Origin of the sequence: Streptomyces sp. SDr-06 (assembly GCF_003324565.1) — a bacterium.
Classification (GTDB): Bacteria; Actinomycetota; Actinomycetes; order Streptomycetales; family Streptomycetaceae; genus Streptomyces.
Window position 1 is genome coordinate 170,725 of the sequence record NZ_QOLA01000011.1, and the last position, 85,835, is coordinate 256,559.

At 71.9% G+C, this 85,835-nt stretch carries 77 protein-coding genes, 4 tRNA genes and 1 pseudogene (1 of these 82 running past the window's edge); 44 read left to right on the forward strand and 38 right to left on the reverse strand.

The genetic code is table 11. From position 1 onward, the window contains the following. The 4 genes in view from DT019_RS22675 to DT019_RS22690 are tightly spaced (at most 30 nt apart) and all read left to right on the forward strand, a layout consistent with a single transcriptional unit that may run on beyond the window. Window positions 1-827 carry the 3' portion of an ABC transporter ATP-binding protein gene (locus DT019_RS22675; protein WP_114038713.1) on the forward strand. Its footprint begins 193 nt before the window's first position, so 827 of the gene's 1,020 nt are visible here — the last part of the coding sequence; its start codon lies beyond the left edge, outside the window; the stop codon is at window positions 825-827. Continuing rightward, the gene (locus tag DT019_RS22680) at window positions 817-1,704 is read left to right on the forward strand and encodes an ABC transporter permease subunit (RefSeq protein WP_114038714.1); all 888 of its coding nucleotides are present in this window, start codon (window positions 817-819) and stop codon (window positions 1,702-1,704) included. The genes DT019_RS22675 and DT019_RS22680 overlap by 11 nt, the downstream gene beginning before the upstream one ends. Further along, window positions 1,701-2,612 carry an ABC transporter ATP-binding protein gene (locus DT019_RS22685; protein WP_114038715.1) on the forward strand — a complete coding sequence of 304 codons (912 nt, stop codon included), beginning with the start codon at window positions 1,701-1,703 and terminating at the stop codon, window positions 2,610-2,612. The genes DT019_RS22680 and DT019_RS22685 overlap by 4 nt, the downstream gene beginning before the upstream one ends. Before the next feature lie 30 nt (window positions 2,613-2,642). Next, a complete protein-coding gene (locus tag DT019_RS22690) occupies window positions 2,643-3,362 on the forward strand; it encodes an ABC transporter permease (RefSeq protein WP_114038716.1) in 720 nt (239 codons plus the stop codon). A 139-nt stretch (window positions 3,363-3,501) separates the two neighbouring features. Here DT019_RS22690 and DT019_RS22695 read toward each other — a convergent pair whose 3' ends face one another. Together DT019_RS22695 and DT019_RS22700 are read right to left on the reverse strand one after the other, a co-directional pair. Then, window positions 3,502-4,773, reverse strand: coding sequence for a CynX/NimT family MFS transporter (locus DT019_RS22695; protein WP_114038717.1), 1,272 nt, complete (start codon window positions 4,771-4,773; stop codon window positions 3,502-3,504). Between the two features lie 212 nt (window positions 4,774-4,985). Further along, entirely contained in the window at window positions 4,986-5,669 is a 684-nt protein-coding gene (locus DT019_RS22700; RefSeq protein WP_114038718.1) for a FadR/GntR family transcriptional regulator, read from the reverse strand. 90 nt (window positions 5,670-5,759) lie between these two features. Here DT019_RS22700 and DT019_RS22705 point away from each other — a divergent pair, with 90 nt between their 5' ends. Then, window positions 5,760-6,446 carry a rhomboid-like protein gene (locus DT019_RS22705; RefSeq protein WP_114038719.1) on the forward strand — a complete coding sequence of 229 codons (687 nt, stop codon included), beginning with the start codon at window positions 5,760-5,762 and terminating at the stop codon, window positions 6,444-6,446. A gap of 317 nt (window positions 6,447-6,763) precedes the next feature. Here the strand turns inward: DT019_RS22705 and DT019_RS22710 are convergent, their stop codons facing one another. The 9 genes from DT019_RS22710 to DT019_RS22750 all read right to left on the reverse strand — a co-directional run bounded on the left by DT019_RS22710 (window position 6,764) and on the right by DT019_RS22750 (window position 16,623). Continuing rightward, the gene (locus DT019_RS22710) at window positions 6,764-7,588 is read right to left on the reverse strand and encodes an HAD family hydrolase (RefSeq protein ID WP_189389832.1); all 825 of its coding nucleotides are present in this window, start codon (window positions 7,586-7,588) and stop codon (window positions 6,764-6,766) included. Continuing rightward, window positions 7,585-8,874 (reverse strand): serine--tRNA ligase, encoded by a 1,290-nt coding sequence (gene serS / locus DT019_RS22715; RefSeq protein WP_114038720.1) that lies wholly within the window; start codon window positions 8,872-8,874, stop codon window positions 7,585-7,587. The genes DT019_RS22710 and serS overlap by 4 nt, the downstream gene beginning before the upstream one ends. A 628-nt stretch (window positions 8,875-9,502) precedes the next feature. Next, window positions 9,503-10,438 (reverse strand): prephenate dehydratase, encoded by a 936-nt coding sequence (pheA, locus tag DT019_RS22720; RefSeq protein ID WP_114038721.1) that lies wholly within the window; start codon window positions 10,436-10,438, stop codon window positions 9,503-9,505. 96 nt (window positions 10,439-10,534) lie between these two features. Beyond that, on the reverse strand, window positions 10,535-11,815 hold the full coding sequence (gene efeB, locus DT019_RS22725) for an iron uptake transporter deferrochelatase/peroxidase subunit (protein WP_114038722.1): 1,281 nt from the start codon (window positions 11,813-11,815) through the stop codon (window positions 10,535-10,537). 11 nt (window positions 11,816-11,826) lie between these two features. Next, window positions 11,827-13,752, reverse strand: a complete 1,926-nt coding sequence (locus DT019_RS22730) for a copper resistance CopC/CopD family protein (RefSeq protein WP_114038723.1) — start codon at window positions 13,750-13,752, stop codon at window positions 11,827-11,829. 28 nt (window positions 13,753-13,780) lie between these two features. After that, window positions 13,781-14,251 (reverse strand): copper chaperone PCu(A)C, encoded by a 471-nt coding sequence (locus tag DT019_RS22735; RefSeq protein ID WP_114038724.1) that lies wholly within the window; start codon window positions 14,249-14,251, stop codon window positions 13,781-13,783. Further along, window positions 14,248-14,907: an SCO family protein gene (locus tag DT019_RS22740; protein ID WP_114038725.1), complete on the reverse strand. Its 660-nt coding sequence runs from the start codon at window positions 14,905-14,907 to the stop codon at window positions 14,248-14,250. Before DT019_RS22740 ends, DT019_RS22735 begins: the two co-directional genes overlap by 4 nt. Before the next feature lie 47 nt (window positions 14,908-14,954). Beyond that, the gene (locus tag DT019_RS22745; protein ID WP_114038726.1) at window positions 14,955-15,674 is read right to left on the reverse strand and encodes a YcnI family protein; all 720 of its coding nucleotides are present in this window, start codon (window positions 15,672-15,674) and stop codon (window positions 14,955-14,957) included. Between the two features lie 106 nt (window positions 15,675-15,780). Continuing rightward, window positions 15,781-16,623 carry a hypothetical protein gene (locus DT019_RS22750; protein WP_114038727.1) on the reverse strand — a complete coding sequence of 281 codons (843 nt, stop codon included), beginning with the start codon at window positions 16,621-16,623 and terminating at the stop codon, window positions 15,781-15,783. Window positions 16,624-16,883: 260 nt separating this feature from the next. Here DT019_RS22750 and DT019_RS22755 point away from each other — a divergent pair, with 260 nt between their 5' ends. After that, window positions 16,884-17,342: an ATP-binding protein gene (locus DT019_RS22755; RefSeq protein WP_114038728.1), complete on the forward strand. Its 459-nt coding sequence runs from the start codon at window positions 16,884-16,886 to the stop codon at window positions 17,340-17,342. 33 nt (window positions 17,343-17,375) lie between these two features. On the opposite strand, the gene DT019_RS22760 is transcribed toward DT019_RS22755, so the two are convergent. Both DT019_RS22760 and DT019_RS22765 read right to left on the reverse strand, forming a co-directional pair. Then, the gene (locus tag DT019_RS22760) at window positions 17,376-18,842 is read right to left on the reverse strand and encodes an aminopeptidase P family protein (RefSeq protein ID WP_114038729.1); all 1,467 of its coding nucleotides are present in this window, start codon (window positions 18,840-18,842) and stop codon (window positions 17,376-17,378) included. 117 nt (window positions 18,843-18,959) lie between these two features. Continuing rightward, window positions 18,960-20,447: a PP2C family protein-serine/threonine phosphatase gene (locus DT019_RS22765; protein WP_114038730.1), complete on the reverse strand. Its 1,488-nt coding sequence runs from the start codon at window positions 20,445-20,447 to the stop codon at window positions 18,960-18,962. Between the two features lie 441 nt (window positions 20,448-20,888). Here DT019_RS22765 and DT019_RS22770 point away from each other — a divergent pair, with 441 nt between their 5' ends. Next, window positions 20,889-21,554 (forward strand): bifunctional DNA primase/polymerase, encoded by a 666-nt coding sequence (locus tag DT019_RS22770; RefSeq protein WP_114038731.1) that lies wholly within the window; start codon window positions 20,889-20,891, stop codon window positions 21,552-21,554. Between the two features lie 197 nt (window positions 21,555-21,751). After that, the gene (locus tag DT019_RS22775) at window positions 21,752-22,303 is read left to right on the forward strand and encodes a hypothetical protein (protein WP_114038732.1); all 552 of its coding nucleotides are present in this window, start codon (window positions 21,752-21,754) and stop codon (window positions 22,301-22,303) included. A gap of 195 nt (window positions 22,304-22,498) precedes the next feature. On the opposite strand, the gene DT019_RS22780 is transcribed toward DT019_RS22775, so the two are convergent. From DT019_RS22780 to DT019_RS22790, 3 genes are all read right to left on the reverse strand, one after another. Further along, window positions 22,499-23,464 (reverse strand): DUF5926 family protein, encoded by a 966-nt coding sequence (locus DT019_RS22780; protein WP_114038733.1) that lies wholly within the window; start codon window positions 23,462-23,464, stop codon window positions 22,499-22,501. Window positions 23,465-23,702: 238 nt separating this feature from the next. Further along, window positions 23,703-24,314 carry an ATP-binding protein gene (locus tag DT019_RS22785; RefSeq protein ID WP_114038734.1) on the reverse strand — a complete coding sequence of 204 codons (612 nt, stop codon included), beginning with the start codon at window positions 24,312-24,314 and terminating at the stop codon, window positions 23,703-23,705. A gap of 53 nt (window positions 24,315-24,367) precedes the next feature. Next, on the reverse strand, window positions 24,368-25,195 hold the full coding sequence (locus DT019_RS22790; RefSeq protein ID WP_114038793.1) for a glycerophosphodiester phosphodiesterase: 828 nt from the start codon (window positions 25,193-25,195) through the stop codon (window positions 24,368-24,370). A 249-nt stretch (window positions 25,196-25,444) separates the two neighbouring features. Between DT019_RS22790 and DT019_RS22795 the strand changes: the two genes are divergently transcribed. From DT019_RS22795 to DT019_RS22805, 3 genes are all read left to right on the forward strand, one after another. Continuing rightward, window positions 25,445-26,971, forward strand: a complete 1,527-nt coding sequence (locus DT019_RS22795; protein WP_114038735.1) for a S1C family serine protease — start codon at window positions 25,445-25,447, stop codon at window positions 26,969-26,971. A gap of 300 nt (window positions 26,972-27,271) precedes the next feature. Then, a tRNA-Ser gene (locus DT019_RS22800) sits at window positions 27,272-27,358 on the forward strand. 219 nt (window positions 27,359-27,577) lie between these two features. Beyond that, the gene (locus DT019_RS22805; RefSeq protein ID WP_114038736.1) at window positions 27,578-28,438 is read left to right on the forward strand and encodes a helix-turn-helix domain-containing protein; all 861 of its coding nucleotides are present in this window, start codon (window positions 27,578-27,580) and stop codon (window positions 28,436-28,438) included. 355 nt (window positions 28,439-28,793) lie between these two features. Here DT019_RS22805 and DT019_RS22810 read toward each other — a convergent pair whose 3' ends face one another. Then, window positions 28,794-29,660 carry a bifunctional DNA primase/polymerase gene (locus DT019_RS22810; protein ID WP_114038737.1) on the reverse strand — a complete coding sequence of 289 codons (867 nt, stop codon included), beginning with the start codon at window positions 29,658-29,660 and terminating at the stop codon, window positions 28,794-28,796. 490 nt (window positions 29,661-30,150) lie between these two features. Between DT019_RS22810 and DT019_RS22815 the strand changes: the two genes are divergently transcribed. The 9 genes from DT019_RS22815 (at window position 30,151) to DT019_RS22855 (ending at window position 39,380) form a co-directional block, all read left to right on the forward strand. Beyond that, window positions 30,151-30,462, forward strand: coding sequence for a hypothetical protein (locus DT019_RS22815; RefSeq protein WP_114038738.1), 312 nt, complete (start codon window positions 30,151-30,153; stop codon window positions 30,460-30,462). A gap of 229 nt (window positions 30,463-30,691) precedes the next feature. Further along, window positions 30,692-31,855, forward strand: coding sequence for an acyl-CoA dehydrogenase family protein (locus tag DT019_RS22820; RefSeq protein WP_114038739.1), 1,164 nt, complete (start codon window positions 30,692-30,694; stop codon window positions 31,853-31,855). Window positions 31,856-31,860: 5 nt separating this feature from the next. Continuing rightward, window positions 31,861-32,868 carry a bifunctional MaoC family dehydratase N-terminal/OB-fold nucleic acid binding domain-containing protein gene (locus DT019_RS22825; RefSeq protein ID WP_317617793.1) on the forward strand — a complete coding sequence of 336 codons (1,008 nt, stop codon included), beginning with the start codon at window positions 31,861-31,863 and terminating at the stop codon, window positions 32,866-32,868. Further along, window positions 32,868-33,989 (forward strand): acyl-CoA dehydrogenase family protein, encoded by a 1,122-nt coding sequence (locus DT019_RS22830; RefSeq protein WP_114038741.1) that lies wholly within the window; start codon window positions 32,868-32,870, stop codon window positions 33,987-33,989. Before DT019_RS22825 ends, DT019_RS22830 begins: the two co-directional genes overlap by 1 nt. Continuing rightward, on the forward strand, window positions 33,986-34,489 hold the full coding sequence (locus tag DT019_RS22835) for a MaoC family dehydratase (RefSeq protein ID WP_114038742.1): 504 nt from the start codon (window positions 33,986-33,988) through the stop codon (window positions 34,487-34,489). The genes DT019_RS22830 and DT019_RS22835 overlap by 4 nt, the downstream gene beginning before the upstream one ends. Further along, on the forward strand, window positions 34,486-35,652 hold the full coding sequence (locus tag DT019_RS22840) for a lipid-transfer protein (RefSeq protein ID WP_114038743.1): 1,167 nt from the start codon (window positions 34,486-34,488) through the stop codon (window positions 35,650-35,652). The genes DT019_RS22835 and DT019_RS22840 overlap by 4 nt, the downstream gene beginning before the upstream one ends. A gap of 239 nt (window positions 35,653-35,891) precedes the next feature. Continuing rightward, window positions 35,892-36,737: a DUF1906 domain-containing protein gene (locus DT019_RS22845; RefSeq protein ID WP_114038744.1), complete on the forward strand. Its 846-nt coding sequence runs from the start codon at window positions 35,892-35,894 to the stop codon at window positions 36,735-36,737. 242 nt (window positions 36,738-36,979) lie between these two features. Then, window positions 36,980-37,525, forward strand: coding sequence for a SigE family RNA polymerase sigma factor (locus tag DT019_RS22850; RefSeq protein ID WP_114038745.1), 546 nt, complete (start codon window positions 36,980-36,982; stop codon window positions 37,523-37,525). Window positions 37,526-37,724: 199 nt separating this feature from the next. After that, window positions 37,725-39,380, forward strand: coding sequence for a long-chain fatty acid--CoA ligase (locus DT019_RS22855; RefSeq protein WP_114038746.1), 1,656 nt, complete (start codon window positions 37,725-37,727; stop codon window positions 39,378-39,380). A gap of 195 nt (window positions 39,381-39,575) precedes the next feature. Here DT019_RS22855 and DT019_RS22860 read toward each other — a convergent pair whose 3' ends face one another. Then, window positions 39,576-43,793 (reverse strand): PAS domain-containing protein, encoded by a 4,218-nt coding sequence (locus tag DT019_RS22860; RefSeq protein ID WP_114038747.1) that lies wholly within the window; start codon window positions 43,791-43,793, stop codon window positions 39,576-39,578. 151 nt (window positions 43,794-43,944) lie between these two features. Beyond that, on the reverse strand, window positions 43,945-44,382 hold the full coding sequence (locus tag DT019_RS22865) for an SSI family serine proteinase inhibitor (protein WP_114038748.1): 438 nt from the start codon (window positions 44,380-44,382) through the stop codon (window positions 43,945-43,947). 225 nt (window positions 44,383-44,607) lie between these two features. Between DT019_RS22865 and DT019_RS22870 the strand changes: the two genes are divergently transcribed. From DT019_RS22870 to DT019_RS22920, 11 genes are all read left to right on the forward strand, one after another. Continuing rightward, window positions 44,608-44,701, forward strand: a tRNA-Ser gene (locus DT019_RS22870). Window positions 44,702-45,076: 375 nt separating this feature from the next. Then, window positions 45,077-45,149 (forward strand) — tRNA-Arg (locus tag DT019_RS22875). 88 nt (window positions 45,150-45,237) lie between these two features. After that, window positions 45,238-46,113, forward strand: coding sequence for a DUF2797 domain-containing protein (locus DT019_RS22880; protein WP_114038749.1), 876 nt, complete (start codon window positions 45,238-45,240; stop codon window positions 46,111-46,113). Between the two features lie 118 nt (window positions 46,114-46,231). Next, on the forward strand, window positions 46,232-46,582 hold the full coding sequence (locus DT019_RS22885; RefSeq protein WP_114038750.1) for an antibiotic biosynthesis monooxygenase family protein: 351 nt from the start codon (window positions 46,232-46,234) through the stop codon (window positions 46,580-46,582). Between the two features lie 85 nt (window positions 46,583-46,667). Next, window positions 46,668-47,507 (forward strand): amidohydrolase family protein, encoded by an 840-nt coding sequence (locus DT019_RS22890; RefSeq protein WP_223279721.1) that lies wholly within the window; start codon window positions 46,668-46,670, stop codon window positions 47,505-47,507. A 90-nt stretch (window positions 47,508-47,597) separates the two neighbouring features. Then, window positions 47,598-48,338, forward strand: coding sequence for a response regulator transcription factor (locus DT019_RS22895; RefSeq protein WP_114038752.1), 741 nt, complete (start codon window positions 47,598-47,600; stop codon window positions 48,336-48,338). Between the two features lie 7 nt (window positions 48,339-48,345). Continuing rightward, on the forward strand, window positions 48,346-49,914 hold the full coding sequence (locus DT019_RS22900) for a sensor histidine kinase (RefSeq protein ID WP_189389834.1): 1,569 nt from the start codon (window positions 48,346-48,348) through the stop codon (window positions 49,912-49,914). Window positions 49,915-50,005: 91 nt separating this feature from the next. Further along, window positions 50,006-51,352 carry a glycosyltransferase gene (locus DT019_RS22905; RefSeq protein WP_114038795.1) on the forward strand — a complete coding sequence of 449 codons (1,347 nt, stop codon included), beginning with the start codon at window positions 50,006-50,008 and terminating at the stop codon, window positions 51,350-51,352. Continuing rightward, window positions 51,349-53,451, forward strand: coding sequence for an ArnT family glycosyltransferase (locus DT019_RS22910; RefSeq protein WP_114038753.1), 2,103 nt, complete (start codon window positions 51,349-51,351; stop codon window positions 53,449-53,451). Before DT019_RS22905 ends, DT019_RS22910 begins: the two co-directional genes overlap by 4 nt. A 408-nt stretch (window positions 53,452-53,859) precedes the next feature. Further along, entirely contained in the window at window positions 53,860-55,371 is a 1,512-nt protein-coding gene (locus tag DT019_RS22915) for an MFS transporter (protein WP_114038754.1), read from the forward strand. 104 nt (window positions 55,372-55,475) lie between these two features. Further along, window positions 55,476-56,258 (forward strand): TetR/AcrR family transcriptional regulator, encoded by a 783-nt coding sequence (locus tag DT019_RS22920; protein ID WP_114038755.1) that lies wholly within the window; start codon window positions 55,476-55,478, stop codon window positions 56,256-56,258. A 342-nt stretch (window positions 56,259-56,600) separates the two neighbouring features. On the opposite strand, the gene DT019_RS22925 is transcribed toward DT019_RS22920, so the two are convergent. From DT019_RS22925 to DT019_RS22935, 3 genes are all read right to left on the reverse strand, one after another. After that, window positions 56,601-57,419, reverse strand: a complete 819-nt coding sequence (locus DT019_RS22925; protein WP_114038756.1) for a YceI family protein — start codon at window positions 57,417-57,419, stop codon at window positions 56,601-56,603. Between the two features lie 185 nt (window positions 57,420-57,604). Next, on the reverse strand, window positions 57,605-60,061 hold the full coding sequence (locus tag DT019_RS22930) for an MFS transporter (RefSeq protein WP_189389836.1): 2,457 nt from the start codon (window positions 60,059-60,061) through the stop codon (window positions 57,605-57,607). Window positions 60,062-60,109: 48 nt separating this feature from the next. Continuing rightward, a complete protein-coding gene (locus tag DT019_RS22935; RefSeq protein WP_114038758.1) occupies window positions 60,110-60,604 on the reverse strand; it encodes a MarR family winged helix-turn-helix transcriptional regulator in 495 nt (164 codons plus the stop codon). Between the two features lie 235 nt (window positions 60,605-60,839). Between DT019_RS22935 and DT019_RS22940 the strand changes: the two genes are divergently transcribed. Continuing rightward, window positions 60,840-61,058 carry a hypothetical protein gene (locus DT019_RS22940; protein ID WP_114038759.1) on the forward strand — a complete coding sequence of 73 codons (219 nt, stop codon included), beginning with the start codon at window positions 60,840-60,842 and terminating at the stop codon, window positions 61,056-61,058. 51 nt (window positions 61,059-61,109) lie between these two features. Here DT019_RS22940 and DT019_RS22945 read toward each other — a convergent pair whose 3' ends face one another. The 9 genes from DT019_RS22945 to DT019_RS22980 form a co-directional block, all read right to left on the reverse strand. After that, entirely contained in the window at window positions 61,110-61,868 is a 759-nt protein-coding gene (locus DT019_RS22945; RefSeq protein WP_114038760.1) for a hypothetical protein, read from the reverse strand. A gap of 56 nt (window positions 61,869-61,924) precedes the next feature. Further along, window positions 61,925-62,776, reverse strand: a complete 852-nt coding sequence (locus tag DT019_RS22950; RefSeq protein WP_114038761.1) for an RNA polymerase sigma factor SigF — start codon at window positions 62,774-62,776, stop codon at window positions 61,925-61,927. Window positions 62,777-63,032: 256 nt separating this feature from the next. Then, window positions 63,033-63,908 carry an RNA polymerase sigma factor SigF gene (locus DT019_RS22955; RefSeq protein WP_114038796.1) on the reverse strand — a complete coding sequence of 292 codons (876 nt, stop codon included), beginning with the start codon at window positions 63,906-63,908 and terminating at the stop codon, window positions 63,033-63,035. A 239-nt stretch (window positions 63,909-64,147) separates the two neighbouring features. Further along, window positions 64,148-64,441: a Dabb family protein gene (locus DT019_RS22960; protein ID WP_114038762.1), complete on the reverse strand. Its 294-nt coding sequence runs from the start codon at window positions 64,439-64,441 to the stop codon at window positions 64,148-64,150. Window positions 64,442-64,484: 43 nt separating this feature from the next. Next, window positions 64,485-64,646, reverse strand: a complete 162-nt coding sequence (locus DT019_RS39700) for a hypothetical protein (RefSeq protein WP_189389838.1) — start codon at window positions 64,644-64,646, stop codon at window positions 64,485-64,487. A 425-nt stretch (window positions 64,647-65,071) separates the two neighbouring features. Beyond that, a tRNA-Ser gene (locus DT019_RS22965) sits at window positions 65,072-65,156 on the reverse strand. A 58-nt stretch (window positions 65,157-65,214) separates the two neighbouring features. Continuing rightward, window positions 65,215-65,643: a tRNA adenosine(34) deaminase TadA gene (gene tadA, locus DT019_RS22970; RefSeq protein ID WP_114038797.1), complete on the reverse strand. Its 429-nt coding sequence runs from the start codon at window positions 65,641-65,643 to the stop codon at window positions 65,215-65,217. Between the two features lie 44 nt (window positions 65,644-65,687). After that, complete coding sequence (locus DT019_RS22975) at window positions 65,688-66,248, reverse strand: hypothetical protein (RefSeq protein ID WP_114038763.1); 561 nt, start codon at window positions 66,246-66,248, stop codon at window positions 65,688-65,690. Window positions 66,249-66,452: 204 nt separating this feature from the next. Next, window positions 66,453-66,632 (reverse strand): hypothetical protein, encoded by a 180-nt coding sequence (locus DT019_RS22980; protein WP_114038764.1) that lies wholly within the window; start codon window positions 66,630-66,632, stop codon window positions 66,453-66,455. A 123-nt stretch (window positions 66,633-66,755) separates the two neighbouring features. Between DT019_RS22980 and upp the strand changes: the two genes are divergently transcribed. Further along, on the forward strand, window positions 66,756-67,391 hold the full coding sequence (gene upp / locus DT019_RS22985) for a uracil phosphoribosyltransferase (protein ID WP_114038765.1): 636 nt from the start codon (window positions 66,756-66,758) through the stop codon (window positions 67,389-67,391). Window positions 67,392-67,407: 16 nt separating this feature from the next. Here the strand turns inward: upp and DT019_RS22990 are convergent, their stop codons facing one another. Further along, complete coding sequence (locus tag DT019_RS22990) at window positions 67,408-68,034, reverse strand: LytR C-terminal domain-containing protein (protein WP_114038766.1); 627 nt, start codon at window positions 68,032-68,034, stop codon at window positions 67,408-67,410. 113 nt (window positions 68,035-68,147) lie between these two features. After that, window positions 68,148-68,444, reverse strand: coding sequence for a type II toxin-antitoxin system VapB family antitoxin (locus DT019_RS22995; RefSeq protein WP_114038767.1), 297 nt, complete (start codon window positions 68,442-68,444; stop codon window positions 68,148-68,150). A 96-nt stretch (window positions 68,445-68,540) separates the two neighbouring features. Here DT019_RS22995 and DT019_RS23000 point away from each other — a divergent pair, with 96 nt between their 5' ends. Beyond that, window positions 68,541-70,223 carry a helicase HerA-like domain-containing protein gene (locus tag DT019_RS23000; RefSeq protein ID WP_114038768.1) on the forward strand — a complete coding sequence of 561 codons (1,683 nt, stop codon included), beginning with the start codon at window positions 68,541-68,543 and terminating at the stop codon, window positions 70,221-70,223. A gap of 226 nt (window positions 70,224-70,449) precedes the next feature. Here the strand turns inward: DT019_RS23000 and DT019_RS23005 are convergent, their stop codons facing one another. After that, entirely contained in the window at window positions 70,450-71,028 is a 579-nt protein-coding gene (locus DT019_RS23005) for an HhH-GPD-type base excision DNA repair protein (protein WP_114038769.1), read from the reverse strand. Between the two features lie 303 nt (window positions 71,029-71,331). On the opposite strand from DT019_RS23005, the gene DT019_RS23010 reads away from it, so the two are divergent. From DT019_RS23010 to DT019_RS23030, 5 genes are all read left to right on the forward strand, one after another. Beyond that, window positions 71,332-73,731, forward strand: coding sequence for a terpene synthase family protein (locus DT019_RS23010; protein ID WP_223279715.1), 2,400 nt, complete (start codon window positions 71,332-71,334; stop codon window positions 73,729-73,731). A gap of 43 nt (window positions 73,732-73,774) precedes the next feature. After that, a complete protein-coding gene (locus DT019_RS23015) occupies window positions 73,775-74,698 on the forward strand; it encodes a cation diffusion facilitator family transporter (RefSeq protein ID WP_114038770.1) in 924 nt (307 codons plus the stop codon). Between the two features lie 49 nt (window positions 74,699-74,747). Further along, window positions 74,748-75,656 (forward strand): SDR family oxidoreductase, encoded by a 909-nt coding sequence (locus DT019_RS23020; protein WP_223279716.1) that lies wholly within the window; start codon window positions 74,748-74,750, stop codon window positions 75,654-75,656. Between the two features lie 104 nt (window positions 75,657-75,760). Continuing rightward, window positions 75,761-77,290, forward strand: a complete 1,530-nt coding sequence (locus DT019_RS23025) for an alpha/beta hydrolase (protein ID WP_114038771.1) — start codon at window positions 75,761-75,763, stop codon at window positions 77,288-77,290. Window positions 77,291-77,689: 399 nt separating this feature from the next. Further along, window positions 77,690-78,208, forward strand: coding sequence for a GNAT family N-acetyltransferase (locus tag DT019_RS23030; protein ID WP_223279717.1), 519 nt, complete (start codon window positions 77,690-77,692; stop codon window positions 78,206-78,208). An 84-nt stretch (window positions 78,209-78,292) separates the two neighbouring features. Here the strand turns inward: DT019_RS23030 and DT019_RS23035 are convergent, their stop codons facing one another. Then, window positions 78,293-79,456 (reverse strand): hypothetical protein, encoded by a 1,164-nt coding sequence (locus tag DT019_RS23035; RefSeq protein WP_147267343.1) that lies wholly within the window; start codon window positions 79,454-79,456, stop codon window positions 78,293-78,295. A 506-nt stretch (window positions 79,457-79,962) separates the two neighbouring features. On the opposite strand from DT019_RS23035, the gene DT019_RS23040 reads away from it, so the two are divergent. Then, complete coding sequence (locus DT019_RS23040) at window positions 79,963-80,484, forward strand: two-component system response regulator (RefSeq protein WP_114038773.1); 522 nt, start codon at window positions 79,963-79,965, stop codon at window positions 80,482-80,484. A gap of 279 nt (window positions 80,485-80,763) precedes the next feature. On the opposite strand, the gene DT019_RS23045 is transcribed toward DT019_RS23040, so the two are convergent. Then, complete coding sequence (locus tag DT019_RS23045; protein ID WP_114038774.1) at window positions 80,764-81,189, reverse strand: hypothetical protein; 426 nt, start codon at window positions 81,187-81,189, stop codon at window positions 80,764-80,766. After that, entirely contained in the window at window positions 81,186-81,464 is a 279-nt protein-coding gene (locus DT019_RS23050) for a CopG family transcriptional regulator (protein WP_114038775.1), read from the reverse strand. The genes DT019_RS23045 and DT019_RS23050 overlap by 4 nt, the downstream gene beginning before the upstream one ends. Window positions 81,465-81,698: 234 nt before the next feature. Here DT019_RS23050 and DT019_RS40360 point away from each other — a divergent pair, with 234 nt between their 5' ends. From DT019_RS40360 to DT019_RS40365, 4 genes and pseudogenes are all read left to right on the forward strand, one after another. After that, a complete protein-coding gene (locus DT019_RS40360) occupies window positions 81,699-82,418 on the forward strand; it encodes a hypothetical protein (RefSeq protein WP_223279718.1) in 720 nt (239 codons plus the stop codon). A 56-nt stretch (window positions 82,419-82,474) separates the two neighbouring features. After that, entirely contained in the window at window positions 82,475-82,675 is a 201-nt protein-coding gene (locus DT019_RS23060) for a hypothetical protein (protein ID WP_147267344.1), read from the forward strand. A 560-nt stretch (window positions 82,676-83,235) separates the two neighbouring features. Continuing rightward, a complete protein-coding gene (locus DT019_RS23065) occupies window positions 83,236-83,796 on the forward strand; it encodes a hypothetical protein (RefSeq protein WP_114038777.1) in 561 nt (186 codons plus the stop codon). Between the two features lie 70 nt (window positions 83,797-83,866). Further along, window positions 83,867-84,151, forward strand: a pseudogene (locus tag DT019_RS40365) (site-specific integrase); the annotation flags it as partial. A 320-nt stretch (window positions 84,152-84,471) separates the two neighbouring features. On the opposite strand, the gene DT019_RS23075 reads toward DT019_RS40365, so the two are convergent. After that, window positions 84,472-85,401 (reverse strand): hypothetical protein, encoded by a 930-nt coding sequence (locus DT019_RS23075; protein ID WP_114038778.1) that lies wholly within the window; start codon window positions 85,399-85,401, stop codon window positions 84,472-84,474. Window positions 85,402-85,835: the final 434 nt, after the last annotated feature.

Sequence of the window (85,835 nt, forward strand, 5' to 3'; positions counted from 1 at the left end):
CCACCAGTGGCAGCGCCATCCGCGAGCGGGTGGGCTACATGCCGGAGCACGACTGCCTGCCACCCGACGTCTCGGCCACCGAGTTCGTCGTGCACATGGCGCGGATGTCGGGCCTCCCGGCCACCGCGGCCCGTGAGCGGACCGCCGACACGCTGCGCCACGTGGGGCTCTACGAGGAGCGCTACCGGCCCATCGGCGGCTACTCGACCGGTATGAAGCAGCGGGTCAAGCTCGCCCAGGCGCTCGTCCACGACCCGCAGCTGGTCCTCCTCGACGAGCCGACCAACGGCCTCGACCCGGTCGGCCGCGACGAGATGCTCGGCCTGATCCGCCGCATCCACACAGACTTCGGCATCTCGGTCCTGGTCACCTCGCACCTCCTGGGCGAGCTGGAGCGCACCTGCGACCACGTGGTGGTCGTCGACGGCGGCAAGCTGCTGCGCTCCAGCTCCACCAGCGACTTCACCCAGACCACCACCACCCTCGCGGTCGAGGTCACCGACTCCGACACCCACCCCGACGGCACCGAGGCGGTGCGCAAGGCGCTCACCGCTGCCGGGATCACCCTGCAGGCGGGGGTGGAGGACGGGCTGCCGGGCGCCGGTCACATCCTGCTCGTCGAGGCCACCGGCGAGGAGACCTACGACACCGTCCGCGACACCGTCGCAGACCTCGGCCTCGGCCTCGTCCGGATGGAACAGCGCCGTCACCACATCGCCGAGGTGTTCCAGACCCCGGCGCGGGAGCCGGTCTCCGAACGCGCCGCCGCGTGGGCAGCCACCGCGGCCGGCGCCGAGCAGAAGGGAGCCGGTCGCGATGGCAACTGACAGCGTCCAGACCCAGATCCACAACATCGGCTACCGCAACTACGACGGGCCGCGCCTGGGCCGGGCCTACGCCCGCCGCTCGCTCTTCTCGCAGTCCCTGCGCGGCGCGTACGGCCTGGGCCGCAGCGCCAAGTCCAAGGTCCTGCCGATGCTGCTGTTCGCGGTGATGTGCGTGCCCGCGGCCATCATGGTCGCGGTCGCCGTCGCCACCAAGGCCAACGACCTGCCGGTGCAGTACACGCGGTACGCGATCTTCCTTCAGGCCGTCATCGGGCTTTTCATCGCGGCCCAGGCGCCGCAGACCGTCTCGCGCGACCTGCGGTTCAAGACGGTGCCGCTGTACTTCTCGCGGCCGATCGAGCGCCTCGACTACGTCCTGGCCAAGTTCGCCGCCATGGCGTCGGCCCTGTTCATCATCACGGGCGCGCCACTGGTGATCCTGTACGTCGGCGCTCTGCTCGCCAAACTCGACTTCGCGGACCAGACCAAGGGGTTCGCCCAGGGGCTGGTCTCGGTGGCACTGCTCTCGCTCCTCTTCGCGGGCCTCGGCCTGGTCATCGCGGCCCTGACGCCGCGCCGCGGCTTCGGCGTGGCCGCCATCATCGCCGTACTGACCGTCTCCTACGGGGCCGTCTCCGCGGTCCAGGCCATCGCCTTCAACCAGGGCTCCCCCGGAGCGGTCCAGTGGCTCGGCCTCTTCTCGCCCATCACGCTCATCGACGGCGTGCAGACCGCGTTCCTCGGGGCGAACACCAACTTCCCCGGCGGCCACGGCCCGGGATCGGGCACCGGAGCGGTCTACCTGCTCGTCGTCCTCGCGCTGATCTACGGCTCGTACGCCGTGCTGATGCGCCGCTACCGGAAGGTCGGGCTGTGACCACCCTCGACATCGACCACACCTCGCGCTGGTTCGGCAACGTGGTGGCGGTCAACGACGTCACCATGACGATCGGCCCCGGCGTGACCGGGCTGCTCGGCCCCAACGGTGCCGGAAAGTCCACGCTCATCAACATGATGGGCGGTTTCCTCGCCCCGTCCACGGGAACGGTCACGCTCGACGGCGAGCAGATCTGGCGCAACGAGTCCGTCTACCGGAAGATCGGCATCGTCCCCGAGCGGGAGGCCATGTACGACTTCCTGACGGGCCGCGAATTCGTCGTCGCCAACGCCGAGTTGCACGGCCTCGGCGCGAAGGAGGCCCAACAGGCGCTGGCCACCGTCGAGATGGAGTACGCGCAGGACCGCAAGATCCAGACGTACAGCAAGGGCATGCGCCAGCGCGTGAAGATGGCCTCCGCCCTCGTCCACAACCCGTCGGTGCTGCTGCTGGACGAGCCGTTCAACGGCATGGACCCGCGCCAGCGCATGCAACTCATGGAGCTGCTGCGTCGGATGGGGGCCGAGGGGCGCACGGTCCTGTTCTCCTCCCACATCCTCGAAGAGGTCGAGCAGCTCGCCTCGCACATCGAGGTCATCGTCGCGGGACGGCACGCGGCCAGCGGCGACTTCCGCAAGATCCGCCGCCTCATGACGGACCGGCCGCACCGCTATCTGATCCGCTCCAGCGACGACCGCGCACTGGCCGCGGCGCTGATCGCCGACCCGTCGACCGCCGGGATCGAGGTGGACCTCAAGGAGGGCGCGCTGCGCATCCAAGCCGTCGACTTCGGCCGGTTCACCACGCTGCTTCCGCAGGTCGCCAAGGCCCACGGCATCCGGCTGCTCACGGTCTCGCCGTCCGACGAGTCCCTCGAATCCGTCTTCTCCTACCTCGTAGCGGCCTGAGCGCCTCCAGAAAGGAGCGGTGACGTTCCCATGTACAACCCGACCGTCGCCCGGCTCACCTACCGGGCCCTGCTCGGCCGCCGCCGGGCCGCCATCCTCTTCGTCCTGCCCGCCCTGCTGATCGTGATCTCGGCGGCCGTACGGTCCTTCAGCGGCGCCGACGACCAGGTCACCGCCGATCTCCTGGGCAGCTTCGCGCTGGCCACGATGGTGCCGCTGATCGGTGTCATCGCGGGCACCGGAGCGATCGGCCCGGAGATCGACGACGGTTCCATCGTCTATCTGCTGGCCAAGCCGGTGAAGCGCTCCACGATCATCGTCACCAAGCTGATCGTCGCGATCGCCGTCACGATGGCGTTCTCCGCGATCCCGACGCTGATCGCCGGATTCATCCTGAACGGCAACGGCCAGCAGATCGCGATCGCCTACACCGTGGCGGCGCTGGTCGCCTCCATCGCGTACGCCGCGGTGTTCCTGCTGCTCGGCACCGTCACCCGGCACGCCGTGGTCTTCGGCCTGGTGTACGCGCTGGTGTGGGAGTCGCTGTTCGGCAACCTGGTGCCCGGCGCGCGCACCCTGAGCGTGCAGCAGTGGTCGCTCGCCCTCGCCCAGAAGATCGGCGAGAACGGCGTGATCTCCTCCGACGTGGGCCTGCCGCTCGCGGTGACCCTGCTGGTGGGCGTGACCGCCGTGGCCACCTGGTACGCGGGCCAGAAGCTGCGCACCCTGAAGCTGGCCGGGGAGGAGTGACGGGGGTTTCCCGGACAGGGACGGGGCCCGGCGCCACTCCGTGGCCGCCGGGCCCCGCCGCTTTGACCACGGCGTCGAGCCGGCGGCCGTCGCCGCCGAGACGGGGGCGTTGTGTTGCCGGTCCGCTGTGCGGCCCCGGCTAGACCGTCCGGTCCCGGGCCGCGAAGAGGCCCACCGTCAGGGCCGCCGCGCACACACAGAGGACCAGCCCGATCGGCACGGTCCAGCCGCCCGTCGCCTGGTGCACCGCGCCCGCCGTGATGGGGCCGACGGCCGCCAGCAGATAGCCGACCGTCTGGGCCATGCCGGACAGCCGGGCCGCCGTCCGCGCGTCGCCCGAGCGCAGCACGATCAGCGTGAGGGCCAGCCCCACCGCCCCGCCCTGCCCGATGCCCAGGACGCCCGACCACAGCCAGGCGCCGCTCACCGGGGCGACCATCAGGCCCGCGTAGCCGGCCGCGACCAGCGAGGTGACCAGGACGATCAGCGGGCGCTGGCTACGCATGCGGCCGGCCAGGAGCGGGACCCCGAAGGCGCCCGCCACCTGGATCAGGTTGTTGAACGCGAAGATCACGCCCGCCGTGGACCGGCTCATCCCGTGGTCCGTGAAGATCGTCGGCATCCAGGCGATCAGCACGTACGACCAGAGCGACTGCAGTCCCATGAAGAGCGTGACCTGCCAGGCCAGGGCCGAGCGCCACACGCTCCTGCCCGCGCCGGACAAGGCAGGGGCCGCCACCCGGACCTCGTGGCCCGTACGACCGCGCGCGATCAGCACCTGCGGCAGCCAGGCCACCGCCGCGAGGACCGCGAGCAGCGACCACACCGCCAGCGAGGCCTCCCAGCTGCCGCCGAACGCCTTCTCCAGCGGGACCGAGGACGCCGCCACGACCGTCGCGCCCGCGATCATCGCGCCGGTGTAGACCGACGTCATCGACGCCGCCCTGTCCGGGAAGTCACGCTTGATCAGGCCGGGCATCAGCACGTTGAGCAGGGCTATCGCGGTGCCGACGAGTACGCCTCCGCCGTACAGCGCCACCGCGGAGGGGGCCACCCGCACCAGGATGCCGACGGCCAGGAGCAGCAGCGCGAACAGCAGCACCGGCTCGCTCCCGAAGCGGCGGGCCAGCCACGGCGCCACCAGGGCGCCGAGCCCCAGGAACAGCACCGGTACGGAGGTCACCAGGCTGCTCGCCGTCGACGACAGGCCGAACGACTGGCTGATCTCGCTCACCAGCGGCGACACGCTGGCCAGCGCCGCCCGCATGTTCACCGACGCCAGCACGATCCCGACCAGCAGCACCACCGGATGCGCCAGCAGCGCCCGCCGCGCGGCGGCGCCCTGTGGCGAGGGCCGTACATCGGCCTCGGCATCGGGCAACAGCAGGCGATCAGCATCCGGGCGTGACAAGACAAGGCACCTTTCGTGGACGGCCCTTGGGCCTTGGAGCCCTGGCCGGTGACAGCCGGAGGGCAGCGGCCGGGGGGCGGATTGCAGAGGTCGGATCGCTGAGGTCGGATCGCTGAGCTCAGAAGTCGGCGGTCAGTGCTCGGCGTTCAGATTTGGGAGTTCAGCTGTCAGATTTCAGATGGGGGATTGTGTGCGGGGCCCGGGCCTTGGTGTCAGCCGCTCCGGCGGGCCGCCACCGCCCGGACCGCCTCCAGCGGCTTGCGCAGCAGTTCGCGCACGGCGTGCTCCGCGGCCCTGGGGTCGCCGCTCTCGATCGCGTCGACCAGGGCCTCGTGCGTGTCCAGGTCGATCGCGGGCATCTCCTCGTCGCGCAGCGAGGTGATCAGGCTCTCGTGCACCTGGACCGAGAAGAACCGGTAGACCTCGATGAACGCCGGGTTGTGCGTGGCCTGCACGACGCCCAGGTGGAAGGCCATGTCGGCGTCGGCGGCGCGGTCGCCGTGCTCGCGCAGGGTCTGCAGGGCGCCCCGCAGCGCCACCATGTCGGCGGTGTCCCGGCGTTCGGCGGCGAGCCGGGCGGCCTCGGCCTCCAGAGCGACGCGGAGTTCGAGCACGTCGAGGGCGTCGGCGGCGCGAATGCCCTGGAGGACGGCGGAGGGATCGGCGGTGGAGCGTACGAAGGTGCCGTTGCCCTGGCGTGATTCGAGCAGCCCGGCATGGACCAGCACCCGCACGGCCTCGCGGACCGTGTTGCGTCCGACGGCCAGCTGCTCGGCCAGCTCGTGCTCGGTCGGGATGCGGTCGTCGACCGCCCACTCGCCATTGGTCAGCTGGGCTTTCAGCTGATCGACCACGGTGTCCACCAGGGACTGCCGTCCCGCCGTCCGCAGCGCCACGCCGCTCACTCCATTCACCCGGTTGCCCAGTCATCCTACAACTGCCGCGCCTTTGCTTCGCTCCACAGGGTTTCGCGACATCATCTAGGGATGACGACCCTGCTCCCCCGTGGCACCGAGCACGCGCGGCCGGTGCGCTCCTGGGTGCGCTCGGCGCCCGGGACGCACATCTGGCTGTTGACCATCGCCATCACCAGCCTCGTCATCCAGCTCTCCACCCAGGGCCTGGAGCGCTTCCTGCTGCACCGCAACAGCAGCAACATCCACGAGCTGACCAAACACCCCGTGCAGTCCCTCTTCACCAGTGCCTTCTGGATCGAGAACCCGTCCTCGCTCCTGCTGTACCTGGTGCTCTTCGAGGTCGTGCACGCCACGGTGGAGCGCTGGCTCGGCACGCTGCGCTGGCTGTGCACGGTCGTGGTCGGCCATGTCGTGGCGACCCTGATCAGCCAGGAGTACGTCCTGTGGTCGATCCAGAACCAGCACCTGCCCAAGCGTCTCGCGCACGCCATGTCGCACGTCGTGGACATCGGGGTCAGCTATGGGCTGGCCGCGGCGCTGGGCATCCTCGTCTACCGGCTGCCCCACCCCTGGCGCTGGCTGTACCTCGCGGGGGTGGCCGCGTTCTTCGGCATCCCGCTCGCCACCGGTGGCACGTTCACCGACCTCGGCCATGTGACCGCGCTGTGCATCGGCTTCGCCTGCTGGCCGCTGACCCGGGGCGTGCCCACCCGAAAACCAGTGGCGCCCAACGACCGTGCCCGGCACAGTGGTTGACGCAGCCGGACGCGGAACACGCGAGCCCGCCGGACGGGGGAAGAGCACGACGACGACCGCGCGGACGCGTCCGAGAAGGACCGTACGGGCAGGTGCGACGTGCTCCTGGCGGGGCGGCGCGGGGCAGGCATCGGAGTAGCACCGACGACTCCGACGGGCCGCCCGCGGACGGCTGCCCGGGGCGGCCGCTTCGAGCGCGCATCACGCGCGAGGCCGCCCCTGCGACATGGGTGAGGGGCGCCTGCCGGGAGCGGGCGCCCCTTCCGCGCATCCTCCGGTCGGCGTCCGCGGGCCGACCGCGAGGCCGGCTCGGGTGCCTACCGCCCCTGAAGCAGCTCTTCCAGGACCACGGCGATGCCGTCGTCCTCGTTCGACGCCGTGATCTCGTGGGCCACGGCCTTCAGCTCGTCGTGGGCGTTGGCCATCGCCACGCCGTGCTCGGCCCAGCCGAACATCGGGATGTCGTTGGGCATGTCACCGAACGCGATCGTGTCCGCCGCCTTGCAGCCGAGCCGGCGCGCGGCCAGCGAGAGGCCGGTCGCCTTGCTCAGGCCGAGCGGCAGCAGCTCCACGACGCCCGCGCCCGCCATGACCACGTCGACCAGGCTGCCGACCACCTGCCGCGTGATCGCCGCGAGCGCGTCGTCGTCGTACTCGGGATGCTGGAGGTAGACCTTGTTGAGCGGGGCCGACCACAGCTCGGCGGGGTCCTCGAAGAAGCGGACCGGAAGCGGACCCTCCTGCACCTGGTAGCCGGGGCCGACCAGGACCTCGCCGTCGATGCCGTCGCGGCTCGCGGCGAGCGCCAGCGGGCCGATCTCCGCCTCCACCTTGGACAGCGCGAGGCCCGCGAGCTGGCGGTCCAGGGTCACCGACGTCAGCAGCCGGTGCTCGCCGGCGTGGTAGACCTGCGCGCCCTGGCCGCACACCGCGAGCCCCTCATAGCCGAGGTCGTCGAGGATGTGCCGGGTCCAGGGCACCGCGCGGCCGGTCACCACGATGTGCGCGGCGCCCGCCGCGGTGGCGGCCGCCACCGCGTCACGGGTGCGCTGCGAGACCGACTCGTCGGAGCGCAGCAGCGTCCCGTCCAGGTCGGTCGCGATCAGCTTGTACGGGAACGGGCGCTCCACGGCGGTGCTCACTTGGAGATCGGCTCCAGGACCTCGCGGCCGCCCAGGTACGGACGGAGCACGGCGGGGACCCGCACCGAGCCGTCGGCCTGCTGGTGGTTCTCCAGGATCGCCACGATGGTGCGCGGGACCGCGCACAGCGTGCCGTTCAGCGTGGCCAGGGGGGCGACCTTGCTCTTGCCGTCGCTGGTGTCGCGCATGCGGACCGACAGGCGGCGGGCCTGGAAGCCGTCGCAGTTGGAGGCCGAGGTCAGCTCGCGGTACTTGCCCTGGGTGGGGATCCACGCCTCGCAGTCGAACTTGCGCGAGGCCGAGGCGCCGAGGTCGCCGGTGGCGACGTCGATCACCTGGAAGGGCAGCTCAAGCGCGGTCAGCCACTGCTTCTCCCAGTCCAGGAGGCGCTTGTGCTCGTTCTCCGCGTCGTCCGGATGGACGTAGGAGAACATCTCGACCTTGTCGAACTGGTGGACCCGGAAGATCCCACGGGTGTCCTTGCCGTACGTGCCGGCCTCGCGGCGGAAGCACGGCGAGAAGCCGGCGTAGCGCAGCGGCAGCCTGTCCGCGTCGATGATCTCGTCCATGTGGTACGCCGCGAGCGGGACCTCGGAGGTGCCGACCAGGTAGTAGTCGTCCTTCTCCAGGTGGTACACGTTCTCGGCGGCCTGGCCCAGGAAGCCGGTGCCCTCCATGGCGCGCGGGCGGACCAGGGCCGGCGTCAGCATCGGGATGAACCCTGCCTCCGTGGCCTGCGCGATCGCCGCGTTGACCAGGGCCAGCTCCAGGAGCGCGCCGACGCCGGTCAGGTAGTAGAAGCGCGAGCCCGACACCTTGGCGCCGCGCTCGACGTCGATGGCGCCCAGCGCCTCGCCGAGCTCCAGGTGGTCCTTGGGCTCGAAGCCCTCGGCGCCGAAGTCGCGGATGGTGCCGTGCGTCTCCAGGACGACGAAGTCCTCCTCGCCGCCGACCGGCACGTCCGTGTGGACGATGTTGCCGAGCTGGAGGAGCAGCTGCTTGGCCTGCTCGTCGGCGTCGTTCTGCGCGGCCTCGGCGGCCTTGACGTCGGTCTTGAGCTGCTCGGCCTTCTTCAGGAGCTCGGCGCGCTCCTCGGGCGTGGCCTTGGGGATGAGCTTGCCGAGCGCCTTCTGCTCGGAGCGCAGCTCGTCGAAGCGGAGGCCCGAGGACCTGCGCAGCTCGTCGGCGGAGAGCAGGGCGTCGACGAGGGCGACGTCCTCTCCACGGGCGCGCTGGGAGGCGCGAACACGGTCGGGGTCCTCACGGAGCAGGCGAAGGTCAATCACCCCTCCAGGCTACCGGTGCGGACTCCCGGCACCCCACCGGATATCCCCGGCCCTCTCACCCGCGTGTCGCTTTGTCCGAATTGACCGAATTAGGAAATCTGGCCCCGGAATTCCCGGGCGCGGTGTCAATAAAACCGCTGCTATCCCCCGGAAAGAGGCGCTTTCCGGACGGTCGTTGACCGACTCCCTTGCCGCACACAGGACTTGTCCACAGAAGTGCACAGCCCCGGAGACTTATCCACAGGCTGTGCGACTGTCCTGTGGACTTCGGAAGGGATCGTTCCGAAAGCCGCATGAGGGACCGAGGTTTCCCCTCTCAAACCCGTTCCACACACTCATTCGGGTGGGAATTGCTCGCTCTAAAGAGTTGATCAATGGAATTGAGGTGACAGAGGATGCCCTGGCGGCCTGTGGACTGATGTGTCGTCACTAGAGGGATTTGTCGACTGTGTCCAGTTGTGTTGTCGACTTACCCACAGGTCGAGAAGAGAGCCTGTGGATAACTTTGTGGACAACGAAAATCAGCAGGTAGGACCGGCCGCCGCAGCGTGCGCGGAGCTGGGGACAGCCTCGGGGGAAGCGCCCGACCGGCCCCCGGACGGGCGCCGCGCACGGCAGCCGTGTGGCCTTACGCGCGCCCGTCCTGGCAGCGGGCCAGCCAGTCGGCCGCCTCGACGAACTCGGCGTCCGAGGTGCCCGCGCGCAGCGGCCGTACGTCGTCGAGCGTCACCTCGGCCCGCGGATAGGAGCCGAGGAAGCGCACCTCGGGGCAGATCCGCCGCAGCCCCATCAGCGCCTCCCCCACCCGGCGCTCCGAGACATGGCCCTCGGCGTCGATGGCGAAGCAGTAGTTGCCGATGCCCTGGCCCGTGGGCCGGGACTGGAGCAGCATCAGGTTGACCCCGCGCACCGAGAACTCCTGGAGGAGTTCGAGCAGGGCGCCCGGGTGGTCCTCGCGCTGCCACAGGACCACCGAGGTCTTGTCGGCCCCGGTCGGCGCCGCCGGGCGGGCCGGACGGCCGACCAGCACGAAGCGGGTCTGCGCGTTGAACGCGTCGTGGATGTCGGTGATCAGCGGTTCCAGGCCGTACGTCGCCGCCGCGAACTCGCCCGCGAACGCCGCGTCGTAGCGTCCCTCCTGGACGAGGCGGGCGCCGTCCGCGTTGGAGGCCGACGACTCCCACAGGGCCTCGGGCAGGTTCGCCTTCAGCCAGTTGCGGACCTGGGGCTGGGCGGCCGGGTGCGCCGTGACCGTCTTGATGTCCGCCAGCGTCGTCCCCGGCCGCACCAGCAGCGCGAACTTGATGGAGAGCAGCACCTCGCGGTAGATCATCAGCGGCTCGCCCGAGACCAGCTCGTCCAGGGTGGTGGTGATGCCGCCCTCCACCGAGTTCTCGATGGGGACGAGCGCCGCGGCCGCCTCCCCGCAGCGCACCGCGTCCAGGGCGGCCGGCACGGAGACCATCGGGACCAGTTCGCGGGTCGCGGCCTCGGGGAGGGTGCGCAGGGCGGCCTCGGTGAACGTGCCCTCGGGACCCAGATAGGTGTATCGCGTGGCGGACATGCACGTCACACTAATGGCCCGAACTCACCGGCACCCACCGCTCCCGGCGGCCGTCCACCAGGTGTGCCCCGGCCTTGGACCCGGCCGGGCGGCCGGTCAGGCCTCCAGGAGCCGCTGGCCCACGTACTCGCCCGCCCGCGGGCCGCCCGGCACCGCGAAGAGCCCGCTCGCCTCGTGCCGTAGGAACGCCGACAGCGCGTCCCCCCGGTCGAGCTTGCGCTGCACCGGCACGAAGCCCCTGACCGGGTCGGCCTGCCAGCAGACGAAGAGCAGGCCCGCGTCCGGGGTGCCGTCCGCGGCGATGCCGTCGTGGTAGGAGAAGGCACGCCGCAGCATGGCGGCCCCGCCGTTCTGCTCCGGCGCGGCGATGCGCGCGTGGGCGTTCTCCGGGATCACCAGCTTGCCGTCGGGACCGAACTTGTCGAGCTGCATCTTCGACGTCTCCGTACCCCCCGAAAGAGGGGCGCCGTTCGACTTCTTGCGGCCGATCACCTGTTCCTGCTGGGTGAGCGGCAGCTTCTCCCAGGTGTCCAGCAGCATCCGGATCCGGCGGACCACCGCGTACGAGCCGCCCGCCATCCACGCGGGCTGTCCGGTGTCCGGCACGAAGATCCGCTGCTCGAAGTCGGCGTCCGAGGGCTTGGGGTTGCCGGTGCCGTCGATCTGGCCCATGAGGTTGCGGGCGGTCATCGGCTTCCCGGTGGCGCCCGGGGTGCGGTTGAAGCCGTTCATCTGCCAGCGCACCTTCGCCGCCGCACCGGCGTCCTGCTGGATCGCGCGCAGGGCGTGGAAGGCGACCAGTGCGTCGTCGGCGCCGATCTGCACCCACAGGTCGCCGTTGGAGCGCTTCGGGTCGAGCTGGTCGGAGGAGAAGTCGGGCAGCGGGTCCAGCTGGACGGGACGCCGGTCGGTCAGCTGCGTACGGTCGAAGAAGCTGTGGCCGAAGCCGAAGGTGACGGTCAGCGAGGAAGGGCCCGCGTCCAGGGCCACGCCGGTGTCGCCGCTGCCCGCCGGCTCGCCCGCCATCAGGGCCTTGGCCGTCGCCGACCAGCGCCGCATCAGGGCGGCCGCCTCCTTGCGCCCGGCGCCCGGGGCCAGGTCGAAGGCGATCAGATGGCCGGTCGCCTGAACCGGAGTGGAGATCCCCGCTTGATGTTTCCCGTGAAACATCACCTCCGTGGCACCGACCGACGTCAACGGGCTCGCGCTGTCCGGCGATTCGACGGCCGCGTACGCCCCGGCACCGCCCGCGGCGCCCAGCGCCAGGCCGGCCACGCCGACCCCGCCCACGGTGGTGAGCAGCTTGCGCCGGGAGAGGTCGAGAGGGGCCTCGGGGGAGGTGGCCTGAGCCCGATCGGAGTTCTTGGTCTCGCTCATGTCAGTTCTACTCAGCCCATCTTGACGTTCTTGTCCACGGTGGTCTCGTCGATCTCCGAGGTGCGTACGGTCACCGCGATCTGCCAGTCGCCCGCCATCGGGATCTGGACGCCGCTCGCCTTCCACTGTCCGGCGGCGACGCGGTCGGGCACGACGGGCAGCGGCCCCACCGACTTCGCGGCCAGGGTGAAGGCGACCTTCACCTCGGGGGCGTCCTTGGGTTTGCCGTCCGGGTCCTCCAGCGCGACCTGGAGGTCGTTGGAGCCGGTCCGGCCCGGGTCGAGGGTGAGCTTGACCGTGCCCTTGCCGTTCGGGCCGCCGGTGTCGAACGGCAGCCGGATGTCGACGGGCCGGTCCGCGACGGCGACCTGGGTCCCGGCCTTCGCCCGGTCCACCGCCTCCTGGGTGCGGGCGGGCTCGGTCGAGGTCAGCACGGTCGTCACGGCGAGCAGCACCACGGCGACGCCGGCCTCGGCCAGGACCGTGCGGCGCAGCCCGGTCCGCTCGGGGTCGGCGTCGCGGATCCGCTTCTCGCGGGCGGTGCTCATCGCGGCCCGCTGGCGGGCGAGTTGAGCCGACCGCTTGGCGTCCTGGCCGTCGTCGGGGACGGTCACGGGCTCCGGCTCGCTCGCGCGCTGCTCGACGACCAGCGCGGCCTCGGCCTCCGGCGCGGTGTGCTCCGACAGGCGCGCGGTCCAGCGCCGTGAGACCGACGCGGTCGCCACGACCACGGCGACCAGGGCGACCTTCACCAGCAAGAGCTGCCCATAGGCGGTGTCGACCAGCGCCGAGAAGGTGCCGACCTGCCGCCAGGACTGGTAGAGCCCGGTCGCGACGAGAACGATCACGCTCCAGAACGCGATGCGGGAGAAGCGCAGGACGGCGGCGCGCTCGATGCCCGGGGCGCGGTAGAGGGCGACCAGCAGGGTGACGAGTCCGCCGAGCCAGGCCGCCACGGCCAGCAGGTGCACGACGTCGACGGGCATGGCGACGCTGGGCTGGAGACCCGTCGAGGCGTGCTCGGCGAGTGCCCAGGTCGCGGCGAGACCGGCGGCGACGACGGCTCCGCCGATGGCCAGGCCGAAGGTGAGGTCCTTCTTCTCGTCCTTCTCGCTCTCGTCGTCCCGTCTGGCGTACGCGCCGAACAGGACCGACACGAACAGGGCGGCGGCGCCGAGCAGCAGCAGCCGGGAGATGAGGGCCGCGCCCGGCTTGGTCTCCAGGACGGCCCGGAGCCCGTTCAGGTCGAAGGCGTCCGAGAGCTTCCCGGAGCCGGTGTAGGGGGTGCGGAGCAGCAGCATCGCGAGGGTGGCCGCGGTCATCGTGAGCCAGCCGCCGACGACGACGCGCTGCACCGGGCCCACGCCTGCCCCGCGCCGCCAGCAGGCGAGCACGAAGGCGGCGCCGCCGGTGAGCAGCACGAAGCCGCCGTACGCCGCGTACCGCGCGATGCCGTAGAGGACGCCGACCAGGCCGCCGCCCACCTGCCGGGTGGGGACGACCGCGGTGGTCGCGGAGGGGGCGCCGATGGAGAAGGTGAAGGCGCCGGAGACCGGGTGGCTGTCGGCGGAGATGGCCTGCCAGGCCACCGTGTAGGTGCCGTTGGGGATGCCGGTGCGCAGCCGGACGCCGTACTTGACGACGTCCCCGCTGCACAGGTTGACGAGTTCGGCGGTGTCCGACCGCTTGCCCGTCGGGTCCAGGACCCGGATCGAGTTGGCGTCCAGGGCGACGCCCTCGGAGAACGTGAGGGCGACCTGGGCGGGAGCGGTCGCGACCACCGCCCCCTCCTTCGGGTCGCTGCCGGTCAGTGCGGCGTGCGCGGACGCGGGCACGGCGCCCGCGAAGAGCGCGCCGAGCAGCGCCACCGTGACGAGCAGCAGCCGGGTCAGGGGCCGGCTCGCGGTGGTACGAAGGCGTGGGGCGGTGGCCGTCATGTCAGTCCCTCAAGTCCCTCTGGTTACCTCAGTGGTGCTTCGGGTTGTAGGTGGCTTCCTTCACCGGGAGGTCGACCTTGACCGGGTCGGCCTTCTCGAAGTGCAGCTCGACGCTGACCTTCTCGCCCTGCTTCGGCTTTTTCTTGAGACCCATGAACATGATGTGGCTGCCGCCGCGTTCGAGGTTCAGCTCGCCGCCAGCCGGGATGTCGAAGGACTTCACCTCCTGCATCTTCTGGTTCTTCGTCTCGTGGATCGTGACGTTGTCCGACAGGTCGCTGGTGACCTTGGTGAGCTTGTCGGCGGTCTTGCTGTCGTTCTTGACGACGAGGAAGCCGCCGGCCATGTCACTGGTCGGCACCGGCATGAACGCGTCGCTCACCTGGAGCTTCGGCTTGGCGTCGGCGCTGTCGGAGCAGCCCGCGAGGGCGAGGCCCGCGGACAGGGCTATGGCCGCGGCGACGGTGGTGCGGACGGCGTGGGTGGTGCGGCGGTTCACGGGTTCTCCCCCTTGATGATCTTCGGCAGGTCCTTGGTGTAGTCGGCCACGGTCGCGTCCTCGCCGTAGAGGACGTAGCCCTGGTCCGTCTTCGGGGAGAAGGCGATGACCTGGGCGCCGTGCATCGAGACGACCTTGCCGTCCTTGTCCTTGGTGGCCGGGTCGATGCCGATGCCCAGCTGGCGGGCGCCCGCCTGGATGGTGGCGAAGTCGCCGGTCAGGCCGATGAAGGACGGGTCCTGGCCCTTGAGCCACTTGCCGAGCGAGGCGGGGGTGTCGCGCTCGGGGTCGGTGGTCACGAAGACGACCTGGAGCTTGTCCTGGTCGGCCTTGGGCAACGCCTTCTTGGCGACGGCGATGTTGCCCATGGTGAGCGGACAGACGTCCGGGCAGTTGGTGTAGCCGAAGTAGATGAGCGTCGGCCTGCCCTTGGTCTCGGCGCGGAAGTCGAACTTCTTGCCGTTGGTGTCCGTGAGGACGAGGCCGGGCTTGGTGAACGGCCGGTCGAGCAGCGTCGCGGCCTGGGTCTTCGCCGAGGCGGAGACATCGGCGACAGGGCTGTTGGAGCCGCTGTCACCGCTGCTTCCGCACGCGGTCAGGGTGAGCGCCGCTGCCGCCGCGAGGGCGGCGGCAGTCAGCGCGGTCTTGGTGCGCATGGGGTGATTTTCCGGTCTTTTCCGGTCGAATGGGTGCAGGGGAGGGGTTACGCGGAGCGGCGGCGTCCGGCGAACACCCCGAAGGCCACTCCGGCGACGCCGGCCACGATGCCCACGGCGCCCAGGACCCGGGCGGTGGTGTCGGTGTCCGACGAGGAGGCGGCCTCGGGCTTCTTGTCGGCCGCGCCCGCGGCGGCGGGCGCCGCGTCGTCGTCACCGCCGCCCGCCGCGGCGGTCAGCCGCAGGGTGGGCGCCGGGTTCGCGGGCTCGGGCGCGCCCTTCGGCGCCTCCTGGATCCAGCGCACGACCTCGTTGTTGTCGTACGTCTGGAGCGCCTTGAAGACGAGCTGGTCGGTGTCGGTGGGCAGCGAGCCGACGGAGAGCGGGAACTTCTGGAACTGGCCGGGCTCGATCGTCCCGCCGCTCCAGGTCACCTTGGTGACGGCCTCGTTGATCTGCTTGCCGTGCACGGTGAGCGGCTTGTCGAGCTTGGACTTGGTGACCTCGACGTTCCAGCCCGGTACCGGCTGCGGCATGACGGAGGCCAGCGGGTGGTCGGCCGGGAAGTTTACCTCGACCTTCACCGTCTTGGCGTTGTCGCGCTCGTTGGGGACCTTGAAGTCGACGACGGCGTAACCGCCCTTGGCGGCCGCGCCCTCGGGCTGCACGGTGACGTGGGCGAAGGCCGTTCCCGAGAGCAGCAGGACGGACCCCGCGGCCAGCGAGGAGACCACGGCGAGACGGGTGCGCGAACGGGCAGCGTTCATGACAGAGACACTCCAGTGAGCAGGAAGGTGGGGACGTCCACCGCGCCACGGGTGCGCGGAGACCCGCGACACCACCCCTGCCGTACGTGTGGGGAGTGGGCCGCGTTCAGGCTGCGAGGGCGTACGCCGCGGGCGGTCCGCGCCTGATCACCGAGTGCTGAAGTGCCGCCCCCGGCAGGGGGAGCGGGGCGCGCCGGTCCCCGAGGGGGGCGCGCGGGCCGGGTCCGGCCGCCGCCAGGAGCCCGGTGCACAGGGCCGCCGCGAAGGCCAGGGCGCGACGCAGCGCGCGCACGGCCGTGGCCTCGGTGGCCGCGGTGACGGACTCGGCGGCCAGCTCCACCAGCCGGAACAGCGCGATCTCGCCGCGCCGCAGCAGCCAGCCGGTGGCCAGGGCGGCCAGCAGGTGGCAGAGCAGCATGGGCAGCGTCGGCAGCAGGGAGGTGGCGAGCGAGGTGGAGTGCGCCGAGCCCGCGCCGGACATCATGTCGGTCATGCCGGGCATCCCGGGCATGGCCACATGGCCCGAGCCGGTGACCCGGGCCGGGTCGATGCCCGCGTCGGTCACGATGCGTTGGGCGTCCGCCGCGGTGAGCGGGGCCGCGCCGCGGCCGCAGATCAGCGTGGCGGCGAACCGGATCAGCGGGAGGTCCCCGGTGGATCCGCCGCCGGAGGCGGCCGCGGTGTGCTGGCCGATGCCGAAGAGGATGTGGAGGCCGAGCTGTCCGGCCGCCAGCGCGCCCGCGATGGACGCCAGCGTGCGCTCCCGTCCGGCGAGCGGGGCCACGACCGCGAACACCCCGAGGAAACCGGCGAGCAGCGTCCACCAGGGGACGGTCGCGCAGGCCGCCATGACGTGCCCCATCGCGGACAGCACGACGCAGACCGCGGCGAACACCGCGGCCCTGAGCAGCCGGAGACCGGCGCCTGCTGGGGCGTGGGGGGTAGACATGGCGGGGCCATCATCGCACTGCGCTTACCCGCCCCATACGGCAGGTCCGGAAGGTCGCCTTTGGGTACGGGGCGGGGGTTCCGGAGAAGCGGAGGGGAAGGTTCCGAGGTGCGTTACACCGGCGTGAGGGGCGCGTACATCCGCCGAATGGGCGCCATCACGTCAAGAGGGCGCTTACGGACGGGAACTTGCGGCAATACTGCGCCCGTAGGGAGAAGGACTGGGTCGAGCCGCAAACGCCGCAGCCAGGAGGCTGGAGCATGAGCATCTGGTGGTCCCTCCACTTGCGGCGCGAGGCCGCGAGCGTGCCGCTCGCGCGTCGCCTCCTGCTCGGCACCATGGAGACCGCGGGCGTCGACCCGGACATCTCCTACGACCTGTCGGTCGCGCTCAGCGAAGCCTGTGCGAACGCGGTCGAGCACGGCGGCGACGAGGTGGCGGGCAGCGCGTCGGCGGCCTACCGGGTGACCGCCTACCTCGACGGCGAGAAGTGCCGCATCGAGGTCGCCGACTCGGGACCCGGCTTTCCGGCACGCCGCGGCCGGTGCGCCGCGGCGCGGGCCCGGACCGGCGCCCTGCCCGAGCACGGCCGGGGCCTGGGCCTGATCGAACAGCTCGCCGACCACGTGCACTTCAGGAACCGGCCCGGCCGGGGCGCGGTGGTCAGCTTCGACAAGATCCTGAAATGGCGCGAGGACGCGCTGCTCAAGGTGTCCTGAGCGACGCGTCCCCGGACGCTGGGCAGGGCTGGGTCAGGCCTGCTTGACCTGCGCCATCCACGCCTCGACCTCGTCCGCGCGGCGCGGCAGCGCGGCGGACAGGTTCACGTTGCCGTCCTCGGTGACCAGGATGTCGTCCTCGATCCGGACGCCGATGCCGCGGAACTCCTCGGGCACGGTGAGGTCGTCCGCCTGGAAGTACAGACCCGGCTCGACCGTCAGGCACATGCCCGGCTCCAGGACGCCGCCGACGTACGTCTCGGTGCGCGCGGCCGCGCAGTCGTGGACGTCCATGCCCAGCATGTGACCGGTGCCGTGCAGGGTCCAGCGGCGCTGCAGGCCGAGCTCCAGGACCTTGTCCACGCCGAGGTCGCCGAGCAGGCCCCACTCGACGAGCTTCTCGGCGAGCACGCGCTGGGCGGCGTCGTGGAAGTCGCGGTAGGCGGCGCCCGGCTTCACGGCCGCGATGCCGGCCTCCTGGGCCTCGTACACCGCGTCGTAGATCTTGCGCTGGAGCGGCGAGAAGGTGCCGTTGATCGGCAGGGTGCGGGTGATGTCGGCGGTGTAGAGCTCGTTCGTCTCCACGCCGGCGTCCAGGAGCAGCAGGTCGCCGGAGCGGACCTCGCCGTTGTTGCGCACCCAGTGCAGCGTGGTGGCGTGCGGGCCCGCGGCGCAGATCGAGCCGTAGCCGATGTCGTTGCCCTCGACGCGGGCGCGCAGGAAGAACGTGCCCTCGATGTAGCGCTCGCTGGTGGCCTCGGCCCTGTCGAGCACCTTGACGACGTCCTCGAAGCCGCGGGCGGTCGAGTCGCACGCCTTCCGCAGCTCCGCGATCTCGAAGGCGTCCTTCACCAGGCGCGCCTCGGAGAGGTACACGCGCAGCTCTTCGTCGCGCTCGGCGGTGACCTTGTCGCTGAGGGCGGCCTCGATGGAGGCGTCGTGCCCGCGGACGGCGCGGACCGGGCCGGTGGCCTCGGCGAGGGCGGCGGCCAGCTCGCGGACGTCCTTGGCGGGCAGCCCGAGCAGCTGCTCGGCCTCGGCCAGGGAGTGGCGGCGGCCGACCCACAGCTCGCCCGTGCCGGACAGCCAGAACTCACCGTTCTCGCGGTTCGAGCGCGGCAGCAGGTAGATCGTCGCCTCGTGGCCGTCGGCGGTGGGCTCCAGGACGAGCACGCCGTCCTCGGTCTGGTCACCGGTCAGGTACGCGTACTCGGTGGACGCGCGGAAGCTGTACTCGGTGTCGTTCGAGCGGGTCTTCAGGTTGCCCGCGGGGATCACCAGGCGCTCGCCCGGGAAGCGCTTCGAGAGCGCGGCCCGGCGGTCGGCGGTGTGGCCGGCCTGCGCGATCGGCTCCAGGCCGTGCAGCTCGGTGTCGGCCCAGCCGGACTTCATGTTCTCGGCCAGCTCGTCGGACACGCCCGGGTACAGGCCGTTCTTCCGCTGCTGGATCGGCTTCTCGTCCGCTTCTTCCGGGGTCTCCGGAGTGAGCTGGTCCGCCACGGTCTGCCTCCACTAGTACGACGTCGGACTCCCCCATGGCCGGAAAGCCACGGGGGACCCCCACCATCGTACGGGCGTGCGGAAGGGGGTCCAGGGTCGTAGTGCCTCTTACCGCGGCTAGGCGAAGCGGGCCGCGAGCAGCACGACGTCCTCGGCGCCGTCCGCCGCGTCGAGACCGTCGGGCAGCACGGTGCGCAGGACGTGGTCGAGCACGGCGTCCGGGTCGTCGCGCACCGCCTTGGGGACGCTCGCCGCAGCCGCGTGCAGCCGGGCGAAGGCCCGGTCCATGGGGTCGCCGGTGCGGTGCAGCAGCCCGTCCGTGTACAGCAGCACCGTTTCTCCGGGCTCGGGCGAGAGCTCCACGCTCGGCGCCTCCCAGCAGGCCAGCATGCCGAGCGGCGCCGAGAGCGAGGTCTCGACGAACTCGGTGCGCCGGTCCCCGATGATCAAGGGCGGGGTGTGCCCGGCCCCGGCGAGGACGATCTTGCGCCGGGCGGGCTCGCAGTAGGCGAAGAGCGCGGTCGCCGAGCGGGCGGGCTCGGTCAGGCGCAGCAGCAGTTCGAGGTCGGAGAGCACGGCGACGGGATCCTCGCCCTCCATGACGGCGTACGCCCGCAGGCTCGCGCGCAGCCGCCCCATGGCGGCCACCGCGCTCGGCCCGGACCCGGTGACGGAGCCGACCGCGAGGCCGAGCGCCCCCTCGGGCAGCGGAAGCGCGTCGTACCAGTCGCCGCCGCCGCGCGGTCCCGTGCGGTGGCGCGCGGCCAGCTGGACGCGGGCGACCCGGGGCAGCCGGCTGGGCAGCAGTTCCTCGGCGACGGTCGCCACATGGGTGCGGGCCCGGTCCAGTTCGACGAGGCGGCCCAGGTGCTCGGCCGCGTACCGGATGTAGAGCCCGGCCAGGTGCTGCTGGCGCTCGACGGGTTCCGCGCTCTCGTCGTAGAGCCAGACGGCCGCGCCGAGCCGCTGGGCGGCGTCGGTGGTGAGGGGGAGGGCGTAGCTGGCGGCGTAGCCGAGGCGGGCGGCGACCTCGCGGTGGCGGGGGTCGAGGCCGTCCGGGTCGGCCATGAGGTCGGGCCCGCCGGCCGCGTCCGGCAGTCCGTCCAGGATCCGGCCGTACGCGGTGGCGCTGCGCGGCACGGTCTCGATGTGGCCGAGGTCGGCGTGGGCGAGCCCGAGGCCGGTGGTGACGGCCGGGCCCAGGCCGTCGGCGGGTTCCAGGACGACCAGCCCGCGCCGCGCGCCGACCAGCGCGGCACCGGCGCTGAGGAGCTCGTGCAGGGCGTCGTCGAGCATGGTCGTGCGGGCGAGCCGCTCGGTGAGTTCGTGCAGTGTGGTGAGGTCGGAGACCCAGCCGGCGAGCCGGTCCTGGAGCACCGCGCCGGGTGGGGTCGGGGCGGCGGGTGAGGGCAGAGGCGCATGAGTGTGCGCGGGGGGCGGAACGGCTGGATCGATTCCAGCCACTTTCGGCAGGTGAGGGGCGCTCATGGCAGCCGGCTTTCCGACTGGTCGATTCTGCGCAATAGCATCGCAAACCCCCATGTCATTCTGCGCCGCTATCAATGCATCCACATGTACACGCACAAGTGAGGGGATGTCCAGCATTGTCATAGCGGGACTATTGGTGTCCGTGGGGCGTTCAACTTGGCCAAAAAATGACCCTGGTGGCCCAGCCCTGGGGTCGACTGAGGCCGTTCAACTGTGCGTCGTTTCAACCGCGTTGGGTACGTAATCGGTGTGGTCCGGGGCGGTTGAGGATGCCTCGGAACCTTGCGGCCGGCCTGAGCGTCTTAGGTGCCGACCGGCCCCGCCTCATCCCCGAGCGGCGGGGTTTTTGCACTCCGGACGGCAAGCGCCACGTACGCGCCACCCTTCGCCATGCTTTAAATGGTTACGGGCAGTGGCCGTCGCAACCAGTGGTGACCGCCCGAGTTCGGTCCTGGCGGGTTCCCCGTACCGCAGGCTCACAGAGCAAGTACGCGCAGTGAAGAGATGCACACATGGTGCGATGTGGACTCGGCGTTCAACGGAAAGGAACGAGCGCCCATGCGCGAGATCCTCGGAAGGCGACGCAGGTTCCGGTTCCGGCGCAGTGAAAGGGCTGCTCAGCTCGGCGCCGCGCTGACCTGTGCGACCCGGTGGAAATGGCCCGTGCTCCCCGGCGCGGGACTGGCAGCGGGCGGGCGCGGCTGTGCCTGTCCCGACCCTGAATGTGTGGTGCCCGGGGCACACCCCTTCGACCCCGTGCTGCTCGCGGCGACCACCGACGAGCGCATGATCCGCTGGTGGTGGACGAACCGGCCCACCGCGCCGGTCCTGCTCGCCACCGGCGCCGGCGCGCCCTGCGCGATCAGTCTCCCGGCCGTCGCCGGAGCGCGGGCGCTCGCCGTCCTCGACTCCATGGGCGTACGGCTCGGCCCGGTCGTGGCGACCCCCACCCGGTGGTCGCTCCTGGTGGCTCCGTACTCGATGGAGCGCCTGGGCGAGCTGCTCTACTCCAAGGACTGGGTGCCCAGTTCGCTCCGCTTCCACAGCGAGGGCGGATATCTGGTGCTGCCCCCGTCGCAGACCGGCAAGGGCCAGATCCGCTGGGAGCGCCCCCCGCTGGGGACGACCCCCGGGCCCTGGCTGCCGGACGTCGAGGCGGTGGTGGACGCGCTGGTCGAGGCGAGCACCAGCGCTCCGGACGGCGGGAGCCGGCTGGCGTACTGAGCGTGAGGGAGGCTCCCGCGCGGCGCGGGACGCCCCAAGGAGCGAGAAGGCGGTTCGGGTTCCCGAGCCGCCTTCACTCTTTCGAGTGTGAGCGGGCCCTGGTTGTACGGGAATTGGGCGTGCGCGCCACCGGCTGCCCGGTTTCCGTCGATATCTTCGGCCCACCATCAGGAATTCCAGGGCAGGCGGGTCCCTCCATGAATCTCCAGCACCTCCGCATGGCAGGGCTCACCGCCGTCGTGGTGGGCGCCGTGCTGCTGCCGCTGGCGGCCTCGGCGGGCCCCGCGGGAGGGCCGGAGAAACGCGCGGGAAGAGGCCCCGCGGATGACGCAAAAAGCCCCCTCACCCACGCCCTCGCGCGGGCGAACAAGCCACTGCCGGGGGCCGCGCAGGACGCGGCCGCCCACTGCGGACCCGAACTCACCTCTCCCGAAGGGGTCGAGGCGCAGACCTGCGTCCTGGAGCGGGGGCGCGACACCTGGGCCCGTACCTACTACCGCAACGCCACCGGTGAGGAGCTGCGCTCGGCGCTGACCCTGATGGGGCCGGGCGGCCGTACCGTCGAGACGAACTGCCAGGTGGCGGCCGACGACCAGCCGGAATCCTGCGAAACCCCGCACGAGAGCGCTTCGGTGCGGGCCCCGGGAGCGGGGGCGTATTCGGCGGTGTCGGAATTCTCGGGGGCGGGAGAGGACTCACCGCTGCTCCTGCGTTCCGGGAGCAACTCCGCGGACGCCGCGGCTCGTTGAGCGAGCCGGTCACATGGAAGGGCCCGATCGCTGGCGACGGGGGATGCACCAGCGACCGGGCTCTTAGAACGGTAACAAGAGATCGGTCGTTCGCAAATTCGATCTCGGTAATTCGGACACCGATTTACCTGTGGGTACGGGGAGTTGTGACAGGAGTCACCTGTCGGTCGACCGAAACCGTACCCGCGGTCACTCTCAGCTGAGGGTCACCTGGCGGTTGGTGAGTCCGCCGCGGGCCCGGCGCTCGTCCGCGGTGAGCGGCTCCTGGCTCGCGAGCGCCCCGGCGAGCCGCTCGGCGAACTCGGCGGCCGGCTTCTCGCACTCCTCGGCGCCCATGTCCGACGGCAGGTCCCAGACCGGCACGGTCAGGCCGTGCGCCCGGAAGGAGCCGACGAGCCGGGTGCCCTCGCCGAGCGAGGACGTACCGGCCGCGTGCAGCCGGGCCAGCGCCCCGAGGAGCTTCTCCTCGGGGTGCGGCATGACCCACCGCAGGTGGTTCTTCTCGGGCGTCTCGCACCAGTACGAGGAGTCGACCGACTTCAGCCGTACGGTCGGGATCGCGGCGGCGTTGGCCCGCTCCAGGGAGGCGGCCACCTCGCTCGCCGCGCTGTCGGCGTCCGGCACCCAGAACTCGAAGCCGGTGTGCACCTCGGGCTCGAAGGGGGCGGCCGGGTCGAGCAGGTCCTGCAGGCGCACGCCGTCGGACTCGGCGCGCTGGGCGGCGACCGGCGAGCCGGGCTCGGCGACGAGCGCGCGCTGGAGCGTGTCGGCGAGGTCGCGGCTGATGTCGCCGGAGGGGGTGTCGTTCTGCAGGCCGAGCAGCACCGACCCGTCCTCGCGGCGCAGCGCGGGCCACGCCATCGGCAGCACGGTCGCGAGCGTCACGGACGGCACGCCCTCGGGCAGCCCGTCCTTGAGGGTCAGCGGGACGGCCGCGGCCGGGACCAGTTCGCGCAGCGCGACCCAGTCGCACTCGCCGGCCAGCCCCTCGAAGGGGCGCTGGACCAGCTCGGTCACGGCGTGCGACGCGGCCCGCCCGTGACAGGCCTTGTAACGGCGGCCGGAGCCGCAGGGGCAGGGCTCACGGGCCCCGACGACCGGGATCTCCCCGTCGCTGATCTGCGGCTTGACGGCCTTCGCCTGGGGACGCTTCTTGGCCATGGTGTGGCTCTCTCCCGACTGCGGTGGTGCGGTGTCGCTGTGTCGGGCGCGAGCCTAGCCGCACCGGCCACCCGGAGGCGGCCGCACCGGTGGCGCCGGTCCCGGACCGGCGGCCGAGGGCGCGCGTCCGGAGCCGGTCGCGCGCCCGGACCGGACCCCCGGGCCGGGCACCGCGACCTCAGGCGCCCTCGGACACCTTCAGACGCCTTCAGACGCCTGTGGACGCCTTCAGTCAGATTCAGTCCAGGTCGTCGAACGCGTCCGCGTACTCCAGGCCCGCCGCCGCTCCCGGCCCTGCGACGCGCGTAGCGAAATCGTCGAGACGGTGCCCCGCGGTGAGGATCACCCACACGGTGACCTCCCCGGACGCGCTGTCCCGTACGCCCCAGTCCTGGGCGAGGGCGCTGATGATGTTCAGCCCCCGGCCGCCGCGCGCGGTCACCGACGGTGTCGCGGGGACCGGCCGGGTGGGGCCGCCCCCGTCCGTCACCTCGACCGTCAGCCGCCCGGCCTTGTCGATGCGCCAGGCCGCCCGGATGTCTCCGTCGCCTATGTCGGACCGCCCCAGCGGCCTGCCGTGCCGGCAGGCATTGCTGAGCAGTTCGGAAAGGATCAGAACGGCATCGTCCACGACCGGCTCGGACACCCCGCTGCCGAGCAGTTGCTCGCGCATCCGGTGTCTCGCCTTGCCCACGCCCGCAGGGCCATGGGGTACGGCCATGCTCGACGACGTGGGCACCTCCTGTGCCACCACCAACGCCACCCCCGAGACCTCCTTCGCCCCACGCCACGGTGTGGATGCCCCAATGGACTGGACCGGAAACCGGCCAACCGGCGACGTGCGACGCATTCGTCACGGCCGGACACGGAGCGAACGCGCCGGTGCACTCCCTGTCATGGCCGTTACACGCGGCCCAGTTGGGACAGAACCTGTTTCGGGCGGTTGGTGATGATTGCCTCCACGCCGAGGCTTACGCACAGATCCACGTCCTCGGGTTCGTTGACCGTCCAGACGTGCACGCGGTGTCCCGCGCGGTGCAACCGCTCGATGTAGGCGGGGTGGTTGCGCACGATGCGCATGCCCGGGCCCGCGATCCGCGCTCCCGCGGGCAGCCGCCCGTCGCGCAGCCGCGGCGAGAGGAACTGCATGAGGTAGACGGTCGGGATGTCGGGGGCGGCCGCAGCCACCCGGTGCAGGGAGCGCGCGGAGAAGCTCATGATGCGCACCGGGGAGGTCTCGCCGGCCGGCGGCGGCTCGGTGAGGCCGAACCTCTTGAGGAGGTGCAGCAGCCGCTCCTCGACCTGGCCGGCCCAGCGCGTGGGGTGCTTGGTCTCGATGGCGAGCTCCACCCGCCGCCCGGCGTCGGCGACGAGTTCGAGCAGCCGCTCCAGGGTGAGGACGGAGGTGAACTCGCGGTCCTTCCAGTCCGGGCTCTCCTCGCTGTCCTTCCAGGAGCCGAAGTCGAGCGCCGCGAGCTCGGAGAGCTCCAGGGCCGAGACGGCGCCGCGGCCGTTGGAGGTGCGGTTGACGCGCCGGTCGTGGACGCAGACGAGCTGTCCGTCGGCGGTCAGGCGGACATCGCACTCCAGGGCGTCGGCCCCGTCCTCGATCGCCTTCACGTACGCGGCGAGGGTGTGCTCGGGGGCGTCCTCGGAGGCTCCGCGGTGGGCCACCACCTGGACGGGGGCGCGGTCGGGGGTGTGCGGGCTGTGCTGCCGTGCTTGGGTCACCGCGTCATCGTGCCACCGCCGGGTCACAGGTTGGCGCACGAATACACAGCTCCTGCTTACAGTGGCCTGACGTGCGGTGGGAAAAGCTGAGCGGAGTCATCCGCACCGTGCGGGAGCCGATGTCGTACCCCCGGCGCACCATGGATGGCGCCGGGGCTCGCACGTCGGCGCCCCGGCGCCACCCGCACCGGCATCAGATCGCCCGCCGGACCGTCCCCAAGACCGAGTGGAAACCGAGGAGAGCAAGCTGTGAGCACCGAGAACGAGGGCACCGCGGTCCCGGCCGTCCCGCCTGCCCCGTCGTCTGCACCTGCTGCACCTCCCGAGCCCGCCGCGGCCCCCGCCGCCCCCGTTCCGTCGGACGCCGCGCCCGCCGAGGCGGAGAAGACCCAGGTCCACGAGCCCGCGCCGCCCTCGCCGGGAGCCCCGGCGCAGCCCGGCCCGGACCCGGTCACCGAACAGCTGCCCCCGGCGCCGGGGGCTCCGGCGCGGCCGGCGTACGCGGCGCACGAGGCGGCGCCCCCGCAGAGCGGCGGGGCCGGTTGGCCGCCGCCCCCGCCCACGCTCCCCTCCTACGGCGGTGGCCAGGGCGGCGAGCCCTGGGGAGCCCCGCAGCCCCCGGCCCCGCGCAGGCGCGGCGGCGGGCTGATCGCCGCGGTCGTGGCGGCCGCCCTGGTGGCGGGCGGCATCGGCGGAGTCATCGGCTACGTCGCGGCGGACCGGGACGGCAACGGTTCGGGCTCCACCACCGTGGCCTCCTCCGACACGCCCAAGGACTTCAAGCGCGACCCGAACACGGTCGCGGGCGTCGCCGCCAACTCGCTGCCCAGCGTGGTGACGATCAACGCGCAGGGCAACGACGGTGAGGGCGGCACGGGCACCGGCTTCATCTACGACAAGGAAGGTCACATCCTCACGAACAACCACGTGGTGGCCTCCGCGGCGAGCGGCGGCAAGCTGTCCGCGACCTTCTCCAACGGCAAGAAGTACGACGCCGAAGTGGTGGGCCGCGCCCAGGGGTACGACGTGGCCGTCGTCAAGCTGAAGAACGCCCCGGACAACCTGAAGCCGCTCTCGCTCGGCGATTCCGACAAGGTGGCCGTCGGCGACTCGACGATCGCGATCGGCGCCCCGTTCGGCCTCTCCAACACCGTCACCACCGGCATCATCAGCGCCAAGAACCGCCCGGTGGCCTCCAGCGACGGCCAGAACTCCAAGGCCTCGTACATGAGCGCCCTCCAGACCGACGCCTCCATCAACCCGGGCAACTCGGGCGGCCCGCTGATCAATTCGGCCGGTGCGGTCATCGGCATCAACTCGGCGATCCAGTCGGCGGGCACGGGCGGCGGCGGCATGGGCCAGTCGCAGGCGGGCTCGATCGGCCTCGGCTTCGCCATCCCGATCAACCAGGCGAAGAACGTCGCGGAGCAGCTCATCAAGACCGGCCAGCCGGTCTACCCGGTGATCGGCGCCTCGGTGGGCATCCAGCAGGGCAGCGGCCCGGGCGCGGGCAACGCCGACGGGGCGCAGATCTCCCCGCAGGGCACCGCGAGCCAGCAGCCGATCACCCCGGGCGGCCCGGCGGACAAGGCGGGGCTCAAGCCCGGCGACGTCATCACCAAGTTCGGCGACATGCCGATCGACAGCGGCCCGACGCTGATCAGCGAGATCTGGACGCACAAGCCCGGCGACCAGGTCCCGCTCACGTACAAGCGGGACGGCAAGGAGAACACGGTCACGGTCACCCTCGGCGAGCGGAAGGGCGACAGCAACTGACCATCGGCCGGCAGGCCGGAGGAGACGTCCGCCGCCATGTCGCGGAGCTGCTGGCCGAACTCAACGCCCAGAGCCGTTTCCAGGCCGGAAGCTACGCCCGCCGCGCGGGCTGGCTGGACGTCTGACGACCCGTCACGACCCGGGCGCCCTCCGGGGCCCCAGGACCGGACGCGGCACCGTCGCACCCTCCCTTCCCGGTGCCGAATGCGAACCCCATGGCCCGGGCACGGCCCAAGGGCCCATGGAGTGGACCGCGGCCGGTAGGCTGTAGCCGCTTCCGCCGCTGGTCGGCGGGGCATGGGTGGGTTGCCCGAGCGGCCTAAGGGAACGGTCTTGAAAACCGTCGTGGCAGCGATGTCACCGTGGGTTCAAATCCCACACCCACCGCGTGTGACGGCCCCGGGCCGTCGAGGCAGGGGCGCTCCGGAATCCGGGGCGCCCCATTCTCGTACGCATCCCGTATCGCCCCGGCGGAGCCGAAGTCTTCGCAGGTCACAGGCTTGGGATGGTGGTACGTGTCCCTGGGATGCCGGGAGGTCTGGTCCTGGGGCCAAGGGGGATCGACAGTGGATGCGTCCGGGGTGGTCCCGGGGCGAGGAGCTGTGGGTGAGCGGGGGAACGTGCCGGTCCGGCAGGACGGGGAGCGGGGACGAGAGCAGGGTCTACGCGCTGCCGGACGCACGGCTGCGGCCGGGCGTCGGCGCCTACCGGGGGTTCCGGCTGGCCGGTGAGGGGCCGCGCGAACGGCTGGTCGTACCGAGCGGGAAGGTGTCGCTGCTCATCGGGTTCGGGGACGAGATCCGCGTCGGCCAGGCCGGGCGGCGCCCCGGCGGGACCGCCGTGCACACCTCGGTGGTGTGCGGACTGCACGGCCGGGCCAGGGTGCTCGGGCACGCGGGGCGGCTGCACGGCGTGGAGGTCACGCTCGCTCCCTGGGCCGCGCAGCGGATGTTCGGAGCCCCGCTCGGTGAACTCGCGGACACCGTGACCGATCCGGCCGACGTGCTCGGCGGGCGGGTGGCCGACCTCCGCGAGGCGCTCGCGGCCGCGCCGGGATGGCCCGAGCGGTTCGCGCTGCTCGACCGCTCGCTGCTCCAGTGGTCCGCCGACGCGGACGCCTCGCGGGCCCCCGCGACGAGCGCGCGCGGCGCCTGGGACCTTCTCGTCCGCAGCTCCGGGACGCTCCCCATCCGGGAGGTGGCCGCCAGGACGGGCTGGTCGATCCGCCATCTGGAGACGCTGTTCCGGCGGGAGTTCGGGCTCACGCCCAAGCGGGTCGCCAGGATCCTGCGGCTGCGCCGGGCGACCTGGCTGCTGACCACGGGCACCCGGGCCACGGAGGCCGCCCTCGCCTGCGGCTTCTACGACCAGTCGCATCTGAACCGGGAGTTCACCGCCCTGACCGGCGTGACCCCCGGCCGCTTCCTGGCGTCGCGGGCCGACACGAGCGTATGGCTGGCGGGCTGAGCCGGGGATCGCCGGGGCGATGCGGGTTTGGAGTGCGGGCGGCCGCCAAGCGACCGCTTCCCGCCGTCACTCCCGTTCGCAGGACCGCGCTTTTGTCCAAGACTCAATGAGGCGGCATGGGCCAGAGTTCCCGTCACGGGGACGGATTCTTCGTCCGGGTGAGCTGGTGGGGTCGTGCTCCCAGCCGATCGGGACGTGTCCGCACCCGGCGGGCGCGGCGGAGGTTCTTCGGGGGAAGCCTCTGCCGCGCCCGCCGGGGCCCGCACCGCGAGCCCGAGAGCCGCGCAGGGCGACGACCCGGCGCCGGTACGGGCTTACGCGCCGCCCCCCTCCCTCACCCGGCCGCCCCCCTCCCTCACCTGGCCGCGCTCATGCGGGCCGCGGAGGCGATCGTCGCGCGGGCCTCGCGTTCGCTGAGGCCGGTGCGGACCGCCGCCGCGATGAGCGCGCCCGTGAGCTCCTCGCCGATGCCGTTCTCGTACGCGCGGCAGGCCGCCCAGAACAGCCGGGTGTTGCGCTGCCCCTCGTGCGCGGCCAGCACGAACTGGACCAGCCCCCGCCCCTGGTGATCACCCTGTTTGTGGGCGTGGTGGCGGGTGGGCGCGGGCGGGGTGAGCAGGTCGAGCAGGGCGCTGGGGCAGGGCGCGGGGCCGAGGTGGGCGGTGCCGGGCGCCAGGCGGTAGACGCCCCGGCTGCTCAGCGACCCGGGCCCCACCAGGTAGCCGCCGGCGCCCCGGATGTCGATGCCGGGGGCGAGGCGGCTCGCGGAGTTGGGCACAACCGTGCCGGGCGGGCCGGTCAGCCAGATGTGCCGGCCCCCGCTCGGAGTGATCACCACCACGGTCTCCGGGATCGTGAACAGGTGCCGCAGCGCCAGGTGTTGGAGCGCCGCGGTGGCGTCGGCCTCCGGTGGCTTGGTGTCGAGGTCGATCCCTATGAGGTGGTGCGGGGGCCGGCCGCAGGCGATGCCGTAACCCGTGGCCCAGGGCGCGGCCGCGAACAGCGCGCGGACCGCGGCCGGGTCGGTGGTCGCGTCGTGCACGCCGTGGCCCGGGAGCCCGCACTCGCCCCGGCAGAGCACCGGCTGGGCCTCGTCCCGGTGGGGCGAGGGGAGCGCGGGCAGCTTGGTACGGGACAGCGGGATGACGGGCAGGCCGCGCTCGGCGGCGGACAGGGCGTGGGCGAGGGCCAGGGTGGCGGCCTGCCGGTCGATGGTGGCCATGACTCCATGTTCGTACGAATGTTCGAGAAAGGGAATCCCTTTCAGGGGTGACCGGCGGGACTCGGCCGGGGGCCCGGGGCGGCGCTGGAAGCCGCGTGGGGCCCCTTCCCCGGCCTGCCGTCGACCCCATCCCCACCGGGCGACGGCCCGGTGCTCCTGGGGTGGCCATCAGGTGAGCTGCTGGTGACGGAAAAGGTTGGCCGAATCCGAGCCGAAACGGTTCTCCTCTTGGGAGGGCCGGGTTCCGGCGCTGCGATCCGATCCCGGGCGGCGCTTTGACGTGACCTTGAGGGTTTATCGACAAGTCCTCACGCTTGCGGGCGAAAGGTGCCCCATTGACTGGTTCGCCGGGGATTCGGTGGGCAACTCTGATCCAGCGACGTCGTCACAGCGTCCGGGGCGGTCGGCCAACCGCCTTGGACCAGGCCGTACTTACGGTCTGGAACAAGCCGAACTACCCGCAGTACTTCTGGTTCCTGGAGGAATTGACATGGCAAGCATCCGTACCGCCCGCGTCCTCGCCGCCGTTGCCGCGCTGCCTCTCGCCGCCGCCCTCTTCTCGGGTGTCGCCGCCGCCGACAACGGATCCATTGCGGGCCACGGATCGAACGCGGCGGTCGCGACCGTCAGTGGCAGCGGGGTCGGTCACGACAACCGGGGAAATTCGTCCACCACGCAGCAGCAGGCCGTCGGAGCCGGGGCCACCAACCAGAGCAACACCGCCCAGGTGAACGGCTCGGCCTTCACGTCGATCAACCAGGGCAACGGCAACGTCGCCGTGAACTTCTCCCGCCTGTGGTGAGGCGCGGCCCCAGCCGCAGGGTCCGGTCGATGGGGTGATCGGCGGCCCGGGTGACCGTGCTTCGGCACGGACACCCGGGCCGCTGGCGTGCGGGGGTGGTCGCACCGCCTCCCCAACCATTGACAGCGAGGCGGTATCTGACGGACAGTCAGAAACCCTGATCCGGGAGCGCCGCCCGTACGTCCGGGCCGGTCCGCGGATTTGTCCGTCCGCACGGAAGGCCGCCGTCGTGCACCTCGCCCCGACCGAAGCCCAGGAGCGGCTGCGCGCGGAACTCCGCGCCTATTTCGCCCGGTTGATGCCCGACGGCCCGCCGCGCGGAGCCGATGCGGCCGGCCAGCGGGCGCTGCTGCGCCGGATCGGCGCCGACGGGCTGCTCGGACTCGGCTGGCCCGTCGAGTACGGCGGCCGGGGGCGCGGCGCGGACGAGCAGTTCGTCTTCTTCGACGAGGCCTACCGGGCCGGAGCCCCCGTCTCCATGGTCACCCTGAACACGGTCGGCCCGACCCTGATGAAGTACGGGAGCGCGGAGCAGAAGGCGTTCTTCCTGCCCCGGATCCTGAGCGGCGACCTCGTCTTCGCCATCGGCTACAGCGAGCCGGAGGCGGGCACCGACCTCGCCTCGCTCCGGACCAGGGCGGTACGCGACGAGGGGTGCTGGCTGATCGACGGGCAGAAGGTCTTCACCTCCAACGCCCAGAACGCCGACTGGATCTGGCTCGCCTGCCGCACCGATCCCGACGCCCCCAAGCACCGGGGGATCTCGATCATCCTGGTGCCGACCGACGCGCCCGGCTTCTCGTGGACGCCGATCGAGACCGTCGGCGGCCTGACCACCACCGCGACGTACTACGACGGCATCCGGGTGCCGGTGGGGAACCTGGTCGGCGAGGAGAACGCGGGGTGGGGGCTGATCACCAACCAGCTCAACCACGAGCGGGTCGCGCTCGCCGCGATCGGCATGCAGGCGGAGGACTTCTACGAGGCGGCGCTCACCTCCGCGTGTACGCCCGATCCGGTGACTTCCAGGCGCCCGGTTGACCACGAATGGGTGAAGGCGAAGGTGGCCGCCGCGCATGCCCGGCTGGCGGTGAACCGCCTGCTCAGCTGGCGTTTGGTGGGCGATGTGGGGGCGGGTCGGCTCGCGCCGGGAGACGCCAGCGGCGTGAAGTTCACGGGAACGGAGTCCGCGGTCGAAACGTATCGAATGTGTCGGGAAATCGTGGGGGACAGGGGCCTGATCCGGGGCGGTTCGCCCGGCGCCTTCGGGGACGGCGAGCTGGAGCGGATGAACCGGGCGGCGCAGATCAACACGTTCGGCGGCGGGGTGAGCGAGGTGCAGCGGGAGATCGTCGCCACGATGCGGCTCGGGATGACACGGGGGAAGAGGTGAGCGGGGTGAACGAGGAGGAGTTCCTCGGCCGGCTGAAGAAGTTCGAGGGGCGGCCGGCGGCGACGGGCGGGGTCGGCAAGGACCTCGTCAACGCGCCGATGATCAGGCACTGGTGTGAGGTGATGGGCGACGCACATCCCGCCTACACCGGGCCTGACGCCATAGCGCCGCCCACGATGCTCCAGGCCTGGACGATGGGCGGCCTCTCCGGACACGGCGACGGCACGGGCCGCACCTCCGGCCACGACGAGCTGTTCGAGCTGCTCGACGGCGCCGGATACACCTCGGTGGTGGCCACGGACTGCGAGCAGGAGTACGTCCGTGACCTGCGGCCGGGCGACCGTGTCAGCTATGACGCGGTGATCGAGACGGTCTCGGCGCGCAAGACCACCAAGCTGGGCACCGGGCACTTCGTCACCACCAGGATGGACGTCCGCGCGAACGGCGCTCTCGCCGGGACGCACCGCTTCCGCATCCTCAAGTACGCGCCCGCACAACGGCATACGCACCCGCGCGAGGATTCCGGCCGACCCCGGACGGCGGGGTCCACGGCGCCGCCGGAGCGGGCGCGGGAAGCAGCGGAAGCGCGGGAGGGGGCACAAGCGGCTCCCCGACCCCTGCGCCCCCGGCCCGTCGTCAACCGGGACAACGCCGGGTTCTGGGCGGGCGTCGCCGGGCACCGCCTGCTCATCCAGCGCTGCGGGGACTGCGCCGAGCTGCGTTTCCCCTGGCTGCCGGGGTGCAATGCCTGCGGTTCCGCGCGGTGGGACACCGTCGAGGCGAGCGGCGCAGGGACGGTCTTCTCGTACGTCGTGATGCACCACCCGCCCTTCCCGGCCTTCGACCCGCCCTACGCGGTGGGTCTGATCGAGCTCGCCGAGGGGGTGCGGATCGTCAGCAATGTGGTGGGGGTGGCGCCGGACGAGGTGCGGATAGGGATGCCGGTACGGCTCGAATTCCTGCGGGCCGACGCCGAGTTGGAGCTTCCGGTGTTCCGGGCGGAGGTGGCCTGATGGACTTCACGCCCACCGAGGAGCAGTCGGCGGTCCGCGAGCTGGCCGGGCGGATCTTCGCCGACCTGTCGACACCCGAGCGGCTCCTGGCCGCCGGTACGGGGACCGACAGCGAGCTGTGGAAGGCGCTGTGCGGGGCGGGGCTGGTGGCGGCCGTCGAGGAGGTCGGCCTGCTCGGTCTGGTCCTCGCCCTGGAGGAGCAGGGCAGAACCACCGCCCAGGTCCCGTTCGCGGCGAGCTGCGCCTACGGAATCCTGGCCCTCACCGCACACGGCTCGGCCGAGCAGCGCGAGCGGCTGCTGCCCGCCCTGCGCGAGGGCAGCGCGGTGGTGACCGGCGCCTTTCCCGCCTCGGCTGGCCGCGTGCGGGCCACGGCGGAGGGGGAGCTGACCGGGGCCGTGCCGCTCGTGCCGTGGCTGCGGGACGCCACCCATGTGCTGCTGCCCGACGTGGACGGCGCGCTCTGGCTGGTGCCCGCCGCCGAGGCGGAGACCGAACCGGTGGAGACGACCGCACCCTGGTCGGCCGGGCGGCTCACCCTGGATGCCACCCCGGCCGAGCGGGTGGGCGGCGCCGGGGCCTACGAGGACGTGCTGGCCACCGCCCGCACCGCGTTCGCCGGGCTCCAGGCGGGGGTCTGCGCGGGCTCGCTGGCCAGGGCGGTCCGGCACACCACGACGCGCGAGCAGTTCGGACGGCCGCTCTCCACCAACCAGGCCGTCCTGCTGCGGGCCGCCGACGCGTACATGGACACCGAGGCGATACGGGTCACCTCCTACGAGGCGGCCTGGCGGCGGGACGAGGGCCTGCGGTACGGGACGCACGCGCTGACGGCGGCATGGTGGGCAGCGGAGGCGGGCACCCGCGTCGTGCACGCGGGCCAGCACCTGCACGGGGGCCTCGGCGCGGACCTGGAACACCCCGTCCACCGGCACTTCCTGTGGGGCCGACAGCTGGACGCGTATCTGGGGTGTGGCGGTGAACTCCTGTCGGAGCTGGGGGAGTTGATCGTTGCGGAGCGGCTGGCGGAGGGGCCGCCGGGGAGGCCGACAGGGGAGTCGGCGCCCGCGCGGGCGGGTTCAGGGGTGGGGGCGGCGATGGACGAGGGGGTGGGGGCGTGAGGGCAGGAGACGAGCTGGCGCCGCTGGAGATCCCGATCACGCGAACGCTGATCGTGGCCGGTGCGGTGGCCTCCCGCGACTACCAGGACGTGCACCACGACCCGGTGATCGCACGGGAGAAGGGTTCCCCCGACATCTTCATGAACATCCTGACCACGAACGGCCTGGTGGGGCGGTACATCACCGACCACTTCGGCCCCACGGCAAGGCTGAGGTCGGTGAGGATACGGCTGGGAGCGCCCAACTACCCGGGCGACACTATGACGTTGACCGGCGCGGTGAAGGCGGTGGAGGGCGAGGTCGCCGAGGTGCGGGTGACGGGGACCAACGGCCTGGGCCACCACGTGACCGGCACCGTGCGGGTGGCCGTACCGGCGGGCGCCGGACCGACCGAGCCAATCGGGCTCACGCAGGGGCTGCCGGGAGCCACCCGGCCGACCGGGCCCGCAGGTGTCGCGGACTCGGCTGATCCATCCCGGCCCGCCGGGGGCGCGTCATGAGCGTGCGCCAGGGGGACTCGCTCGGGGGGCGGGCGGCCGTGGTCGGGATCGGGGCGACCGAGTTCTCCAAGGACTCGGGGCGCAGCGAGCTGAAGCTGGCGGTCGAGGCGGTGCACGCGGCACTCGACGACGCGGGGCTCTCGCCCGCGGACGTGGACGGCCTGGTCACCTTCACCATGGACACCAGTCCCGAGATCACGGTCGCGCAGGCGTCCGGCATGGGTGAGCTGTCCTTCTTCTCGCGCATCCACTACGGCGGCGGCGCGGCCTGTGCCACCGTGCAGCAGGCCGCCCTCGCGGTCGCCACCGGGGTGGCCGAAGTGGTCGTCTGCTACCGGGCGTTCAACGAGCGCTCGGGCCGCCGCTTCGGTTCCGGGGTGCAGCACCGGGAGCCGTCGGCGGAGGGGGCGGCGCTGGGCTGGTCGCTCCCGTTCGGGCTGCTCACCCCCGCGTCCTGGGTCGCGATGGCCGCTCAGCGCTATCTGCACACCTACCACCTGACCCCCGATGCCTTCGGGCACGTCGCGGTCACCGACCGCCGCCACGCCGCGAACAACCCGGCGGCCTACTTCCACGGCAAGCCGATCACCCTGGCCGACCACGCCGCCTCGCGCTGGATCGTCGAGCCGCTGCGTCTCCTGGACTGCTGCCAGGAGACCGACGGCGGCCAGGCGATCGTCGTCACCACCACGGAGCGGGCCAGGGACCTGCGGCAGCGGCCCGCCGTGATCACCGCCGCCGCACAGGGCGCGGGACGCAGACAGGAGGGGATGACCAGCTTCTATCGGGACGGCCTGACCGGTCTGCCGGAGATGGGGGTGGTGGCGCGACAGCTGTGGCGGACGTCGGGGCTGACCCCGGCCGAGGTCGACGTGGCGATCCTGTACGACCACTTCACGCCATTCGTGCTGATGCAGCTGGAGGAGTTCGGTTTCTGCACACCGGGTGAGGCGGCCGACTTCGTGGCGGCGGACGCGCTTCCGCTCAACACCCACGGCGGTCAGCTGGGAGAGGCGTATCTGCACGGCATGAACGGCATCGCCGAGGCGGTCCGCCAGCTCCGGGGCACCTCGGTGAACCAGATACCCGACGCGGCCCACGTCCTGGTCACGTCCGGTACGGGCGTCCCCACCTCGGGACTCGTCCTGGGGAGGGACGGTTGAGGGGCCCTCAGGGACGCCCCCGCTCGGCGGCCGTGCCGACCTGGTGTCAGAAACCGGGCGGGGCAGGGTGGGTACGGCTGAGCGGGTGTCAGCAGAGCGCAACGTAAAGGCGGGTTGGATCCGTGAAGGGGGCCCTTCTCGGGCTCGGGACTGGGGCGGACGGCTGATCCTGTGCTCGGACGGGCGAGAGGGCGGGCCGAGCGGTGGCCGGTTCGGACGGGCGGCCGTTCACTCGGGCCATGCGCCGTCTCAGACTGACCCTCGCCTGTTCCGTCACTGCCCTGCTCGCCCTCGTCACCCTGCTCGCCCCCTCGGCGGCCGCGTCCCCGCCCTGGGAGGACGAGCAGGACGAGCAGGCGGCTGCGGTGCCCACCGTGCCCTTCAGGGGCGCCGCCTTCGACACCTGCAACACGCCGTCGCTGGCCGCGATGCGGGGCTGGCGGAGTTCGCCGTACCGCGCCGTCGGCATCTACTACGCGGGCCGCGGCCGCCACTGCGCCGTCCAGCGGAACCTGAACCGGAGCTGGGTGACCCAGGTGCACGAGATGGGCTGGCAGGTGCTGCCCGTCTTCGTGGGCTCGCAGGCCCCGTGCGTCTACGCCGAGAACAAGAAGGGGGTGCGGATCGGCAACCAGCCCGCGAAGCAGGGCGCGTCCGAGGGCGGCCAGGCCGTCCAGGCGGCGCGGGCCCTCGGCATCCTGACCGGCAGCGCGCTCTACCTCGACCTGGAGGCGTACAACGTGGGCAACGCGTCGTGCGCCCGGACCACGCTGGAGTTCGTGCGGGCCTGGAACCGGGAGGTGCGCGGGCGCGGCTACCTGCCCGGTTTCTACAGCAGCGCCGGGTCCGGCGTACGGCAGATGGAGCAGGCCCGCCTGGCGGGGGTGCGGGACCTGCCGGCGGCGATCTGGTTCGCCCGCTGGCACACGGGACCCGCGCTGTACCAGGAGGCGGCGCTGCGCAAGGACGGCTGGCAGCACATGCGGATCCACCAGTACGCCGGGGACACCGCCGAGTCGCACGGGGGGTACCGGCTGGTCGTGGACCGCAACCAGGTCGACGCCCCGGTGGCCCGCATCGACTGAACCCGACGGTGTCCGCTCGTCGGCCCGGCCGTCGGCGAGCGGACACCGCGACCCCGTACGCCGCCCGCGATCTCGGAAGCGCCGCGAGGACGGCGCCGGAGCGGCCGGTGAACCCTGAGGGCCGGGGATGCGTCCTCCACCTTCAGGAGGTGTGGCCACCCCCACCCCTACAACCTGAGGCGGACACCGCTTCGGGACCTGGGGCCGATCCCCCGGGGTCTTCGCGCTCATAGCGTGGAGTCATGACAACGCCCGTCTGCACCAGCGCCTCCCGAGCGGCGACGCCGTACCACGCGTACGCGTCGTTCTCGTCGTACGTCCGCGCCAGGGGCCCCGTGCTGCTGCGCACCGCGCGCTCGCTGACCGCGAACCCGAGCGATGCCGAGGACCTGCTGCAGACGGCCCTCACCAAGACGTACGTCGCCTGGGACCGGATCGAGGACCACCGGGCGCTCGACGGGTATGTGCGTCGCGCGCTCCTCAACACCCGCACCTCGCAGTGGCGCAAGCGCAAGGTCGACGAGTTCGCCTGTGACGAGATGCCCGAGCCGGAGGTCGTGCCCGGGCCCGACCCGGCCGATCAGCAGGTGCTGCACGACGCGATGTGGCGCGCGGTCATGAAGCTGCCCGACCGTCAGCGGGCCATGGTCGTCCTGCGGTACTACGAGGATCTGAGCGAGGCGCAGACCGCCGAGGTGCTCGGGGTCTCGGTCGGCACGGTCAAGAGCGCGGTCTCGCGGGCGCTGGGAAAGCTCCGCGAGGACCCGGAGCTCGAACCCATACGGTAGCCGCCCCGACACCGGCCCTGGTCACACGCGGTGACGGCCCGGGCCACGGAAGCCGCGGCGATCCGAGGTTTCTGCAGGTAACTTCGCGGAACCACGGCTGAAACTACTCCCGGGTAGTGACATACCGCGCGGTACGTGAGCAGAATCGGCACACCCCTATCGCCATGGAGCGCGCCGTAGCGCTCACCGGGAGGACGCCGTGCTGAGCACCATGCAGGACGTACCGCTGCTGATCTCGCGGATCCTGACCCACGGGTCGACGATCCACGGCACGTCCCAGGTCACGACCTGGACCGGCGAGGCCGAGCCGCACCGCCGCAGCTTCGCCGAGATCGGTGCCCGGGCCGCTCAGCTGGCGCACGCGCTGCGCGAGCTCGGCGTCGAGGACGGCCAGGCGACCGGCACGCTGATGTGGAACAACGCCGAGCACGTCGAGGCGTACCTGGCGATCCCCTCCATGGGCGCCGTGCTGCACACCCTCAACCTGCGGCTGCCCGCCGAGCAGTTGATCTGGATCGTCAACCACGCGGCCGACCGCGTGGTCATCGTCAACGGTTCGCTGCTGCCCCTGCTCGCCCCGCTGCTCCCGCACCTGCCGACGCTGGAGCACGTCGTCGTGACCGGCCCGGGCGACCGTTCCCTCCTGGAGGACATCGACGGCGCGGGCCCGCAGGTGCACGAGTACGAGGAGCTGCTCGCGGGGCGCCCGACCACGTACGACTGGCCGCAGCTGGACGAGCGCAGCGCCGCCGCCATGTGCTACACCTCCGGCACCACCGGCGACCCCAAGGGCGTCGTCTACTCCCACCGCTCGATCTACCTGCACTCGATGCAGGTCAACATGGCCGAGTCGATGGGGCTCACCGACCGGGACACGACGCTGGTCGTGGTGCCGCAGTTCCATGTGAACGCCTGGGGCCTGCCGCACGCCACCTTCATGGCCGGGGTGAGCATGCTCATGCCCGACCGTTTCCTGCAGCCCGCGCCGCTCGCCGACATGATCGAGCGTGAGAGGCCCACGCACGCGGCCGCCGTCCCCACCATCTGGCAGGGCCTGCTCGCCGAGGTCACCGCCCGCCCCCGCGACCTCACCTCGATGCGGAACGTCACGATCGGCGGCGCGGCCTGTCCGCCCTCGCTGATGGAGGCGTACGACAAGATCGGCGTCCGGCTCTGCCACGCCTGGGGCATGACGGAGACCTCGCCGCTCGGCACCATGTCGAACCCGCCCGCCGGGCTCAGCGCCGAGGAGGAGTGGCCGTACCGCATCACCCAGGGCCGCTTCCCCGCCGGTGTCGAGGCGCGGCTGGCCGGGCCGGACGGCGCGTTCCTGCCCTGGGACGGGGAGTCGGCGGGCGAGCTGGAGGTGCGCGGCCCCTGGATCGCGGGCGCGTACTTCGGCGGTGTGGGCGGCGAGGACTTCCGCCCGGCCGACAAGTTCAGCCCGGACGGCTGGCTGCGCACCGGGGACGTCGGCGTCATCAGCCCGGACGGCTATCTGACCCTGACCGACCGCGCCAAGGACGTCATCAAGTCCGGCGGCGAATGGATCTCCAGCCAGGAGCTGGAGAACGCGCTGATGGCGCACCCCGAGGTCGCCGAGGCGGCGGTGGTCGCCGTCCCGGACGACAAGTGGGGCGAACGCCCGCTCGCCACCGTCGTGCTGAAGCCGGGCGCCACCGCCGACTACGCCGCGCTCAAGGCCTTCCTCGCCGGAAAGATCGCCAAGTGGCAGCTTCCGGAGCGGTGGGCGCTGGTCGAGTCGGTGCCGAAGACGAGCGTCGGCAAGTTCGACAAGAAGGTCATCCGCAGGCAGTACGCGGACGGCGAGCTGGACGTGACGGAGCTGCGCTAGCCGCGCCCTGGGGCGGCACCGTCAGGGGCGCGGGAAGCGAGCACGGTCCGCAGCCGGGGCGTCCGCGTCTCCCCCGGGGCGCGGCGCCCCAGGGGTCGCGGCCGCGAGGGTGCCGCGCCGCCCGCGCCGGCTCACGTACGCGACAGCGCGACCCCGCCCGGGGCCCCGGGGTCTCCAACTCGACCCAGTACCGGGCTAGTTGGTGCCGATCTTGGCCAGCAGATCCACGATGCGGCCCTGTACCTCGCCGCTGGTGGACCGTTCCGCCAGGAACAGGACCGTCTCGCCGGACGAGAGCTTGGGGAGCTCCGCCTGGTTGATGCCGGCCGAGGTGTAGACGACCAGCGGGGTGTGGTTCAACTGCCCGTTGGCGCGCAGCCAGTCGACGATTCCGGCCCGGCGGCGGCGTACCTGCATGAGGTCCATCACCACCAGGTTCGGCCGCATCTGAGCGGCCAGGGTGACCGCCTCGGAGTCGGTGGCGGCCCGCGCGACCTGCATGCCGCGCCGCTCAAGCGTCGCGGTGAGCGCGAGCGCGATCTCCTCGTGCTCCTCGATCAGCAGGACCCGGGGCGGGTGCTGCTCGCTGTCGCGGGGCGCGAGCGCCTTGAGCAGGACGGCCGGATCGGCGCCGTACGCCGCCTCCCGCGTCGCCTGCCCGAGACCGGCCGTGACCAGCACCGGAACCTCGGCCGCGACCGCCGCCTGACGCAGCGACTGGAGCGCGGTACGGGTGATCGGACCGGTCAGCGGGTCGACGAACAGCGCGGCCGGGAACGCCGCGATCTGCGCGTCGACCTCCTCGCGGGAGTGCACGACCACGGGCCGGTAGCCGCGCTCGCTCAGCGCCTGCTGCGTCGAGACGTCGGGCGCGGGCCACACCAGCAGCCGGCGCGGGTTGTCCAGCGGCTCCGGGGGCAGCTCGTCGTCAATGGGCTGCGGCTGCGGCCGGTTGGCCACCTCGACGGCGCCGCCGGGCCCGTCCAGCGGCTCGGGGCCCTCGGCACCCTCGTCGGGCGCCCCGATGGCGTACGCACGGCCCCGGCCCTCCGACGAGGGCGAGGGCAGTACGGGGTGCGGCCGGGCTGCGACCGGTTCGACGGGCCGCTCGACGCCCTCCGGAGGCGTGCCGAGCTTGCGTCGCCGCCCGGAGCCGAGGGAGCCGCCGGAGGTCTGGTTCGGCTGGGCCGGCGTCTGGACGAACGGCGCACCCTGCCCGAGCGCCCGCACGCTGAACGCCCGGCCCTGGGTGTCACCGCCCACCATCGGGATGCCGCCCGGCGGAGTCTCGGCGGGAAGCGGCTGCCGAGCGGGCTGGGCGGGCGCGGGCTGGTTGCCCTGAACCGGGTTCTGGCCCTGCGGCGGTACGGGCCCGGGCGCACCCGGCGCCGAAACCGCCCGCGCGGCCCACTCGGGCTGCTCGGCGGGGTGCGGCTGCGGCGGGGTGTGCTCGGCCACGGGGTCGCCGGGGGCGGCGGTACCGGGCCGGGGAGCCGCGGGGGTGGCCTCGCCGGGGGCGGGGGGTCCCGCGGGCGCGGGGGTCGTCGTGGGGGCGGCGCCTGTGGGGGCGGCGGCCATGGGGCCAGCGCCCGTGGTCCCGACGCCCATGGGGCCAGCGCCTGTGTGTCCGGCGCTCATGGGGTCGGGGCTCATGGGCCGAGCACCTGTGGGTTCAGCGCCCATGGGACCGGCACCCATAGCGCCCGCGCCTGTGTGTCCGGGCCCCATGGGCCGAGCCCCCGTGGACTCAACACCCATGGCACCGGCACCCGTAGACCCAGCACCTACGTGCCCGGCGTCCGCATGCCCAGCGCCCGTGTGCCCGGCACCCACATGCCCAGCACCCACACCGCCAGCACCCACCTGCCCGGGGCCCGCAGAACGGGCGGAGCCATGGCGCCCCGTTCCGGGGGCGGAGACGTCAGCCGCTCCCGGGGTCGGGGCCGGGGTCGTTCCAGGCGCCGGGACCGCGCCCGGGGCCGGAAGCGGACTCGGGGACACGGGAGCGGGATGCGGTGCGCGGTCGGCGTCGGCGGGCGGCAGCGCGAAGGCCGTCCGAACTGCCGCTTCCTGCCCGCTCGCAGAGCCGGTCGCAGGGCCGCTCGCGGAGCCACCTGTCGCTCCGGCCACAGGCCCACCCGCGCCACCAGCAGAACCGTTTGCACCACCAGCACCACCGGCGGCGGCACTGCCTGCCGCGCCACCCGCGACCCGGCCCGCTCCGTTGGGCGCGGCGCCCAGGGCTCGGCGGGCCCGGCGGCCGGTCGGCTCGGCGGGGGTGTCCGTGGGGGCGGCCGGGGCGTCGGGGGCGGGCAGCGCGCGGCGGGCGCGGCGCCCGGTGGCCTCGGTGGGCACGCCCTGCGGCGGCACGGTCTCGCCCAGCGCGGCCCGGCCCATGCCGGACGACTCGCGGGCGCTCTCCGCGCCGGTGACGACGGACCCCTCGGCGGCCTGCGCCGAGACCTGCGCCGAAGCCTGCGGGGTGCCCTGCTGCACGGCCTGGCCGGAAGGCCGGGCCACGGACTGCTCGGCGGGGCTGGGCCGTCCGCGCCGTCGGCCGGACCCGGACGCGGCCCCGCCGCCAAGAGCCCCGGCACTCCCCGCGGGACCGCTGCCCGCGCTTTCGCCGCTCACGGCGTTCTGCTGGGCCGGAATCCGGGCTCGGTCACCGTCCGGGCCGCCGTCGCCGTCCCCGCCGCCGGAGCCCGAACCGGACTCGGACCGCGCCCGGCGCCGGCCCGTCGGGGACGCGTCCTCGGTGACCGGGCTCTCCAGGAACGCGTCCGTGGACGCCCGCCGGGCCCGCCTGCGCCCGCCGCCGTCCTGCTGCGCGGGAAGCAGCGCCTCGTCGGGCTGGGGGGTCACCGGCGCCTCGACCGTTCCGGCGCCCGCGCCGAGCGGCACTTCGAGCACGTACGCCGAACCGCTCATGCCCGGCACGTCCACGGTCTGCAGGACGCCGCCGTGGGCCCGCACGATGCCGCGCACGATGGGTCCGTGGACCGGGTCGCCGCCGGGGTAGGGGCCGCGCACCTCAAGGCGTACGACCTCGCCGCGCACCGCGGCCGCGACGACGACGGTGGAGTCCATGTAGCCGCCGGCGGCGACCGGGGCCTTGCCCGTCGCGTCGACCCCGGCCACGTCCGCGATCAGGTGGGCGAGCGCCGTCGACAGGCGGGGCCCGTCGACCTCGGCCTCGATGGGCGGGGTGTGCACGGCGAACTGCGCCCGCCCCGGCCCGATCAGCTCGACGGCGCCGTCGACGCCCGCGCCGACCACCGAACCGACCAGCACCTTGGTCTTCTTGAGCTCCTCGCTGCCCGCGTCGAGCCGCTGGTAGCCGAGGACGTTGTCGACGAGCGTGGTGATGCGCGAGTACCCGGCGGCGAGGTGGTGCAGCACCTGGTTGGCCTCGGGCCACAGCTGGCCCGCGTCGTCGGCGGCGAGCGCGGCGAGTTCGCCCCGCAGTTCGTCGAGCGGCCCGCGCAGCGAACCGGCCAGCACCGAGAGCAGCTGCTGGTGCCGGGCGGCGAGCGCGTCGTAGCGCTTGGTCTCCCGCTCCAGGACCTCGGCGTGCTTGGCGGCCTGCTCCTCGTACGGGCGCCGGTCGGTGAAGGTCATGACGGCCCCGACGAGCAGGTCGCCGTCGCGCACCGGAGCGGTCGTCAGGTCGACCGGGACCTGGGTGCCGCTCTTCGTCCAGATGACCTGCCCGCGCACCCGGTGCTTGCGCCCGGACTTGAGGGTGTCGGCCAGCGGGCTGCCCTCGTACGGGAACGGCTCGCCGTCCTCGCGCGAGTGCAGCACCAGGGGGTGCAGCTCCTGCCCGCCGAGGTCGCTGGCGCGGTAGCCGAGGATCTGCGCGGCCGCCGGGTTGACCAGCACGACGCGCCCGTCGGTGTCGGTGCCGACCACGCCCTCGGCCGCCGCGCGCAGGATCATCTCGGTCTGCCGCTGCGAACGGGCGAGCTCCGCCTCGGTGTCGACGGTGCCCGAAAGGTCCCGTACGACCAGCATGAGGAGTTCGTCGCCCGAATATGAGCCGGGGCCGCCGCCGCTGCCGTAGGAGGCGTAGGCGTCGCGCCCGTCCTCCAGGTTGGCGCTGGTCACCTCGACCGGGAACTCGGTGCCGTCGGTGCGGCGCGCGATCATCCGGGTCGGCTTGGTGCGGCCCTGCTCGTCCTCGCTCTCGGGCCGGCGCATGGAGCCGGGGATGAGCTTGGAGTCGAAGGAGGGCAGCAGATCGAGAACTCCCCGCCCCACCAGCCCGGTACCCGGCGCCTCCAGCATCTCCAGGGCGACGGTGTTGGCGTTCACGACCGTGCCGTTGCAGTTGACGAGCAGGAGCCCGTCCGGAAGGGCGTCAAGTATGGCTGCGAGGCGAGCAGCGCCTCGGGATGGCCTGCTGCTCACGACGACGCTTCCTCCCTGAACCACTGCACCTTGCGGCCTGTCACTGGGAGGGAGTCTAAAGGCTGGCGGTGTGCGAGCGACGGCGGATGAGGGGGAGCTCTCACCAAGGTTGTGTGACCAAGGGGTACGCGGGGAGCGCGTACGGGGCGCCCTACCTGGCGCTTGGCAGCACCGGCAGCATGTTGTCCCAGCGCGAGATCTCGCATCCGTTGGCCCGGCTGTACGTCGCGTCCACGGGCCGCCCGGCCCAGCTGCCGGTGATGTGCGCGGTGGCCGCGCCGCCGTAGATCATCGTGCAGGCCGCGTCCTTCGGCACGGGCGCGAAGGGGTCTTTGCCCCAGGTCGTCACGGAGTCGAGTTTGTCGCAGGCCTGCTGACGGCGGGGGTGGTCGCCGCCCGCCGGGTGGCACTCGAGCGTGTACGTGCCCTCGACCCCCGGGTTGTGGTCGACCGTGATGGTGAGCCGGTCCTCGGTGTGCCCGTCGCCGAGCAGCGGCAGCGGCACGGGCAGAGGGCCCGCGGAGGCGGCGGGGGCGGCGGCGAGCGCGGTGAGGGAGGCGGCGGCGGTGACGGCGAGGCGGCGCAGCATGAGTCTCGTATCTCCAGGCGGGTGGACGGACTTTCGGCGGACTCTCGGTCGCCCGGGGTCTCCCGGGGTCTCCGGAGGTCTAACGCGCGTCAACGCCCGGCGTTGCGCCACACGAACGCCTTTGCTCTGGTGCCGGTCCGCCTAGTACCGTGGGGTGCGATTGGTGACGGCCCGCAAGGCTGTGTCATCATCTGCACGCACCACTCGCACACGCGACGGTGTGCTGGAGGCGTCGCCTAGTCCGGTCTATGGCGCCGCACTGCTAATGCGGTTTGGGTCTTAAAGCCCATCGAGGGTTCAAATCCCTCCGCCTCCGCCAGCAACACCCGAAGCCCCGGCCCCACGGCCGGGGCTTCGCCCGTTCCCGGGCCAGCCCCGACCCGCCGTTGACCCGGCGCGCCCGCGGTCACTCGCTCGCGGCGCCGTCGACCGCGCCCGCGGTCCGTCTCCCTCGCGCTCCTTCGCGCCGGTGACCGCCCGCACCCGCCATTGACCGCTCGCACCGCGCGCCCCGGCCCGGCTTCGGCCCCGTCCCACGCTCTCCCCGCCCGGGCCCCGCGCCCCCCGGTTTGCTCACGCAGGGGCATTTCCGCAGGTCAGAGCCTGTGGGGGCAATGGATTTCGCGTCACGGCGCAGGTCATGTAATGTTGTTCTCGCAACGCCGACGGGGCAGAAAAAACCCCGGAAGCACAAGCACTCGTAGCTTAACGGATAGAGCATCTGACTACGGATCAGAAGGTTGCAGGTTCGAATCCTGCCGAGTGCACAGCGAAGAAGGCCCCCGGAGAGATCCGGGGGCCTTCTCGTGTTCCCGGGCCTCCGGCGTTGTCAGTGGGGGCGGGTAGCTTCGGGGTGTGGCTGGGTTGTGGCGGTGTTCCGGGGTTCGGTGGGGGGTCGGCGGGCCCCGGCTGGTGTGGGAGGAGGGGCGGGAGAGCCCGCTCTCGTTCGGGCGGGCGGTGGCGTTCCGGGTCGTGGGGGTCCGGCGCTGTGTGGGGGCCCGGGGGAATCCCTGTCCGGTGGCGGCGCCGGTGCCGGCGCGCGGGACACAGGCGCGGTGCCCGGAGTGTGCGCGGCTCGACCGGGCGCATTCCGTCGCGGCCGACACCTATGCCGATGATCCGCGGACCTATCGCGTCTACCTCGCCTGGTTCGGCAGCGGGCTGGTCAAGGTCGGCATCACCGCCGAGGAGCGGGGTCCGGCCCGGCTGCTCGAACAGGGGGCGGTGGCCTTCGGCTGGCTCGGGCGGGGCCCGTTGATGGCCGCCCGGCGCTGCGAGGAGCTGCTCAGGGCGGCGCTCGGGGTGCCGGACCGGATTCCGTACGCCGAGAAGCGGGCGGTGCGGGCCCGGCTGCCCGGGGTGGCCGAGCGCGCGGCGGAGGTCGCCTCGCTGCACGCTCGGGCCGTCGCCCTGTCCGGCTGGCCCGAGTCGCTGGAGCGGATCGGCTGTGAAGTCGTCGACCACGGTGCGGCGTTCGGGCTTTCCGGGCTCGTTCCGGCGGCCGGCGTGGTCATGGAGCTGGTGGACGGCGGGGTGCTGGGCGGCAGGCTCCTCGCGGCCGCCGGGCCCGACCTCCACCTGGACGCGGGCGACGCGGGCGCCCTGGTGCTCGACACGCGGCTCATGAGCGGGTGGGATCTCGCCGCCGTCCCTGCCGGGGCGGAGGAGGGCGTCAGCGTGCCCGTCCGCGCGCTGCCCAAGGAGGGCGGGGTGCAGGACCTGCTGTTCTGAGGACCGCGAAGGGGCGCGGGCCCGGGGGCAGCGGGGCGGGTCAAGACTTGGATCCCCTTTGGATCCCTTCCGGCAAGGAATCTGGACAGGGCCCGCGAGGGCCGCCGAAGGTGGGCGCATGAGCGATCAAGTGCAGGTGCCGAGGCCGGTCTCGGGAATCGAACCGCCCTACTACGCCGTGGTGTTCACCTCCGTGCGGACCGAGGGCGACCGCGGATACGGCGAGACCGCCGCGGAGATGCAGAAGCTGGTGGCGGAGATACCGGGGTTCCTCGGCTACGAGAGCGCGCGGAACCCGGGCGGGCTCGGGATCACCGTCGGGTACTTCCGGGACGAGGAGGCCATCGCCGCCTGGCGCGGCCGCCTCGAACACCAGCGGGCGCAGAAGCACGGGCGGGACCACTGGTACGAGAGTTACAGCCTCCACGTGGCCAGGGTCGAGCGGAGCTACGGCTTTGAGCGCGGCTGAGAGGGGGGCCGGGGAGAGCGCCGGGCTCCCCGGCGCCGCCGGGGACGAGGGCAGGGGCGTCCGGGCGTTCTGGGGGCGGCTCGGGCTGCCCGGACTCGTCGACGTGCACACCCACTTCATGCCCGAGCGGGTGCTGAGGAAGGTGTGGGAGTACTTCGACTCCGCCGGGGAGCTCGTGGGCGGGGTCGAGTGGCCCATCACCTACCGGGAGGCGGAGGCGGAGCGGGTGCGGCTGCTGCGGGAGGAGTTCGGGGTGCTGGCGTTCACCTCGATGCTCTACCCGCACAAGGCCCGCATGGCCGAGTGGCTCAACGAGTGGGGCGCCGGGTTCGCGGCCCGGACCCCGGGCTGTCTGCACACCGCCACCTTCTTCCCCGAGCCCGGTGCCGAAGGGTATGTGCGGGCGGCGCTGGATGCCGGGGCCCGGGTCTTCAAGTCCCATGTGCAGGTGGGCGGTTACGACCCCGGCGACCCCCTGCTCGATCCCGTCTGGGGGCTGCTCGCCGAGGCCGGGACGCCGGTCGTCGTCCACTGCGGGTCCGGGCCCGCACCCGGCAAGCACACGGGGCCGGGGCCGGTCGGGCGGGTGCTCGCCCGCCACCCCCGCCTCCGGCTGATCGTCGCGCACATGGGGATGCCCGAGTACGCCGACTTCCTCGACCTCGCCGAGGCGTACGGCTCGGTCATGCTCGACACCACCATGGCCTTCACCGACTTCAGCGAGCGCGGCGCGCCCTTCCCCGCGCGGGAGCGGGGGCGCCTGCTCGACCTGGGGGAGCGCATCCTGCTCGGCACGGACTTCCCGAACATTCCCTACCCCTACCTCCACCAGCTGGAGGCCCTGGAGCGGCTCGGCCTGGGGGACGACTGGCTCCGGGCGGTCTGCCACGGCAACGGCGCCCGGCTCTTCGGGGTGCCCGGCTGAGACCCCGTACGGCGGCGGCCCGGGGATTTTCTCAGGGAAATCACAGGATCGGGCAAGGATGTTTTCAGGGCCCGCTCACAGGGTGGGGCCATGACCGTTACCTCCTCGCCCCAGGGGCGGACCGAAATGCTCAGGCCGGACGGGAGTCCCGTCCGAGTGCTCGTGGTGGACGACGAGGCGCCGCTCAGCGAGCTCCTCTCCATGGCGCTGCGCTACGAAGGCTGGAACGTGCGCAGCGCGGGCGACGGGGCCGGGGCGGTGCGCGACGCCCGGGACTTCCGGCCCGACGCCGTGGTCCTCGACATCATGCTGCCCGACATGGACGGGCTCGCCGTCCTCGGGCGGCTGCGCCGCGAACTCCCGGACGTGCCGGTGCTCTTCCTCACGGCCAAGGACTCCGTGGAGGACCGGATCGCCGGGCTCACGGCGGGCGGCGACGACTACGTCACCAAGCCGTTCAGCCTGGAGGAGGTCGTGGCCCGGCTGCGCGGGCTGATCCGCCGCTCGGGCACGGCCGCCCTGCGCGCCGAGTCCGTGCTGACCGTCGGCGACCTCACGCTCGACGAGGACAGCCACGACGTGACCCGGGGCGGGGTCAACATCCACCTCACCGCGACCGAGTTCGAGCTGCTGCGCTTCCTCATGCGCAACCCGCGCCGGGTGCTCAGCAAGGCGCAGATCCTCGACCGGGTCTGGTCGTACGACTTCGGCGGACAGGCCAACGTCGTCGAGCTGTACATCTCCTACCTGCGGCGCAAGATCGACGCCGGGCGCTCCCCGATGATCCACACCCGGCGCGGCGCGGGGTATCTGATCAAGCCCGGGGAGTAGGAGTCACGTGGGCAGGCTCCGGCGGCCCTGGTCGCTGCGCACCCGCCTCGTGGTGTCGGCGGTCGCGCTGCTCGCCGTGGTGGGCTCCGTCATCGGCACGGTGACCGTCCTCGCGATGGGCGCCAACCTCCAGCGCCAGCTGGACGACCAGCTGCGCGCGGGCCTGCCGATGCGCGGGCCCGGGCACGCCGGCCCGGGGCAGGGGCCGTCCGTCGGGAGCAGGCTCGACTTCATCGTCTCCAGGCCGGGGCAGCCCCTGCACACGGTCGGCGCCGCGGTGCTGCCCGGCGGGGCGCTCACGGGGCTGCGGAGCACCCAGCCGGAGCAGGAGGGCGAGAGCCGCACCCAGCCGCTGCCCGACGAGCAGGCCCGGGCGCTGGCCGCCGTCCCGCGGGACGGCACGGTGCACTCCGTCACGATCCCCGGCCTCGGCGACTACCGGGCCGTGTGGGACGCGGACCGCGCGTTCGTCCTCGGCTTCCCCACCGACCGGCTCGACTCCACCGTCGACACCCTGGTCCTCGTGGTCATTTGCGTGACCGCCGCGGGCCTGGTCGCCGCCGCGATCGCGGGCGCGGCCATCGTCGGGGTGGCGCTGCGGCCGCTGCGGCGGGTCGCGGCGACCGCCACCCGGGTCGCCGAACTGCGCCTGCACAGCGGTGAGGTGGCGCTGCACGAGCGGGTGCCGGCGGCCGAGGCGGACGCCCGCACCGAGGTGGGCCAGGTGGGCGCCGCGCTCAACCGGATGCTGGACCATGTGCACGGGGCGCTCAGCGCGCGGCAGGAGAGCGAGACGCGGGTGCGGCAGTTCGTCGCCGACGCCAGTCACGAGCTGAGGACGCCGCTCGCCTCCATCCGCGGCTACGCCGAACTGACCCGGCGCGGCCGCGAGGACATCGGACCCGACACCCGGCATTCGCTCGGCCGCATCGAATCGGAGGCGGCCCGCATGACCGGCCTGGTCGAGGACCTGCTGCTGCTCGCGCGGCTGGACGCGGGACGCCCGCTCTCGTACCAGAGCACCGATCTCTCCTCGCTCGTCGTGGACGTGGTCGGCGACGCGCACGCCGCCGGGCAGGACCACACCTGGCTGCTCGAACTGCCCGGGGAGCCGGTCGCCGTGCGCGGGGACCGCGAGCGGCTCCAGCAGGTCCTGGTCAATCTGCTCGCCAACGCCCGTACGCACACCCCGCCGGGGACGGCCGTCACCGCGCGGGTCGAGGTGCGCGGGCCGGAGGCCGTCGTCGAGATCGAGGACACCGGGCCCGGCATCCCGCCCGAGCTGCTTCCGCACGTCTTCGAGCGGTTCGCCCGCGGCGACGCCTCCCGCTCCCGCCACGCCGGGTCCACCGGGCTCGGCCTCGCCATCGTGCAGGCCGTCGTCACCGCGCACGGCGGCCGGGTGAGCCTGCGGAGCGGACCCGGCCGGACGGTGTTCGGGGTCCACCTGCCGGTGCTGCTCCCCGACGACCACACCACCCCGGACCCGCCCCCGCCGGACCTGCCCGCTCCGAGCCCGCCCCTCGCCCCGGCCCGCTTCTCACAGGCCGGGCACAGGCCGACCACACAGGTGTGACAGCGGCCCCCGCGAGGGTCGCCGTATGCGAACCGAACCTTCTGCCACGAGGGACACGCGGGACACAAGAAACACGAGAGCTGTGCGGGACATGCGCGATACGCGGCCCGCGCGGGACGCGGGCGCCCCGCATGCGGCGGACCCGCCGCGTCCGCCGCGTCCGGCGGCGCTCCCGGCCCGGCAGCACCTGCCCGTGCAGACCTCCGGGGACCCCGTCCTGGATGTGACGGTGCCGGTCTACAACGAGGAGCGGGACCTGGAGCGGTGCGTGCGGCGGCTGCACGAACACCTCGCGCGGACCTTCCCGTACGGCTTCCGGATCACGGTCGCCGACAACGCCAGCACCGACGCGACTCCCGCCATATCCAGGCGCCTTGAGCGCGAGATCCCCGAGGTGCGGGCCTTCCGGCTGGAGGAGAAGGGGCGGGGGCGGGCGCTGCGCACCGTGTGGTCGGCCTCCGACGCGCCCGTGCTCGCGTACATGGACGTGGACCTGTCCACCGATCTCAATGCCCTGCTCCCGCTGGTCGCGCCGCTCATCTCCGGGCATTCGGACCTCGCCATCGGCTCGCGGCTGGCCCGCTCCTCGCGGGTGGTGCGCGGCGCCAAGCGGGAGTTCATCTCGCGTACGTACAACCTGATCCTGCGCGGTTCGCTGGCGGCGCGGTTCTCGGACGCCCAGTGCGGGTTCAAGGCGATCCGGCGCGATGTCGCGCGGCGGCTGCTGCCGATGGTCGAGGACACCGGGTGGTTCTTCGACACGGAGCTGCTGGTGCTCGCCGAGCGGGCCGGGCTGCGGATCCACGAGGTGCCGGTGGACTGGGTCGACGACCCCACCAGCACCGTGCACCTCGTCAGCACCGCGATGGACGACCTCAAGGGGGTGTGGCGGGTCGGGCGGGCGCTCGCGGTCGGGGCGCTGCCCCTGGACCGGCTCGCGCGGCCGTTCGGCGACGACCCCCGGGACCGGCGGCTGAGCGGGGTGCCCGGGGGGCTGGCCCGCCAGCTCGTCGGGTTCTGCGCGGTCGGCGCGCTCTCCACTCTCTTCTACCTGCTCCTCTATTCGCTGGCCCGCACCGCGACGGGCCCCCAACTCGCCAACGCGGCGGCCCTGTTGGTGTCGGCGGTGGCCAACACGGCGGCCAACCGGCGGCTCACCTTCGGGGTGCGCGGCCGGGACCGGGCGGTGCGCCACCAGGCGCAGGGCCTCGCGGTCTTCGCCATCGGGCTCGCGCTGACCAGCGGTTCGCTGGCGGCCCTCGACGCCGCCCACGCCGGTGCCGCGCACTCCACCGAGGTGGCCGTCCTGGTGGCGGCGAACCTCGCGGCGACACTCCTGCGCTTCCTGCTCTTCCGCGCCTGGGTCTTCCCCGACCGGGCGGCCCCCGCCCCCGAGAGGGCCCCGCACGACCCCGACCCGAAGGACGACGCACGATGACCACGACCTCCCGTCCGGCCGACACGCGCGAGGGGGGCGCGGCGATGCGGCGGGCCGCCCGAGGACGGCTGTGGCGCGGCCGGCCCGGCGACCCGGCCTGGGTGCGGCCCGCCTTCCTCGCGGTGCTCGCCGTCACCTTCGCCGCCTACCTCTGGAACCTCGGCGCCTCCGGGTACGCGAACTCCTTCTACTCGGCGGCCGTCCAGGCGGGCAGCCAGAGCTGGAAGGCCTTCTTCTTCGGCTCCCTCGACGCCGCCAACGCGATCACCGTCGACAAGCCCCCGGCCGCGCTGTGGCCGATGGCCCTGTCCGTGCGCCTCTTCGGCCTCGGCTCCTGGCAGATCCTGCTGCCCGAGGCGCTGATGGGCGTGGGCACGGTCGCCGTCCTGTACGCGGCGGTGCGGCGCCGGTTCAGTCCGGCCGCGGGACTCATCGCGGGCGCGGTGCTCGCGCTGACGCCGGTCGCCGCGCTGATGTTCCGCTTCAACAACCCGGACGCGCTGCTCGCGCTCCTGATGACGGTCACCGTGTACTGCGTGCTGCGCGCCCTGGAGGGCGCCCGCACGAAGTGGCTGGTGTGGGCCGGGGTGGCGATCGGCTTCGCGTTCCTGACGAAGACCCTCCAGGCCTTCCTGATCCTGCCGCCGCTCGCGGTCCTGTACGCGGTGTGCGCGCCGACCTCGCTGCGCCGCAGGCTCGGCCAACTCGCCCTGTGCACTGCCGTGTTGATCGTCTCCGGCGGCTGGTGGGTGGCCGCCGTGGAGCTGTGGCCCACGTCGTCACGGCCGTACGTGGGCGGCTCGCAGCACAACTCCTTCCTGGAGCTCACCTTCGGCTACAACGGGCTCGGCCGGATCAGCGGCGACGAGACGGGCAGCGTCGGCGGCGGGGCCCGGCCCGCGGGCCTGGAACTCCCCGCGGGCCCGCGGCAGGGCGGGGGCGGCGGTGGCTGGGGCGCGACCGGCATCGGCCGCATGTTCGACTCCGAGGTCGGCGGCCAGATCTCCTGGCTGCTCCCCGCGGCCCTGATCCTCCTGCTGGCGGGCCTCGTCGTCACCTGGAGGGCGAAGCGCACGGACACCGCGCGGGCCGCGTTCCTCGCCTGGGGCGGGGCGCTCCTGATGACCGCCGTGATCTTCAGCTTCATGGCCGGGATCTTCCACCAGTACTACACGGTGGCCCTGGCCCCCTCCATCGCGGCGCTCGTCGGCATGGGCGTCACGGTGCTGTGGGAGGAGCGCTCGCGCCTTGGCGCGGCGCTCGCGCTCGGCGTGACGGTGGCGACCACCGCCGTCTGGTCGTACGTGCTGCTCGGGCGCACCCCGGATTACCTGCCGTGGCTGCGCTGGGCGGTGCTCGGCTGCGGGCTCGCGGCGGCGGCCGGTCTCGCGCTCGCGGGCCGGTTGAACCGCACGCTGGCGCTCGGGGTGGCCGGGGCCGGGCTCGTGGTCTCGCTCGCCGGGCCCGCCGCGTACTCGGCGAGCACGCTCGCCACCGCGCACACCGGCTCGATCGTGACGGCGGGGCCCGCCGGGGCGGGCAGGGGCGGCGGCCGGACGCGGTTCGCGGGCGCGGCGGGCCGGGAGTTCCCGGGGCTGCCGGGTGGCGGTCCCGGCGGTTTCGGCCAGGGCCAGGGCATGCCCGGGGGCGGCCCGGGACAGGCGCCCGGGCAGAACGGCGGGGCGCAGGGCCGCTGGGGCGGCGAGCGCGGACGCATGGGGGGCGGCATGGGCGGGCTGCTCGACGGCGCCAAGGTGAGCGCCGGGGCCGAGGCGCTCCTGAAGAAGAACGCGGACCGGTACACCTGGGTCGCGGCCGCCATCGGCTCCCAGAACGCCGCGAGCTACCAACTCGCCACGCGGAAGCCGGTGATGGCGGTCGGCGGCTTCAACGGAAGCGACCCGTCGCCGACGCTCGCCCAGTTCAAGCGGTACGTGTCCGACGGGAAGATCCATTACTTCATCGCCGGTGGCGGCGGGATGCCGGGCGGCGGCGGCCGGTCGGGCGGCAGCTCCCTCAGCGCCTGGGTGGAATCCTCCTTCAAGAAGGTGACGGTCGGCACCGCCACCTTCTACGACCTGACCTCGCCGGTGAAGTAGCGGTACGGGGGGCTCCCGGCGGCGGATCAGCAGGTCCGACGACGACGAGGTGGTGGTCCGAGGCGAGCGTCTCGGACCACCACCGTATGGGACGGTACGTCGCCCCGCGCGGCGGCATCCGCGGCCCCGGCGCCCGGGGTCGCATGCGCCGGAGCCGCGAGCGCGAGCGTCAACAAGCCCGTTGCCAGCGACAGTTGACTCATTCGACGGTTTAGTTCGGCTGGCCTTGGCGGGGCAGTCTCCTCGCCCGGCCGCCCTGGTCCGCCCGTCCGTTCGCGGCACCAGGAAGGCATGGTCAGGTTCACGTCGAAGCGCCAGCGGCCGTAAATCACTTTACGGCGTAGAAGACTTCCCTTACGGTGTACATCGCTCGCTCATTTACACCGTATAAGGAGCCAGGGAGCCGCCATGACGGCAACGACAGCCGAGACCCCCGCCACCCCCACCGGACACCCTCAGTGCTGGCTGATCCTCGGCGTCATCTGCGTCGCCCAGCTCACGGTGCTGCTCGACAACACCGTCCTCAACGTCGCCATCCCCTCGCTCACCACCTCGCTCGGCGCGTCCACCGCCGACATCCAGTGGATGATCAACGCGTACTCGCTGGTCCAGTCCGGACTGCTGCTCACCGCGGGCAGCGCGTCCGACCGCTACGGACGCAAGAAGATGCTCGCGGCGGGACTCGCGCTCTTCGGCCTGGGCTCGCTGGCCGCGGGGCTCGCCCACAATTCCGTACAGCTGATCGCCGCCCGCGCGGGCATGGGTGTCGGCGGGGCGCTGCTGATGACCACCACGCTCGCCGTCGTCGTCCAGATCTTCGACGACGAGGCCCGGGTCAAGGCCATCGGCATCTGGGCCACCGTCAACTCGCTCGGCTTCGCCGCCGGGCCGCTGATCGGCGGCGTCATGCTCGACCACTTCTGGTGGGGCGCGATCTTCCTGGTCAACATCCCCGTCGCGGTCCTCGGCCTGGTCGCCGTGCTCGCCCTCGTACCCGAGTCGAAGAATCCCCAGGGCGACCGGCCCGACCTGCTCGGCGCGCTGCTCTCCACGGTCGGCATGACCGGAGTGGTCTACGCGATCATCTCCGGGCCGGGCCACGGCTGGCTCTCCGGCCACGTGCTGGCCTCGGCGGCCGTCGGCGTCGTGTTCCTCGGCGTGTTCGTGCGCTGGGAGCTGTCCATCGAGCACCCCATGCTGGACATGCACTTCTTCCGCAACCAGAAGTTCATCGGCGCGGTCGCCGGGTCGATCCTGGTCGCCTTCGGCATGGGCGGCTCGCTGTTCCTGCTCACCCAGCACCTCCAGTTCGTGCTCGGATACGGCCCGTTGGAGGCGGGCCTTCGCACCGCGCCGCTCGCCCTGAGCGTGGTCGTGCTCAACATGTCGGGCGTCGGCGCGAAGCTGGTCGTGAAGGTCGGCACCCCGCGCGCCATCGCCATCGGCATGACCGCCAACGCGGCCGGGCTCGCCTCGATCGCGCTGCTCGGCGGCCACAGCTACGGCGGCACGCTGTTCGGCCTGGTCGTGATGGGCGCGGGCATCGCGTTCTCCATGCCGGCCATGGCCAACGCCATCATGAGCGCGATCCCGCCGGAGAAGGCGGGCGTGGGCGCGGGGGTGAACGGCACCCTGGGCGAGTTCGGCAACGGGCTCGGCGTGGCGGTGCTCGGGGCGGTACTCAACTCGCGGTTCGCGGCGCTCGTGCCGGTGGCCGCGGCCTCGCTGCCCGCCGCGCTCGCCGCCGCCCGCAGCGACGCCGAACGCGGCCGGATCGCCGACGCCTTCGCCTCCGGCCTGGAGACCAGCCAGCTGGTCGGCGCGGTCGCGGTGCTCGCCGGCGGACTGCTCGCCGCGGTCCTGCTGCACCGGGCGGAGCGCAGCGCGGCCGCTCCCGCCGACGCGGCCCCCGCCGCATAGCATCGTCGGGGGATGCGTCCCCGAATTCCGGACATGCCCCTGATGGGACCCGGTGCACAGGGCCCTGACGGGGTGGCAGGACCAACAGACCGAGGAGGGCGGCGATGGCGGCGGCGGACCGTGCGAAGGATGCGGCGCGTACCAGCGTGTGGCTCGGGAGCAAGGCGCAGAACCGGGTGCGCCGCTCGGAGGCGCCCGAGGGCGGCCCGGTGCTCGACCGGGACCGGATCACCGCCGAGGCCGTCCGGCTCCTCGACGCCGAGGGATCGGCCAAGTTCTCCATGCGGCGGCTCGCGGCGGAGCTCGGTGTCACCGCGATGTCCCTGTACTGGTACGTCGACACCAAGGACGACCTCCTCGAACTCGCCCTCGACTCGGTGTTCGCCGAGATCGAGCTGCCCGACATGGCGGACGAGAGCGCCGACTGGCGCGATCAGCTGCGCGACATCGCCCGCGGCTACCGGGCGGTGTTCGTCCGCCACGCCTGGGCCTCCGCGCTGATCGGCCGCTACCTCAACATCGGGCCGCACGCGATGGCCTTCGCGAGCGCGGCCCAGCGGCTCCTGGCCCGCACCGGGCTGCCCCCGCACGGGCAGATGGGCGGGATGGCCGCGGTCTTCCAGTTCGTGTACGGGTTCGGCACGATCGAGGGCACGTTCGTACGGCGTTGCGCGGACGCGGGGCTCACCCAGGACGAGTACTTCGCCCAGGCGATGGGCGCGCTGAACGAACGCCCGGCGTACCGGGTGCAGTTCGAGGACGCGGCCGAGCTGATGGCCGCGCGGGGCGGGGACACGGTGCAGGACATGCGGCAGCGGGACTTCGACTTCGCGCTGTCGCTCCTTGTGGCCGGCATCGAAGCCCTGAGCACCCAAAACCCCGGGTAAGCACCCCAGACCCCGGCAGGCCGCCCATGCAGGCCGGCACCGCCCCTGCCAGGATCGCGTTGCCCATGCGGTCCGACACCGCCCCTGCCAGGGGCGCGGGGAACTGCGCGAGCAACCACGCACGGTCCGCAGGCGCCCCTGGGGCTCCGCCCCAGACCCCGGTTCGCGCCTTGAGGGCGCTCGTCCTCAAACTCCCCCAAGGCCTCAAGGGCCAGGGGGGACCCCCATGACGGGCTGAAGATGCCAACGCTGGGCGCCCTACAGGGGCGCGGGGAACTGCGCGAGCAAGTGGGCACGGTCCGCAGGTCGAAGGGGGTTTGAGGGGGCCGGAGGAACGCCGGGTCAGAGGGTGGGGAGGGCGTCGCCCTGGACGGTTTGGATGTCCAGCTCGACCCGCAACGTCGTGCCGATCGCAGAAACCCCCGCCCGCAGAACCTGGTTGTAATTCATCGCGAAGTCCTCCCGCCGAAGCTCCGCCGTCGCCCGGTACGCCGCCCGCACCCCGCCCCACGGATCCGGCCCCGTACCCAGGTAGGTGAGGTCGAGGTCGACCTCGCGCAGGACGCCGTGCAGCGACAGCCCACCCCGTACCGTCCAGCGGTCCTGCCCGGCCGGGACCAGGTCCGTGCTGCGGTAGGTGATCTCCGGGAAGCGCTCGACGTCCAGGAAGTCGGCGGACTTGAGATGCCCGTCGCGCATCGCGTTGCCCGTGTCGATGGAGGCCGCGCCGATGACCGCCTCCACCCGCGACTTCTCCAGGTCCTCGGCGATCTCGATGCGCCCGCCGAACTCCCCGAACCGGCCGTGCACGCTGGAGATGCCCAGGTGCTGGGCGACCGCGCCGACCGACGAGTGCGCCGGGTCGATCACCCAGGGCCCCGGCGGCGGAAGCTCGACGCCGCCCTGCCTGGCCAACACCACCGTGCCGACCTCGGCCCGGCCGCTCGCCGTCACCAGCGCGGTGGAGGCGACGGGGGCGTACCCGACGGCCGTCACGATCACCGTGTACGGGCCCGGCGGGAGCGCCGCGTCCGCCGACACCGAGCCGTCCTCGGCCGCCGAGGCGCGCAGCACCTGCGTGCCGGTCATGTCGGTCATCGTCACCACGGCGTGCGAGACCGCCCAGCCGTCGCGCGTCCGTACCTGTGCCCGCAGTCCCATCCCGTTTTCTCTCCTCAAGTGCAAAAGGCCAAGTGCAAAGGCCGGGCCCCGGGGGCGGGACGGCCGGCCGTCCCCTGCCCGCCGCCCCATCCCCGGGGCCCATTTCCACGCCGGACGCGACCGCCTCCGCTCGAAGCGGGCCGCACCCGGGGGTCTGCGGGGGCACCCGGTCGGGTGCCCCCCATCTACTCGCCGGGGTGGGCGAGTTCGATGTCGTGGCCGTCGACGCCGCGGCCGGTCACGGTCAGCGAACCGGCCACCGGCGGGTAGCCGGTCGCGATCAGCGTGTACTCGCCGGCGTTCAGGTCGGCGAAGGCGTACGCGCCGTCGTCGCCCGTCGTCGCGCCCGCGACCACGTTGCCCGCCGCGTCGAGCAGCGTGACCCGCGCGTCGGCCAGCGGGCGGCGGTCGGCGCCGCCCCGGATCGTGCCCTGGACCAGCGCGCCGGCCTGGAGCGCGGCCTCGACGCGGGTCACGCCGTAGCCCGCGATCTCCACCGGCAGCGCCAGCGGGCGGAAGCCGTCCGCGTTGACCGCCACCGTGACCTGGCCCGGGACCAGCTCACCGAAGGTGAACTCGCCCGCCGCGCCCGACTTCCCGGTGGCCAGCAGGTCACCGCGCACATCGGTCACGATCACCATCGCGCCCTCGACGGGCGCCCCGGTCTCGGCCGCCTTCACCGCGCCCGTCAGACCGCTGGTGCCGGACAGGAGGATGTCGTACGCGAGCGCCTCACCGCCCACGACCACGGTCGAGGCCTGCGGCTGGAAGCCGTCGGCGGCCGCGATCAGGACGTACGAACCGGCGCCCGGCGCCGCGAGCAGGTACCCGCCGTCGGGCCCCGCCACCGCGCGGCCGAGCTGGCTGCCGCCGAGCGAGATGAGGGTGACGGCCGCGGAGGCGACGGGCGCCCCTTCGGCCGCGCGCACCGTGCCGCGTACCGGGATGCCGTCGAGGACCGGCGCCTCGGCGGCCACCGGGGCCGCGACCTCCGCCGCCGGGGCGGAGACCGGTGCGGGAGCCGGAGCCGCGGGGGCCTCGTCGGACTCGGCCGCGCCCACCGCACGGGTCCGCAGCGGGATCTCCTTGATGAACAGCGTGATCAGGAAGGCGAGCAGCGCGCACGGCGCCGCGTACAGGAACACGTCGCCGACCCCGTGGCCGTACGCGCTCTCGATGACGGTACGGATCGGCCCGGGCAGCGTGGCCAGGTCCGGGATGGTGCCGGAGCCGCTGCTGTTCCGGGCCGCCGCGGCGCCCTGCGGGCCGAGCGCGGTGAGGCCGTCGGTGACGTAGTGGGTGACCCGGTTGGCCATGACCGCGCCGAGCGCCGATACGCCGACCGCACCACCGAGGGAGCGGAAGAAGACGACGACGGAGGAGGCGGAGCCGAGGTCGGCCGGGGAGACCTGGTTCTGGGTGCACAGGACCAGGTTCTGCATCATCATGCCGATGCCGAGGCCCATCAGCGCCATGTAGATCGCGAGGTGCCAGTACGGGGTGTCGTAGCGCATGGTGCCGAGCAGACCGAGGCCCGCCGTCACCAGCACACCGCCGCTGACCAGCCACGCCTTCCACTTGCCGGTCTTGGTGATGACCTGTCCGGAGACGGTGGACGCGATGAACAGTCCGCCGATCATCGGGATCGTCATGACGCCGGACATGGTCGGCGTCTTGCCGCGCGCCAGCTGGAAGTACTGGGAGAAGAAGACCGTGCCCGCGAACATCGCGACGCCCACGAAGAGCGAGGCGAGCGAGGCCAGGGTGATGGTGCGGTTGCGGAAGAGGCGCAGCGGGATGATCGGCTCGCTGGCCCTCGACTCGGCGAACACGAACAGCGCGCCGAGCACGATCGAGCCGCCGACCATGGCGTACGTCTGCCACGAGATCCAGTCGTACTTGTCGCCCGCGAAGGTCACCCAGACCAGGAGCAGCGAGACCGCGGCGCTGATCAGGAAGGCGCCGGTCCAGTCGACCTTGACGTCCCGCTTCACCACGGGGAGCTTCAGGGTCTTCTGCAGGACGATCAGGGCGATGACCGCGAACGGCACGCCGACGTAGAAGCACCAGCGCCAGCCGAGCCAGTCGGTGTCGGTGATCAGGCCGCCGAGCAGCGGTCCGCCGACCGTCGCGACCGCGAACGTGGCACCGAGGTAGCCGCTGTAACGACCGCGCTCGCGCGGCGAGATCATGGCGGCCATGATGATCTGGGCGAGCGCGGAGAGACCGCCGACGCCGATGCCCTGGACCACGCGGCAGGCGATGAGCATGCCCGAGCTCTGCGAGAGGCCGGCCACGATCGAGCCGGAGACGTAGATGACCAGGGCTATCTGGACCAGGAGCTTCTTGCTGAAGAGGTCCGAGAGCTTGCCCCACAGCGGGGTGGTCGCGGTCATCGCGAGCAGCGAGGCCGTCACGACCCAGGTGTACGCGGACTGGCCGCCGCCCAGGTCGCTGATGATGTGCGGCAGGGCGTTGGAGACGATCGTCGAGGACAGGATGGCGACGAACATGCCGAGCAGCAGCCCGGACAACGCCTCCATGATCTGCCGGTGAGACATCGGCGCGCCGTCACCGGAGGACGCGTGCCCTCCGTGCTTGGCGTGGCCGCCCCGCACACCGGCTGGTGTGGTCGTAGCCATGAAATTCCTTGTCTTGTACGTCTGTTGGGCAGGTGTACGGGTGTGTTGCTAAGCGGGTGTACGGGTTTCGGAAGCCCGCGCCTCGGGGGCCTCGGGGGCCCGGACGTGGGGTGCCCGGCAGTCCCCGAAGGAGTCGCGCAGGCGGGCCAGCATCGTGTTGAGCTGCCCGACCTCGTCGTCGGACCAGTCCCTCAGGGTGTGCGCGAACATCTCCGTGGTGCGCAGCCCGAGTTCGTCGATCATGGCCTGGCCCGCGGGGGTGAGCCGCAGGATCCGCGAGCGCTTGTCGGCGGGGTCGGCGGACCTCTCGATCCAGCCCCGCTGAGCCACGTGCGCGACATGACGGCTCGTCACCGACATGTCCACCGCCAGGAGTTCGGCGAGCCTGCTGATCCGCATCTCGCCGTGACGCTCCAGGAGGGTGAGCACGGCGGCCGAGCCGCCCGGGCACTCGGGCGGCAGGATCCGCGCGAGTCCGCGCTTGACGGCGCCGATGGCGCTGAGCTGGCGGGCCAGCTCCTCGTAGAGGCTCTGCGCGGCCATGGACACCTCCCGACATCTTGTTGCTTAGGGCAACCATAAGATTGTTGGTTGCCGAAGGCAAACTAAATTGGGGCCTCGGCGGCAAAGGAAACGCAAAGCCTTCGCATATGGAAACCCAAGCCCCAGGTGGGGGCGGTGCGGACCCCTTCTCCGAGGGGATCGTGGCGCGCCGTGACCGCCCGCGCGCGGGGGCGGGGGTTGGGCCCGATGCCCATCTTCGCTAGGGTCCTGCCCCATGGCACACAACCCCCACGCACCCCAGGGTCCCGAGGGCAACTACGACCCGGCGGGCTCCACGCAGATGTTCCGCGCCTTCGTAGACGAGGGCGCGCCGCAGGGCCGCCAGGCGGCGACCCCGGCCGCGGCCCCGGCCAGCCCCCGCGTCGGCCTGATCGTCGGAGTGATCGCGGTCCTCGCGATCCTCGCGGCGGTGGCCTGGCTCGCCCTGGGCTGACCGGGCCTCAAGCCTCCCCGGGACCGGGCGGAGGTGGGGAAACGAAGCCCCCTACCCCCAACTGGCCGTCACCGAGCGTGTCTCCACGTGCATCCCCAGCGGCACCCGCCACGCATCCACACACACCCCGTACGTCCGCGACGTACTCGCCCCCGCCGTGATCGGCACCGGCAGTGCCTGGCTCGTCGTGATGGTCGCCCAGTCCACCCCGAGCAGCCCGATGATGTGCGTCGCGAACACCACGGTGCCCGATTTCACCGCCGTGCCCCCGCTGTTGCGGAACGGGACGGTCACGTCCTCGCACCACCGGTGATCCCCCGCCGAGCGGCTGGGCGCCCCGAGGCTGAGCATCGCGGGCCCCGGCGCGGGCCCGGTGGAGCCGGAGGGCGTGCCGGACGGGGTGGTGGGAGTGCCGGGGGAGGCGGGAGCTCCCGGTGTGCCCGGGGAGCCCGCCGAGGGTGAACGGCCGGGCGGCGCAGGGGCGTTCGAGGGTGCCCCTGGGGACACTGGAGACACCGGGGCGGCGGGCGTCTGCCCGGCCGGGCCGCCGGACGCGGGCGGCGTCGAAGGCGTATCAGTACCCGGACGCGAGGCGCCGGACGGTGGCGGCGCGGCCGAGCCGTCCAGCGGGACCAGGCGCACCCCGTCCTGGGGCGGCACCGCGCGGTCCGGGGCCGAGGGCCCGGTGCCCGCGGCGCCGACCGCGACGTATCCCGGCCGCCCGCCCCCGTCGGCACAGGCCGCGAGGGCGCCGCCCAGGCCCAGGACCAGCACCGCCGGAACGCCGATGAGCGCAGCACGTCGTCGCATCGCGCCAGTGTGGCTGACGGTGCGTCAATTAACCAGGGTGCGGGCCGGGTTGGGCGTCAGTCCGAGATGAGGCCTTCGCGGAGCTGGGCCAGCGTGCGGGTGAGCAGGCGCGAGACGTGCATCTGCGAGATGCCGACCTCCTCGCCGATCTGCGACTGCGTCATGTTCGCGAAGAAGCGGAGCATGATGATCTGCCGTTCCCGGGGAGGGAGTTTGGCGAGCAGCGGCTTGAGCGACTCGCGGTACTCGACGCCTTCGAGGGCCGTGTCCTCGTAGCCGAGCCGGTCCGCGAGCGAGCCCTCGCCGCCGTCGTCCTCGGTGGCGGGCGAGTCGAGCGAGGAGGCGGTGTAGGCGTTGCCGACCGCGAGCCCGTCGACCACGTCCTCCTCGGACACGCCGAGTACGGCGGCCAGTTCGGGGACGGTGGGCGAGCGGTCGAGCTTCTGGGCGAGCTCGTCGCTGGCCTTGGTGAGGGCGAGCCGCAGCTCCTGGAGGCGCCGCGGCACCCGCACCGACCAGGACGTGTCGCGGAAGAACCGCTTGATCTCACCGACGACCGTGGGCATGGCGAACGTCGGGAATTCCACGCCCCGTTCGCAGTCGAACCGGTCGATCGCCTTGATCAGCCCGATCGTGCCGACCTGGACGATGTCCTCCATCGGCTCGTTGCGGCTGCGGAACCGGGCGGCCGCGTACCGCACGAGCGGCAGGTTGAGCTCGATGAGGGTGTCGCGTACGTACGTACGCTCCGGGCTGTCGTCGTCCAGCGTGGCGAGGCGCAGGAACAGGGAGCGGGACAGCGTGCGGGTGTCGATGGCTGCGGTGTTTGCGGCGTGTCGGCGCACGGTCGGTACGGGTGCGCTCTTGGTGAGCGTGAGCACCTTCGAGCTGCCCTGTTCTGCGGACATGCCAACCCCCTTGAAGTTGCGGCGGTCGCGGACGGTCGCGTCGGGCCACGACCATCGGAGGAAGCAGCCTCCACCTGAATACCGGAGGCGGGGCTGCGGCAAACGCGGTTTCCGCAGAATGTCACATGTCGGCAACACGCTGTAGTGACATGTCGACAAGGGGGGCCCGAGTACGTGCAGGAAACAGGGGGTGTGGGGTTTTTCGGTCAGAAATTTTTTGCCGGACCAGGACGGGAGCCCGGGTCACTCGATCCGGTTATGCCTCGATTCGATTTGCGGATCGAAGTCGGGCGAAGCTCCTGGCCAGAAGCCTTGACACATGCATCTGCGACACTCCCAATTCCTGGCTGATCTGGGACTGCGTCAGATTGCTGTAATAGCGGAGCATCAAGATCCGCTGCTCCCGCTCGGGCAGTTGTACGAGCAGATGGCGGACCAGATCGCGGTGTTCGACACCGGCGAGCGCGGGGTCCTCGTAACCGAGCCGGTCGAGGAGCCCGGGCAGCCCGTCGCCCTCCTGGGCGGCTTCGAGGGAGGTCGCGTGGTACGAGCGGCCCGCCTCGATGCAGGCGAGCACCTCGTCCTCGCCGATCCTGAGCCGCTCGGCGATCTCGGCGGTGGTGGGGGAGCGGCCGTGCAGGGTCGTCAGGTCCTCGGTGGCGCCGTTCACCTGCACCCACAGTTCGTGCAGGCGCCTGGGGACGTGGACGGTGCGCACGTTGTCGCGGAAGTACCGCTTGATCTCGCCCACGACGGTGGGCATCGCGAAGGTGGGGAACTGCACGCCGCGGTCCGGGTCGAACCGGTCGATCGCGTTGATCAGGCCGATCGTGCCGACCTGGACGACGTCCTCCATGGGCTCGTTGCGGCTGCGGAACCGGGCGGCCGCGTACCGCACCAGCGGCAGGTTCGCCTCGATCAGCGCCGCGCGCACCCGGCCGTGCTCCGGGGTGCCGGGCGTGAGCCCCTTGAGCTGGCCGAACAGCACCTGGGTGAGGGCGCGGGTGTCCGCACCCCTGGTGGAGGTTCTGGCGGGGCCCCTGGGGCCCTCCGAGGAGTCCTGGGCGGGCACTTCGGGGGCGTCCGGGGGCTCGTTCTGGGGCGGCACCTGAGGCGTAGTACTGGCCGGCACGGTCACGCCACCCCTTAGTCCTCGGTCAACTCATCCGTCAAAAGCGGTCATAGCATCACAAGACATGTCCACTGTGTGCAAGCACCGTATAACCACGTGTTGAGGGCAAGTTGGGGCAGATGGCCCCTGTGGGATGGTCCGGTCCGGGGGTGGCCGGGGCATGGAAAAGCCCCGCACCTCTCAGGTGCGGGGCCACGTCGCCCGCGGCCGGGACCGCGTGCCGGATCGCGGGCCGCGGATCAGAACGGGTAGTCGGCGATCACCCAGGTGGCGAACTCGCGCCACTGGCCGGCCGCGGCCTGGTGCGCCGGATGCTCGATGTACCGCTTCAGCGCGTCCTCGTCCGCCACGGCGGAGTTGATGGCGAAGTCGTACGCGATCGGCCGGTCGGTGATGTTCCAGGCGCACTCCCAGAACTCGATCTCGGGGACGACCCCGTCGAGCTCCTCGAAGGCCTTCACGCCGGCGACGACACGCTCGTCGTCGCGCTCGACGCCCTCATTGAGCTTGAACAGCACCAGGTGGCGGATCATGAACTCTCCTACTACGGCTACGACGGGGTGCGGTCCGAGCGGCTCAGCGAACCAGGTTGGTCATGAACTGGCCGACGCCCTTGGCCGCGCTCGATATGCCCTCGAACCCGGTCTGGACCATCCCGGCGGCCTGCACCGGCGACGTGATGATCGTGTAGAGCACGAAGACCACGGCGATGTAGAGCAGGACCTTCTTGACGTCCACTGTGCCTTGCCCCTCCCGGCGACGGCGCCACCCCTGTGCGGTCGGGTGAGTCTAACCGCCACCCCGCCGGACCTCACCCGGCCTTTAAGGACCAAGGGCCCGGCGATCGGGGCCCTTTGCCCGACGGTACGGACGTGACGCGGGAGCAGGATGGTTCCTGAGCCCACCACATCTGGCAGGAATGCGGTGGGCGAGGAACAGGGCCTCACTGCGGGGTCCGCGCCGCGAGCTTCCCCCCTGACTGCGGCGCAGGACTTGCAGGTTCTGTTCTCATCGGGGGGAGCGGCTTGTCCCCCCGATGCCGTTCCCCCCGTCCCCACGTCGAAGCCCCGGTCATCCCCCCGACCGGGGCTTCTTCGCATCCGCGGGCGTGCGGCGGACCGGCACGCAAGAAGGGCCCCGACACTGTCGGGGCCCTTCACAAGCGGTAGCGGAGGGATTTGAACCCTCGGTGAGTTTCCCCACACTCGCTTTCGAGGCGAGCTCCTTCGGCCGCTCGGACACGCTACCGAGAGAGAGCTTAGCCCAAGGTGGGCCGTGGTTTGAAATCGGTTCGGCGAGAGCTGGGTCACCGCTGCCGGAAGAAGGCCGTCAGCTGGGCCGAACACTCCTCTTCGAGCACGCCGGAGACCACTTCGGGACGGTGGTTGAGCCGCTGGTCGCGCACGAGGTCCCACAGCGAACCGGCCGCGCCCGCCTTCTCGTCGCGGGCCCCGTAGACGACCCGGTCGATCCGGGACTGGACGATGGCGCCCGCGCACATCACGCACGGCTCCAGGGTGACGACGAGCGTGCAGCCGGTCAGCCGCCACTCGCCGGTCCTGCGGGCCGCGCGCCGGATCGCGAGGACCTCCGCGTGCGCGGTCGGATCGCCGGTCGCCTCGCGCTCGTTGTGCCCGGACGCCAGCAGGGAGCCGTCCGGGGCGAGCACGACCGCGCCGACCGGCACATCGCCGGCCGACTCGGCCTGTACCGCCCCGGCCAGGGCGGAGCGCATCGGCTCCGCCCATCGGTCGCGTACGGGATCGTGCGGGTGGAGCACTAGCGGACGGCCTCCAGGACCTCGGCGGCGCCCAGCGCGTCCGCGATCGTCACGAGGGCGTCGCCGTCGAGAGCGAGGAGCCGGCGCTCGCTCACCCCGAGGTCGGCGAGGATCGCGCTCTCGCCGAGCGGCCCGGTCGGCACCGCGCTGTCCGACGGGTCGTCCCCGCCGTCCGGCACCTCCGCGACGTCGGCCGCGTCGGCCGCTTCGTCTTCGTATCCGTCCTCCGTGCCGTCGAGGTCAAGGGTGTCCAGCTCGTCCTCCTCGTCGTCCTGGTCGTGGCCGAGCAGTTCGTCGGTGAGCATGGCCCCGTACGAGGAGCGGGCTGCGACGGCGGCGTTGGAGACGAAGACGCGCGGGTCCTCCTCGCCGTCGACGCGGACGACGCCGAACCAGGCGTCCTCCTGCTCGATGAAGACGAGCACCGTGTCATCGGCCCCGTCGGCGGCTGCTTCCCGGGCCAGATCGGCCAGATCGGACAGCGTCTCCACATCGTCGAGCTCTGTGTCGCTCGCTTCCCACCCGTCTTCGGTGCGCGCGAGCAGTGCGGCGAAGTACACCGTGACTCTCCCACTGGTCATAGGCGTGCCGGTTGGGGGTCCCCCCGGCTGTGGCTTCATTCGGAATCGTGGCAGAAAACACCGCGGTTGCGAGAGTTCTTCCGCGGTTGCGTTTTTCCGGTCGCCGTCTTCACGGGTTCCGGGCCGCCGCGGCCACGCTTCCCGATCGCCGCGATTCCGGCCCCAGAGCGCCAAATTCGCGGGTCACCAGCGGAAGGTTCGCATGCGCATGGCCTGGCGCATACGGGCCGCGCGGGCGCGCCGGGGCTGGACCCGGTCGCGCAGCGCCTTCGCCTCGTGCAGCTCGCGCAGGAACTGGGCGCGCCGTCGCCGCCGCTCCGCGTCGCTCTCCGGTTGTCGCTCCGCGTCGTGCTCGTCCGGCATTGGTTCACACCGCCCCGGGTCGGTTCCTGTTCTCCACCTTCCCCCCGTTCGGGCTCTTGACGCCAGCATGAAGGGGCAACAGGTGGGACGCGGGGCCGCTACGCCCCGGTTACTGTGGACGTCATGCGGATCCATGTCGTCGACCACCCTCTCGTGGCGCACAAGCTCACCACGCTGCGCGACAAGCGCACCGACTCCCCGACCTTCCGGCGGCTCGCCGACGAGCTGGTCACCCTGCTCGCCTACGAGGCCACCCGGGACGTGCGCACCGAGCAGGTGGACATCGAGACCCCGGTGACGCCGACGACGGGCGTGAAGCTCTCGTACCCGCGTCCGCTGGTGGTCCCGATCCTGCGGGCCGGTCTCGGCATGCTCGACGGCATGGTGCGCCTGCTGCCGACCGCCGAGGTGGGCTTCCTCGGCATGATCCGCAACGAGGAGACCCTGGAGGCCTCCACGTACGCGACGCGGATGCCCGAGGACCTCTCCGGCCGTCAGGTGTACGTGCTGGACCCGATGCTGGCGACCGGCGGCACGCTGGTCGCGGCGATCCGCGAGCTCATCAAGCGCGGCGCCGACGACGTGACCGCCGTGGTGCTGCTCGCCGCCCCCGAGGGCGTCGAGGTCATGGAGCGCGAGCTGGCGGGCACGCCGGTGACCGTGGTGACCGCCTCGGTCGACGAGCGCCTCAACGAGCACGGCTACATCGTGCCGGGCCTGGGCGACGCCGGCGACCGGATGTACGGCACCGCCGACTAGCTCTCCCGAACCGTTCTCAGCACTTCCCCGAGGGCGCGGGTGCGGGCTTGGCCAGGGCGGCCAGGGCCGTGTCCGCGTCCTTCGGCGTGTTCAGGTCGGCGAACGTGGTCCCCAGGATCAGGTCGACGTCCGGCGTGTCGCGCTTGTCGGTCTTCTGGGCCGCGCCCTTGAGCTGCGCGCCCAGCACGGAGAAGGGGCCGTGGGTCGCCGCGGGGGCGCCGAGCAGCACCCCGTTGCCCGGGACCTTCTTGTCGTACTCGGCGGGCGCGTTGCCGACCTTGCCGATCGCGAAGCCGCGCTTCTTCAGCTCGTCGGCGACCGACTTGGCGAGGCCGCCGCGCGGGGTCGCGTTGTAGACGTTGACGGTGATCTGCGCGGGCTTGGGCAGCGCCTGCGGCGGGCCCGAAGCCACGGGCGAGGGGCAGTCCTTCTGGTGCCCGGCGGAGGCCTTGGCCTTGCCGCCGCCACCCCCGAACACGTCGATGAGCTGGATCGTCCCCCAGCCGATCAGGCCGAGGGCCACGACCGCGCCGACCAGCGCGAGGACCAGCCGGCCGCGCTTTCGGGGACGTCGCATCCGCGGGTACGCGTCACCCTTGATGCGGTACTTTCCGCCCATGCCGGGGGGAGTGAGCATGCTCATAGGCGCAGGGTAGTGCCGACCCGGGACGATGCCTACTAAATGATCAACGGTTGGCGCGCGTGTGCGCCCGTATGCGCCGCAAAGGGTCCGAAAGGCTCACCCGGCTGTCGGACTCAGTCCATTTCGAGTACACGGGCGTGCAGGACCTGGCGCTGCTGGAGCGCCGCCCGTACCGCCCGGTGCAGCCCGTCCTCCAGGTAGAGGTCGCCCTGCCACTTCACGACGTGCGCGAAGAGGTCGCCGTAGAACGTGGAGTCCTCGGCGAGGAGGGTCTCCAGGTCGAGCTGACCCTTGGTGGTCACGAGCTGATCGAGCCGGACCGGGCGCGGCGCCACATCCGCCCACTGCCGCGTGCTTTCCCGGCCGTGGTCGGGGTACGGCCGGGAACTTCCGATGCGCTTGAAGATCACACGGAAAGCCTACCGGGCCACCGGCTCCGGGCGCAGCCATGGAGCACGAGTGCAATTCTGGGCAAAGCACAGGAAAACCGACTCAGGGGGCCGGTCATGACCGACAGCGACCAGACGGCGGCCGCGCCCGAGCCCGCGGGCGGCGCCGGGCCGGACGGAACCGGAGCGACGGATCCCGCACCGGCGCCCGCCGAAACACCCACGCCCCCCGCCCCCTCCGCCGCGCCCGCGCCGGCCGACGTACCGCTGCCGCCGCCCGCCGCCGAGATCGCCGCCGGATACGCCTTCACCGGCCCCGCGCTGGAACTGGGCGCCCTCCTGTGGGACGGCCGGTGCCTGCCGGACGCGCCGATCCGCATCCCCCTCTCCATGCTCAACCGGCACGGCCTGGTCGCCGGGGCCACCGGCACCGGCAAGACCAAGACCCTCCAGCTGATCGCCGAACAGCTCTCCGCCAACGGCGTGCCGGTCTTCCTCGCCGACGTGAAGGGCGACGTGTCCGGGATCTCCGCCCCGGGCAAGCCCGGTGACAAGGTGGCCGAACGCTCGGCACAGGTCGGCCAGGACTGGGAGGCGGCGGGATTCCCCTGCGAGTTCTACGGGCTCGGCGGCATCGGCCCCGGCATCCCGCTGCGCGCCACGGTCACGAGTTTCGGACCCGTCCTCCTGTCGAAGGTGCTCCAGCTCAACCAGACCCAGGAGCAGTCGCTCGGGCTGATCTTCCACTACGCCGACACCAAGGGCCTTGAGCTGTACGACCTGAAGGACCTCAAGGCGGTCGTCGGATTCCTCGTCTCCGACGTGGGAAAGGCGGAACTCAAGCAGATCGGCGGTCTGTCGCCCGCGACGGCCGGGGTGATCCTGCGGTCGGTCACCGCGTTCGAGCAGCAGGGAGCGGAATCGTTCTTCGGGGAGCCGGAGTTCGACACGAGCGAGCTGACGCGGCTCGCGCCGGACGGCCGGGGCCTGGTGTCGGTCCTCGAACTGCCCGCCGTCCAGGACAAACCCCAGCTCTTCTCCACGTTCCTGATGTGGCTGCTCGCCGACCTCTTCCAGAAGCTGCCCGAGGTCGGGGACGTGGACCGGCCCAGACTCGTCTTCTTCTTCGACGAGGCGCACCTGTTGTTCAACGGCGCCTCGAAGGCGTTCCTTGAGTCGATCACCCAGACGGTGCGGCTGATCCGCTCCAAAGGCGTCGGGGTCTTCTTCGTCACCCAGACCCCCAAGGACGTCCCCGGCGACGTCCTCGCCCAGCTCGGCAACCGCGTCCAGCACGCGCTGCGGGCCTTCACCCCGGACGACGCGAAGGCCCTGAAGGCGACCGCACGGACCTTCCCGCGCTCCCCGTATGACCTCGAGGAACTCCTCACGGGGCTCGGCACGGGGGAGGCCGTCATCACCGTACTGAGCGAGAACGGCGCCCCGACCCCGGTCGCCGCGACGAGGCTGCGCGCACCGCGGTCCCTGATGGCGCCCATCGACCCGGCCGCGCTCGACCAGGCCGTCAAGTCCTCGGTCCTGTACGGCCGTTACGCGGAGCCGGTCGACCGTGAATCGGCCTTCGAGAAGCTGTCCGCGGCGGAGCAGGCGAGAGAGGCCCAGGCGGTGACGGCCGCCCTCGACCGCCCCGACCCGGGCTCTGCCGCCCGCCCGAAGAAGGACGCGTCGCTGGCGGAGCAGGTGGTGAGCAGCGGGATCTTCCGCTCGCTGGCGAGGTCGGTGGGGGCGCAGCTGGGGCGGGAGATCTCCCGCTCCCTCTTCGGCACCCGCCGAAGGTAGCCCCTGCCGGGAGGCTTCGGCCCTGGGGGCAGGCTTTTGCGCAGTTCCCCGCGCCCCTTAACCCCCCTTCGGTCTGCGGACCGTGCCCGCTTCTCGCGCAGTTCCCCGCGCCCCTGTAGGGGGCCCAGCGTTGGCATCTTCAGCCCGTCCGGCGTGAGGACGAGCGCCCTTTAGGCGCGAACGGGGTCCGGGGCGGAGCCCCGGAAGGGGGTGGGGGCGCCCCGGGTTACTTGGGCGGCTTTGCCGCCTTCACTCCCTGCTTGTACGCCCGCACCTTCGCCAAGGACTCCGGCCCCGAGATGTCGGCCACCGACCGGAAGCAGTCCTCCTCGCCATAGGGCCCCGCGGCCTCGCGCCACCCCGCGGGGCGGACCCCGAGCTGCTTGCCCAGGAGCGCGAGGAAGATCTTCGCCTTCTGCTCGCCGAAGCCGGGCAGCGCCCGGAGCCGGTCCAGGAGCTCGGCCCCGGAGGCCACACCCGTCCAGACCCCGGCCGCGTCACCCCCGTACTCCTCCACCAGGAACTGGCACAGCTGCTGGATCCGCTTGGCCATGGACCCCGGGTAGCGGTGGACGGCCGGCTTCTCCTTGAGGAGCTCCGTGAAGGCCTCCGGGTCGTACGCGGCGATGGCCCCGGCGTCGAGATCGTCCACCCGCATGCGCTGGGCGATCGTGTACGGGCCGGAGAACGCCCATTCCATCGGGACCTGCTGGTCGAGCAGCATGCCGACCAGGGCGGCCAGCGGGCTGCGGCCGAGCAGCTCGTCGGCCTCGGGCCGCTGGGCGAGCCGAAGGGTTGTGTTCATGTCTAGATGATCGACGGACGACGATCTCGCCGCACGCGGACACTCGGGGACACGTGTGGTGCGGACACATGTGGCGGTAGCTCATGTGGTGCTAGCTCATGTGGGGGCAGGCCGGCCGTGCGGGAGTCCGGGTGGCGTGCGGAGGTCCGTGGCGGCGACCCGGGCACCACCACCCCCGCCCCCACGCACCCCCTTTCGAACCGACTCACGCTTTCGTATGACAGGCGTACTGACCCCGAATGGTCCCGTGGGCGCTGGGTAGTTCGGGGCGGTCCATCATGTGCGCATCTGGAGGGCACCGCAGTGAGCCAGCCTTTCGTCCTGCCGGATTTCTATCTGCCGTATCCGGCCCGGCTCAACCCCCACCTGGAGTCGGCCAGGGCGCACTCCCGCACCTGGGCGCGGGACATGGGCATGCTGGAGGGGTCCGGGGTCTGGCGGTCGGAGGACCTCGACGCGCACGACTACGCGCTGCTCTGCTCGTACACCCACCCCGACTGCGACCCGGAACAGCTCGCCCTGGTCACGGACTGGTACGTGTGGGTCTTCTTCTTCGACGACCACTTCCTGGAGATGTTCAAACGGTCCCTGGACCGCAAGGGCGGCAAGGAGTACCTCGACCGCCTGCCCGCCTTCATGCCGATGGACCTCGCCGACGGCTTCCCCGAGGCGACGAACCCGGTCGAGGCGGGCCTCGCCGACCTGTGGGCCCGCACCGTTCCGACGATGACGCAGGCCTGGCGCGAACGCTTCGCCCTCAGCACCCGCAACCTGCTCAACGAGTCGCTGTGGGAGCTCGCCAACATCAACACCGGGCGGATCGCCAACCCGGTCGAGTACATCGAGATGCGCCGCAAGGTGGGTGGCGCGCCCTGGTCGGCCGGGCTGATCGAGTACGCCGCCCACGCCGAACTCCCCGCCCCGGTAGCCGGATCGCGGCCGCTGCGCGTGCTCACGGACGCCTTCTCCGACGCCGTCCACCTGCGCAACGACCTGTTCTCCTATCAGCGCGAGGTCGAGGACGAGGGTGAACTCAGCAACGGCGTCCTGGTACTTGAGACCTTCCTCGGCTGCACCACCCAGGAGGCCGCCGAGGCCGTCAACGACCTGCTGACCTCGCGGCTCCAGCAGTTCGAGAACACCGCGCTCACCGAAGTCCCGGCCCTGTGCGTGGAGATGGGCCTCGCGCCGGACGAGTACGCGCGCGTCGCGGCGTACGTGAAGGGGCTCCAGGACTGGCAGTCCGGCGGCCACGAATGGCACCTGCGCTCCAGCCGCTACATGAACGAGGACGCCGTCATCGGGCCCTCCCTCTTCTCGGGGGTGCTCGGCACCTCGGCGCTCGACATCACGACCCTGTTCGGGCGCCCGGCCGAGGCCCGCCTGCGCAGCTTCACCCACGTACCGATGCAGAAGGTCGGCCCGTCCCTGCTGCCCGACCTCGACATGCCGTACCCACTGAAGCTCAGCCCCCATAGGGGCCGCGCACATGAGCTGTCCATCGCCTGGGCGGAGCGGATGGGGCTCCTCGACGACATCTGGGACGCCGACAAGCTGGAGGCCTACGACCTCGCGCTCTGCTCGGCCGGACTCGACCCCGACGCCACACCGGAGGAGCTTGAACTCAGCGCCCAATGGCTGACCTGGGGCACGTACGGCGACGACTACTACCCGCTGGTGTACGGGCGGTCGCACCACCTGGCCGGGGCGCGGGCGAACAACCAGCGACTCCTGGCGTGCATGCCGGTCGACGAGCCGCGGGCCGCTCTTTCCCGGGCGCGCTCCCCCATGGAGCGGGGCCTCGCCGACCTGTGGGCCCGCACCGCGGAGCCGATGCCCCTGGAGGCCCGCGCGGACCTGCGCCGTGCCGTGGAGGCCATGCTGGAGAGCTGGCTCTGGGAGCTGCACAACCACGCCCAGCACCGCATCCCCGACCCTGTCGACCATGTGGAGATGCGCCGCCTCACCTTCGGCTCCGACTTCACCATGGCCCTGTCCCGGCTGCGGCACGCGGGCCAACTGCCGCCCGGGGTCCACGAGAGCGGCCCCCTCCGCAGCCTGGAGAACGCGGCGACCGACTACTGCGGCCTCCTCAACGACCTCTTCTCCTACCAGAAGGAGATCGAGTACGAGGGCGAGCTGCACAACGGTGTCCTGGTGGTCCAGTCCTTCTTCAACTGCGACTATCCGACGGGCGTGCGCATCGTCGACGACCTGATGCGTTCGCGGCTGCGCCAGTTCCAGCACGTCATCGACCACGAACTGCCCGTCCTCTACGAGGGCTTCGAGCTCGACGCGGGCGGACGACAGGCCCTCGACACCTATGTGGCCGAACTCAAGGACTGGATCGCGGGCATCGCGAACTGGCATGTCTCGGTGCGCCGCTACAAGGACGAGTACCTCCCGGATCTCCTGCCCCATGGCGACTCCGCACATGTGGCGGCCGCACAGGCATGGGCCGCCCCGCTGTGGATGCGGCCCACGGGGGCCGGGACCTCGGCGGACCGCGTACGCCTGCCCGCGGCCGTCCCGGAGCCCCCCGCCCCGCCCGCACCGGGATCGCCCACCGCGCCCGCACCGGAAATCCCCACCACGCCCGTCCCGGGGACGCCCACCGCGCCCGCGCCGGAGACGCTCACCGCGCCCGCGCCGGGGACGCTCACCGCGCCCGTCCCCACGGTGGCGGGAGGCCACGCCTCGTGATCCTCTGATGTGCGGGGGCCACACCCGGCACGAGGAGGCGCGCATGGGACACGACCACGGCGCTCCCTCCGCCGCGTCGGGCACGCTCAGCGGCACGTACCGCACGAGGCTCCTGTGGACCATCGGCATCAGCGCGTCGATCACCCTCATCCAGGTGGTCGGCGCGCTGCTGTCCGGCAGCCTCGCGCTGCTCGCCGACGCCGCGCACAGCCTCACCGACGCGGTCGGGGTGTCCCTCGCCCTGGGCGCGATCACCCTCGCCCAGCGGGCCCCGACACCCCGCCGCACCTTCGGCTTCTACCGCGTCGAGATCTTCTCGGCGGTCCTGAACGCGCTGCTGCTCGCCGCGATCTTCGTCTGGGTCCTGTGGTCGGCGATCGGCCGGTTCAGCGAGCCGGTCGAGGTCAAGGGCGGCCTGATGTTCGCCGTCGCGGTGGGCGGACTCGCCGCGAACCTCGTCGGGCTGTGGCTCCTGAAGGACGCCAAGGACAAGAGCCTCAACCTGCGCGGCGCCTATCTGGAGGTGCTCGGCGACGCGCTGGGCTCGGTCGCGGTGATCGTGGGCGGTCTGGTCATCCTGCTCACCGGCTGGCAGGCCGCCGACCCGATCGCCTCCATCGTCATCGGGCTGCTGATCGTGCCGAGGACGTACGGACTGCTCCGCGACGCCCTGCATGTGCTGATGGAGGCGGCCCCGGACGACGTGGATCTCGCCGAGGTGCGCCGCCATCTCCTCGACGAGCCGGGTGTGGTCGACGTACACGATCTGCACGGTTGGACGGTCACCTCGGGGATGCCTGTTCTCACCGCACATGTGGTGGTGAAGGAGGCGGCCCTGGCCAGCGGGTATGGGGCCCTGCTCACCCGGCTCCAGAGCTGCGTCGGCGACCACTTCGACGTGGCCCACTCCACGATCCAGCTGGAGCCCGAGGGCCACAGCGAGGCGGCGGACTCGCTCCACACATGAGCGCCGGATCCCGCTGTCACAGACCGCGGGGCTGTCCCGTCCTCTGGGCATGAACCCCATCGAGAACCAGAACCCGATCCAGATCCCCACAGGGCCGAGCACCACAGGGCCGACCCCCTCGGGGCTGAACCCCATGGAGCCGAGCCACACCAACGTCGGCGCCGCCATGGATGCCACCCCCACGGACGGGGACACCACCCTGGACATCGCCGTCGCCGGAGGCACCGGCACGCTCGGCCGCCACGTCGTGGACGAGCTCCGGGCGCGCGGGCACCGGGTGCGGGTGCTGAGCCGCAGGTCGGCCGAGTACCCCGTCGACCTGTCCACGGGCGAGGGCTTGGAGGCCGCGCTCAGGGGCTGCGACGTGGTGGTCGACGCGGCGAACTCCGTCTCGCCGCGCACCATGCGCGCCACCCTCGTGGACGGCACGCGGCGGCTTCTCGCGGCGGAGCGCGCCGCGGGCGTGGGCCACCACGTGTGCGTGTCGATCGTGGGCTGCGACCGGGTGCCGATGCCCTACTACAAGGTCAAGACGGCGCAGGAGGACGCGGTGACGGCGGGCCCGGTGCCGTGGACGATCGTGCGGGCCACCCAGTTCCACGAGCTGATCGCGGGGGTGTTCACGGCGACGGCCAGGGCCCGCTTCGTGTTCGCGTCGAAGCGGGTGGTCCTCCAGCCCGTGGCCGCCGCGGAGGCCGCCCGGGCCGTCGCGGACGCGGCCGAGGCCGCCCCCCGCAGCGGCCGGATCGAAGCCGCGGGCCCGGAGCGGACCGATCTGCACGCCCTGGCCAGGACCTGGCGCGCGACCACGGCGCGCAGGGCCGCCCTCCTGTCCGCCCCCATCCCCGGCCGGATGGGCCGGGCCCTGCGCGCCGGGCGCCTCGCGTCGGCCCGCCCCGAGGCCCAGGGGGCCGTCGACTTCGCCCAGTGGCTGGCAGACCGGGCGCCGAGCAGCTGACGAAGCCGTCCACGGCTACCGAGCGTGAGCACGGCTCGGCGCGCGGGTTCCGGCGGCGGTGTCTAGCCTGATCGGGGGGCTTGGCTTCCGGAAAGGGTGAGTCGATGCTCGCTCGACGCGCGATCGCGGCCGGCGCCGGTGCGGCGCTGGCGTTGATCGGCCCCGCGGCAGTCACCCGCGCCGCCGGGCCGGAACCGGATCTGGGCAGGTTCTACCAGCAGAAGATCGGCTGGGAGCCCTGCAAGCCCACGGAGGGCCAGACCGGTGAACTGCTCGACTCCGTACGGGAGATGGAGTGCGGCACCCTCAGCGTGCCGGTCGACTACGCGGACCTCGGCAAGGGCGCCATATCCCTGGCGGTCGCCCGCTTCAGGACCGCGGCGCACGGTGACGACCGCAAGGGCTCCGTCGTCTTCAACTTCGGTGGCCCGGGCGAGTCCGGAGTGGACGGCCTCGCCGCGTTCCGGGCCGTCGTCGGCGGCGTCGCCCAGCACTACGACCTGGTGAGTTTCGACCCGCGCGGGGTGGCGCGCAGCTCCCCCGTGCGCTGCGGCGGCGAGGACGAGCCGGCGCGGCTGGAGGGCGCGAGCCAGGACGCGCCGGGTTCGGGCGCCGCCGCGGTCGCCGAGGCGAAACGGATCGCCGAGGCCTGCCACCGCAAGACCGGCCCGGTGCTCGACCACGTAGGCACCATCAACACCTCCCGCGACATGGACGTCCTGCGCCAGGTGATCGGCGACAAGAACCTCAACTACCTGGGGATTTCGTACGGGACGCGGCTCGGCGCGGTCTACGCGAGCCAGTTCCCGAAGAAGACCGGGCGGATGGTCCTGGACGCGGTCGACACGCTCCAGGGCTCCGCGGAACGGGACGTCCTCGCGCAGACCAAGGGGTTCCAGCGGGCCCTCGACACGTTCTTCACGGGCTGTGCCCAGCAGAACTGCGAGCTCGGCACCACGCCCGCCGAGGTGAGGGCGACCTTCGACCAGGCGGTCGCGAAGCTCGCCGACGGCAGGACCGTCACGGGCGCCGACAACCAGGACTTCACCGGCGACGACCTCCTGAGCGCGGTGCGGACCGCGCTCTACAGCCAGGCCGCCTGGCCGACGCTGTCCGCGGGGATCGCCGCCCTCCTTCAGGAGGGCGACCCCACCGTCCTCGCCTCGCTCAGCGATGCCTCCGAGGACACGCCCGCGACCGACAACTCGCGTGAGGCGCTGCTCGCGATCAACTGCGCGGACGATCCGGAGCGCCCGGCCGACCCGGCGAAGGAGTTCGACACCGTACAGAAGCAACTCGCCCAGGAATCCCCGTACTTCGGGACCGGAGCGGCCGCGCAGGCCGTCGCCTGCGCGGGGTGGCCCGCGGGTACCGACTACATCCGCCGCATCGACCACCCGGGCGCGCCCAAGATCCTCGTCGTGGGCGGCAAGGGCGACCCGGCCACGCCGTACCCATGGGCCCAGGACACAGCGAAACGGCTCGGCTCGGGTGTGCTCGTCACCTACGAGGGCGAGGGGCACGGGGCGTACTCGGCCTCCCAGTGCATCCGGGCCAAGGCGGACGCCTTCTTCACGAACGGCACGGTGCCGAAGGAGGGCACGAGCTGCCCGGCGGAGACCCCGGACGACTGACGGGCGCGGCAGCCCAGGAGCGGGGTCGGCCACCGGACCCGCCCCAGCGGCCCGGGGTCGCCCCACGCCCGGCCCAGCGGCGCGGGGTCGGCCCACACCCGGCCTCGGTGGCCCCGGGTCGGCCCAACGGCCCGGCCCCAGCGGCCCAGGGTTGGCCCACCGGCTTCTGCCGGGCTCGAAGGCCTCCGCCCACCGGCCCGGGCGGTCCCGTTCCAGGCCGCCCGGGCCGTAAATTCACTCGCCCCGGGCAGGGGCAAATGGAACGATCGGCCGCATATGGATACCTCAGCTACACCGTCCCCCGACATGTGCCCGGACCACATGGCGTCCCCGCCTACGTCGGCAGCGCCGCACACCCCAGCCCCGCACACGCCCTCCGCGCGTACGGCGTCCCCGCACGTGTCGCCCCGCACCACCTGGACCACGCGGCCCGAGGGACCGGAGGACATCCCGGCTGTGCGGGCGGTGAACGTGGCCGCGTTCCCCTCCGAGCAGGAGGCGGACCTCGTGGACGCGCTGCGCGCGGACCCGGCGTGGATCCCGGGCCTCTCGGTGGTGGCCGAGGCTCCTGACGGCACGGTCGTGGGCCACGCCCTGCTCACCCGCTGCCTGGTCGACGAGGCCCCGGCGCTGGCCCTCGCGCCGGTCGCCGTGGCGCCCGGCCACCAGCGCACGGGTGCCGGATCCGCCGTAGTGCGGGCCGCGCTCGACGCCGCACGGGAGCGGGGCGAGGACCTGGTCCTGGTGCTGGGCCACCCGGACTACTACCCCCGCTTCGGCTTCGCCCCGGCCTCCGGACTCGGCATCCGGGCCCCCTTCGACGTACCGGACGAGGCGATGATGGCGCTCCGGCTGCGGTCGGACGGGGCGGGGGCGCCGACCGGGGTGATCCGCTACCCGGCACCGTTCGGGATATAGCGGCAGCCCACATGTGGGCCCAGGTGTCACCCGGATCGCCCCCCGGGGACCGGCGCCCCAATCCAGCGCCACTGTGTGGTCCCGCTACAGCAGCCGCGCCGTGGCACCGGCCCGCTGCGGGGACTCGGCGGGCCGTTTCAGGGCCCCCAACACCCATGCGGTGTACCGCGGTTCGGTCACGACGTACACCGGAGTCGCCCCGTCCCGGCACTCCACGACCTGGGCGCCGGGGGCGGGCCGGGGGCCGGGGTCGGTCCAGTAGGGCGGGCGCACCCGGACGGCGGTGAGGGTGCGGGGCACGGGGCGGCGGGCGAACCGGCCCGCCGGGTCGGGGGTGGCGGCCAGGTACCCCGGCGCGGCCAGCAGATGGCCGAACCCCTCGTGGCTGTAGGGGACTTCGCCGAGGATCGTGCCGGGAAAGCACTCCTCGCCGAGGGGGACCAGCGGGGTCACCTTGATCGTGTCGGTGGTGCGCCGGTGGTGGCGGTGGGTCAGCCACGCGGCGCCGGCGAGCACCGGCACGGCCCCGACCGCCGTGAGCAGCAGGGCGGTGGGCACCCCGCCGGTGACCCACGGCGTACCGAAGGCGAAGCACGAGATCAGCAGCACCGAGGCCAGCGGCACGGTGAGCCGCCAGCGCTCGTGCGCGGACGACTCGGCGCGCCGGACCGAGCAGTACGCGGCGCGCAGGCAGGCCCCTCCCACGGAGAGCAGCACGAGCGCCGCGGCGAACGGCAGCCGGTAGCCGCCCCGCGGATCCGCCACGGTGTACTGGCGCAGCCCCTGGAAGTCGACGTACCTGATCTCCCCGCGCCAGTACGTGAGGTGAAGCGCGGTGCCGGGGTGTACGGCGGCGAACACCGGGGTCCGGCCGTCCATCTTGACGCGGCGCGGCGCCACTGCGGCGGCCCGGCCCGGCGCGGCGGACCTCAGCGGCCCGGTCTTCAGCCGCCCCGGCAGCGCCACGGGCTCGTCCTGTACGTGGCCGAAGCCCAGCCAGTAGTACGTCGAGCGGTGTTTGTGGTCGGCCGCGGCGGAGGTGACCGTGGCCGTGACGGTGTGCCTGCACTCGGTCGAGGCCTGGGCCACCGGACACGCGGCTGCGGCCACGAAGGCGCGCTCCTGGTCCAGGGCGCCGGGGACGACGGCGAGGAGCAGCCAGCCGGCGACGATCACGAGGGCGGCGCCGATCACCGCGGGGGTGAGGGCGGCCGACCGGTCGCGGGCCGTGGTGGCGAGTGCGTTCACCGTGCGCCACACGGGGCCGCGTACCGCGTGAAAGGGGATGACGGGATCATCATCCGGTCATTCTGGAGGCTGGAACGGATCAAGTTCCGCACGGTGAAAGGTGGTTCAGACCAGCGGGACCGCCGGTGCATATGACCGGGGGAACCCGATCTTGCGGCCCTGGCTGATTCCGCGGGCCCCCGGGCGGAGGGCGGGACGCACGGGCAACGGTTCACCCATAGGGGTTAGTGGGGCGGGACATGGGCCAGTGGCACTTGCGTGTCGGCACCCCGTGCCGCCAAGGGGCGCGGACAAGCGGCACTGTCGACACCCTGATGTTCCGGGCCGCCCGGTGCGAGAATTCGGACCACACAAGCCGGCCTGCGACCGTGTGCGGACGGTCCGGCACGCGCACGCCACATGTGCATTCCCCACATGCACGCGACCGGGGTGCTCCTCGACTGCGTACGAGCGACCGCGAACGGGCATATGCCTATCCGGCGCTCCCGAGTGAAGGTGATGGGGCCATGTCCGCGGACATGAAGGTGCTACTGGTCGACGACCACGAGGACAACCTGTTCGCCATGGAGAGCATCCTCGCGCCGCTCGGGTATCCGCTGGAGCTCGCGACCAGCGGGGACGACGCCCTCAAGGCCGCGCTGCACGGGGGGATAGCGGTCGCGGTCCTCGACGTGGTGATGCCGGGCGTCAGCGGCCTGGACGTCGCGCGCTATCTGAGCCGCCTGACCCAGACGCAGCTGATACCCGTCATCCTGGTGACTGGCATGGGCCAGGACAGCGAGATGGCCGCGCAGGCCCTGCACCTGGGCGTCGCCGACTACCTGATCAAACCGATCGACCCCTGGGCTCTGCGGATCAAGGTGCAGTACCTGTACCGCACGAGCATCCTCCTGGCCGGTGCCCCGCCCCGCCAGCGCGGCCCGCGCAACCACCCGACCGAACCGGCCCAACTGGCCGCCAGACGGCGCCCGTTACGCCCGACGGACACGGTCCGCATCCCCCGCCAGCCGGAGGAACCCCCCTTGTGACACCCGTCACGCATCTCGGCGCCCTGGAAAAGACCACGAACGTCGAAGGGCCCCACTGCGAACAGTGGGGCCCATCGACATCGTGCCCGGTGAGGCACTGGCGGAGGATACGAGATTCGAACTCGTGAGGGGTTGCCCCCAACACGCTTTCCAACTGTTCGTCTGGGGGTTCGGGGAGGGACGGGGGTGTTCTGACCTGGGGTGGAGTAGGCCATGGGACGGATGGTGGACGGCGCCGGACGGCGACGAATGAGACCACAACTGAGACCAGGGTGCCGGTCATACCCGCTTGACGACGATCGATTCCGGAACCAGCTTCTCCAAGTCGTCCACGTCCGAGGTGAAGACGGTGACCTGCCCTTTCTGCTGTCGGGCGATAATGGCGAGCACCGCGTCGATCGCGTACTTGTGGCCGTGAAGCTTGGCGTCGGACAGGAGCCGACGGGCCTGGCGTGCCTCGTCCTTCCCGATGTCGGCGACTTTGAGCCGGGAGAGCACCCAGTCCCAGCGCTGCTCGGTGGTTCTGCCGTCGTACGCCTCCACCAGTGTCATGGGCGACGTGACCGCTTCGGCTTCGCCCCGTGCTGCGAGATCCAGCCAGGCGATCATCTTCCGGTCGCCACGCACAGCGAGGGACAGGGCTTCGCAGTCGAGCACGAAGACGCGCAGTGGCCGCTGCCCGTGCGCACTGGCTCGCTTGGTCACGCAGCCTCGCTCGCGTTGTGTCCTCCCACGGCGAGGCGACGCTCGTGCTCGGCGTCGAGATCTTCCAGCTCCGAGAGTGCTGCCGCGCGCTCGTCCTCGGTGACCGCGCCGTGTTCCTCCTGCAGCCAGTCGACCAGTTCCAGCAGCCGGTCCCGATCGCGCTTGAATCGCAGTGCTTCGGCGACGTACGCCGAAAGTCCCCGCTCAGCCGCCTCGGCGCGGATCTCGTCCAGGAGATCTTCGGGGATCGTCACCGTTACTTTCTTGGTTGCCATACAAGTCACCATACTCTTGGTGTGAATGCCCCTACCAGATTGCCGTGACCCAGAGGGCAAGGAGGCCCATAGCCAATCCGTGAGCCCTGCCCATGAGTGATCGCCAACTCGTACCGCTTCACTCGGCCACTGCGTGTCGTTCACTCTCATCAGCGCTTGCTGCGTCGGATGAGGATGGTGGTCCTTCGTGATGGCGAGCCTCCTGCCGTTGACGGAACGACAGGAGGAGAGCCCATGTCCCTGCTGCCTTCGGCAGACGTCTTCAGGTCGATCGAGCTAAAGGTTCCGCAGCTGCTCGGTGGTCAGTTGGTCTGTCCACATGTACCCGGGGAGAGATGTTCGGTCGGCGAGCACCTCACGCTCTCAGAGGCAAAGGAAGCGGCGGCACGGGATGCCGCCGATGCTGCTGTGCGGGATGCGCTGTGGCGGTGCGTGGGGCGCGATGCCCGAAGCGACGTGCCGAACTTGGCTCAGCGCGGCCAGTTGCTTGCGTTGTATTTCATCATCCCCTACCTGCGGAAGTCGGCCGCGAGAGTCTCAAGGAGGCTCTGCGTCGATGTCGCAGAGGTGAGGTCAGCCATGCTCGTCGGCGCGTTGTACGGGCTGGCACTGGCTGCTGAAGCCGATGACGTCCGTGATGAGGTCATCCGGGCTGCCAATGCCGCCGGCTGGGCGGTGGAGCGGTCTGATCCGGCCGAGCGTACGACGGATCCGCACAACCTTGTCGACCGTGCGAGCCTCCTTGACGGCGACTACTCGCCCATCCGCAACGAGTCGGACGTCCAGGCCGTCGGTGAGGTGGGCTCTTTGCTGGGGGAGCGCATCAGCGGCGAATGCATGGGCGCTACCTTGCACCGCCTCGGGCTCTTGGCCGCGTTCCTCGACTCCGGTTCGCGGCAGATGCCCGGGGGCGAGTCCGACGAACTCGGGGGACTGCAGAAGGAAGCCGAGTGACCCCGAGCGCAAGGCGACTGTCGGAGTGGCTGGGTGAGCCAATGCCCCTACGCAAGGTGGCAGATCTCCTCGGGGTCGACGCAGGGAAGGCGTGCGGACTGGTGAGGGCGGGCCGCTTCCCCTGCCGTGTCACGAAGGAGAAGGGGAAGTACGTAGTCCTTCCCGCCGATGTGTTGGTGGCCATGGGGCTCGATGATCCGATCGTGCGGATCGTCGACCTGCTGGCCGGAGTCGAGTTCGCGAGGAGATGGGACTGAGGGCTGGCCGCCGCCGGGCCGAGGGCGACATCGGAGGGCGGGCCGCGCGAACGTCCCACCCTCCGGGTTGACGCCGGCATGGAACGGATTGGTAGGGCGCATGTGGATGGTCGGTGCGCTGCTGATCTGTCGCGCGGCTCCGCGTCGGCGGCTTCGGTCGCATGAAAGCAATCGATAGCGCGGATGGTGACGTCCAACAGGAACGTCTTGCCGGGGCCACGGTGTCCGGCGACCGTCCTGCCGACACCGCGCGCCCGTCCGGGGGCGTTCGCGGGGACTCAGGGAGCAGGTCAGAGAGGGCGCGTACGGCGGTGAACGGTGGCGGTCGGCGATGCACCGGACAAAGGCCAGGACGACGCGCAGGACGAAGAGAGCCAGTTTCGCTGTGGTGAGTTGATCAACTCTGTGGCTCGGGGCCCGCTGAAGCGCGCCCCGCGCGTGGCTCCGAACCGCTGGGAGTCGGATGGTTCTGCGGTTCTCACTCATCTACAGGGAGGGAACCGCCTGATCCGTTCCCACTGCACCGAATCGGGTCCGGCGACAAGCGAAGGAGCAAGAGCATGTACGACTGCGAGAGATGCGGACGGTCCCGGCAGGGGTTGTTCTTTGGCTCCGGGATCGGAGAAGCGAAGTGGTGGTGCCGGCGCTGCCAGAGCGCCGATCAGAAGGAACTGATCAGCTCTCTGGATGACCACGCCCGGGACGTGCTCGACCGTGACGCCGACGGCGTGCACTGGCCCTACGGCCCGAACATCTACATCCAGATGCGCGCGGATCTGTTGGACTGGGCGGACCGGCACGACCTCAAGAGCGGCAACACGGGGTGTTCGTCCGGACTCCACTGGCTCGACAGGGGCCGCTACGCCAAGAGGGAGTGCCAAGGCAGGCCGGGGTTCTACGACCACACGACCACGTGGCTTTCGCGGACCACCGGCAGGCCCGCTCTGGTCTTCAACCAGCCGTACAGGCAGGTGGACCCGGCCGAGGTTTGGGATTCCATAAGCGAGTACCCGTCTCTCACGGCCGAGGTCGGGCCGGAGAGTTGGTACGGCGCAGGCACCAGTGGTGTCTACATCTGGAATCACGGCAACCGTTCCGTGGCTGTTCGACTGCCCCGTTGACCGCGCATCGAAGCGTTCCACCTCGCGGTCGGTCTCCTCGGAATTGTGCCCGGTGAGGCACTGGCGTAGGAGTGACCAGCACTACTGGAAGCGGCTGTTGGAAGCCGCCAGGTTCGGAACGCCCGGCTGCACGACGCTCGGCGCACGGACGACACCGTGCTCGTGCTGCTCGGTGTCCCGGACCGGGGCATCGATCAGATCACGGGGTGGGGGCCTGGCACCTCGGCAAGCATGCGGGCGAGGTACCTGCACGTGCCGGACGCCCTGCTCAAGGAGGTGGCCTGGAAGATCGCCGATGCCATCTGGGGAGCCCCGGACGCCGCCTGGGGACAAAAACCGGGACAACGGTGCTTGAGTGAACAACGAAGCGGCCCCGCTGCGATCAGCGGGGCCGCTTCGTTTCGCCTGTACAGGCGGCTGCGGAGGATGCGAGATTCGAACTCGTGAGGGGTTGCCCCCAACACGCCTTCCAAATGTTCGTACGGAGGTCCGGGTGGGGCCGGGGGGCGTCCTGACCTGCGGCGGGGCGTTCCGCGAGCCCTCGTCCGGACGGTCCCGGTCGGGGGCGAATGGGACCAGAACTGAGACCAGGCCGGCCACGGATTCTGCACGCCACCGTCCTGGGCGCGGCATCGAGAGCCGCGCTTCGGACAGCACGGCGCGGTCCCAGCCTCCCTAACCGAAGAGCCTCACGCCGCCCTCCCCGAGCCACTTGTCATTGGGGACGACTGTCTGCGAAACGACTTCTGGGAAACGATCCGCCAGATATTCCTGTTGGATCTCCTCGCCGGTCCTTCGGTCGAGAACGGTTTTGATGCCACCCAACTTCATCTTCTTCAGGGTGCCGATGGACTCGCCGGAGACAAGGGCGTTGAAAGCTTTGATTGCCTGTGCTGACTGCTGCACGCTGTCCCGGCTGACCATCCCGCGGTTCACGCTGAGCATGGTGTTTGTGTACATGGCCCGGGGGTCTCGACCGACGAATTCGCGGCTCGCCTCGCCGATGCCGTCAAAAAATAGGTCTGCGACCTGCTCCGGCCATGCTTCCGTGATGATTTTATAGGCCACGATCAAGCCTGTTGCGCTGGCATGGCACTGCTTCCCCTTGCTTACCAGGCGGAGGATGTGATCCTCGGGGACGGGCCACTTCACCACGAGTTCCTGCAGCTCCTCGGCGGTGAGTCGGCCGCTGGTCCAGCGCATCCAGGAGTGTCCCGCCGTCCGGTTAGCGAGAACCTTTAGCGCGGCCGCGTACACGTTGGCATTGGCCTGCCTCATTTCCGTGATCTGCGCGACGAAGTCGCCCGCAGTGCGGACGCGGCCACCGTCAATGGCGGTGAACGTGTCGGGGCTGAGGTTGTACGTGACCTGTGCGGTTACGGTTGTATCGGTCTCGATGATCGCTGCGGCGCGGTGCTGTCCATCGATGAGGCAACCGTGCCAGTCGAGCGCGAACCCCTGATGCGTGGTGCGGAAGTCCCCCTTGCGGAGAATGTTCTTGAACTTATCTACATTGGAGCGCTTCAAAGGGACTCGATTGCATGTCCTCTTGGTCATCCAGCTCGAGCATCTTTCGGGCGTCACCTCGATGATCTCGGTGTACACCGGCAGATTATTTCCACTTTGCCCGGCCATAGTGCTCTCTCCTCGCGCTCGCATTGTCCCGGTCTCTCGACCGAGGCGAGATCATCGTCTCGCCCCTCGCCGAAGGCTAGAGCGCTGCATCATGGGGGGCGCGCGATGTCGGAATCTCGCCGAACGTGATCAATAGGTGGTCTTTAGTGGCAGTGTCTCTGTTCTTTCTGGTCGAGTTCTTCTCCATGTGTGGGTGCGCTCGCGGGTCTCCACAAGCGTCGATGCCTGCACAGAGTCTCGGTTGGATAGTGCTGACCAGGCGGTGACCCCTTCGTATCGGTAGTTCGTTAAACCCGGCGGTAAAGATCAAGGGGTCTGCCGGCGGTGACCGCGTCGATCAGGGCCTGGAGTTCGGGTGGTGGGTCGGTGTCCGTCCAGGCTCGCCACCAGCGGTGCAGGGTGGT

What these genes read in the sequence shown, in the direction of transcription:
- DT019_RS23000 (WP_114038768.1), top strand. Translation starts at nt 68,541, where the DNA reads ATGACCGACAGCGACCAGACGGCGGCCGCGCCCGAGCCCGCGGGCGGC.
- DT019_RS22740 (WP_114038725.1), bottom strand. Translation starts at nt 14,907, where the DNA reads ATGCGCACCAAGACCGCGCTGACTGCCGCCGCCCTCGCGGCGGCAGCG.
- upp (WP_114038765.1), top strand. Translation starts at nt 66,756, where the DNA reads ATGCGGATCCATGTCGTCGACCACCCTCTCGTGGCGCACAAGCTCACC.
- DT019_RS22730 (WP_114038723.1), bottom strand. Translation starts at nt 13,752, where the DNA reads ATGACGGCCACCGCCCCACGCCTTCGTACCACCGCGAGCCGGCCCCTG.
- DT019_RS40360 (WP_223279718.1), top strand. Translation starts at nt 81,699, where the DNA reads ATGTCCCTGCTGCCTTCGGCAGACGTCTTCAGGTCGATCGAGCTAAAG.
- DT019_RS22830 (WP_114038741.1), top strand. Translation starts at nt 32,868, where the DNA reads ATGGACTTCACGCCCACCGAGGAGCAGTCGGCGGTCCGCGAGCTGGCC.
- DT019_RS22950 (WP_114038761.1), bottom strand. Translation starts at nt 62,776, where the DNA reads ATGTCCGCAGAACAGGGCAGCTCGAAGGTGCTCACGCTCACCAAGAGC.
- DT019_RS22745 (WP_114038726.1), bottom strand. Translation starts at nt 15,674, where the DNA reads ATGAACGCTGCCCGTTCGCGCACCCGTCTCGCCGTGGTCTCCTCGCTG.
- DT019_RS22840 (WP_114038743.1), top strand. Translation starts at nt 34,486, where the DNA reads ATGAGCGTGCGCCAGGGGGACTCGCTCGGGGGGCGGGCGGCCGTGGTC.
- DT019_RS22780 (WP_114038733.1), bottom strand. Translation starts at nt 23,464, where the DNA reads ATGGCCAAGAAGCGTCCCCAGGCGAAGGCCGTCAAGCCGCAGATCAGC.
- DT019_RS22935 (WP_114038758.1), bottom strand. Translation starts at nt 60,604, where the DNA reads ATGGCCGCGCAGAGCCTCTACGAGGAGCTGGCCCGCCAGCTCAGCGCC.
- DT019_RS23020 (WP_223279716.1), top strand. Translation starts at nt 74,748, where the DNA reads ATGAACCCCATCGAGAACCAGAACCCGATCCAGATCCCCACAGGGCCG.
- DT019_RS22815 (WP_114038738.1), top strand. Translation starts at nt 30,151, where the DNA reads ATGGCAAGCATCCGTACCGCCCGCGTCCTCGCCGCCGTTGCCGCGCTG.
- DT019_RS22990 (WP_114038766.1), bottom strand. Translation starts at nt 68,034, where the DNA reads ATGAGCATGCTCACTCCCCCCGGCATGGGCGGAAAGTACCGCATCAAG.
- DT019_RS22690 (WP_114038716.1), top strand. Translation starts at nt 2,643, where the DNA reads ATGTACAACCCGACCGTCGCCCGGCTCACCTACCGGGCCCTGCTCGGC.
- DT019_RS22705 (WP_114038719.1), top strand. Translation starts at nt 5,760, where the DNA reads ATGACGACCCTGCTCCCCCGTGGCACCGAGCACGCGCGGCCGGTGCGC.
- efeB (WP_114038722.1), bottom strand. Translation starts at nt 11,815, where the DNA reads ATGAGCGAGACCAAGAACTCCGATCGGGCTCAGGCCACCTCCCCCGAG.
- DT019_RS22930 (WP_189389836.1), bottom strand. Translation starts at nt 60,061, where the DNA reads ATGGCTACGACCACACCAGCCGGTGTGCGGGGCGGCCACGCCAAGCAC.
- DT019_RS22785 (WP_114038734.1), bottom strand. Translation starts at nt 24,314, where the DNA reads ATGCGTCGCACGTCGCCGGTTGGCCGGTTTCCGGTCCAGTCCATTGGG.
- DT019_RS22680 (WP_114038714.1), top strand. Translation starts at nt 817, where the DNA reads ATGGCAACTGACAGCGTCCAGACCCAGATCCACAACATCGGCTACCGC.
- DT019_RS22770 (WP_114038731.1), top strand. Translation starts at nt 20,889, where the DNA reads ATGCGCGAGATCCTCGGAAGGCGACGCAGGTTCCGGTTCCGGCGCAGT.
- DT019_RS23025 (WP_114038771.1), top strand. Translation starts at nt 75,761, where the DNA reads ATGCTCGCTCGACGCGCGATCGCGGCCGGCGCCGGTGCGGCGCTGGCG.
- DT019_RS22905 (WP_114038795.1), top strand. Translation starts at nt 50,006, where the DNA reads ATGCGCGATACGCGGCCCGCGCGGGACGCGGGCGCCCCGCATGCGGCG.
- DT019_RS22865 (WP_114038748.1), bottom strand. Translation starts at nt 44,382, where the DNA reads ATGCTGCGCCGCCTCGCCGTCACCGCCGCCGCCTCCCTCACCGCGCTC.
- pheA (WP_114038721.1), bottom strand. Translation starts at nt 10,438, where the DNA reads ATGTCCGCCACGCGATACACCTATCTGGGTCCCGAGGGCACGTTCACC.
- DT019_RS23015 (WP_114038770.1), top strand. Translation starts at nt 73,775, where the DNA reads ATGGGACACGACCACGGCGCTCCCTCCGCCGCGTCGGGCACGCTCAGC.
- DT019_RS22750 (WP_114038727.1), bottom strand. Translation starts at nt 16,623, where the DNA reads ATGTCTACCCCCCACGCCCCAGCAGGCGCCGGTCTCCGGCTGCTCAGG.
- DT019_RS23040 (WP_114038773.1), top strand. Translation starts at nt 79,963, where the DNA reads ATGTCCGCGGACATGAAGGTGCTACTGGTCGACGACCACGAGGACAAC.
- DT019_RS22980 (WP_114038764.1), bottom strand. Translation starts at nt 66,632, where the DNA reads ATGCCGGACGAGCACGACGCGGAGCGACAACCGGAGAGCGACGCGGAG.
- DT019_RS22755 (WP_114038728.1), top strand. Translation starts at nt 16,884, where the DNA reads ATGAGCATCTGGTGGTCCCTCCACTTGCGGCGCGAGGCCGCGAGCGTG.
- DT019_RS22925 (WP_114038756.1), bottom strand. Translation starts at nt 57,419, where the DNA reads ATGGGACTGCGGGCACAGGTACGGACGCGCGACGGCTGGGCGGTCTCG.
- DT019_RS23005 (WP_114038769.1), bottom strand. Translation starts at nt 71,028, where the DNA reads ATGAACACAACCCTTCGGCTCGCCCAGCGGCCCGAGGCCGACGAGCTG.
- DT019_RS22910 (WP_114038753.1), top strand. Translation starts at nt 51,349, where the DNA reads ATGACCACGACCTCCCGTCCGGCCGACACGCGCGAGGGGGGCGCGGCG.
- DT019_RS22885 (WP_114038750.1), top strand. Translation starts at nt 46,232, where the DNA reads ATGAGCGATCAAGTGCAGGTGCCGAGGCCGGTCTCGGGAATCGAACCG.
- DT019_RS22940 (WP_114038759.1), top strand. Translation starts at nt 60,840, where the DNA reads ATGGCACACAACCCCCACGCACCCCAGGGTCCCGAGGGCAACTACGAC.
- DT019_RS22945 (WP_114038760.1), bottom strand. Translation starts at nt 61,868, where the DNA reads ATGCGACGACGTGCTGCGCTCATCGGCGTTCCGGCGGTGCTGGTCCTG.
- DT019_RS23050 (WP_114038775.1), bottom strand. Translation starts at nt 81,464, where the DNA reads ATGGCAACCAAGAAAGTAACGGTGACGATCCCCGAAGATCTCCTGGAC.
- DT019_RS22845 (WP_114038744.1), top strand. Translation starts at nt 35,892, where the DNA reads ATGCGCCGTCTCAGACTGACCCTCGCCTGTTCCGTCACTGCCCTGCTC.
- DT019_RS22960 (WP_114038762.1), bottom strand. Translation starts at nt 64,441, where the DNA reads ATGATCCGCCACCTGGTGCTGTTCAAGCTCAATGAGGGCGTCGAGCGC.
- DT019_RS22775 (WP_114038732.1), top strand. Translation starts at nt 21,752, where the DNA reads ATGAATCTCCAGCACCTCCGCATGGCAGGGCTCACCGCCGTCGTGGTG.
- DT019_RS23065 (WP_114038777.1), top strand. Translation starts at nt 83,236, where the DNA reads ATGTACGACTGCGAGAGATGCGGACGGTCCCGGCAGGGGTTGTTCTTT.
- tadA (WP_114038797.1), bottom strand. Translation starts at nt 65,643, where the DNA reads ATGCGCTCCGCCCTGGCCGGGGCGGTACAGGCCGAGTCGGCCGGCGAT.
- DT019_RS22850 (WP_114038745.1), top strand. Translation starts at nt 36,980, where the DNA reads ATGACAACGCCCGTCTGCACCAGCGCCTCCCGAGCGGCGACGCCGTAC.
- DT019_RS22920 (WP_114038755.1), top strand. Translation starts at nt 55,476, where the DNA reads ATGGCGGCGGCGGACCGTGCGAAGGATGCGGCGCGTACCAGCGTGTGG.
- DT019_RS22810 (WP_114038737.1), bottom strand. Translation starts at nt 29,660, where the DNA reads ATGGCCACCATCGACCGGCAGGCCGCCACCCTGGCCCTCGCCCACGCC.
- DT019_RS22915 (WP_114038754.1), top strand. Translation starts at nt 53,860, where the DNA reads ATGACGGCAACGACAGCCGAGACCCCCGCCACCCCCACCGGACACCCT.
- DT019_RS22765 (WP_114038730.1), bottom strand. Translation starts at nt 20,447, where the DNA reads ATGCTGGACATCCCCTCACTTGTGCGTGTACATGTGGATGCATTGATA.
- DT019_RS22895 (WP_114038752.1), top strand. Translation starts at nt 47,598, where the DNA reads ATGACCGTTACCTCCTCGCCCCAGGGGCGGACCGAAATGCTCAGGCCG.